The organism is Gordonia otitidis (genome assembly GCF_020735545.1).
Lineage (GTDB): Bacteria > Actinomycetota > Actinomycetes > Mycobacteriales > Mycobacteriaceae > Gordonia > Gordonia otitidis.
This window is the reverse complement of the sequence record NZ_CP085974.1, coordinates 4,549,837-4,665,179: the sequence shown is the minus strand read 5'-3', so window position 1 is coordinate 4,665,179 and position 115,343 is coordinate 4,549,837. Positions and strand designations below refer to the sequence as shown.

General features: G+C 63.4%; 102 protein-coding genes and 2 pseudogenes (3 of these 104 cut by a window edge). 54 read left to right on the top strand and 50 right to left on the bottom strand.

Translation table 11 applies throughout. The annotated features are described in order from the left end of the window. A protein-coding gene (locus tag LK459_RS21285; RefSeq protein WP_005173696.1) for an RNA polymerase-binding protein RbpA crosses the window boundary here: on the bottom strand, nucleotides 1–250 show its 5' portion. Its footprint begins 95 nt before the window's first position; the window shows 250 of its 345 coding nt (coding positions 1–250); it begins with the start codon at nucleotides 248–250; the stop codon falls past the left edge of the window. 223 nt (nucleotides 251–473) lie between these two features. Between LK459_RS21285 and LK459_RS21280 the strand changes: the two genes are divergently transcribed. Together LK459_RS21280 and LK459_RS21275 are read left to right on the top strand one after the other, a co-directional pair. Further along, nucleotides 474–755 (top strand): hypothetical protein, encoded by a 282-nt coding sequence (locus LK459_RS21280; RefSeq protein ID WP_007237924.1) that lies wholly within the window; start codon nucleotides 474–476, stop codon nucleotides 753–755. Continuing rightward, nucleotides 752–1,909, top strand: coding sequence for a DUF475 domain-containing protein (locus LK459_RS21275; RefSeq protein WP_227920616.1), 1,158 nt, complete (start codon nucleotides 752–754; stop codon nucleotides 1,907–1,909). Before LK459_RS21280 ends, LK459_RS21275 begins: the two co-directional genes overlap by 4 nt. A gap of 12 nt (nucleotides 1,910–1,921) precedes the next feature. Here the strand turns inward: LK459_RS21275 and LK459_RS21270 are convergent, their stop codons facing one another. Next, a complete protein-coding gene (locus LK459_RS21270) occupies nucleotides 1,922–2,557 on the bottom strand; it encodes a hypothetical protein (protein ID WP_227920615.1) in 636 nt (211 codons plus the stop codon). Nucleotides 2,558–2,797: 240 nt separating this feature from the next. Here LK459_RS21270 and LK459_RS21265 point away from each other — a divergent pair, with 240 nt between their 5' ends. The 4 genes from LK459_RS21265 to LK459_RS21250 are packed head-to-tail and all read left to right on the top strand — an operon-like array spanning nucleotide 2,798 to nucleotide 4,463. Beyond that, nucleotides 2,798–3,019 carry a DUF3263 domain-containing protein gene (locus LK459_RS21265; protein WP_007237927.1) on the top strand — a complete coding sequence of 74 codons (222 nt, stop codon included), beginning with the start codon at nucleotides 2,798–2,800 and terminating at the stop codon, nucleotides 3,017–3,019. A gap of 52 nt (nucleotides 3,020–3,071) precedes the next feature. Next, the gene (locus LK459_RS21260; protein WP_227920613.1) at nucleotides 3,072–3,362 is read left to right on the top strand and encodes a hypothetical protein; all 291 of its coding nucleotides are present in this window, start codon (nucleotides 3,072–3,074) and stop codon (nucleotides 3,360–3,362) included. After that, complete coding sequence (locus tag LK459_RS21255; RefSeq protein ID WP_227920611.1) at nucleotides 3,359–4,108, top strand: VOC family protein; 750 nt, start codon at nucleotides 3,359–3,361, stop codon at nucleotides 4,106–4,108. The genes LK459_RS21260 and LK459_RS21255 overlap by 4 nt, the downstream gene beginning before the upstream one ends. Continuing rightward, nucleotides 4,101–4,463, top strand: a complete 363-nt coding sequence (locus LK459_RS21250) for a hypothetical protein (protein WP_227920609.1) — start codon at nucleotides 4,101–4,103, stop codon at nucleotides 4,461–4,463. The genes LK459_RS21255 and LK459_RS21250 overlap by 8 nt, the downstream gene beginning before the upstream one ends. Here LK459_RS21250 and LK459_RS21245 read toward each other — a convergent pair. The 4 genes from LK459_RS21245 to LK459_RS21230 all read right to left on the bottom strand — a co-directional run bounded on the left by LK459_RS21245 (nucleotide 4,435) and on the right by LK459_RS21230 (nucleotide 8,974). Continuing rightward, nucleotides 4,435–5,610: an FAD-dependent oxidoreductase gene (locus LK459_RS21245; RefSeq protein WP_227920608.1), complete on the bottom strand. Its 1,176-nt coding sequence runs from the start codon at nucleotides 5,608–5,610 to the stop codon at nucleotides 4,435–4,437. The genes LK459_RS21250 and LK459_RS21245 overlap by 29 nt on opposite strands. 2 nt (nucleotides 5,611–5,612) lie before the next feature. After that, nucleotides 5,613–6,530 (bottom strand): DUF1295 domain-containing protein, encoded by a 918-nt coding sequence (locus tag LK459_RS21240; protein ID WP_227920606.1) that lies wholly within the window; start codon nucleotides 6,528–6,530, stop codon nucleotides 5,613–5,615. A gap of 12 nt (nucleotides 6,531–6,542) precedes the next feature. Then, entirely contained in the window at nucleotides 6,543–7,820 is a 1,278-nt protein-coding gene (locus LK459_RS21235) for a lipase family alpha/beta hydrolase (RefSeq protein WP_227920604.1), read from the bottom strand. Between the two features lie 68 nt (nucleotides 7,821–7,888). Further along, nucleotides 7,889–8,974, bottom strand: a complete 1,086-nt coding sequence (locus LK459_RS21230; protein ID WP_227920603.1) for a hypothetical protein — start codon at nucleotides 8,972–8,974, stop codon at nucleotides 7,889–7,891. Between LK459_RS21230 and LK459_RS21225 the strand changes: the two genes are divergently transcribed. Next, the gene (locus LK459_RS21225) at nucleotides 8,973–9,383 is read left to right on the top strand and encodes a TetR-like C-terminal domain-containing protein (RefSeq protein ID WP_227920601.1); all 411 of its coding nucleotides are present in this window, start codon (nucleotides 8,973–8,975) and stop codon (nucleotides 9,381–9,383) included. The two genes, LK459_RS21230 and LK459_RS21225, sit on opposite strands and share 2 nt — an antisense overlap. A 26-nt stretch (nucleotides 9,384–9,409) precedes the next feature. Here the strand turns inward: LK459_RS21225 and LK459_RS21220 are convergent, their stop codons facing one another. The 3 genes from LK459_RS21220 to LK459_RS21210 form a co-directional block, all read right to left on the bottom strand. Then, complete coding sequence (locus tag LK459_RS21220) at nucleotides 9,410–12,013, bottom strand: LuxR C-terminal-related transcriptional regulator (protein ID WP_227920599.1); 2,604 nt, start codon at nucleotides 12,011–12,013, stop codon at nucleotides 9,410–9,412. Nucleotides 12,014–12,061: 48 nt separating this feature from the next. Beyond that, a complete protein-coding gene (locus LK459_RS21215; protein ID WP_227920597.1) occupies nucleotides 12,062–13,165 on the bottom strand; it encodes a catalase family protein in 1,104 nt (367 codons plus the stop codon). Nucleotides 13,166–13,241: 76 nt separating this feature from the next. Then, nucleotides 13,242–15,044: a peroxidase family protein gene (locus LK459_RS21210; RefSeq protein ID WP_227920596.1), complete on the bottom strand. Its 1,803-nt coding sequence runs from the start codon at nucleotides 15,042–15,044 to the stop codon at nucleotides 13,242–13,244. Nucleotides 15,045–15,346: 302 nt separating this feature from the next. On the opposite strand from LK459_RS21210, the gene LK459_RS21205 reads away from it, so the two are divergent. After that, the gene (locus LK459_RS21205) at nucleotides 15,347–16,090 is read left to right on the top strand and encodes a hypothetical protein (RefSeq protein WP_227920594.1); all 744 of its coding nucleotides are present in this window, start codon (nucleotides 15,347–15,349) and stop codon (nucleotides 16,088–16,090) included. A gap of 25 nt (nucleotides 16,091–16,115) precedes the next feature. Here the strand turns inward: LK459_RS21205 and LK459_RS21200 are convergent, their stop codons facing one another. The 4 genes from LK459_RS21200 to LK459_RS21185 all read right to left on the bottom strand — a co-directional run bounded on the left by LK459_RS21200 (nucleotide 16,116) and on the right by LK459_RS21185 (nucleotide 21,151). Next, a complete protein-coding gene (locus LK459_RS21200; RefSeq protein WP_227923930.1) occupies nucleotides 16,116–16,649 on the bottom strand; it encodes an FKBP-type peptidyl-prolyl cis-trans isomerase in 534 nt (177 codons plus the stop codon). A gap of 117 nt (nucleotides 16,650–16,766) precedes the next feature. Then, entirely contained in the window at nucleotides 16,767–18,269 is a 1,503-nt protein-coding gene (gene phoA, locus LK459_RS21195; protein WP_039993721.1) for an alkaline phosphatase, read from the bottom strand. A 125-nt stretch (nucleotides 18,270–18,394) separates the two neighbouring features. Further along, the gene (locus tag LK459_RS21190) at nucleotides 18,395–18,748 is read right to left on the bottom strand and encodes a VOC family protein (protein WP_007237941.1); all 354 of its coding nucleotides are present in this window, start codon (nucleotides 18,746–18,748) and stop codon (nucleotides 18,395–18,397) included. A 165-nt stretch (nucleotides 18,749–18,913) separates the two neighbouring features. After that, nucleotides 18,914–21,151 (bottom strand): NADP-dependent isocitrate dehydrogenase, encoded by a 2,238-nt coding sequence (locus tag LK459_RS21185; protein WP_007237942.1) that lies wholly within the window; start codon nucleotides 21,149–21,151, stop codon nucleotides 18,914–18,916. A gap of 320 nt (nucleotides 21,152–21,471) precedes the next feature. Between LK459_RS21185 and LK459_RS21180 the strand changes: the two genes are divergently transcribed. Genes LK459_RS21180 through LK459_RS21170 form a run of 3 tightly spaced genes read left to right on the top strand, consistent with a single transcriptional unit; the run spans nucleotide 21,472 to nucleotide 27,367 of the window. After that, nucleotides 21,472–23,127, top strand: a complete 1,656-nt coding sequence (locus LK459_RS21180) for a DUF3375 domain-containing protein (RefSeq protein ID WP_407648823.1) — start codon at nucleotides 21,472–21,474, stop codon at nucleotides 23,125–23,127. Beyond that, nucleotides 23,127–23,981 carry a DUF4194 domain-containing protein gene (locus LK459_RS21175; protein ID WP_007237944.1) on the top strand — a complete coding sequence of 285 codons (855 nt, stop codon included), beginning with the start codon at nucleotides 23,127–23,129 and terminating at the stop codon, nucleotides 23,979–23,981. Before LK459_RS21180 ends, LK459_RS21175 begins: the two co-directional genes overlap by 1 nt. Nucleotides 23,982–24,022: 41 nt before the next feature. Then, a complete protein-coding gene (locus tag LK459_RS21170) occupies nucleotides 24,023–27,367 on the top strand; it encodes an ATP-binding protein (RefSeq protein WP_227923928.1) in 3,345 nt (1,114 codons plus the stop codon). An 89-nt stretch (nucleotides 27,368–27,456) separates the two neighbouring features. Here LK459_RS21170 and LK459_RS21165 read toward each other — a convergent pair whose 3' ends face one another. The 9 genes from LK459_RS21165 to LK459_RS21125 form a co-directional block, all read right to left on the bottom strand. Then, nucleotides 27,457–28,308 carry a 3-hydroxybutyryl-CoA dehydrogenase gene (locus LK459_RS21165; RefSeq protein WP_227920589.1) on the bottom strand — a complete coding sequence of 284 codons (852 nt, stop codon included), beginning with the start codon at nucleotides 28,306–28,308 and terminating at the stop codon, nucleotides 27,457–27,459. A 95-nt stretch (nucleotides 28,309–28,403) separates the two neighbouring features. Continuing rightward, entirely contained in the window at nucleotides 28,404–30,770 is a 2,367-nt protein-coding gene (locus tag LK459_RS21160) for a lysylphosphatidylglycerol synthase transmembrane domain-containing protein (protein ID WP_227920588.1), read from the bottom strand. Nucleotides 30,771–30,872: 102 nt separating this feature from the next. After that, nucleotides 30,873–31,844 carry an acyl-CoA dehydrogenase family protein gene (locus LK459_RS21155; RefSeq protein ID WP_227920587.1) on the bottom strand — a complete coding sequence of 324 codons (972 nt, stop codon included), beginning with the start codon at nucleotides 31,842–31,844 and terminating at the stop codon, nucleotides 30,873–30,875. After that, entirely contained in the window at nucleotides 31,841–32,545 is a 705-nt protein-coding gene (locus tag LK459_RS21150) for a glycosyltransferase (RefSeq protein WP_227920586.1), read from the bottom strand. Before LK459_RS21150 ends, LK459_RS21155 begins: the two co-directional genes overlap by 4 nt. 149 nt (nucleotides 32,546–32,694) lie before the next feature. After that, the gene (locus LK459_RS21145; RefSeq protein WP_227920585.1) at nucleotides 32,695–33,309 is read right to left on the bottom strand and encodes a methylated-DNA--[protein]-cysteine S-methyltransferase; all 615 of its coding nucleotides are present in this window, start codon (nucleotides 33,307–33,309) and stop codon (nucleotides 32,695–32,697) included. Then, nucleotides 33,302–33,802: an RNA polymerase sigma factor gene (locus LK459_RS21140; RefSeq protein WP_227920583.1), complete on the bottom strand. Its 501-nt coding sequence runs from the start codon at nucleotides 33,800–33,802 to the stop codon at nucleotides 33,302–33,304. The genes LK459_RS21145 and LK459_RS21140 overlap by 8 nt, the downstream gene beginning before the upstream one ends. A gap of 70 nt (nucleotides 33,803–33,872) precedes the next feature. Then, nucleotides 33,873–34,379 (bottom strand): methylated-DNA--[protein]-cysteine S-methyltransferase, encoded by a 507-nt coding sequence (locus LK459_RS21135; protein WP_227920581.1) that lies wholly within the window; start codon nucleotides 34,377–34,379, stop codon nucleotides 33,873–33,875. Between the two features lie 145 nt (nucleotides 34,380–34,524). Next, the gene (locus LK459_RS21130) at nucleotides 34,525–35,508 is read right to left on the bottom strand and encodes a YihY/virulence factor BrkB family protein (RefSeq protein ID WP_007237953.1); all 984 of its coding nucleotides are present in this window, start codon (nucleotides 35,506–35,508) and stop codon (nucleotides 34,525–34,527) included. A gap of 198 nt (nucleotides 35,509–35,706) precedes the next feature. Next, nucleotides 35,707–36,339, bottom strand: a complete 633-nt coding sequence (locus LK459_RS21125) for an LGFP repeat-containing protein (RefSeq protein ID WP_007237954.1) — start codon at nucleotides 36,337–36,339, stop codon at nucleotides 35,707–35,709. Nucleotides 36,340–36,822: 483 nt separating this feature from the next. On the opposite strand from LK459_RS21125, the gene LK459_RS21120 reads away from it, so the two are divergent. The 5 genes from LK459_RS21120 (at nucleotide 36,823) to LK459_RS21100 (ending at nucleotide 42,031) form a co-directional block, all read left to right on the top strand. Then, on the top strand, nucleotides 36,823–38,598 hold the full coding sequence (locus LK459_RS21120; RefSeq protein ID WP_227920579.1) for an oleate hydratase: 1,776 nt from the start codon (nucleotides 36,823–36,825) through the stop codon (nucleotides 38,596–38,598). A 191-nt stretch (nucleotides 38,599–38,789) separates the two neighbouring features. Beyond that, on the top strand, nucleotides 38,790–39,218 hold the full coding sequence (locus tag LK459_RS21115) for a type II toxin-antitoxin system Rv0910 family toxin (protein WP_227920577.1): 429 nt from the start codon (nucleotides 38,790–38,792) through the stop codon (nucleotides 39,216–39,218). A 177-nt stretch (nucleotides 39,219–39,395) separates the two neighbouring features. Further along, the gene (gene gdhA, locus LK459_RS21110) at nucleotides 39,396–40,745 is read left to right on the top strand and encodes an NADP-specific glutamate dehydrogenase (protein WP_227920575.1); all 1,350 of its coding nucleotides are present in this window, start codon (nucleotides 39,396–39,398) and stop codon (nucleotides 40,743–40,745) included. 58 nt (nucleotides 40,746–40,803) lie between these two features. Further along, complete coding sequence (locus LK459_RS21105; protein ID WP_007237958.1) at nucleotides 40,804–41,268, top strand: SRPBCC family protein; 465 nt, start codon at nucleotides 40,804–40,806, stop codon at nucleotides 41,266–41,268. A 103-nt stretch (nucleotides 41,269–41,371) separates the two neighbouring features. After that, nucleotides 41,372–42,031, top strand: a complete 660-nt coding sequence (locus tag LK459_RS21100) for a dihydrofolate reductase family protein (RefSeq protein ID WP_227920574.1) — start codon at nucleotides 41,372–41,374, stop codon at nucleotides 42,029–42,031. Between the two features lie 7 nt (nucleotides 42,032–42,038). Here the strand turns inward: LK459_RS21100 and LK459_RS21095 are convergent, their stop codons facing one another. After that, nucleotides 42,039–42,398: a TraR/DksA family transcriptional regulator gene (locus LK459_RS21095; protein WP_227920572.1), complete on the bottom strand. Its 360-nt coding sequence runs from the start codon at nucleotides 42,396–42,398 to the stop codon at nucleotides 42,039–42,041. A gap of 106 nt (nucleotides 42,399–42,504) precedes the next feature. Between LK459_RS21095 and LK459_RS21090 the strand changes: the two genes are divergently transcribed. Continuing rightward, complete coding sequence (locus LK459_RS21090; RefSeq protein WP_227920570.1) at nucleotides 42,505–43,725, top strand: acyl-CoA dehydrogenase family protein; 1,221 nt, start codon at nucleotides 42,505–42,507, stop codon at nucleotides 43,723–43,725. Nucleotides 43,726–43,882: 157 nt separating this feature from the next. Here the strand turns inward: LK459_RS21090 and LK459_RS21085 are convergent, their stop codons facing one another. Beyond that, the gene (locus tag LK459_RS21085; protein WP_083835868.1) at nucleotides 43,883–44,413 is read right to left on the bottom strand and encodes an LppP/LprE family lipoprotein; all 531 of its coding nucleotides are present in this window, start codon (nucleotides 44,411–44,413) and stop codon (nucleotides 43,883–43,885) included. A 254-nt stretch (nucleotides 44,414–44,667) separates the two neighbouring features. Between LK459_RS21085 and LK459_RS21080 the strand changes: the two genes are divergently transcribed. The 3 genes from LK459_RS21080 to LK459_RS21070 all read left to right on the top strand — a co-directional run bounded on the left by LK459_RS21080 (nucleotide 44,668) and on the right by LK459_RS21070 (nucleotide 49,566). Further along, a complete protein-coding gene (locus tag LK459_RS21080; RefSeq protein WP_227920569.1) occupies nucleotides 44,668–45,735 on the top strand; it encodes a heme-binding protein in 1,068 nt (355 codons plus the stop codon). Between the two features lie 268 nt (nucleotides 45,736–46,003). Continuing rightward, nucleotides 46,004–48,154: a cytochrome P450/oxidoreductase gene (locus tag LK459_RS21075; RefSeq protein ID WP_227920567.1), complete on the top strand. Its 2,151-nt coding sequence runs from the start codon at nucleotides 46,004–46,006 to the stop codon at nucleotides 48,152–48,154. Between the two features lie 56 nt (nucleotides 48,155–48,210). Beyond that, nucleotides 48,211–49,566, top strand: coding sequence for an MFS transporter (locus LK459_RS21070; protein WP_227920565.1), 1,356 nt, complete (start codon nucleotides 48,211–48,213; stop codon nucleotides 49,564–49,566). Between the two features lie 25 nt (nucleotides 49,567–49,591). On the opposite strand, the gene LK459_RS21065 is transcribed toward LK459_RS21070, so the two are convergent. The 6 genes from LK459_RS21065 to LK459_RS21040 form a co-directional block, all read right to left on the bottom strand. Then, the gene (locus tag LK459_RS21065; RefSeq protein WP_227920564.1) at nucleotides 49,592–51,835 is read right to left on the bottom strand and encodes a hypothetical protein; all 2,244 of its coding nucleotides are present in this window, start codon (nucleotides 51,833–51,835) and stop codon (nucleotides 49,592–49,594) included. Nucleotides 51,836–51,989: 154 nt separating this feature from the next. After that, nucleotides 51,990–52,670, bottom strand: coding sequence for a polysaccharide deacetylase family protein (locus LK459_RS21060; RefSeq protein WP_227920562.1), 681 nt, complete (start codon nucleotides 52,668–52,670; stop codon nucleotides 51,990–51,992). 153 nt (nucleotides 52,671–52,823) lie between these two features. Then, nucleotides 52,824–54,233 carry a lipase family protein gene (locus LK459_RS21055; RefSeq protein WP_227920560.1) on the bottom strand — a complete coding sequence of 470 codons (1,410 nt, stop codon included), beginning with the start codon at nucleotides 54,231–54,233 and terminating at the stop codon, nucleotides 52,824–52,826. Between the two features lie 57 nt (nucleotides 54,234–54,290). Then, a complete protein-coding gene (locus tag LK459_RS21050; protein WP_227920558.1) occupies nucleotides 54,291–54,671 on the bottom strand; it encodes a RidA family protein in 381 nt (126 codons plus the stop codon). Between the two features lie 36 nt (nucleotides 54,672–54,707). Continuing rightward, nucleotides 54,708–55,742 carry a dipeptidase gene (locus tag LK459_RS21045; RefSeq protein ID WP_227920557.1) on the bottom strand — a complete coding sequence of 345 codons (1,035 nt, stop codon included), beginning with the start codon at nucleotides 55,740–55,742 and terminating at the stop codon, nucleotides 54,708–54,710. Nucleotides 55,743–55,750: 8 nt separating this feature from the next. Then, a complete protein-coding gene (locus tag LK459_RS21040) occupies nucleotides 55,751–56,455 on the bottom strand; it encodes an MBL fold metallo-hydrolase (protein ID WP_265416884.1) in 705 nt (234 codons plus the stop codon). A 325-nt stretch (nucleotides 56,456–56,780) separates the two neighbouring features. On the opposite strand from LK459_RS21040, the gene LK459_RS21035 reads away from it, so the two are divergent. Further along, nucleotides 56,781–57,356, top strand: coding sequence for a TetR/AcrR family transcriptional regulator (locus LK459_RS21035; RefSeq protein ID WP_227920554.1), 576 nt, complete (start codon nucleotides 56,781–56,783; stop codon nucleotides 57,354–57,356). 52 nt (nucleotides 57,357–57,408) lie between these two features. Further along, nucleotides 57,409–59,124: an acyl-CoA dehydrogenase family protein gene (locus LK459_RS21030; protein WP_227920552.1), complete on the top strand. Its 1,716-nt coding sequence runs from the start codon at nucleotides 57,409–57,411 to the stop codon at nucleotides 59,122–59,124. Between the two features lie 107 nt (nucleotides 59,125–59,231). Here LK459_RS21030 and LK459_RS21025 read toward each other — a convergent pair whose 3' ends face one another. Next, a complete protein-coding gene (locus LK459_RS21025; protein WP_227920544.1) occupies nucleotides 59,232–60,119 on the bottom strand; it encodes a LysR family transcriptional regulator in 888 nt (295 codons plus the stop codon). Nucleotides 60,120–60,226: 107 nt separating this feature from the next. Here LK459_RS21025 and LK459_RS21020 point away from each other — a divergent pair, with 107 nt between their 5' ends. From LK459_RS21020 to LK459_RS21005, 4 genes are all read left to right on the top strand, one after another. Beyond that, complete coding sequence (locus tag LK459_RS21020; protein ID WP_227920541.1) at nucleotides 60,227–61,414, top strand: CaiB/BaiF CoA transferase family protein; 1,188 nt, start codon at nucleotides 60,227–60,229, stop codon at nucleotides 61,412–61,414. A 39-nt stretch (nucleotides 61,415–61,453) separates the two neighbouring features. Continuing rightward, a complete protein-coding gene (locus LK459_RS21015; protein ID WP_227920538.1) occupies nucleotides 61,454–62,374 on the top strand; it encodes a 3-hydroxyacyl-CoA dehydrogenase NAD-binding domain-containing protein in 921 nt (306 codons plus the stop codon). A 486-nt stretch (nucleotides 62,375–62,860) separates the two neighbouring features. After that, complete coding sequence (locus LK459_RS21010) at nucleotides 62,861–63,388, top strand: RNA polymerase sigma factor (RefSeq protein WP_227920536.1); 528 nt, start codon at nucleotides 62,861–62,863, stop codon at nucleotides 63,386–63,388. A gap of 23 nt (nucleotides 63,389–63,411) precedes the next feature. Continuing rightward, a complete protein-coding gene (locus tag LK459_RS21005; RefSeq protein WP_227920534.1) occupies nucleotides 63,412–64,251 on the top strand; it encodes a GAF and ANTAR domain-containing protein in 840 nt (279 codons plus the stop codon). A 218-nt stretch (nucleotides 64,252–64,469) separates the two neighbouring features. Here LK459_RS21005 and LK459_RS21000 read toward each other — a convergent pair whose 3' ends face one another. Beyond that, nucleotides 64,470–65,846, bottom strand: coding sequence for an IS1380-like element ISGbr1 family transposase (locus LK459_RS21000; RefSeq protein WP_064862420.1), 1,377 nt, complete (start codon nucleotides 65,844–65,846; stop codon nucleotides 64,470–64,472). A gap of 229 nt (nucleotides 65,847–66,075) precedes the next feature. Between LK459_RS21000 and LK459_RS20995 the strand changes: the two genes are divergently transcribed. Continuing rightward, nucleotides 66,076–66,246, top strand: a complete 171-nt coding sequence (locus tag LK459_RS20995; protein ID WP_039993249.1) for a CsbD family protein — start codon at nucleotides 66,076–66,078, stop codon at nucleotides 66,244–66,246. Between the two features lie 266 nt (nucleotides 66,247–66,512). Here LK459_RS20995 and LK459_RS20990 read toward each other — a convergent pair whose 3' ends face one another. After that, nucleotides 66,513–67,424, bottom strand: a complete 912-nt coding sequence (locus tag LK459_RS20990) for a LysR family transcriptional regulator (RefSeq protein WP_227920531.1) — start codon at nucleotides 67,422–67,424, stop codon at nucleotides 66,513–66,515. Nucleotides 67,425–67,534: 110 nt separating this feature from the next. Between LK459_RS20990 and LK459_RS20985 the strand changes: the two genes are divergently transcribed. From LK459_RS20985 to LK459_RS20970, 4 genes are all read left to right on the top strand, one after another. Next, the gene (locus LK459_RS20985) at nucleotides 67,535–68,713 is read left to right on the top strand and encodes a cytochrome P450 (RefSeq protein WP_227920529.1); all 1,179 of its coding nucleotides are present in this window, start codon (nucleotides 67,535–67,537) and stop codon (nucleotides 68,711–68,713) included. 45 nt (nucleotides 68,714–68,758) lie between these two features. After that, entirely contained in the window at nucleotides 68,759–69,742 is a 984-nt protein-coding gene (locus tag LK459_RS20980; protein WP_227920527.1) for a PDR/VanB family oxidoreductase, read from the top strand. Nucleotides 69,743–69,809: 67 nt separating this feature from the next. Continuing rightward, nucleotides 69,810–70,217, top strand: coding sequence for a carboxymuconolactone decarboxylase family protein (locus LK459_RS20975; protein WP_227920525.1), 408 nt, complete (start codon nucleotides 69,810–69,812; stop codon nucleotides 70,215–70,217). Further along, nucleotides 70,210–71,082 carry an NAD(P)-dependent oxidoreductase gene (locus tag LK459_RS20970; RefSeq protein ID WP_265416851.1) on the top strand — a complete coding sequence of 291 codons (873 nt, stop codon included), beginning with the start codon at nucleotides 70,210–70,212 and terminating at the stop codon, nucleotides 71,080–71,082. The genes LK459_RS20975 and LK459_RS20970 overlap by 8 nt, the downstream gene beginning before the upstream one ends. Nucleotides 71,083–71,148: 66 nt before the next feature. On the opposite strand, the gene LK459_RS20965 is transcribed toward LK459_RS20970, so the two are convergent. From LK459_RS20965 to LK459_RS20930, 8 genes are all read right to left on the bottom strand, one after another. Next, a complete protein-coding gene (locus LK459_RS20965) occupies nucleotides 71,149–71,646 on the bottom strand; it encodes an HtaA domain-containing protein (RefSeq protein ID WP_227920520.1) in 498 nt (165 codons plus the stop codon). 25 nt (nucleotides 71,647–71,671) lie between these two features. Beyond that, nucleotides 71,672–72,034: a hypothetical protein gene (locus LK459_RS20960; protein WP_227920518.1), complete on the bottom strand. Its 363-nt coding sequence runs from the start codon at nucleotides 72,032–72,034 to the stop codon at nucleotides 71,672–71,674. Nucleotides 72,035–72,036: 2 nt separating this feature from the next. Continuing rightward, nucleotides 72,037–72,822 (bottom strand): N-acyl homoserine lactonase family protein, encoded by a 786-nt coding sequence (locus LK459_RS20955; protein ID WP_007237129.1) that lies wholly within the window; start codon nucleotides 72,820–72,822, stop codon nucleotides 72,037–72,039. Further along, on the bottom strand, nucleotides 72,819–73,817 hold the full coding sequence (locus tag LK459_RS20950; protein ID WP_007237128.1) for an alpha/beta fold hydrolase: 999 nt from the start codon (nucleotides 73,815–73,817) through the stop codon (nucleotides 72,819–72,821). Before LK459_RS20950 ends, LK459_RS20955 begins: the two co-directional genes overlap by 4 nt. Beyond that, nucleotides 73,814–75,025, bottom strand: coding sequence for a cytochrome P450 (locus LK459_RS20945; RefSeq protein ID WP_227920516.1), 1,212 nt, complete (start codon nucleotides 75,023–75,025; stop codon nucleotides 73,814–73,816). Before LK459_RS20945 ends, LK459_RS20950 begins: the two co-directional genes overlap by 4 nt. 54 nt (nucleotides 75,026–75,079) lie before the next feature. After that, nucleotides 75,080–75,925, bottom strand: coding sequence for an SDR family NAD(P)-dependent oxidoreductase (locus tag LK459_RS20940; RefSeq protein WP_007237126.1), 846 nt, complete (start codon nucleotides 75,923–75,925; stop codon nucleotides 75,080–75,082). Then, nucleotides 75,922–77,133 (bottom strand): FAD-dependent oxidoreductase, encoded by a 1,212-nt coding sequence (locus LK459_RS20935; protein WP_007237125.1) that lies wholly within the window; start codon nucleotides 77,131–77,133, stop codon nucleotides 75,922–75,924. Before LK459_RS20935 ends, LK459_RS20940 begins: the two co-directional genes overlap by 4 nt. Nucleotides 77,134–77,195: 62 nt before the next feature. Continuing rightward, nucleotides 77,196–77,672, bottom strand: a complete 477-nt coding sequence (locus LK459_RS20930) for an MFS transporter (RefSeq protein ID WP_007237124.1) — start codon at nucleotides 77,670–77,672, stop codon at nucleotides 77,196–77,198. 155 nt (nucleotides 77,673–77,827) lie between these two features. On the opposite strand from LK459_RS20930, the gene LK459_RS20925 reads away from it, so the two are divergent. The 5 genes from LK459_RS20925 to LK459_RS20905 all read left to right on the top strand — a co-directional run bounded on the left by LK459_RS20925 (nucleotide 77,828) and on the right by LK459_RS20905 (nucleotide 84,458). After that, complete coding sequence (locus LK459_RS20925) at nucleotides 77,828–78,439, top strand: TetR/AcrR family transcriptional regulator (RefSeq protein WP_007237123.1); 612 nt, start codon at nucleotides 77,828–77,830, stop codon at nucleotides 78,437–78,439. 111 nt (nucleotides 78,440–78,550) lie between these two features. After that, nucleotides 78,551–80,044, top strand: a complete 1,494-nt coding sequence (locus LK459_RS20920) for an MFS transporter (RefSeq protein ID WP_007237122.1) — start codon at nucleotides 78,551–78,553, stop codon at nucleotides 80,042–80,044. 97 nt (nucleotides 80,045–80,141) lie between these two features. Beyond that, nucleotides 80,142–80,954 carry an SDR family NAD(P)-dependent oxidoreductase gene (locus LK459_RS20915; protein ID WP_007237121.1) on the top strand — a complete coding sequence of 271 codons (813 nt, stop codon included), beginning with the start codon at nucleotides 80,142–80,144 and terminating at the stop codon, nucleotides 80,952–80,954. A gap of 166 nt (nucleotides 80,955–81,120) precedes the next feature. After that, nucleotides 81,121–82,191: a serine hydrolase domain-containing protein gene (locus LK459_RS20910; RefSeq protein ID WP_265416850.1), complete on the top strand. Its 1,071-nt coding sequence runs from the start codon at nucleotides 81,121–81,123 to the stop codon at nucleotides 82,189–82,191. Nucleotides 82,192–82,208: 17 nt separating this feature from the next. After that, nucleotides 82,209–84,458: a cytochrome P450 gene (locus LK459_RS20905; RefSeq protein WP_227920514.1), complete on the top strand. Its 2,250-nt coding sequence runs from the start codon at nucleotides 82,209–82,211 to the stop codon at nucleotides 84,456–84,458. Between the two features lie 524 nt (nucleotides 84,459–84,982). Here the strand turns inward: LK459_RS20905 and LK459_RS20900 are convergent. Next, complete coding sequence (locus LK459_RS20900; RefSeq protein WP_227920512.1) at nucleotides 84,983–85,891, bottom strand: dioxygenase family protein; 909 nt, start codon at nucleotides 85,889–85,891, stop codon at nucleotides 84,983–84,985. Between the two features lie 37 nt (nucleotides 85,892–85,928). Next, a complete protein-coding gene (locus LK459_RS20895; protein WP_227920510.1) occupies nucleotides 85,929–86,996 on the bottom strand; it encodes a maleylacetate reductase in 1,068 nt (355 codons plus the stop codon). Nucleotides 86,997–87,117: 121 nt separating this feature from the next. Between LK459_RS20895 and LK459_RS20890 the strand changes: the two genes are divergently transcribed. The 5 genes and pseudogenes from LK459_RS20890 to LK459_RS20870 all read left to right on the top strand — a co-directional run bounded on the left by LK459_RS20890 (nucleotide 87,118) and on the right by LK459_RS20870 (nucleotide 92,660). Continuing rightward, a complete protein-coding gene (locus tag LK459_RS20890) occupies nucleotides 87,118–88,701 on the top strand; it encodes an IclR family transcriptional regulator domain-containing protein (RefSeq protein WP_227920508.1) in 1,584 nt (527 codons plus the stop codon). Between the two features lie 286 nt (nucleotides 88,702–88,987). Next, nucleotides 88,988–89,866, top strand: a pseudogene (locus LK459_RS23380) (PAS domain-containing protein); the annotation flags it as partial. A 153-nt stretch (nucleotides 89,867–90,019) separates the two neighbouring features. Next, complete coding sequence (locus LK459_RS20880; protein WP_227923925.1) at nucleotides 90,020–90,649, top strand: sensor histidine kinase; 630 nt, start codon at nucleotides 90,020–90,022, stop codon at nucleotides 90,647–90,649. Beyond that, nucleotides 90,646–91,329, top strand: coding sequence for a response regulator (locus LK459_RS20875; protein ID WP_227920507.1), 684 nt, complete (start codon nucleotides 90,646–90,648; stop codon nucleotides 91,327–91,329). The genes LK459_RS20880 and LK459_RS20875 overlap by 4 nt, the downstream gene beginning before the upstream one ends. A 362-nt stretch (nucleotides 91,330–91,691) precedes the next feature. Further along, on the top strand, nucleotides 91,692–92,660 hold the full coding sequence (locus tag LK459_RS20870) for a PDR/VanB family oxidoreductase (RefSeq protein ID WP_227923924.1): 969 nt from the start codon (nucleotides 91,692–91,694) through the stop codon (nucleotides 92,658–92,660). Nucleotides 92,661–92,845: 185 nt separating this feature from the next. Here LK459_RS20870 and LK459_RS20865 read toward each other — a convergent pair whose 3' ends face one another. The 3 genes from LK459_RS20865 to LK459_RS20855 form a co-directional block, all read right to left on the bottom strand. Then, on the bottom strand, nucleotides 92,846–94,030 hold the full coding sequence (locus LK459_RS20865; protein WP_227920505.1) for a cytochrome P450: 1,185 nt from the start codon (nucleotides 94,028–94,030) through the stop codon (nucleotides 92,846–92,848). Nucleotides 94,031–94,107: 77 nt separating this feature from the next. Then, on the bottom strand, nucleotides 94,108–95,031 hold the full coding sequence (locus LK459_RS20860; protein WP_227920503.1) for an NAD(P)-dependent oxidoreductase: 924 nt from the start codon (nucleotides 95,029–95,031) through the stop codon (nucleotides 94,108–94,110). Continuing rightward, nucleotides 95,024–95,377, bottom strand: a complete 354-nt coding sequence (locus tag LK459_RS20855; protein ID WP_227923922.1) for a carboxymuconolactone decarboxylase family protein — start codon at nucleotides 95,375–95,377, stop codon at nucleotides 95,024–95,026. The genes LK459_RS20860 and LK459_RS20855 overlap by 8 nt, the downstream gene beginning before the upstream one ends. Before the next feature lie 112 nt (nucleotides 95,378–95,489). On the opposite strand from LK459_RS20855, the gene LK459_RS20850 reads away from it, so the two are divergent. From LK459_RS20850 to LK459_RS20820, 6 genes are all read left to right on the top strand, one after another. Further along, nucleotides 95,490–96,866, top strand: a complete 1,377-nt coding sequence (locus LK459_RS20850) for an IS1380-like element ISGbr1 family transposase (RefSeq protein WP_064862420.1) — start codon at nucleotides 95,490–95,492, stop codon at nucleotides 96,864–96,866. A 542-nt stretch (nucleotides 96,867–97,408) separates the two neighbouring features. Continuing rightward, on the top strand, nucleotides 97,409–98,617 hold the full coding sequence (locus tag LK459_RS20845; protein WP_227920500.1) for an FAD-dependent oxidoreductase: 1,209 nt from the start codon (nucleotides 97,409–97,411) through the stop codon (nucleotides 98,615–98,617). Next, nucleotides 98,614–99,459 (top strand): SDR family NAD(P)-dependent oxidoreductase, encoded by an 846-nt coding sequence (locus LK459_RS20840; protein WP_227920498.1) that lies wholly within the window; start codon nucleotides 98,614–98,616, stop codon nucleotides 99,457–99,459. Before LK459_RS20845 ends, LK459_RS20840 begins: the two co-directional genes overlap by 4 nt. Nucleotides 99,460–99,615: 156 nt before the next feature. Next, a complete protein-coding gene (locus LK459_RS20835) occupies nucleotides 99,616–100,704 on the top strand; it encodes a cytochrome P450 (RefSeq protein WP_227920496.1) in 1,089 nt (362 codons plus the stop codon). A 1,027-nt stretch (nucleotides 100,705–101,731) separates the two neighbouring features. After that, complete coding sequence (locus LK459_RS20825) at nucleotides 101,732–102,520, top strand: N-acyl homoserine lactonase family protein (protein ID WP_227920494.1); 789 nt, start codon at nucleotides 101,732–101,734, stop codon at nucleotides 102,518–102,520. Between the two features lie 562 nt (nucleotides 102,521–103,082). Then, nucleotides 103,083–104,036: a VOC family protein gene (locus tag LK459_RS20820; RefSeq protein WP_227920492.1), complete on the top strand. Its 954-nt coding sequence runs from the start codon at nucleotides 103,083–103,085 to the stop codon at nucleotides 104,034–104,036. A 479-nt stretch (nucleotides 104,037–104,515) separates the two neighbouring features. On the opposite strand, the gene LK459_RS20815 is transcribed toward LK459_RS20820, so the two are convergent. Then, nucleotides 104,516–104,983: a GNAT family N-acetyltransferase gene (locus LK459_RS20815; RefSeq protein ID WP_227920490.1), complete on the bottom strand. Its 468-nt coding sequence runs from the start codon at nucleotides 104,981–104,983 to the stop codon at nucleotides 104,516–104,518. 585 nt (nucleotides 104,984–105,568) lie between these two features. Then, a protein-coding gene (locus LK459_RS20810; protein WP_373279128.1) for an IS3 family transposase occupies nucleotides 105,569–106,713 on the bottom strand; the annotation gives its coding sequence in 2 pieces (ribosomal slippage) (nucleotides 105,569–106,446 and nucleotides 106,446–106,713; 1,146 coding nt in all). A gap of 523 nt (nucleotides 106,714–107,236) precedes the next feature. On the opposite strand from LK459_RS20810, the pseudogene LK459_RS23375 reads away from it, so the two are divergent. Both LK459_RS23375 and LK459_RS20800 read left to right on the top strand, forming a co-directional pair. Continuing rightward, nucleotides 107,237–107,485: pseudogene (locus LK459_RS23375) on the top strand (hypothetical protein); the annotation flags it as partial. Between the two features lie 60 nt (nucleotides 107,486–107,545). Beyond that, nucleotides 107,546–108,166, top strand: a complete 621-nt coding sequence (locus LK459_RS20800) for a DJ-1/PfpI family protein (RefSeq protein ID WP_227920488.1) — start codon at nucleotides 107,546–107,548, stop codon at nucleotides 108,164–108,166. Nucleotides 108,167–108,721: 555 nt separating this feature from the next. Here the strand turns inward: LK459_RS20800 and LK459_RS20795 are convergent. Beyond that, nucleotides 108,722–110,479: a CocE/NonD family hydrolase gene (locus tag LK459_RS20795; protein WP_227920485.1), complete on the bottom strand. Its 1,758-nt coding sequence runs from the start codon at nucleotides 110,477–110,479 to the stop codon at nucleotides 108,722–108,724. A gap of 68 nt (nucleotides 110,480–110,547) precedes the next feature. On the opposite strand from LK459_RS20795, the gene LK459_RS20790 reads away from it, so the two are divergent. From LK459_RS20790 to LK459_RS20770, 5 genes are all read left to right on the top strand, one after another. Continuing rightward, nucleotides 110,548–111,183, top strand: a complete 636-nt coding sequence (locus tag LK459_RS20790) for a TetR/AcrR family transcriptional regulator (protein WP_456071400.1) — start codon at nucleotides 110,548–110,550, stop codon at nucleotides 111,181–111,183. Between the two features lie 33 nt (nucleotides 111,184–111,216). Continuing rightward, on the top strand, nucleotides 111,217–112,920 hold the full coding sequence (locus tag LK459_RS20785) for an FUSC family protein (RefSeq protein ID WP_227920482.1): 1,704 nt from the start codon (nucleotides 111,217–111,219) through the stop codon (nucleotides 112,918–112,920). Nucleotides 112,921–113,011: 91 nt separating this feature from the next. After that, nucleotides 113,012–113,527 carry an ATP-binding protein gene (locus LK459_RS20780; protein WP_227920481.1) on the top strand — a complete coding sequence of 172 codons (516 nt, stop codon included), beginning with the start codon at nucleotides 113,012–113,014 and terminating at the stop codon, nucleotides 113,525–113,527. Between the two features lie 582 nt (nucleotides 113,528–114,109). Beyond that, nucleotides 114,110–114,700, top strand: coding sequence for a hypothetical protein (locus LK459_RS20775; RefSeq protein ID WP_227920478.1), 591 nt, complete (start codon nucleotides 114,110–114,112; stop codon nucleotides 114,698–114,700). A gap of 193 nt (nucleotides 114,701–114,893) precedes the next feature. Beyond that, nucleotides 114,894–115,343: the 5' portion of a cupin domain-containing protein gene (locus tag LK459_RS20770; protein WP_227924028.1), read on the top strand. Its footprint extends 36 nt past the window's final position; the window shows 450 of its 486 coding nt (coding positions 1–450); it begins with the start codon at nucleotides 114,894–114,896; its stop codon lies beyond the right edge, outside the window. Further along, nucleotides 115,269–115,343 carry the final stretch of a type II toxin-antitoxin system PemK/MazF family toxin gene (locus LK459_RS20765; protein WP_227920477.1) on the bottom strand. The gene runs 258 nt beyond the window's last position, so only the last 75 of its 333 coding nucleotides appear in the window; its start codon lies off the right edge, out of view; it ends in the stop codon at nucleotides 115,269–115,271. The genes LK459_RS20770 and LK459_RS20765 overlap by 111 nt on opposite strands.

The window sequence follows — 115,343 nt, the reverse complement described above, 5'->3', positions numbered from 1 at the left end:
TGTCCCAGTGGGTGCGCGGGGGCTTGACCTTCTTCTCTTCGGGCTCGGCACCCTCGAGGATCGTGCCCTCCATGCCGTTCTTGCACGGCCACTTCGACGGGACCTCGGCGTCGTCGGCGAACGGAACGTCGAAGATCTCCCCGTTGTCGGTTCGGTACTGGACGATTCGTCGCGGTGCGAGATCGTGGTCACGATCGGTCTCATAGCTCACCGCGCCGAGGCGGCTGCCCCGAAGTACTCGATCTGCCATTTGGCGGTGTCCTCTCGTTTCTCGAGCGTTGGCGAACGCTCAACACTCCCATTCTACGCGCTGCCGGCATCCGGCCCACATCAGAGCGATCGACACGCACCACACGTGCCGCAGCGAACCGACCCGGCGGGTGTTGGGTACGGTCAAGTGCGTGGAGCACACGACAACCGGAGCAGCCCGATCGCGTCGGCGCCCCTACGCCTGCGCCTGGTGTGGTCAGACGATGGTCGACTCCGAGCTCGGGCGTCGACGCAAATACTGCAAACGGTCGTGCCGTCAACGTGCCTACGAACAGAGAGCGCTGACCGAGGGTACTTCTATTCCCGCCGACGCCGTCATCCTCACGCCGACCGAGGTGAACGATTTCGGCGATCGACTCTTTGCGCTCCGCTGTGCGGCAGAGGATCTGGCGACCGCTGTGGACGAGAAAGCCGACACCAGCACGCTCGCCGATCTCGCAGCTGAGGTCGTAACGCTCGCCAAAGCGGCTGAGCGACTCCGGTGATCGCTCGCATCTTCGGGCTGTCGTTCGTCGTCACGATCCTCGCGCTCGTCGTCGCCTTCGTCTACGGCGGGTGGGAGGCCGTGGCGCTCGCCGCCATTCTGGGCGTACTCGAGATCTCACTGTCCTTCGACAACGCGGTCATCAATGCCACCGTCCTGGAGAGGATGAGTGCGTTCTGGCAGAAGATGTTCCTGACGGTCGGCATGATCATCGCGGTCTTCGGGATGCGCTTGTTGTTCCCGCTGCTGATCGTGTGGGTGACCGCGGGGCTCAACCCGGTCGAGGCGTTCCGACTCGCGATGAACCCGCCGCCCGAGGGTGCTGACCGGTTTGTCGACGGAAGTCCCAGCTACGAGACGATCCTCACCGACGCGCACCCGCAGATCGCCGCGTTCGGCGGAATGTTCTTGCTGATGCTCTTTCTCAATTTCATCCTGAGCAATCGCGACATCACGTGGTTGACCTGGTTGGAGCGTCCGCTGTCGAAGATCGGTCGACTCAACGCGTTGCCGGTCGTCCTCGCCTCGGTGACGCTCGTGCTCGTGGCCGAGTTCCTCGCGCCGGATTCGATCCGTTCGACCGTTCTGATCGCCGGGATACTCGGCATGGTGACTTATCTGTTGGTCGACGGGTTGAGTGCGCTGTTCCAGTCCGACTCGGAATTTCGCGACAGCGGGCCGTCAGAAGGTGCGAAAGCGGCGGGCAAAGCGGGCTTCTTCCTGTTCCTCTATCTCGAGGTCCTCGATGCGTCGTTCTCCTTCGACGGCGTCATCGGGGCGTTCGCGATCACGGCGGATCCGATCATCATCGCGCTCGGACTCGGATTCATCGGCGCGCTGTTCGTGCGCTCCATCACGATCTACCTGGTCCGAACGGGAACCCTGGCGTCGTATCGCTATCTCGAGCACGGAGCCCACTGGGCCATCGGCGCGCTGGCCGTGATCCTGCTATTGAGCATTGAGTTCCACATCAACGATGTGGTGACGGGACTGATCGGCGTCGTCTTCATCAGTGCCGCACTGTTCAGCAGTGTCGTGGCCAATCGCCGCGATCAACGCCGCGCCGTCGAGGCACGCGAGCGGAAGACATCGGAGGATCGGGCAGACACCCCATCGGCGGCATCGGCGGATACCACCGATCCGTCCGAGCGCTGACCCGACATCGGGTCACCCCTTCTTCGTGCCGGCGCCATCGGAACGGCGCAGCTTCTTGCCTCTGCGTCGATACATCACGACAAAGGCGGTCAGCAGCAGAGCGACCACCACGGCGATGATGACGCCCCACAGGCTGGCTGCTCGAAACCCCGGGGCCCTGACGTTGAGAATCTGCGTGCCCGCGTGCGCGGCGTTGTTGCCGCCCACCTGGATACTCAGCGTGAGGAGATTGGGAATGGCGACCACGACGCCGATCACCACGCACAGGATCGAGAGGACGTTCTTCATCTTGCCGCGAAGGGCTACGGCGAGGACGAGCAGCGAGATCGGGATGAACGTGCAGACGAAACCGATCGACAGACCACTGCCGATTCCTCGTCCCATCGAACCGTCGACGTTGCGACCGATCTGCTCGGCCCACCACCTCGGCAGAAATGCCGCGAGGATGAAATAGACGATCACCGCGATCGCAATGGCGAGCGCGACGAAGAGGAATTTGCGACCGCCCTTCTTGAGTCGATCGGAGAACGACGGCTCGGGCTGTGTCGACGTCGAGCTGACGGTCACGCCCGTGTCATCTGCCGGCGTGGGTGTCGACGACGAAACAGACGACGTGGCAGGGGTCTTGTGTCCCGGATGCTCGGCCATGTCCTCAGCATAGGGTGCCGTTCATTCGTTGGTCGCGAGATCGACCTCCAATGGTTTCGCCGACGCGTGACGAAATCGGTGTCCCTCGGACCGGCCCGAGTGTAGAAAGGACGTTGACGGCGGTGGCTCGCTTTCCAGCTCAGGGACGACGAATGGCCGGTGACAACCAATGGCCGGGGCCGGTCCGCACACATCACACCAGATCAATACAGACAACACCCCAATCAAAGTGAGTGCTTCATGGATCCGATGCAACGTCAGATGCTCGACTTCGAGCAGAACTGGTATGCACTCGGTGGCGGTTCGTCGCGCGAGATCTCCTCGCAGTTCGGACTGACCGATCGGGATTTCTTCACCCAGGTCGAGAACCTGCTCAATGCCGAGCCACCGGTTACCCTGTCGAAGGGCCAGCTCGCTCGCATGCGCGAGGTGGTGAGGAACAGGATCTGGATGGCCCGCTGACACGGGCCGCACCGAGGTCGCGACACAATCGGGTACGACGAGAGGAATTACGTTGCCGCCCTTCGCCGACGATGAGCTCGACGAGTTCTATCGGCGAATAGAGGCCGGTACCCGATCCGGTCGACGCAGACGCCGATCACCTGCTCGATCGGCGATCTGCCCCACTCCGGAGAAGGACGCCTATCGCGACGTGCGTGCGGTCGACGACGCGATTGCTCGTATCCGAGCGGCCGGACGTTCGGCACCGACGCTGCGACCCTACGAATGCGTATGTGGCTCCTGGCATCTCACGAGCCGAGCTGTCGAGATCCCTGACCCGCACCGCAGGCGGAAGCGCTCATGACCGTCGTCGAATTGGCGGTCGACGACGCATCCGGTTCCGTCGCCGCTTACCGTCGCTTCTTCGGCCGCGATGCCGCGGCGTTCCAGTACGACACCACCAACGCGGCGGTGCGACTCGACGGTGCTCGATCGACGCATCGTGTGCTGTTCGGCGTCGACGACGTCGCGTCGTGGCAGACGCTGCTGCAGCGACGAGGACTCGAAGTCCATTCGAGCGACGCCGTGACGGTTGGCGTCGACGGACTTCCTGTCGGCGTCACCGAGGACCGGACTCCGCGAGCTCATGACGGGGCTGGGGCGGATGACATCCTCGGCATCGATCATCTCGTCTTCCAGGCCGCGGGTCGCGACCACGCAGTCGCATTGTTCGGCGCATCGCTCGGCCTCGATTTCCGTCTCGACAGGCCCGTGTCCGACGGACTGCGCCAGTTGTTCTTCCGTGCCGACGATCTCATCATCGAAGTCCTTGTAACGCCTGAGGACACCAGCTCCGTGATGCCGACGGATTCGGCTGTGGCATCGAGGCCCTTGTCGCCGGAAGTCTCCCTCTGGGGAATCGCCTGGGCGACAGACGATATCGAGGTAACCCATGCACGGTTGGTCGCAGCGGGATTCACCGTATCGCGGGTGCGCAGTGGCCGTAAGCCCGACACCCGGGTGGCCACCGTGCGCGCACCCGCGCTTGCGACTCGCACTCTGATCATCGAACCGACTCAACCCGTTGCGGCAAAGAGAGCCCATGGCTGACACAACCACGTTTCAACGGGTCGCAGGAGTGATGAATCGTGCGGTGGTGCCGCTCCTCCATGTCCCGGTCCTCGACGGGCTACTCGGCAGGGTGTTCACCGAGGTGTCCTATACGGGACGTAAGTCGGGTAAGCATGTGCATTTCCCGGCAAACTACAAGCGATCCGGCGACACGGTCACCATCGGCGTCGCGATGCCCGATCGCAAGTCCTGGTGGCGCAATTTCACCGGAGACGGGGCACCGGTCTCGGTGACACTCGACGGGGCGACACGGACCGGGCACGGCCAGTCCGTGAGGGCGGACGACGGTTCGGTACGAGTGCGGATCACCCTCGATCCGGACACCGCGCACTGACGGTGCGCCCGCGACGGACTCCGCCGTAGATCCCACGCCGCACGACCAGCGGCTGCACCACGGTGTCGATACTCCAACGCGGAAAGCGGAACCGAACGCCACCGGGGGAGAACACGTCCAGTCCGTTGTCGCTGGGCCCGAACACCGATCCCCAGCGATGTTCGCGCGGGCGGTAGCGGCGCGTGGGCCGCCCGTCGAGGTATGCGACGACGTTGCTCGCCACGAGACGGTCCGCACGATTGCGGGCTGAACCACGGAGCGGATCCGAATCGGCGACATCACCGACCGCGAACACGCCACGCCGGCCAGGGACCCCGAGGTCGGCGTCGACTCGCACGAACCCCCTGTCGGTCAGCATGTCCGACGGCAGCCACGACGTGTTGGGAGCGACACGGCCCACCGCCCAGATGATCGCGTCCGCCTCGACCGGGGGTTGATCGGTCTGCCATGAGATCGACCCGCTGCCGATCGCGGCCAGTTCTGCGTCGGATGGCAACACCGCTCGGTGTTGGCCGTGACGGTCCACACCGAGCGCTGCCAGGCGCCGGGCGACCTGTTGTCGCGTGCGGTCATGGTGTCGGGGGAGGGGGAGGACGCCGGGATGGTAGAGCGCGACCGCCTTACCCGGCCAGCGTCGACTGAGTTGCGCGGCCGAACTCACCGCCGCAGCACCCCCACCGACGACCGCGATCGACCTGGCCTGCGCCAGACGCGCGTGGACGTCGAGGAGGGCGTCGTCGACGTCGCTGATGCCCTCCAGGACCGGGCGTCGCCAGAACCCATTGGCGACGCCCGTCGCGATCACGAGTGCGTCGTAGGCGAGTGAACCCATCTGGCCCGTTGGTGTGCGTAGGCGTATCACCTTGCGGTCGGGGTCCAGTGCGCAGATCTGCCCATGACGGATGTCGACTCTGTCGAGTCGACGAAAGCGGTCGAAGTCGACACGGTAATCGCGCGCCCACTCGTCCGGAAAGGCGACGCGGAGGCCGAGCTCCTGCCCGCTGACCAACGCAGGCCGTACCGAGACCCCCACGACATCGGTACGTCGAGCGAGGTGGATCGCGGTGAGAACACCGGAGTCGCCCATGCCCGCGACCACAACTCGCCGGCCCGGGGTGACGACGTGATCTGCGGCGCGCTTCGTCATGCTCACTTCGCCGGCTGCGAATCGTCGACGGCTCGGATGCCTTTCGGGGGCAACGGCACGAACATCGGGACGCGTTCGATGACGGCGGCATACGAGACACGTCGTTCCAGACTCCGCTGCTCCATCATCGGGATGCTCGCCCCGAGGAACATCCCGAGCATCGCAGCGGCTCCCAGCCACAGCCACCAGGCGTCCGCTGGTGCCGCTGCGATGCCGAACAGGAATACAGACACCCAGAACATGAACTCGCCGAAGTAGTTCGGGTGCCGCGACCAGGCCCAGACGCCGACGTCGATGGTCTGGCCCGGCTCGCTCGTGCGACGGAACAACCGCAACTGCCGATCGGCAGCCGATTCGAGGGCGACGGCTCCGAGACCGACGACGAACGCCACCACGCACAACCACACCAGTCCGTCGTCGGGTCGGGTGAGTGCGACGTAGGCCGGGACCATCGCGAGGAACACCTGCAGCGTGGGGATGAGGTGGATGGCGAACAGATCCGCGAGGAACGCGAGACGACCCGCACGCTGACGCAACAGTGGATAACGCCAATCCTCGTGGACGAGACCGGGAAATGATCGCCACCAGTTCACTGTCAGCCGCACGGCCCAGATCACCACGACGATCGCCAACAACGCACATCGCCATCTTGCGGGGCCGCCGGCGTGTCTGGCGTCGCCTTCGAGCCACCAGTACAGCAGCAGGAAGACGGGCACGACGCTCCAATAGGCGTCGTAGCAGCTCGAATTGCCGACCGCGCGGCTGACCACGAAGATCACCAGAGTCGCGAGGACATCGGCGATTAGCGTGTCCGCCCAGAGCTGCCCGACACTCGGTCCCCACGTCAGCCAGGCGACCGCCACCGCCAGCCCAACGACGTATGCTGCGGCGATGACCGCCAGCGACACCCTTCTCCCCATACGGGGATGGTCTCAGGCGATCCGCGTGTTCGCTGCGTTTTGGGCGCCGCGTCCCGGCGGCAACGCGAGCCTCGGACGCAGGTGCTCACGCAACCAGCGGTAGACGTCGTCGTTGTTGAGCAACGTGAAATGATTGGCGCCGCCCAGATGAAGACCGTGGTCGATGCTGAATCCGACTCTGCGGGAGCGACTCTCGCCACGTCCACTCGGCGTCAGAACCAATCCGTCGCCGATCAACCTGCTTACCGGATGATTCGGGTTGCGGGTGAGCGATGCGGTGACGAACAGGTGCCGTGCCCGAGGAAGCAGAGGTATCGCCGCGGCGGGTTGCTGGCGGAAGGCATCCGGATCCCGCCCGCTCCAATCGTCGTCGGTCAGGCTTCCGTGGAACAGATCGCGAACGCCTGCGCTTCGTCGGGCGAGCAGATTCCCGAGCGGCGAGGTCACCGATGCAGATCTCAGTATCCCGGTGGCCATGTGCACCGTCCGGGCCAGTGGGGCACCGTAGTGCGGTGTGCCCAGGGCCACGGTGTCGGTGACCACTTCACACCAGTACGCACCTTCGGCACTCGCTGCATGACACGCACTGCGGATCACCAACCCTCCCATCGAGTGCCCGACCAACGTCACACGCGTGGCAGGCACCGGCCATTGGAGGACGAGCGCCTCGAGCAGTGCCGCAAGTTCTCGGCCGTTGTCACTGATGTGTCGGCCGGTGTTGAAGCGCACGCGTACCTCGGTCGCTCCGATGTCCGCGGTGAGTCGACGACCGTAGCTCGGACGCTCGCCTCTGTCCCATGCGAACTCGGACTCCATGAGGCCGTGGAGGAACACGACTACGTGACCCGTCGCCCCGGGAAAGGCCGCTCGGAGCGATTCCGTCCTCACCGGAACCGGCGCGCCGTCGACCCGGACCGACATCGTCTGCGCAAGCGATGACCGCTCTTCGGCGAGGGAATCGCCGATCAGCCCATCGAGCACTCCGAGCACGGACGCGCCTCGCGCGCTCTGCGACGGCGCGCGTCGCGGTTCCGGAAGCGCCGCACCGACGTTGGCGATCGCCTCGAAAAGCGACGACACGGTCCCGTAGGTCGCATGTGTCACGGTGTCATGCAGCAGGTGCGCCGATCGACTCGACGTCCCACCGACCCGATCGGATACCGCGAACAGACAGTCGGAGACCGCATGGTGCAGCTTGGCGACGCCACGAGTGGCAGCGGCGAGTTCTCTCAGCCCGAGCTGTGTTAGTGCCGCCACCTCGCGCGGAGCGGCGTCGTCAACGCTAGTCACGGACTCCAGAGTACAAGTGTTCACCCAAAATGGCAGCGAACATGTCACATCGCCGTCGTCGCCAACCGTCAGGCGTCGACGCTCTCCCGATAACCGAACTCGACAACGTCGACATCCGCGACATGCTTGCGTCGCTCGCGCATCAGGCCCAGTCCGTAGAGGACGATGCCGCCGACCAGCCAGCAGAACAGCACGATCAGCGGTCGAGCGATCGCGTTACCGTCGAAGAAGACGACATTGCGCAGAAGTGAACCAGTCGCCCCGGGCGGCAGATGCTGACCGACGGCCCCCCAGGGTGTCGGCAGCATCTCGGGTGCACTCGAGAGCCCGGAAAGCGGGTTACCCAGCAGGATCAGCGCGATGGCTGCGAGGACGAGACCGGCACCACCGAGCGCCTCGCGAAGCCCGAGAACCGCGAAACAGGTTGCCGCGATGCCGAGCATGCCTGCGAGCGAGGTCAGCCAGTAGTTTCCGTCGAACGTGCCGACCGCGAATTGCAGAATCGCTATCAGGACGAAGCCACCCACCACCGACACGCCGAGTGCCGCGAGGATGCGCCCACCCGCAGATGGGATGACCAGCATGATCACCATTGCACTGATCCACCCACCGAGCGCAAGCGGTAGTGCCCCAGCCGCAAGACCCGCCCCGTGCGAATCCTTCGCGGGGAAACTGCGGACGTCGACGACGCGGTGCCCGATGTGAGTCGCATCGGCGACGCGCTGTCCCAGCGTCTCGATCATCGTTGCCACCGTTGGACTCGCGGCAGTGGCGACCAGCACCGTGAGTTCCGATCCAGGGGAAACGACGAGTGCGCCGTATACCTCGCGCGACTCGATGGCGTCATGTGCGACGGATTCGTCGGCGTAGCTCGTCACGTCGAATGACTCGCCCATGAGATGACCGATCTCATCGGCAGCCTGCGCTGACCCGACCACCCCGATCGGGATGTGATGCGGTGCGGACCTCGCTGCGGGCAGAGCGAACATCGTGACCATCACCGACAGCAGCACCGCCGTGCCGATGACGACGGCGATCACCTTGACGCCGACAGGCGGCCCCGTTCTGGCCGAGGTGTCGAGCGTCGCGGCCGCGGCGGGAACCAGCAAGACCGTGCTGTATCGACGGTGGGACACCAAGGTCGAGATGGTCATGTCGGCGATGGTCGACGTCGCCAGAGAAGTCCTCTCGGTCCCGGACACCGGATCACTGTCGACCGACCTCTACACCATCCTGGTCCGCATGCGGGCGCGGTTGACCGAGATCGGTTCGGAGACGATCCGATCGCTCCTCGCCGATCTGCCTGTCGGGTCCACCGATGCGCTGCTGCGGCTCATCACCAGCCACGTCGACGATGTGATGGCTCCAACCTTCGAGCGCGCACGCGAACGAGGAGAGCTGGGACCGGGTGCACTTGCGCCGCGCGCGGCGGCACTGCCCTTCGACCTCGCACGACACGAGTTCTTCATCACCGGCACCATGTCGGATGACTCGATCGACGAGATCATCTCGATCTGCGTGATTTCCCTGTGGACGACACTGACAAATGCTGCCACCACATGACTCCAGGGCGTCCCGCGGTCATGACATCATCCGCCGAATGACTCGTTGACGACGTGGGAGAGCGACTCGCGGTCGGCGACGTCGAGCTTGATACACGCCCGATAGATGTGACCTTCGACCGTGCGCACGGACACGGTCAGTCGCTCGGCGATCTCACGATTGGTCAGGCCCCGTCCGATGAGCACCGCGATCTCGCGTTCACGCGCGGTGATCGGCAACGGTCGCGCCGTCGCTCGAATCGCGGGTGTTGTCGCACCGTCGCACCTCTTCGACAGCGCGAGGACTCTGGCCGAGTACGCGGTCGCATCGCCGCGTCGACCGGCGCTCTCGTACGACTTCGCCGCCTGAGCGGCCGCGTCTGCAGCAGAAAGAAGCAAGCCCGCTTTCTCGAATTCGTCTGACGCCAAAGCCAACTCATCCGGATCACCCGCAGCGAACGCCTCGGCATGGCGCACGTAGACGGGACCCAGATCCCCTTGTAGGAGTGGCGCGAGCTCGAGGAGTCGCGCCACCGTGGTTTTGTCGCCGAAGCGTGTCGCGTGGTGCAGGGCCTCCGCCTCGAGCGCGTGCTGGCCCGAGTCGCGCGCGATCTGTGCGGCATGATGGGCGTGCTCGATCGCGGTGCGTTCTGCGCCCTGCGCCGCGGCGATCCACGCTCGCGCAAGGACGCGTTGCGACTCGTGCAGCGCCAGGTGTGCGCCCCGGTGTTCGTCCGCGTCGCGGAGGACGCGTTCGGCGTTGTCGACGTCGTTGAGCGCAGCATAGGCGCGCACCAGGATCAACCGTCCCGGCAGACGCCAGGGGAGTGGCTGTTTGGCGTTGAGCGCGGCAAGTGCCTGCTCGAACTCGCTGATCGCCTCGCGAAACGACCCACTGTAGGTTGCGGCCACTCCGGCCATGATCTTGGCGATCGCCCACCCGAGGAACTGACCAGACGACGAGAACTGTGTGTACTCGTCGGCGCGCGCCCGAGCTTCTGCGAGATCACCCACCATCGTGAGCGCCAAAACGTCGCAGTAGCGGACCATGACGCTGATCATTCCGTCGGTCGCCTTCTGCTTCGCACGTGTACGTTCGGCATACGGCGCGTAGTCACGTCCCCGGCCTGCGATCGGCATGGCCAGACCGGCACCGAACGCGGCGAAGTCGATCGCCTGCGACGGCGCGTTGGGACTCTCCAGGACATGCTCGGCGAGTGCGATCCCCTCCTCGATGCGGTTCTCGTGCACGGCCATTGCGGCGGCGACCGCGTCGACGACGAGACGCAACGTCGGGTGCTGGACCTTCTCGTTGAGGAGGTCGAGCATGCGGTGGCTCTCCTCGACGTCGCCGAGCATCCAGAAAATCAGGCTCATCCGCGAGACCGCCCAGACCACGAGCTCGAACTCGTTGAACGATTCGGGATCGAACTCGGTGAACACGGCGTCGGCCTCGACGATGCGGCCCTGCCACATGATCGCTCGGGACAGTAGTTCGCCCGCCGTGAGGCTGCCGTCGTGTTCGTAGGCGATGCGCGCGAGGCGCTCCCCGAGCGGGAGGTTCGCCAGGAAGATCGCATCCTTGGCCGCCGCGATCAGGAGGTCGGTGTCGACCTCGCGGTCTGCGTCTACACACAGTTGGGCGAGGCGTATCCGGTCGGCAGCGGTGTCAGGCGAGTGGTCGCGCAGTTCGTCGACGAGCTGCGCGCGAAGCCGCCGAGCCGCGATCGTGCTGATGCGGCGACGGACGACGTCGCCGTAGAGCGGATGGCTGAATCGGACGTTGGTCGTGTCGCCGTCGCGGGTCGTCCTGATCAGTCCGGAGGTCTCGGCGTCGTCGACCGGCTCCTCACCGACCATGCGGGTGAGAAGGTCGATGTCCATCGGCTCGTACAGGGACAGCACCTTGAGTGCGTCGATGACCAGGGGCCCCGCCCGATCGAGACGGTCGTCCAACAACGCCACCAGGCCCGATGGCACAGCGGTCGGTCCGCGGAGTTGCCACACCCCGGAGACCTCCGACAGCGCACCTGAATCGACCGCCCCCTCGACCATGTTGCGGAGGAACAGCGGATTACCGCCAGACGAGTCCCAGATGACGTCGGCACTCAGGCCCTCCAGCGACCCGCCGAGGACCATCTCGACCAGCGATGCACACTGCTCCCTGGTGAGATTCTCCAGTTCGAGGCGATGCAGGTATCCGTCCTTCCACAGCGACGTCACCGCATCGGGCACCGACTCACCCGTGCGCACCGTTGCGATGATGCGGGCGCTGCGATCCATCGCGATCTGGTGCAGCAGCGTCGCCGAGAGTTGATCGAGCATGTGGGCGTCGTCGATCCCGATGACCGTACCCGGTTCGGCGAGCAACGTCTCGCGAGCAGACACCAGTGCCGCGATCGGGTCGCGGGATGCGGTGAGAGTGACCCAGGGGGCAAAGGCGCCGAGTGGGATCGCCCGCGACGAATCCGTGCACGCCGCCCACCGGATGCTTCGGCCGAGTGTGTCGGTGACCATGCGGGCGAGCGTCGTCTTGCCAACGCCGGCCGGCCCGACGAGCACCACGCCGCAACGCCCCCCCGATCGGAGAAGCGCGGAACGAATGAACTGCTGTTCGGTGGGCCGGCCGAGAAGTTGCCACCGCCCTTCCATGGTTGGGAATTATAGAACGACGAAGAAACGAACGAGCGCCAAAAGATCTCAGTCGGGTAAATCCGCAACCGAGCTCGGCTCGCTCATCGGTGCATTGTTCTTCTGATGCCGGAATCTGCTCGACGCGTCGTACACCTCACGCTTGAGTCTGTTGATGGATCCGAGAGGCGTGTGGGCCTTGAGCCCCCGCCAGGAATTGAACGACAGTACGTCGTCGCCGTACGCGCGTCGCGCCGGCGTGTAGGGGTTCTGACGGGGAAACCGTATCGTGGCGACGGTCCGATGAGGAGACTCGTCCTCCGGCCACGCGGTCTTCGCATTCTCCAGCGGCATCCGATCGATATTCGTGCACAGTTGCACGCGCAATTCGTATTCCGCGGCGTGCACATCAAAGAAGTCGACGGTCATGTCCTGCAAAGCGTTGACGCCGCGGTAATCGGGAGTCGGCTGTCCCGCGAGTGCGCGAACCTCGGGCGACGACGGTGCGTACAGCATCTTTGCGACGTACCTGCCGTACCGCAGCGGCGCCGACGTGTAGAAGGTCTCGCCGAGAATGTGAGTGTTCTCCTTGATGAAGACCTTGAGGGTCTCCGGCAGCGGGTGCCCGATCTTGGTCAGCAGCCGATCGTCGACGAAGGCCAACCCCTTCTCGGCGATGGCGAGCACGGGGTCGGAGACCCGCGCGAGCGCCCAGGCGGTCATCATCCCCTTCGTCGAATACTCCTGCGCATCCGCGAACAGAAACTCACGATGCGTCACCATGATGAAATCCTGGGTGGTCGCGGTGTCGCCGGGGAGTGCCCTGTCACCTGGATCGACACCGATGACCTTGATGCCCAGGCCACGGACACCTCTCATCTGGTCCGTGCGGATCGCTCCGGACGTACTCGACAGACGCGCGATGACCGGATAGGTGCGTGGCTGCGCGAACAATCCCTGGGCGAGTTCCTCCGGCAGGTTCGCGTGTACCTCCAGTTCACCCCGCAGTATGGCGTGACTTTTCGCGTGAGCGTCTCGAATCGCGCGCTTGTACTTGGCATACGAGTGCTCGTTGTTTGCGTGCAGGGTCTGCACGATCCTCGCCACCGCCTTGGCCTCGTCCGGCGGCGCGTTCTCCATATCCGGGGTGAACAGCACGTACTCGGGGCTCATCCCAGTCCTCTCGGTGAGTCAGGTGGCAGCGATGTTTCGGCTTTGGTCTCTTGGCAGGCGATCTGTCGGCCGATGATCAGGTAGCGGGCCAGGGCGCGAACGGGTTCGCGATCTTGGTGAGCAGCGGGGTGAGTGTGGGGAAGTGGCGCAGCAGGACCGTGCGCATCGAGTTGTCCCGAATCCATGCCATGCCGGCCTCGGTGTAGAAGTCAGCGGTGAAGTCCGTCGTGAGGAATCGATCGGCGGCGATCCTGCGTGAGGCCATCAGGATGAAGACGCGAAAAGCGGTGTCCGAGAAGCCGAAACCTCGAGGTTTGCGTTCGGCGTACAACCCGACCATCAGATCGACATCGTCGACGGTGCTGTAGATCCGTTCCAGTTGCGCCGCCCACTCGGGTCTGTCGGTGAGATCGGCGAAGCTCCGTGCCGGGGCGAGCCGGAAATGTCGGCGGAACTCGTTGTAGCGGGGGACACCTCGTTCTCTGCTGCGCAACACGTCGACGGTGGCGAGGTCGATCGGTTCGCCCGACCGACGGGCAAGGTCCCGTAGCGCCGCCGGGAAGTTCTGCAATGTGAGGGCACCCGGATGGGCACGGCCGAACGAGTACAACAGATCCGCCATCGACGATTCGGCCATCCGGGTGTGCACATGGTCGACGAGCAGCTCCGCGAGGGCGTGCGTGCGCCTCGTCTGTCCGGTGGCGACGCTGCGCACCTCGAGCTCGTCGGGTAGCAGGGGATGCATGCGGTAGACGGAAATGAACTCTTCGGTCAGCGAGAACGGCACCCCGTTGAGTTCCGTACGCCCGCCCGGAATCCCGAAGAGGATCTCGCTGTCGACGAGTCGGCCGAAGCGAGTGGTGAATTTCTCGCCGAGCAGTCCGAACCAGTTCGCGCGCATACCGGTGACGGTCGTTGGGTGGGCGATGATCGCCGGAGTCCAGTCGATCGTGTGAATCTTGGCCATCAGCGCTGAATTGACCAGTCGTGCAATGTCGTACAGACGCTGCTGGTCGTCGGCCAGCTCTGGCTGCGCTGCGGTGAGTCGTCGGCAGATCGTGTTGTGTTCTCGTAAGAACAACGACTGCATCAGTGCCAGTCCCAGCCATGAGTTCGCCTGAGGGCCGGTCGGATCCAGCAACTGCTCGGCGGCGAGCGTGGGTAATCCGTCGTCGGCGAGTTCGATCGTGGCGAGCAGATTGCCCTGCGCGTCGGTGTCGCGGATTGCGCGGGCGTACTCCTCTGTGTCTCCGTAGATCTGAGAGGCGTCCCACCAATGGGTGTCCCGGTTGGCAAAGGTCGGTGGCACGTCGGTGGGCCCGTCAAGCGCAGGCGTGTGCGGAATCTGCATCGGCCTGGCGTGTGGCCACGGGTCGTCGGGCTCGAGGTCGACCAGCCACGGCTCGGGATCCACCGGGGTCAGGTGGCTCACCCAATCGTGCACCTGGAACTGGATCCACGCGGCCGCGAGAAGGTTCAGGGTCGACGCCGGTTGGAACTCGGTGCGGGCGAGGAGCTTCTCGCTGATCACCCGTGGGCTCGGTTCACGTGCGCGGTCCTCGGTCTCCGGCCACGTCGCGTCGATGGGCACGTTACGCCCGAAACGAGCACCCACCGAACCCATGTCGGGTCGCTCGAGGTTGTCGAACCGACCGTCGATCGTGCGGCCCGGATGATCGGACGGGTTCAGTGGCGGATCGAGCGGAGCGACGGGGTCGGGGTCGGTGTCGAAGAGGTTCAGTGCCCGTAGCTGGCTGCGAATCCCGACCAATACCGCCAGCGCCAGTGGTTTCGGGAGCCGCGACCACCCGAACAGCCTGTCGGCGTTCTCCGCGGCCGAAGCCAGAACTCGTTCAACGGTAGTTCTCTGATCGACCACCTAGTCCTCTTCCGCTCGCCCGCGTGACTGCCGCTACAGATCGTTTGGGCACACCGACCGTGTCGCGATGAGTATCCCCGAGATCGACCTGCTGCCGCATGCGTACCGGGCTACCTCATAGCGCGGGTGGTGCTTTCGAGTAGCCGGGTACTCGTGAAAGCACCACGCGGTTCACAAAGACTGGAAGCCCAGTCGGTACGCGTTCAGGCACGCAGTCCCGGCACGCGCTTTCAGCAGGGCGCACCGGATCGGACAAGCGCAGGATGTCATGCGCACGGAAGAAAGAAAGCGACAGGTGATTCGTGATCGTCCCGATCAGCATCACACTCAACATCGACACGGGGATCGACGACATCGTCGACGCCCTCGACTGTCGGATCGACAACGCGAAGCAGCGTCGATTCTGGTTCGCGGAGGCACGCCACGCATCGGCCGACACGCCCACCCCGCTGTACGACAGCAGGGTGGTGATCCGATTGCGGTCGGGAGCCCGGGACGACCTGACAGTCACGATGCTTCCCGAGAGCTGTGATCGGCTTACCGGCGATTGGGCCGCGCCCTTCGACCGGGACGACCTCGAATACCGGATCTCCGAGCGGTGGTGCGGCGGCAGTCGGCAATTGACAGCGTCGGCACGCACTCACCATCCCGCAGGCGCCATGGTGGCAGCGATACGCGATGGCGCCGACCCCACCCACCTCCTCGATATGTCACAGCGCCGATTCCTCGTGGCATGCGCGACCTCCGGGACTCCGATCGATCACCTCGTGATCCGCGGTCCGATCACGTCACATGTCTGGGACACGGCGCTTCCCGAGAACCGTCGCGTCCGTGTGGAGCGGTGGCTGACCGACGGGCTCGACGTCCTCGGGATCACCACACGTGTGGAACTGCGGCCGGGCGATGCCTCGTACGACCTCACCGCGCGAGCGGTGGACGCCGCTGGAGAGCTTCGCGACGGACTGTCCGGACTCGAGGGTCAGACCAGTGCGCTGGCCAGCAGGACCGCCTTGGCACTCAGGGTGCTGTCCGGCGCGACGACGTGACCAGCAGAGTCTTCCGTCGACGAAGTCACCCGTCGACCGAAACGATCGTCAACTCGAAGACCAGGGTGTCGCCCTTGTCGATCCCGGCCGCCGGATTGCCGTCCGGATATCCGTCCGCGGGGTTCATTGCCACGGCCACCGAGGAGCCGACTTTCTGGCCGGCGATCGCCTTCTTGAACCCGACCACGACCTGATCCAGCGAGAACTGTACGGGTGTACCAGCGGTGTAGCTGCTGTCGAACGTCTTCCCATCCCGACCGTTGACGCCGACATAACACACGCTAACGGTCGCGGTGTCGGCGACGACCGGCCCTGAGCCCTCTCGCAGGGTGTGGACCTCGGTGTCGGTCACGGCGAACGGAGTCGTCACCTTCACCGCCGGTGCGGTCGACGACGTCGAGGCGACGACGTCGACGCTCCCCGTGGTTCCGCGTAGGGTCCACTCGGGCTGTGCCGATGCGGCCGGCGACGCCGTCGGACAGCTCGCCGCGGCAGCGGATGTCGGCGACGACTGGGCTGAACCCGAATCGGAGTCCGACCCGCACGCAGCGAGTCCGATGGTCAATGAGGCAGCGGCGACAGGTAGCAACAGGCGTCGGATGTTCACTCGCGTCACGCTACCGAATCGGTTGTCGATCCCACGCCCGGCCTCCGCCGGGCGTGGACGACGCACCGACTAGGACGAAGGAAGTCCCAGCGCCCGGGAGATGGTGAAGAACAGATCCGTCTGGTCGGTCAGCCCGACGACGTTCGCTGCGCTCGGGCCGTACGCGGCGACTCTCAACTGCGTACCGGTGTGTCCCTGATCCATGGCATCGAGATTGTCCGACGTCCCGTAAGACACCGTGAGTGGCTGACCGTCTTTGGTCGTCAGTACACGCGTCAGCCCGGGGTAGAGCGCGTCCCTTTCCACCTGGACGGGGAGCTTCGCGTCGTCGGCGGCCTCCTGGACGTCCTCGGCGGTCATCGTCTCGACGATCTGACTGCTGTGCGCGTGATCGGCGGTCACGATGACCAGCGTGTCGCGGTTGTCCTTGGCGTAGTCGAGCGCCACCTTCGTGGCCTCGTCGAGGTCCACAGTCTCACCGATCTGACCGCACGGATTGGCTGCGTGATCCTGCTTGTCGATCGACGCACCCTCCACCTGCAGGAAGAATCCTTTGTCGTTGCCCTTGAGCAGGTCGATCGATTTCTTGGTCATGTCCGCGAGCTTCGGTGTCGACGCACCGCGTTCTGGGTTGTCGGTGCAGGTCGCGGCGGGTTCGAGGTAGCCACCCTTGGTCGCGACGGGCCCGTTCCAGCGGACCGGCATGTTGCCGTCGGCGAACAATCCCAGCACTGGGGAGTCCTGGTTTGCAGCCGTGACACCGTTCAGCTCGTCGGCGCTGCGAACCATCTGATAGCCACGTTCCTTTGCCTGCACCTCGAGTGTTTTGCCCCGGTACTGCCCCGCGGTGGCGGTCTGCTGGAATGTCTTCGCACCGCCGCCGAGGACCAGATCTGCACGGGTCGCGAGGAGTTGCTCGGTGATCGACCCCTTCCCGCCCTTGTCCAGCGCATCGTCCGGACACTTCTCGGCTGTCTCCTCGGGTCCGTAGCACTTGCGATTGCTGACGTGGGCGACCTGCACCGCTGGTGTCGCGTCCTGGATCTCCGCGGTGGTCACATCACCGGTCGCCTTACCCGCCTTCTTGGCGAGCTCGAGCAGCGTCTGCTGCGGGGCTCCCTCGATGTCGACCGAGATCGCACCGTTGTAGGTCTTGGTGCCCGTCGACCATGCCGAACCGCTCGCGGCCGAATCGGTCACGTAGGTGGGCTTTCCGTCCTTGTCGATCGAGTAGTGCGTGTACTGACCGGTCAGGGGAAGCGCGTCAAGACCGCTGAAGGTACCGCCTGCGCCCTGTGCGTAGTCGCGGGCGACGGTGATCTCCGAGTCGCCCATTCCGTCGCCGATCAGCAGGATGACGTTCTTCGCGCCCGAGTTGCGGATGGAATCGGCAATGAGCGATCCGCGGTCGTCACCTGCCCTGGTCGCACCTCCATGTTCTGAAAGCGTGCCCTTGGCAACGGGATCCAGCAGCGGCCCGGCCGTGTCGTCGTCGCTGCCACCACTGCACGCCGCCATCACTGTCGTCGCACACACCACAGCGGTGACCGCCATGTACCGATGTCGTCGCATCCGCATTCTCCCCATATCCGTCGATTTCCTGAACTCGGACATGGTCGTTGCGTTATGTGAACGAAAGTTGTCGTGAAGACGACATCGGTGCAGCCACCCGACCACGAGTCGGGTGGCTGCACTCGTCAGCGCGGAAGCGGGCTGTAGAACACCAGGCCGTTGCCCTTGTTGTCATATACGACGGCACGACGCTCGTGCGCGTCATCGTAGGGTCCCTTGATGATCGCGCCGCCGCTTTCCTCGACCGCTTTTGCGTCGCCGTCGACGTCGTCGGTCTTGATCCCGACGACCACCTTGCCGGGAATCGGGTGGTCGACGTCGGTCGCGAGGGCTAGCGTCAGGGAGCCGCCGTCGAGCGCGGCGAAGTGCGCCCCGTCGCGGAATTTGAGCGCCATCCCCAACGTGTCGCTGTAGAACCTGATCGACTCGTCGAGATCGTCGGTGGACAGAACGATCATGCGCACATCGTGGTCACTCACGTGGGCCTCCTTTGGCCGGATCCTGGTTCACCCCGGTGAACTCCAACGGATTTCACGCTAGTGCACCGCTGACGTCAGCGAATGGGACTTCCGGACCAGATATGCCACGCGGCTCCCGACCAGGCAGGGTCGGGAGCCGCGTGCAGGGGTCGGCGTTTGGGCGGGTCAGCCGCGAACCGACTCGAGTGCCTCGTTGAACGTCTTGCTCGGCCGCATGACCGACGCGAGCTTCTCCGAGTCGGGTGCGTAGTAACCGCCGATGTCGACGGCTTCGCCTTGCGCCTTGTTCAGCTCGGCCACGATCGCATCCTCGTTCTCGGCGAGCGTCTTCGCCAGCGGCGCGAAGTGCTTCGCCAATTCCTCGTCGTCGGTCTGTTTGGCCAGCTCTTGCGCCCAGTACATCGCGAGATAGAACTGGCTGCCCCGGTTGTCGAGTTCGCCCGTGTTGCGCGACGGACCCTTGTTGTTCTCGAGCAGTCGTCCCGTTGCGGCGTCGAGTGTCTTGGCGAGCACCTCAGCCTTGGGGTTGTCGTTCTTCTTGCCCAGATCCTCGAGGCTGACCGCGAGCGCCAGGAACTCACCGAGTGAATCCCACCGGAGGTGATTCTCCTCGAGGAGCTGCTTGACGTGCTTCGGGGCAGAACCGCCCGCTCCGGTCTCGTACAGACCACCGCCTGCCATCAACGGGACGATCGACAGCATCTTGGCGCTGGTACCGAGCTCGAGGATCGGGAACAGGTCGGTCAGGTAGTCGCGCAGGATGTTGCCGGTGGCCGAGATCGTGTCGAGGCCGCGAATCAGGCGTTCCATCGTGTAGCGGATGGCACGCACCTGCGACATGATCTGGATGTCGAGGCCCTCGGTGTCGTGATCCTTCAGGTACGTGTTGACCTTGGTGATCAGCTCGTTCTCGTGGGGACGGTAGGGGTCGAGCCAGAAAACCACCGGCATGCCCGACTCACGCGCACGCGTCACGGCCAGCTTCACCCAGTCGCGAATCGGGGCGTCGCGCACGATGCACATGCGCCAGATATCGCCCTCCTCGACGTTCTGCGACAGCAGGATCTCCCCGGTCTCGAGGTCGACGAAGTTCGCGACACCGTCGGCCGGGATCTCGAAGGTCTTGTCGTGCGAGCCGTACTCCTCGGCCTTCTGGGCCATCAGTCCGACGTTGGGCACGGTGCCCATCGTCGTCGGATCGAACTGCCCATTGGTCTTACAGAAGTTGACCATCTCCTGATAGATCCGCGAGAACGTCGATTCCGGGTTGACCGCCTTGGTGTCCTTGGGCCGACCATCGGCGCCATACATCTTGCCGCCGGCGCGGATCATCGCGGGCATCGACGCATCGACGATCACATCGCTGGGGGAGTGGAAGTTGGAGATGCCGCGAGCGGAGTCGACCATGGCGAGCTCCGGCCGGTGCTCGTGGCACTTGTGCAGGTCGTCGACGATCTCTTCCTTCTTCGACGCCGGCAGCGATTCGATCTTGGCGTACAGATCCGAGAGCCCGTTGTTGACGTTCACGCCGAGTTCGTCGAACAGGTCGCCGTGCTTGGCGAACGCCTCCTTGTAGAAGGTGCGCACGGCGTGACCGAATACGATCGGGTGGCTGACCCGCATCATCGTCGCCTTGACGTGCAGCGAGAACATGACGCCCGTCTTGTAGGCGTCCTCCATCTCCTTCTCGTAGAACTCGATCAGCGCCTTCTTGCTCATGTACATGCTGTCGACGACGTCGCCGTCGAGAAGCTTGACCTCGGGCTTGAGGACGATGGACTCACCGTCGGTGGTGACCAGTTCCATCTTGACCCTGCGATCTCCCTGCACGGTCATCGACTTCTCGCCGTGATAGAAGTCGCCTTCACGCATGTGCGCGACGTGGGTTCGCGATGCCATCGACCACTCACCCATCGAATGCGGATGCTTCTGTGCGTACTCTTTGACCGCCCTGGGTGCTCGACGATCCGAATTGCCCTCACGCAGAACAGGATTGACAGCACTACCGAGACACTTCGTGTATCGGTCGCGGATCTCCTTCTCTTCGTCGGTCTTCGGATTGCCCGGATAGTCGGGAATGGCGTATCCCTTGGACTGCAGCTCCTTGATCGCAGCGAGCAACTGCGGTACCGAGGCGCTGATGTTGGGAAGCTTGATGATGTTGGTGTCCGGGTCCTGGGTGAGACGTCCCAGTTCACCGAGGTGGTCGCCGACCTTCTGTTCGTCGGTCAGATAGTCGGGGAATTCGGACAGGATGCGCGACGCAACGGAGATGTCGGAAGTCTCGACGTTGATGTCGGCGGAGTCGGCGAACGCCCGGATAACGGGCAGAAAGGCGTAGGTCGCCAGCATCGGCGCCTCGTCGGTCAGGGTGTAGATGATGGTCGGTTGCTTGTCGCTCATAACCTGCCTTCGCTCTCGATTCCGGTCGCCCGACACAATTGGGTCGTGTGTCACAACCGCTGGCCACGCGCGGGTGTGCGCGTCCAGCGTCAACCCTATTCCGTCCGTGAAACCCGCGCCGCATGTGCTCTCGAAATGAGCTGCGTCGCGGCTCGCACGCTGGGTGTCCTCGGTCACCTGATGCCGCCATCGACGCACGATCAGCTCATGGCAAACTCGACCGAGGTCCGTGAACGAGGTGCAACCGTGAGGTGACGATGGCGAACTCCACCGTGGATGATTCGGCGACCGCGGTTCCGGCGGATCGGGCCACTGAGCCGATGCGACCAGTGCGCGCACGACCAACAGATCCGGTCCCATCCACGACGACGCTGGTCGGCACCTGGGAGGCCAACCGAGCGATCCAGAGGTCGGCGGGAGTCCGCCTGTTCGCCGCGTCCAATTTGGCGCTGTATGTGACGTTGATGGAGCGTCATCTGGATTTCGGTACCCGCCATACCGAGTCCGACCTCGCGATCCGTCTCGACCGCGACCTCGCGGAGCTCGATGCCTCCGATCAGCCGTCCGGCCTCGATCTCATCAAGTCGTGGGCCAAGCAGGGCTGGTTGCACCGCGTCACCGACGCCACGTCACCGTCGGCGCCGAACGTGTGTTTCCTGACCACCGAGGCGCGCTCGGTGATCGCCTACATGCGACGACTGCGCCGCGAGGACAGTGTCGCCACCGGTGGCTCGATCACCGGTGTCGCGGCGGGTCTGCATCGGGTGGCGACGCGGGTCGCCGATGATCCGGACCGGATCCGCGAGGACATCGCGCATCAGATCGATGAACTCGACGCCGAGCTCGTCGAACTCAATGAGGGCCGTCGCCGACCTCTCGACCTTCGCGGCGCCGAGGACGAGGCGCGCGCGATCGCCTATCAGATGGAACAGATCATCGGTGACATCGGCCAGTACGGCGCGATGCTCGATCGGATCACCACCGCGCTGCTCGACGACCCGCATGATTCCGATCTCGCCTACCGGGACCGACAGCGTCAGATGTTCGACGATTACGAGCTTCTCCTCGAGTCGTCGCAGAGTGCGTCGTATCACGCTTTCACCCAGATGATCCAAGATCCGCAGCAGCGCGCCCGTCTCATCGCCGACATCGAACTCGTTGTCGACCGGTTGCCCAGTATCGACACGGGGTTGCGCGCGGTGATGGAGAACTTCTTCCCGCTGGTGAGCGAGCAGATGGCGGAGGTCGGACGAATCCGGCAGCGCTGCGCCCGCCGCATCCGCAGGTTCGTGGCGTCGGGAACCCTCGAACAGAGCCGCGGCGTCGCCCGTCAGCTCAACGACGCACTGGCCACAGCGAATGAGCTTCTCAAGGACTCGCTCGCCGATCGTCGCCTCGGGTACGAACTCCCGGTCGCCACTCCGCTGATCACCTCGATCGGCCGCCTTGCTTTCGAGATCCGTAATCCCGCGCCGCCTGAGCAGGCCCGTCCTGCTGACGGTCGCACCAATCTGGCGTCGTTCGCGTCACTCGCAGGCCAGGTCGACACGGTCGAACTCGCCGACGTCGTCAACGAGAAGCTGGCGAGCGGCCCGGTGTCGCTGAGCGAGGCGATCGACGCGCTCGACGAGCCGTATCTGGCGCATGTGATCGTGTTGTGGTCGTGGGCCCTGCGCCAGCCTAGGAATACACTGCGCCAGCCTAAGGAAAAACTGCGCCAGCCTCGGAATACACAGCGCCAGCCTCGGGACTCACAGCGCCAGCCTCGGAATACACAGCGCCAGCCTGGGGACACACGTTCGGTGGATGCCTTCGCGAATACGGCCGGCGACGGTGGCGCGTCGTCGTTCGTCCGGTTCCGCTCCCTCGAGGGTGAGGATCGCGCGATCGAGGTTCCGGTGTTGATGTTCAGCGAACCCATCCCGTCGCAGTACAGCGACTCCGATTCGATTCTCAGCACGGAAGCCGACGCCTGATGACAAGCACTGACACGACCGGTCCGCACAATTCGACGGCGGACACCACCGAGGGCGGCGTGACCGGATCCCCTGCGGTGCCCGCTGACGAGTACGCCGGGTATGACGACCTACCGTCCGCTGCGACCCGCGGACGCGTCGACGAGCCGCGCGCACCCAGATTCGACGGTGACGTCTCGGCGATGCCCGACCGCGCGTGCTGGGCGCTCCAGAACCTCCTCACCCGCAGGCATGTCAGTGGGGATCGAAACCCGCAGCTGTGGGCGTGGGTGACCGAATACCAGGAACTGTTGCGCAGCCGTCTGTCCGAACTCGATCTCAGGTTGCGTCTCGTCGACGAGCTCCAGGTGGCCTTCGTGGAACAGGCTGGCTACGAATCACGCTGGGGTAGAAGAATTCTCAAGCGGGAAACGATTCAGACCTACGATGCGATCCTTGCGCTGCACCTGGCGAAGTTCCTGCGGTCGTCGCGCGAGGAGACCGCGATCATCACCCGTGAGGAGATCCACGAGCTGTTCGCGGGCGTGACCAACACCATCGATCGCGACCTCGCGCTGTTCGACAAGAGGATCGAGCGTGCGATCGACAAGATGGAAGAGCTCGATTTCCTCCGCCGCCATCGAGACGACCCGGACACCTTCACTGTGAGTCCGGTCATCACCGCGGTGATGACGGCATCGGTCATCACCGATCTGCAGCGCCAGTTCGAGCAGTTCGTCGGTGCCGGAGACACCGGCGACGACCTCGCTGCCACCACCGATCAGACCGACTCCGATGCGTGGGACGGCACAGACGGCCCGTCGTCCGCCGACGACACCGACGCTTATGCCGACGAGGAAGGAGACGAGTGGTGAGCAATTTCTACAGGCCGGATCAACGAGGAAGCAGTGCCGCGCTGCGCGACAGCGACGAGCAGTACTACCTCTCGCGGTTGCAGCTCATCAACTGGGGTGTGTTCGACGGGTACCACTCCATCGACTTCAGCCCGGGCGGCGCACTCATCACCGGATCATCCGGAAGTGGCAAATCGTCACTGCTGGATGCGATCTCACTCGCATTCCTGCCCGACCACCGACGCAACTTCAACGCGTCGGGTGACACCACCGCAGCCGGCTCGTCCGGCGGCAGGCGCACAGTGGGCAAGTATGTGCGTGGCGCGTGGGGCGAACGCCGCGATGCGACGGGAGCCCATCGCGAGATCATGTATCTGCGGGGCAGCGGACCGGCGTGGGCGGCGATCTCTGTCACGTACACCTCGACGTCCGGCACGGCGATCACCGGGCTGGTCCTGAAGTGGCTGGCCGCGGGAAAGCTCACCGATGCGCACAGCGCCTACTTCATCCACGACGGCGACGTCGACATCGTCGACGCCTGCAACGACTGGGCAGCGAACAACTACAGCGCAGCACGCTTCCGTGATCGAGGGTGGCAGGGCGGGCCCGGGGAGGGCAAGTACCTCACGACGCTGTACTCACTCATCGGCATCCGCGCCTCCGACGCAGCACAACAGTTGCTCGGCAAAGCCAAGTCTCTCAAGAGTGTTGGTGGACTCGCACAGTTCGTCCGGGAGTTCATGCTCGACGAACCGACGAGTATCGCCGGGATCTCCGACGCGCTCGAGCAGATCGATCCGCTCGTGGAGGCACGTGAACTCCTCGACGTCTCACGACGCAAGCGCACCATTCTCGACAACGTCGAGGCGTTGCAGGAACGCTACGCAGCAGAGTCGGCGACTTTCACAGTTCTCGACACGATCGAACCCGAGGTTGTCCGGTCGTATGTGACGAATCTTCGTATACGCAACGCCGAACCCGAGATCGGCGATCTCGACGATCAGATCGCCCGCCTCGACGCCGACCTGGCCGCGCTGACCGCGCAGCACGATCAACTACGCCAGGATCACAGTCACCTGCTCGGGCGGATAGCGACGTCGACCGGCGATCTCGCTCCGCTACAAGAACAACTCTCGACCGCGCAGAAGGCGAGCAACGAGGCATCTATTCGCCGCGCGACATACGAGCACAAGATCGCAGCACTCGGATTCGACGTCCCCGAGGACGGTGAGGCCTTCTGGGAACTGCGCGAGCACCTGATGGAGGAGGCGACCCGACTCGACGGTCAACTCGAAGCCGGGAAGCCGCATTTCGCCGAGACCCTCGCCACCGAAGTCGCTGCCCGCGCCCAACGTGATGCCGCGCGTGAAGAACTCGAGCGAGTACGGCATGCGGGTTCTGCGCTGCCTCGTGCGGAACATGAGATGCGTCGAATCATCGCGAGCGCATTGCAAGTCGACGAGACGGAGCTGCGCTACGTGGCAGAGCTCGTGGAACTCGCTCCTTCCGCCGAGCGGTGGCGAGTGGCGGTCGAGAAGGTTCTGCGTAACGCCGGATTGCGACTGTTGGTGCCGGACAAGCATTTCGCAGCCGCGCTCAAGTTCGTCAACGATCATGACATGCGGGGCCGGATTCAGCTCCACCATGCCGAAGCGCGTCCGGCTCCGCTGGTCGAGCCGGGCACCCTCGGGGCAACGTTGCGTGCTGCGGAACCCGATCACCCGTGTACGAACGAGGCACTGACGATCCTGGCCAAGCTCGGCAACTACGTGTGCGTGGAATCCACCGCGGACTTCGTCGAACACTCCAAGGCCGTGACCGATCGTGGTCTGCGCAAGGACTCGGCGAAGCTCGCGATCAAGGACGACCGCGGGCAGTTGCGTCCGTCGCAGTACATCTTCGTCGGCAACGTCACCGCCAAGATCGCTGCGCTGCAAGAAGAACTCGACCTCGAGAACCAGCTCTACGAGCAGGCACGCGCTCGCAGCGCAGAACTCGACCGCGAGCGAACGCTCTCGGAGCAGAGACGTGACGCCTACCGTCGGGTGTGCGAACAGTTCACACAGTGGAGCGAGATCGACCTCGACACAGCCGACGACCGCGTCGACACTCTCACCGAGCAGTACGAACTGTTGATGGAGGAACATCCCGATACCGAGGCGTTGCAGCGCAAGGCCGAGGACATCTGGGAACAGGTTCGTGCGGCGATCTCGCAGGCCGCGTTGGTGCGCGACAAGATCGCCACGCACGACAACCGCCGTACACGGCTGCTCGATCTCGTCGACAGATTGAAGCTCGAGCCGATCTCGACACATGCCGAGACGACGCTCGACCGTTTCCGGGAAGAGTCTCCGGCGGTCCTCGACGTACTCGCTCCCGATCCGTTCCGTCAGGAGCTACTCAAAGCGGTTGGGCGCGAACGCGATCGCATGCGCGCCGACACCCGGCGCTCACGTGACGAACTCGGTCGCATCCTGGACTCCTACGACAAGGAGTTTCCCGATGCGATTCCCAACGACAGCGACGACTTCGACGAGCGGGTCCACGACTACGTGGCCCTCTGTCGCCGGATCGATGAGAGGGAGTTGCCCGCCGCGTACGAACGGATGCGACGACTGATCACCGAACAGGCTCCCGGCGCGATCCTGAGTCTGCACATGGCGGCCGAGGCCGAAGAGCGACGGATCGTCGAACAGATCGAGAGGGTCAATTCCGGGCTCGGCTCTGTGGCGTTCAACCGTGGTACACGTCTGCGGCTGTGCCCCGGTCGCAAGACGCTGGCCGCGGTGGCCGAACTGACCGACAAGGCACGACAGATCTCGGCGCGCACCGCTGCCGTCGGGTTCGGCGACGAGGAGGCGATCCTCGAGCAGTATGCCGACATCCTGCTCCTGCGCGAGCGGCTCGGTGGGGCGACTCCGGAGGACCGACAGTGGACCCGCGACGCACTCGACGTGCGAAACCGATTCGATTTCTACTGCGAAGAGCGCGACGCCGATACCGGGGAAACCATCCGCACGTACAGCAACGCCGGTGACAACTCGGGCGGTGAGCAGGAGAAACTCATGGCGTTCTGCCTCGCAGGAGCCTTGAGCTTCAACCTCGCGAGCCCCACTGGCAACGGAAACCGTCCGATTTTCGCGCAGTTGATGCTCGATGAGGCCTTCTCCAAGTCCGACCCCCAGTTCGCACAGCAGGCACTCGCCGCCTTCCGAAAGTTCGGCTTCCAGTTGATCATCGTGGCGACAGTGCAGAACACGAGCACCATCCAGCCCTATATCGACAACGTGGTGATGGTCTCGAAGAGTGAGGACGTCAACGCTCGACCGGTCGCGACCGCCATCTCGACGTCGATCCAGGCGTTCTCGGATCTACGCCGTACGAGTGGCAGTCGCCTGCCGGTGTGAGCGTGCCGACGGCATCTGCCCACTGATACACAAGGGTCCCGGCTGATCGATGTCAGCCGGGACCCTCGTGTAGCAGAGTGCTCGCGGTGTCAGGACGAGTAGTCGTAGAAGCCCTTGCCCGACTTCTTGCCCAGGTAGCCCGCCTCGACCATGCGACGAAGCAGTGGTGGCGGCGCATAGTGAGGCTGGCGGAACTCGTCATAGAGCGACTCGGCGACGTCGAGAACGACGTCGAGCCCGACGGTGTCGCTGAGCGTCAACGGACCCATCGGGTGTCCGCAGCCGTTCACCATGCCGGTGTCGATGTCCTCCTTGGACGCGTAGCCGCTCTCGTACATGCGGATGGCGTCGACGAGGTACGGGATGAGCAAGGCGTTCACGACGAATCCGCCGCGGTCGCCTGCCTGAATCGTCTTCTTGCCGAGATGATCTCGTGCGTACTCTGTCACCGTTGCGATCGCCTCGGGCGAACTGGCGAGGCTAGAGATGATCTCCACCAGCGGCATGACGGGCACGGGGTTGAAGAAGTGCACACCGACAACGCGACTCGGGTCCGCGACGTCCTTGGCGATTCGGATGATCGGGATCGACGACGTGTTGGTCGCGAGGATCGCGGTCGGAGCGGTGATCTTGTCGAGTTCGGCGAAGAAACCCACCTTGAGTGCCTCGATCTCGGGCAGGGCCTCGATGACGAGTTCGCGGTCGGCGAAGTCGGACACCGAGGTGGTCAGCGTCAGACGGGCCAACGCCTGCTCGGCATCGTCGGCGCTGATCTTCGACTTCGAGACCGCACGGTTGATCGACTTCTCGATACGCGCGCGGGCCGCGTCCGCAGCAGCCTGGTCGCGTTCGAGCACGAGGACGTCATCGCCCGCGCGGATCGCGATCTCGGCGATACCTGCACCCATCGTGCCGCCGCCGACTACTCCGAGCTGTGTCATGGAGCTCCTCCAGATGTTGAAACGTGGTCGCAGGTCAGCCTACTGCGCACGCCGACGCCGTCGGGAACCAGACTCCGTCGCCGGCCGCACAGCGCTCAGATCATGTTCTTGCGGGTGAGCCAGTGCATCACCGGCCATCCGACGAAGACCGGCAGCCAACACGTCAGGACCCGGTAGAGGAGAACTCCGGGAACGGCGACGGCGGACGGCACTCCGAACGCGGCCAGACCACCGATCAACGCGGCCTCGACGGCCCCGACGCCGCCGGGTGTCGGGGCAGCCGATGCCAGAGTCCCGCCGACCATCGTGACCACAGTCACCGTGATGAACGACACGGTGCCCCCGAAAGCGTGCACGCTCGCCCACAATGCGAGCGCACCGCCGAGAGTTGTTGCGCCGCAACCGAGTGTGATGATCGCAAGTCGCCGCGGCTCGCGCGCGACTGCTCGGAGATCGGCGAGCACCTCCCGCAACTTCGGGCCGAGAGACGCACCGAGCCAATGTCGGAGCTTGGGGATGAACAAGAAGAGTCCGAGTGCCCCGAGCACAATGCCGGCCACCAGGTAGAGCACCGTGGCCGAGGGGACGAAATGCGACAGGTCGGCCGACGTGCCGGCGACGGCGGTGAAGAACAGCAAGAGCACGACGTGCACGATCACCTGCACACTCTGCTGCAGCGCAACGGCAGTGGTCGCACGCACTCCGCCGAGCCCTGCCTTCTGGAGAAACCGAGTACTCAGGGCGAGTCCGCCCACACCTGCGGGGGTTGTCGTCGCGGCGAACGTGTTGGCGAACTGCATGACGGTCAGGCGCCACATGCTGGTCAACCCGTCTGCGCACGCCCACAACGCCGCAGCGGCGCCGACGTAGGTGAGCATCGACGCTGCGAGGCCGAGCAGCGCCCACCACCAGTCGAGTGTGCGCAGCTCACTGAAGAACGTGGGAACCGTGCTGATGAACGGATAGGCGACATAGACCAGGGCGACGAGCAGGACGAGTTGGATGATCTGCGAACGGCTGAATCGCGTGATGGTCTCGGCCCGGATCTCGTCGGCACCCGTCTGCGACCGGATCTCCTCCCGCGCCGACGACATCGCGCCTTTACCGTCGGCCACGGCGTCCCGGATCCGCTTCGGCAGGGCCGACGCACTGAGTCGGCGGGACGCGATGAGTACGGCGTCGGCGCCGAATGCGTTGATGGCCGCGGTGACCGCGGCATGAGAGCCGTACAGGTCGGTGGTGGTCACGAGAAGTTGGGCTATGTCGGACTGCAACTGGACGTCGGAGGCACCGAACTCGGCGAAGTGGAATCCGCCGAATCTGACGGCTCCGTCGACGACGGTGATCTGCGGGCCACGCAGATCACCGTGTGAGATCGCCGCCGAGTGCAGCGCGTGCAGAGCTCCCCACACCTCGGCGACCGGGACGTCGTCGCTGCATGTGTTCAGTGGCGTTCCCTGCGGCGGGGTCCCCGCGAACATCGTCCAGTCGCGGTCGAGCAGAGCGACCGCCAGCGTCGAGCTGTTCGATAGCCCGAGCCCGTCGACGGTCAGCGTCATGAGGCCTCGGTGTTCGACCATGCGATGCACGGAAAGCTGAAGTGGTGCTGTCTCTTCCGACCGCAAGCGGATTTTTCGCCAGAACTCCCGGAGCAGGCCGGCGCTTCGCTGATTGGGCCCGTAGAGGTCGACGATGACGTCACGGTCCGCGGTTGCGACGAGCTCCAGCGGTCCGCGGCTCGCGGGCCGGATCACGCGCATAGCGGTCACCGAGACCCCGCGACGGGCAAGTATCCGCGCCGCGTCCTCCAGGGGCACAACCAGCGCAGGCGTTCCCGCCACCCATACGACCAACGCACCGACGAACCAGCCGGTGGCCAGTCCGAGCACGGCTCGGGCGGGAACGACCGCGCTGACCACCAGGTGGATGGGGACGAACGCCAGCAACAGGATCCACCACCATCGACGCCACCGTGCGGGTAACCAGGGGCCCGACACGGTCAGGACGGCTGCGAGCATCGCAATCCATCGAGGATCGTCGAGGAACTGCGACAAGAGTGAGTCCAGTCGTTCGCCTCGATCGAAATGCCAGGTGGGCGCGGCGATACCGTTCTCGCTGACCGAGAGCGCGAGAAAGCTGATCGCGGCCGCCGTCGCGTACGCCCACAGCAGGCGCCACTGCCGCGCCGCGAGGAGGCCGACCAGGATCATGAACGGTAGAGCGAGAATTGCGATGCCGTACGCGAGGTAGACCAGGCCTGCCTGCGTGGGGGTGAGGACGCCGACGATGTCGGAGATGGACTTTTCCAGCGCCACCCAGTCGCCTCGGGTGATGAGCGAACTCACGACCACGACGACCAACACCATCGCCGAGACGACCAGCCGGAAGATGTCCGACGTGCGTCGGATCAGTGGCTGCAGGAGATCACCGGTGACCGTGATCTCGCGTCCGTCCACATCCATCGGCTGTTCGTGTCTTTCCACGGTCCAGGTGCGCCGACGATCTGCCGGGCGTAATAGACCCCAACATATCGGCACGACGCCCGACAACCCGGGAGGTGAGGGCTAGCGGAAAGCCGTCTGTGTACTCTCCGACACCGCTTTGCCGAGAGCCACGAGGTCGGAGTCGGCATGCGATTGGCGGACGTAGACCTGGAGGTCGGCGACCGCCTGGGCGTGTTCGGCGTCGTGCACGAGCGGCCCCGGACCCAGTGCCCGGTTCACCCGGTCGATCACGGCACCAGCGACCTGTTCCACCGACCAGCGCACGATCAGTGCCCGCCGGCGGGCAAGTTCGGCGTCGTGTGGAGCGCCGTCGACGGCGCGAGCGGTGTCGTCGAGGAGCGCGACGGCGCTCGCGAGATGAGCCTCGACCGCGCCGAGGTGCATCAGCAGGATGTCCGATGGCGCTCGCGTGGTGTCCGCCACGGCGGCATAGAGCACGTCGGCGACCTTGTGCGCACCACCCGCCCAGCATGCCGCCACTCCGATCCCGCCATGCCAGAAACCGGGGCGGTCGAGGTAGGCGCCGGGCGCACCGATCGGTTCTGCGGCAACGTTGTCGAGGATCACCGTGCCCGTCTCTGTCCGGTCCATACCCGTGGTGGTCCAGTCGGTGAGCTCCCGACGCACACCCGCGGCGTCGAGCGCGACGGCGAACAGTCGACGTGCAGACCCGGCGTCGACGTCTGCGGTGATCAGGGCGTGGGTGCACGAGACGACACCGGAACACCACGGCTTGGCTCCCGAGAGCGTCCAGCCACCGTCGGCGCCGCATACGGCGGTTACCCGTGGGTGTGGGGGCTCAGCCGCCCACACGCCCCAGAACTGCTCGGGCGCAGTCCCGCACCCGGCCAGTTCGTGCAGGATCGCGTCGGCATCGAGGTGGGCTTCCACGAGCCGTCCGACGGCGATGTCGACGTGGCACAGATCCCGCAGCGTCTGCCACCGTGCCCCGGTGGCTCCGCCGCCCGGATATGGCGCAGCAGGCGCACTGTCGAGGATGCTCCGTGCTCGCTGTGCTGCGGTCCCCGTCATGCGTGCCCCTCGGCGGCGGGAAGGGCCAGCGCCCGAAGGTGCGCCGCGAAACCGTGTGCCGCCCGCCCGTGCGCGCGGGTCGAGGTCACCACGGGAGCGTGCGCAGACGCGACCACCCGCGCACCACGGGCACGCACGCGAGACACCAGGTCGACGTCCTCTCCATGTGCGAGGGGAGCGAACCCGCCCACCGCGTGATAGATCGCGGCCCGCATCCCGAGGTTCGCGCCGTGGATGTGGCCGTGTCCCTCCTTCTGGCTGTAGCCGCGCAGGTACCGCTGTTCGACGCCCGGCGCCCACCCAGTGAAATCGTCGGGCGTGACGGTCCCGAGATAGCAGTCGACCCCCCGATCTCCGAAATCGAGTTGCTGTTCGAGCCAGTTCGGCGGCACTCGGCTATCCGCATCGGTACTGGCGTACCAGGTCCGTGCCGAATCGGCGGCAGACCCGTGTCTGGCGAAACCCTCGCGTCGGGCTGCGCCGACGGAGGCGAACGCACAGGAGATCACGTCTACGCCCGGCGGCACTCGCCGCGCTGTCGCGTCCGTACACGCGTCGAGAACCACGGTCACCTCCACCGAGCGCGTCGTGTTGCCGGCCGCGGTGAGCACGCTCGACAGACAGTCGTGGAGCAGGTCTTCTTCATTGTGAGCGGGAACCACCACGACAACCCGGTTGATCGTCGTCGGCCGCGACGACACGTCGGGTCCGCGCGACTGCGCCGGTGAAGCAGAGAAAACTGATGCACGCACGGTGAGGCCCCCCGGGAGAGGTCGGACGATCGCGGTGCCCAGTGGCTCAAGGCGTGCTCCCCAGTCTAGCCGGACAGTCGCACGATGCCGGGTTCGAGTCAGGCGGCACGCTCCATCGCGAGCAGCGCGGACTTCACCTCCACCCCGCCGAGGTATCCGCCGAGTGTCCCGTCCGTGCGCAGGACGCGGTGGCACGGGACGACCACGGGTAGGGGATTGGTGGCACACGCTGTGCCGACGGCACGCACCGCCTTCGGGTTGCCGACCTGGTGAGCGAGTTGGGCATAGGTCACGGTATGCCCGTATCCGATGGTGGGCAGGGATCGCTGGACCTGCTGTCTGAATCCTGAAGACAGCCGGTAGTCGAGTGGCAGCGCGAACTCGTGTCGACGGCCGTCGAAGTACTCACCGAGCTGTACGGCCGCATCGTCGAGCATCGTTGGTGCGCACAGGATTCGAGAACTCACTCGCCGTGCCAGGTCGTCGAGGACGGCGTCGAAGCCCTCGCTCTCGAAGGCGACCCGGACCAAACCCACCGTGGTTGCGGCCAGCAGGAGCCGCCCGATCTCGGTGTCGACGACACGGTAACCGACGTCGACGATGCCCTGTTGCAGCGCAACGGATTCCAGCCGCGAATGCAGATTGTCGAGGTCGCGTTCCGCGACGGGGAGGTCGGCTACCGCGGCGTGCCAATTCTGGGTGTCGTCACTCATGGTCGTACAGTCCTCGTGGGTTGTCGGGTTCGGCGAGTATGCGCCGCAGAGTCTTCATCCCGTCGGCAGCGGCACGTCGAACCGCGTCGGGGGAGCTGTTCAGCAACTGGGCGGTCTCGGTGTGGGGGAGACCGCCGACGTAGTGGTAGGCGATGGCGAGCCGCTGACGGTCGGGGAGGCGGGCAACGGCATCCCAGACGCCGAGGTCGTCGACAGCATCTGTGCGGTGTTCTCCCGCTTCCGGAATCGTCGCCGTTGGTACCGCCCGACGGTGACGGCCACGAAGAACATCGACGACCTTGCGCTGGGCGACACGCACCAGCCAGGCTTCGACGTTGGTGTCGTCGGCGAGGTCGGGCCACGCGCGTAGAGCGGCGAGAAAGGTCTCCGACCAGGCATCGTCGGCGTCCGCGCCGGCACCGAGCGCTGCCCGACACACCCGCAGCACCGTGGCGCCGTGGATCGATACCGCTCTCTCGAAAGGTTCATTCATGGCCATCACACGGTAGACGCAGGAGAGCATCGGAATGTGAGATCACGTTCTGCCCGTTGTCCACACACCCTCAGAACAGTCGCGACGCCGTGATCTCCGCGGGCTCCTCGAGTTCGAGCAGACGTCGCTTACGATCGAGTCCGCCGGCATATCCGGTCAGCGATCCGTCGGCTCCGACCACCCGGTGACATGGGATCACGATCCCGACGGGATTGCGGCCGACGGCCTGCCCGACGCGTTGGGCCTGACGGGGAGCGCCGATCGCCGCGGCCACTGCTCCGTAGGTCGTCGTCGTGCCGTAGGGGATCTCACGCAACGCGGCCCACACGGCCTCGCGAAACGGATCCCCGAAGGTCTGGACCGGGATGTCGAAGTCCGTGCGCTTCCCGGCGAGATAGTCGATCAGTTGCGTCGACGTCGTGTCGAGCAACGTGTCGGCCACCACGTGGAGGCCCAGGTCGGGACGGTGGCGCTGGTCGACGAAGTAGAGACCGGTGATCGCATCGCCGGTGGCGGCGATGATCACGCCGCCCAGTGGGGTGTCGATCGTCGTGAATCGGGCGTCCCGGCTGCTCATCTCAGTCGTCCTCCTGTGCTCGAGCGTGCGTGTCATGGGGAAGACGCACCAGGGCGACAGAACGTGAGAACCGAAGCCGATCCAACAGCGGTCGCGGGCGAGGTCGGCACCCCACCGCACGTGGCGTCGGTTCGATCGGCAGTCGTCACCGGTCGACGTCGTCCGGAGAATTCACCTGCTTGTCGAACGACACGTCGATCTCCTCGAATCCCTTGCTGCGCTGTGCCTGCGCCTGCGCCGTGTAGGCCGCCTCGTCACCTGGCGTCAAGACGACGTTGTCGGTGAAGGGCGTGAGGACCGATCGGGGATAGAGCTTGTCGACACGCACGGCATTGCTTTCGAGGCAGAAGATGATCAGGACCGCTGCCACATACAGAAAGGCGAGCAGGCCGAGCACCACGGCGAAGATGCCATTGGTCGCGCTCGACCTGACGATCACCCGTTGCACGTAGACGCTGCCGAACGTCTGCAGTGCCTGCCAACACAGTGCGGCAGCGATCGCGCCGGGCAACACATCACGCACGCTGACCGAGCGCGCCGTGCCGATGACGAACGCAATGGTGAAGACGATGGTGTACAGGAGAATCGATGCCACGATGGCGAGCGGCCTGCCCACGGATCCGAGGTCGATGGCAGCGATCACACCGTTCAGCACCGTCAGCCCGACGATCGAACCGCCGATGGTGAGCAACAGGCCCGCACCTTTGACGCGTGCCTGGATCGGGTTGGGACGTTCGTTGCGTGGCACGTTCCAGATGATGTTCATCGCGTTCTGGATGGCTACCGCAACTCCGAGACCACCGTAGATCGCACCGACAGCACCGATGGTCACCGCGAGGCCACTGCCACTGATCGTGCCGGTGTCACGGAGTTGCGAGCCGATGACGGGAATCTGCGACAGCGCCGAATCGAGGATGCGATTCTCGAGCTCCGGATTGTTGTGCAACACGATCCCGAGAATCGAGGTGAAGACCAGAAGCAACGGAAACAGTGAGACGAATCCGTAGTACGCGATGAGCGCTGCGAGATAGCCACCCTGGTCGTCGAAGAACTTGTAGACGACTGCGAGCGGATAGCCGGTCGCGGGGTGCTTACGTTGAAAAGCGTCAATGCGCTCGGAAAAAGACATTCACGCGCCTTCCCGTCACCCCATCCCCAGGCGACGATCGGCGTGAGTCGCTGGTCACTGTCGTGTCCAAGTCTATTGGCGGCTCAGGGCCATCGGGCTGCGACTCGCCGCAGTCCCACTGCCACGCAAGCGGCTCTCACCCCGGGACGAAGTGAGAGCCGTCTGCGGTCCTCGGTTGCTGATGTCAGCTGTCGAGCACTATTGCGCAGGAACGACCTTGCCGTTGACGGTGACCTCTACCTTGTCCGTCGACGCGGTCCAGGTGATCTTCCCGTGTTCGAATGTCGAGGTCTTCACGCCGTTCTCGTCGGTCTCGTCGCTGGTCGCCGTTCCGAGCGGACCCTGCGAACCGCCCTTCCCGTCAGCCGACGGATTGCCCTCGGCGTCACGCTTCACATTCCAGGCATCGCGGATCTTGCCCCATGTGATGTATGCCGGAGTCGACTCCTCGCTGTTCTTCGCGGTGATGACGCCACCGGCGAACTGCTGGAACACTACGCCGTTCTCGCCGGTCCCCGATGCTTCAGCGCCCGTGCTCGGTGCCCCGAGATCTGTCTTCTGTTGCTCGGTGGCGGCCTTGTACTTGGCCGCGATCGGGCCGGTCAACTTGACAGTGCTGCCGTCGGCGGCCTTCAGGTCGACCGATGCACCGGCAGCCGCCGAGCCCGACATACCGGCCATTCCCTCCATGCCGGATGTTCCCTCGGCAGCCGACGACGGCGACGATGCCGCCGAATTCGAATCGTTGTCGTCACTGCAACCGGCAGCGATGAGTGTCACTGCCGATGCCGCCGCCACAAGGCCCGCGATGCGACGAGTGCTCTGCTTCATTGGTTCCCCTTCGTTTCTGACTCTGGGTGTGCGCTCTGAAAAGAACGCCGTAGCGACGGTAGACACAGTCACAGGAACAGCACGAATACAACGCGCGGACCGGTGCAGTGTTGCAATGTTCCACCACGGAAACCGACATACCCGACGGAGATCGTGTCCCTATTGTGAGTTCGACCGGTGCCACATCGTGTACACGCGCGGGAATATGTCGGGCAAAGGTGCAGTTGAAGGAGTCGACGGTGTTGGATTCACTGCCCCGGGTCCCACCCTTCACCGCTTCGAGCGGACTATTTGCCGAGAGGCGCATTGACCGGCACCGTCATTCGCAGAAACCGCCGACCCCGAAAGGTCGGCGGTTTCTGCTGTCCCACAACAATTCATCTTGATCGCGGGTCCAGAACGGGTCCGTGCGACTAGCGTCGATATTGTTCGAGCTCGATCCGATCCGAGCCATCCGGCTCGACGACATGAGGTGAGACGCGCGTGTATCGAAGCAACGGGAATTTCGAAGCGTTCGGTCGGCCAGAAAAGCCGGCGGGGATCGATGGAAAGACCGCCCATTTCGTCGGGTCCGGATTGGCGTCTCTCGCGGGTGCGACCTTCCTCATCCGCGACGCGCAGTTGCCGGGCGACAAGATCACCATCTACGAGGAGCTGGGGCTGCCGGGTGGCAGCATGGACGGAATCCTCGACGAGCACAAGGGTTTCATCATCCGGGGTGGTCGCGAAATGGAAGCTCACTTCGAGACGCTCTGGGACCTGTTCAAATCGATACCCTCCCTCAGCGTCGAAGACGCGTCCGTGCTCGACGAGATGTACTGGATCCACAAGATCAATCCCAGTTCGAATCCTGCACGGGCGATTCACGACAAGGGCGCGAAGATCGACCACCTGACCGATCTCACCCTCACCCGCGGAGCGGCAGAAGAACTGATGAAGCTCGTTCTGACGCGCGAGGAAGATTTGCAGGACAAGCGGATCGACGAGGTCTTCGGCAAGGAGTTCTTCGAGTCTCACTTCTGGTTGTACTGGGCGACGATGTTCGCGTTCGAACCCTGGGCCAGCGCACTGGAGATGCGACGGTACACCTTGCGCTTCATTCACCACATCTCGACACTGTCGGATCTCACGTCACTTCGCTTCACCCGATACAACCAGTACGAATCCCTGATCAAGCCTTTGGTTGCCTATCTCGAGGGTCATGGTGTCAAATTCGTCTACAACACCCAGGTCGACAACATCGACCTCGACAGCACCGGGTCGTCCAAGCAGGCCAAACGTATCCACCTGACCGAAAACGGCGAATCCAAGACCGTTGATCTCACCGAGAACGCCCTGGTCTTCGTGACCAATGGTTCGATCACCGAGTCGTCGACCTATGGCGACAACGACACGCCGGCGGCTGTCGTCACCGACAACGGTGGCGCGTGGTCACTGTGGAAAAACCTTGCCGGCCAGGATGCGTCACTGGGTAAGCCCGAGAAGTTCTGCGAGAACATCCCCGACGCCAACTGGAGCATCTCGGCCACCGTCACGCTGACCGACGACAAGATCTGGCCATACATCGAGAAGATCACGGGACGTGATCCACGGGACGGGGAAATCGTCACGGGCGGCCCCTGCACCATCGCAGACTCGAGCTGGCTCTACGGGTTCACTGTGAGCCGCCAACCCCATTTCGCAGCTCAGGATCCGCAGAAGGAACTGGTGGTCTGGCTCTACGGGCTCTTCTCGGACAAGCCCGGCGACTATGTGAAGAAGACGATCCGAGAATGCACGGGAGCAGAGTTGTGTGCCGAGTGGCTCTACCACATGGGAGTGCCGAGCGACCAGATCGATGGTCTCGCTCACGATTCGGCCTCGACGGTGCCCTGCAACATGCCCTACATCACGTCGTACTTCATGCCGCGGGCACTTGGCGACCGCCCACTCGTGGTACCGAAGGACTACTCGAACCTCGCGTTCATCGGCAACTTCGCGGAAACCGAGCGTGACACGGTCTTCACCACCGAGTATTCGGTCCGCACCGCGATGGAGGCCGTGTACACCCTGCTCGGCGTCGACCGCGGAGTCCCCGAGGTGTTCGACTCGTCCTTCGACGTCCGAGTGCTGCTCTCGTCGATCTACTACCTGAACGACCGAAAGTCGTTGACCGAGATCAAATTCCCGTTCATCGAGAAGCTGATCGGAAAGGCTGCCCTGAAGAAGATCGAGGGCACCTACATCGAAGAGCTGCTGCAGGACGCCAAGCTGATCTGAGCAGTCCTGCCCTCGCGCTCCAGACGCGGCCCGAACTGGTGGACGCGGTCGGTGTACCGGCTGCGTCCACCAGCACAGGCGGCGTTTGGCATGTGCACCCCTTTCCTGAGCGGAGCTCCTCGACGAGCTCCGCTCACTGATCGGTAGCGTCGACGTGGAAGAAGCCCGCAACTCCACGAAAGACGGTGCCCATGGCCGACGTCGACGTCAGTATCGACTCTGAACTCTCTCCCGAGCACGCATGGAGCATGGCGTCGGACCTGTCACGCTTTCCCGAATGGATGACGATCTTCGGCGGTTGGCGCAGTGAACTGCCCGACGAGATCACCGAGGGAACCGAGATCTCCTCACTCATCAAGGTGAAGGGCTTCCGCAACGTCATCCACTGGACGGTCACCGAATACGATGCGCCTCATACGATTTCGTTGACAGGCCAAGGTCACGGAGGTGTGCGCATAGCGCTTCGGATGACCGTGTCGGAGACCGACGCGGGCTCACGCTTCCATCTCCACGCCAGCCTCGACGGCGGTCTGCTGAGCGGCCCGATCGGTCGGTTCGTCGCGAAGATCATCACCTCCGACGTGCGACGCTCCATCGAGAACCTCGCGGCATTGCGCTAGCGGTCGTCGACCTTGCCGGGTCCGATATGTGCGGTATTTCTGTCTGCCGATAGGGTCACAGCAGATGTGCTCGGGCCATGTGTTCGCAACCCAGCGATCGAGGACCAGGCCGACTCGCGATGTCGCGGTAGTTCGCACCGGCCCGGTCACGCCGAGCGCAGGAAAGGTGTTGGCGACATGTCGAAGGTCGACGAGACGGTGCAGGACCTCTACGACGAGGTGGTGGCACGCAATCCGGGAGAGGCGGAGTTCCACCAAGCTGTGCGCGAGGTCTTCGACAGTCTCGGGCCGGTGGTGGCCAGGCACCCGCACTACGCGGACGCCGGGATCATCGAGCGCCTCTGCGAGCCGGAACGCCAGATCATCTTCCGCGTGCCGTGGGTCGACGACGCTGGGCGCGTGAGGATCAACCGTGGGTTCCGCGTCGAGTTCAACTCAGCACTCGGGCCATACAAGGGTGGACTGCGGTTTCATCCGAGCGTGTACCTCGGAGTGATCAAGTTTCTCGGCTTCGAGCAGATCTTCAAGAATGCACTCACCGGCCTGCCCATCGGGGGCGGCAAGGGCGGTTCGGATTTCGATCCGAAGGGACGCTCCGACGGCGAGATCATGCGGTTCTGCCAATCGTTCATGACCGAGCTGTATCGCCACCTCGGTGAGCACACCGACGTCCCGGCCGGAGACATCGGTGTCGGCGGACGTGAGATCGGTTACCTGTTCGGTCAGTACAAACGCATTACCAACCGCTACGAATCAGGTGTCCTCACCGGAAAAGGTCTGTCGTGGGGTGGATCCCAGGTACGCACCGAGGCCACCGGATACGGAGTGGCGTTCTTCATCCGCGAGATGCTTCGTGCGCGGGGAACGGATTTCGACGGTAGGCGGGTCGTCGTCTCCGGCTCGGGAAACGTGGCGTTGTACGCGATCGAGAAGGTGCACCAACTCGGTGGCCGGGTCATCGCGTGCTCGGACTCTGCCGGTTACGTCGTCGACGAGGAGGGTATCGACCTCGACCTGCTCAAGCAGATCAAGGGCGTCGAGCGCGGGCGGGTATCCGACTATGCGGCCCGCCGCGTCGGCGCGGCCCGCTTCGTGGCGTCGGGCTCGATCTGGGATGTACCGACAGAAATCGCTATTCCCTGCGCCACGCAGAACGAACTCACCGAAGCCGACGCGGATCGTCTTGTCGCGAACGGCTGCATGATCGTCGCCGAGGGTGCGAACATGCCCGCGACCCGCGAGGCCATCAAGACATTCGCGAAGTCGACGGTCGCGTTCGCTCCTGGCAAAGCCGCCAACGCGGGCGGTGTCGCCACCAGTGCACTGGAGATGCAGCAGAACGCTTCTCGTGACTCGTGGAGCTTCGAGTACACGGAGACACGACTCGCCGACATCATGCGCGGGATCCACGAGAACTGCCTACGCACAGCCGACGAGTACGGATCTCCCGGCGACTACGTGCTCGGCGCGAACATCGCCGGGTTCACCCACGTGGCCGACGCCATGCTCGCGCTCGGGGTGATCTGACAGGGATGTTCGCGCTCGCTCGGTTGCCATTACCCGATCGCTTCGGCACGGTGGAGTGATGAGCGAACAAACGAGTGTCACGGTAGAGCGAGTCATCGACGCACCGGCCGACGAGGTGTTCGACGTGTTGAGCAACCCGCAGCGTCACCCGGAACTCGATGGTTCCGGGTTCGTGCGCAGCGTCGACCACGCCGATCGCATTCAGAAGGTCGGCGAGGTGTTCACCATGAACATGGAGGGTGCGCACATGGGTGGTGAGTACAAGACCGACAATCACGTCACCGGTTACGCCAAGGACAAGCTTCTCGCCTGGCAGACGGCGCCCGCAGGCACCGAGCCGCCCGGGTGGGAGTGGGTCTGGGAACTGGAGGCACAGGGCCCGGACAAGACGCTCGTACGGCACACCTATGACTGGTCGAAGGTCACGGACAAGGATCTCCTGAAGAAGGTGAGCTTTCCGCTGGTGACCGAGGATCAGCTGGAAGACACCCTGGGCCGACTGGCCGCTGCTGTCAGCAGTTGAGCGAGGTGGGGTAGTCGACCGACCGATGAGTTCAGCGCTCGCGCGGAGTCTCTCAGAGGTGAGGGGCTTCGCCCTCACTGACGACGGAGACGAGGAGCGTTCGATGGCTCGCAGAGCGCAGGTACGGGTGGATCTGATGAACGTGTCCCTCGACGGCTATGCCGCGGGTGACCACATCACGATCGACGAACCCATCGGCGGCGCGGGGGAGTTGTTCGCCGACTTCGACGGCCGCGTGATCGCCGGTGTCCAGAACGCCGATGCGCCCATCGGCGCCGACGGACTGTTCAACAGTTTGTGGGGGCAGGGCATCGGTGCGGAGATCATGGGTCGCGGCAAGTTCGGGCCCCAGCAGGGGCCGTGGCCCGACGACGGATGGCGCGGATGGTGGGAGGACGAGCCTCCCTTCGAGACACCGGTGATCGTGCTGACACACTACGAGCGCGCACCCATCGAGTTCGCGAATGGGACGGTGTTCCATTTCGTCGACGCAACGCCCGCGCGAGCATTGGAGCAGGCTCTCGAGCTGGCGAACGGTCTCGACGTGCGCATCGGTGGGGGACCGTCGACGGTCAACGAGTTTCTGCGGGACGACCTCGTCGACGCGATGCACCTCACCGTGCAGCCCATCGTGCTCGGCGAAGGAACGTCGTTGTGGTCGGGACTGGGCGGAATTCACACACGCTTCGACATCGAGTCGGTGACAACATCGACGGGATTGATACATCAGTTCTGGAACCGGCTGCGGGACAACAGAAACTAGGCAGTCGTCACCAACGGCGCGTCGAACCTCTTCTGGCGCAGTCAATGCACTGACGCGCCGCGGGCAGAACCTCGAGGCGTTCGGGATCGATAGGCCTACCGCACGTTTCGCACTGGCCGTACGACCCGTGTTCGACGCGCTCGAGCGCCGAATCGAGCTCTGCGAGCCGCACTCTCGATCGTTCCAACTGGGCAACCAATTGTCCGCGCTCGACGGCGAGCGTCGACCCTTCGGGGTCGTGCTCGTCGTCGGATGCCGCGTCTGCGGTCGCCTCGACCACGGCGATCAGGCGCGCCGACAGGGACTCGATCAGGTCAACCGTGCGTGCGCGCTCGGTGACCAGGGTGTGCGCCGACTGGTCATCCATCCACGCCATGCTACGTATGCATGTCGGACACCACTGCCGCCCGAGTAAACATCCCGGTGAGTACAACCGGTGCTGCCGTCGCGTGAACGTGACAGGTTGACTGTTCATGACCACATCACTCATCCACGAGCGCCACCCGCGAGTCGATGCACGACCCTCGTTCGACTTCGACGACATCTATGCGAAGATCGCCGCCGCGGCGGTGGAGCGGGAGCGTTCACGCACTCTGGCGCATTCCGAGGTAGCGCGGCTGTGGGAGCGTCGATTCGGTGCGTTGCGACTGCCGGTCGAGCGTGGAGGCGCAGGCGCCTCGGTGCGAGACCTCTTTTCGGAGCTGATCACGCTCGCCGCGGCGGATTCGAACATCACCCAGGCACTGCGTGTGCACTTCGCCTTCGTCGAGGATCAACTGATCGCAGGCGACGACAGACACATCGCCGCGATCGCGGACGGCATCCTCGTCGGTAACGCGATCACCGAACCCGGGTCCGGTGCCATCGGCGGCTACCAGACCCGGCTGACGCGGTCAGGTGACGAATGGCGTCTGAACGGGGAGAAGTTCTACAGCACTGGATCGTTGTACGCCGATCACATCCTGGTCGCCGCCGATCGGGATGGTGAGCGGGTCAGCGTTCTCGTCCCCTCCACGCGCGAGGGCGTCAAGCGGATCGACGACTGGCGCGGCTTCGGCCAGCGTCTCACCGCGAGCGGGACAACCCTGTTCACCGACGTCGTCGTCTACGACGACGAGATACTGGGTCCTGGTTACGGAACTGCAGGACCCACCTATGCGACGGCTTACCTGCAACTGTTCCAGCTGGCAGGTCTCGCGGGCATCGCGCAACGCGCCACCGACGACCTCGTTCAGTGGGTGTCGGCGCGGGAGCGAACGTTCACTCATTCGGTCGCCGACCGCCAGCGCGACGACCCCTTGGTCCAGGAGATCGTCGGACGTCTTTCTGCCACAGCCTTTTCCGCTCGGTCGAGCGTTCTGGCGGTGGCCGACCTGCTCGATGATCTCCTCGCCACCGACCCCGAGAACGCCGAGGCGATCACTCGCGTCGAGCTCGCCGCGGGCCGGGCGCAAGCGTCTGTCGCTGCGCAGGTGCTGGCGGCGACGAATGAGCTCTTCGAGGTCGGCGGCGCATCGATCGTCGCCGAAGAGACTGCGCTGGACAGGCATTGGCGCAACGCTCGTGTGCTCGCCGTGCACAATCCGATCAATCAGAAACTGCGCGCAATCGGTGATCATCTACTCAACGGCACCGATCTTCCGTATGCGTGGAGCGCCGGTGTACGCAACAGCGCAGAACCGACGGGGGAGTGAGGCCGAGAAGCTCTGCACCCCGTCGACGCGCAGGTAGTCGACCACGCATGTCCGAAGATCGGAGATGCCGACACTTCTCGTGTGCCGACGAGCGACCACATCTTTTGACTGCCGAAGCCGCAACGCTGGCGCGCCGCCACACGCTGTCTATGCGAACTCACCCGTTCGAAGGCGGCAGCTCACCGATTCGGAAGAACGAATCCCACAGTCCCACATAGGTTGACGAGACAGGGCCGCCGGTCGGGAACGCGTTGGCATCGCCAGGATTTGTCCAGCGATAGGTGACGGTTACGCTGATCGGCGTCGAACCCGTGACCGATACGAATCCTGTCGGTTTCCATGCGGAACCGAGGTACTTCCCGGGACGGAACAGCAAGACCGCGACCGGCGAGGACCCCGTGCCACCTGAGGTCTCGAATTGCGCCCACATGAGGGGCGGACACCACGGGGTACGGTCACGCGACTTCGAGCTCAGGACCCAGTGCAGATCTTTGCGCCCCAGGGGCGGGCCGATCTGACGAAGTCCACGCTGAACCTCTGATGACGCAGCAGACAGACAGGCTCCACCGCCGGATGTCCCGGCCTGGTGTGCACCTGCGGGCGCCGCTACGGCCGGTGCCGCGGCTGCGGTTGCCAGGATTGCCGACGCTGCCAGCGCGCTCAGCATGCTTGTTATACGACGAGACATGGCGCCTCCACTTGATTTCGGACGGAGTCCCCGGCCTTGTCTGACAGATCGTCGCTGCGGCCGCAGACGTTAGACGTGGGGCGCCATCGATACCCGACAGTCACGTAATCGTGACTTGGGGCTGAGAACCTCACTACTCAACTCGCAGCACGACAAGCCTGGTCGAGTCACGTAGTGGATTACGCGGGAGAACCTGCCGCTCACTGAGCACAGTCGAAGAGTCCCAGTCAGCCCAGCACCCATTGGAGACTCAGATGTCTGCTCCCACCGAAGACCCCATCGCAACTGCAACTCAGCCGGAAGTGGCCAACGTCGATGCACGCACCGTCGGTCTCGCAACCGGCGAGGACACGAACGCGCTCGGCCCACTTGCCCAGTTGCCGGGCGTGTGGGCCAATGTCGGTTCCCACGACAACACGCTCGTGGGACGAGGATGGAACATGATCGCGTTGCCGTTCGGCGGAGCCGATGAAGTCCCGTTCCGCTTGTTGCTCAACCAGTTCAACGAGCGTCTCGAGTTCAGCCTCGTCGACAAGAACATCCCCAACAGAGGCGTCGACCAGCTCACGCACACCGAAGCCGACGAATCGATCGCCGCACTCGACTACGAACAGTCGATCATGCAAATCGCCGCTGGCGATTTTCCGCAGACGCCCCTGGCCGGTCAACCCGGAGCCGCGATTCACCATGAACCCGGCTTGTTTCTCCACATGCCCGAACAGGACTCGACGCAGACGACGGAACCCGACTCCTTCAACATCGGTCGGCTCGCGACGATCCCGCATGGCGATTCGGTTCTCGCACTGGGCACTTCCTCTGTCACCGCGGGAATGCCCGACATCGATCCCGTCGACCCACTGCCCGTCGGCGTCCCGCACGACCTGACAGACCCATACCTTGCGCCCTATGTCCACTTCCACAATGTGAATCAGGGGGACAACAAGAACTTCCGTGGTGCTCTCGACCCGACAGATCCCGTTGCCCTGCTCGAACAATCGAACACCAACGTGAACATCACGTCCACCACAACGCTCACGATGTCGACGGTGAACCAGGGCGGCATCACGAATATCCCGCTCGTCACAAAGCAGGCCAACGCCACCGAAATGCATGCCACCTTCTGGATTCAGCAACTCGAGGACACCGATCTGTTCGGTCGTCCCCGCCTGCGACTTCAGTACCTGCAGGTGGTCTTCCTCGAATTCCTGCCGCGAACAGATGGTGTGCCGGGTCTGATCCGGTGGCCGCACATCAGCTTCAACACGATGGAGAAGATCAGCGACACCCCTGATCCGGGATACGGGGCGCTGAAGCTCTTCTGATTCGATGGGCGGGCGAACCGGGAAGGGGCGCCCGCTCATCGGCACCTCCCGCGAGAATCCTGGCTGTGCAGTATTCGCAGAATCGACAGTTCAGTGCGCATTCTGAGCATGCCAGTGACACCGGTCACGCAATAACGTGATCTGTGTTCCAGACGACACACTCTTCGTCTGATCGATTCTCCAGGAGCATCATGACCGCGCCGAATTGTTCTGCACCACAATCACTCATCACCGAGGTGGCTGCGTCGCGGCCGGAGAGCCTGCCCGCGTGAGCTCGTCGGCGTCCTCAGCGTCGAATCCTCCCGTGGCCGAGTGGATCACGCTGAAGCTACTCGAAGAGGATCCGTTTGCCACTCTCGGTCGGCTGCGGGAGTCGGCGCCAGTGCACTGGGTTCCGGCACTGAATCGGTACGTCATCACCCGATTCGAGGAGTGTCGCTACGTCGAGACCCGGCCCGACGTCTTCACCGCTGAGGAGGACGGGCATCGAGTCGATCGAACGATCGGACGATCGATGATCCGAAAAGACGACCCCGACCATGCGCGCGAGCGGCTCGCGGCGAATCGCACGTTGCGCATCCGTGCAGTTGCGGACAGGTGGCGCCCCGTGTTCGAGGCCAATGCCAACCGGCTCCTTGCCGAGTTCGTCGATCGCGGTCCGGGAGCCGACCTGAGTGAGCATTTCGCCGCACCGTTGGCTGCGGCGAATGTCGCAGCACTGGTTGGCCTTCCGCACGTGCCACACGACGACGTCGCGCGCTGGTCAGCCACCTTCATGGCCGGAGCAGCCAATCTGGCGGAAGAACCCGACATCTGGGCAAGTGTCGCCGCCGTGAACGCGGAGATCGACGACGCACTCGATGAGGCAGTTGATCGTGTGCGTCGACATCCCGACGGCTCCATCCTCTCCACGATGGTCGAGGCGGGGATGCCACTGGCGACTCAGCGCGCCAATGTGAAGCTGGCGATAGCCGGCGGCATCAACGAACCCAAGCATGCTGTCACCAGTGCGGTGTGGGCACTGTCCACACGCGCCGAGCAACGACGACGAGCAATGGCGGAGCCATCCTTGTTCGAGGCGGTGTTCGAGGAGATCGTGCGCTGGTTGCCGCCCGTGGGCATGATCTCGCGGCGGACGACCCGTGACGTCGAGCTGGGGGGCTTGCTGATCCCGGCCGACGCGCAAGTGGGAGCGTCGCTACATGCGGCGAATCGTGATCCTCGACGATTCGCGAACGCCGACCAGTTCGATTTCAATCGTGATTCCACCGGTCATCTCGGGTTCGGTGCCGGTCCGCACATGTGTGCGGGGCGGTGGGTGGGACAGTGTTCGGTGGGGCAGGTCGCCCTGCCCATGTTGTATTCACGATTGCGCGGCCTGACGGCGAGCGACCCGGAGGGTGCGCACTTTGTCGGATGGACCTTCCGAGGCCTGCAGCAGCTACCCGTGCAGTGGGATTTCGTGACCCGGTTTACCGCGGAACCTACCCGGTCGCCGACTGCCCGTGAGGTCACCGTCACTGAGAAAGTGGTCGAGGCCGAGGGCGTGTGCAGCGTAACCCTCGAGCCGATCGAGGGTGCCGCCAACTGGGAACCCGGCTCGCACATCACCCTCAAGTTGCCGAACGGGCTGGAGCGTCAGTACTCGCTGTGCGGATCACCGACGGCAGCACATTGGCGGATCGCAGTGCTCGCCGAACCGTCAAGTCGAGGTGGGTCGGACTACATCCACACTCAGCTCCAGGTCGGTGACCGTCTCCCAGTAGTCTCGCCGCGCAACAACTTTCCGCTTTCTCGGTCCGCGCGCTACAGATTCGTCGCCGGTGGCATCGGAATCACACCGATCCTGCCGATGATCGCGCAGGCAGACAGTAATGGCGCTGACTGGTCTCTGCTGTATCTGGGTCGCACTCGCCGTCGCATGGCATTCCTGGGGGAACTCGAACGCTACGGCACCCGCGTCACCGTGTGGCCGAGCGACGAACGGGGGACCGTCGACCTACGCGGCCATCTGGGCGGGGCGGAGTCCTCACCTGTGTATGCATGTGGGCCGGAGAAACTGCTGGATGCGTTGGAGTCGATGTCTGCAGACTGGTCCGACAGCACACTCCATGTCGAACGCTTCGTCGCTCGCGCCGTGGACCTACCGAACACTCCGTTCCGAATTCGATTGGCGCACAGCGGTCGAGTACTCGAGGTGCCGTCTGACAAGTCCATCGTCGATGTGCTCGACGACGCTGACGTGGCGACCACCACCTCATGCTTGGAGGGCACCTGTCGCACGTGTGAGACCGGTGTAGTCGCCGGAATCCCATGCCACCGAGACTCCACACTCAGCGCCGAAGAACGGCTCGCGTCGAACAGTCTCATGATCTGCGTGTCGCGTTCGAAGACGCCGGAACTCACACTCGATCTCTGAGTGCAGCACAACTGTTGCCGCCTAACCCCACACCCCTCAATTAGGAGAGATAAAGTATGTCGAGTTCAACCGTTGTCCGACAGCCGGTTTCACTGGTGCGCGTCGGTGCGGCCAGCCTCATCGGCACCACTGTCGAATACTATGATTTCGCCATCTACGGACTGGCCGCCGCATTGGTGTTTCCGCATGTCTTCTTCGCTGACAACGACCCGTTCGTCGCGACCGTCCTAGCCCTGGGCACCTTCGCTGTCGGATTCGTCGCCCGTCCGCTCGGCGGACTGTTCTTTGGTCACTACGGAGATCGAATCGGCCGAAAACGCATGCTGGTGCTTTCGCTGTTCTTGATGGGCGTGGTCACGGTTCTGATCGGACTGCTGCCGGGGACCGAGACGATCGGTGTCGCGGCGCCGATTCTGCTCGTGATTCTACGGTTTATTCAGGGTTTCGCTTTTGGAGGGGAGTGGGGTGGTGCGATCCTGCTGGCCTATGAATCCTCCCCGGAATCTCGTCGAGGCTTCTCTGCTGCGCTTCCGCAGACTGGCCCACCGGCCGGTATCCTGCTCGGCAATATCGCGTTCCTGGCCGTTGCGCAGCTTCCCGACGAGCAACTCTATTCGTGGGGCTGGCGAATCCCGTTCTTGTGCAGCGCGATCCTGGTGATCGTCGGCTTGGTCATACGCGCTGGGATCGGTGAGTCGATCGACTTCGAGAATGCCCAGAAAAACGGTGAGACCTCAACGGCACCGATTCGCAGAGTCTTCCAGACCAGTACTGGATCAATCGCATTGGTGGCCGGTGCGTTCCTCGGGTTCGGGAGCCTATCGCTGATCGCGATCAACTTCCTGGTCAGTTACGGAACTAGTTCTGACGTTGGATTCAGCCGTTCTGAAATCCTCACGGCGGTGCTGATCGCCAATGCGGCGCAACTGTTCATGACGCCCCTGGGTGGCGCGCTCGTCGACCGGATCGGTATGAGTCGTGTCATGGGTACAAGCATCATCGGGTGCATGGTTACCGCGTCGTTCCTGATCTTCGCCGTGTCGACGGGCAACCTGATGTTGACGATCCTCGGATATCTCCTGTGTATGAGCCTGTTCTTCAGCTTCGGCTACGCTGCTCAGGGTTCGCTGTTCGCCGGTGCGTTCACCCCTGAGGTCCGCTACACCGGAATGTCGCTCGGGTTTCAGCTTTCTAACGTGCTCGGTAGCGCGATCAGTCCGATCGTCGCGACCGTCCTCGTCCGCGAGACCGGATCGATCTACTCCGTCATCATCTATGTGACTGCGGTGCTGATCATTTCGGGGATCTGTACGGCTGCTCTACTCAAACGCCGCGCCAATGCGCACAGCACGTCGGTACCGATCGCCACGAATCGTGTCGATGATGAGCTCGAAACGGCCGGACCAGCTTGATCGGCGAGTGCGAGTCGGCGTGTGGCTAGGAGTCTGCATCCGCAGCTTGCGTTGCCGATCCATCGGTGCCGTTGTCGCCTCCGCCTGACGACGGAGTCACCGCCGGTTGAGCATCTGACGGTGCCGAGGACGAGGCTTCGGACTCCGGAGCGGCGCCCGAGTCCTTGCTCGGTGTCGTGTCGGTGGCGGATGTATCCGACGACTGCTGCGTAGCCGCATGCTTAGGTGTGTTCGAACCGCTCGGCGCGAACTGCGACCTCTCACCATCGGGGAGTGCATGGCGTCCGGCGGACGCGGATGTCTCAGCGGTGTCCGACTGTGGGGTCGCGCTCGACGCGCTTTCTGGCTGCGACGTCGGGCTCTCTGGGCTTGCAAGGCCGTGCTCGGTTTTGTCGGCAAGGGTGGCCGACGCGTCGACGGCCCAGTCGGATGCCGCCTTTGCGTGGGCCGAACCCTCGTTGACCGATCGGGTGGCCGCGTCGGCGATCGCCTGCGAGATCTGCGTCGCCGTAGGCGTCACGTACTTCGCAAACAGGGGAGTGAGTACTCTCTCCAACGTTCCGATCGGATCGCTCAGGACCCCGCCTGAGGGATCCTCGATGTTCGCGAGCTGGAACAGCAGCGACGGGCTGAGAGTGATCACCGAGGTCGGGATGTCGCCCAGCAGGTTCGACACGACGTCGGGAACCGCCGACGCCGTGCTCGGACCTGTGCCGATCTGGAAGCCCGGCAACCCGACACCCATGAACGACGGGCCGGTGACCCCGAATCCGTTGGGACCCACATCGAACGAGCCGAGCGAGTACACCAGCGGGACAGTGGTGTCACCGACCTTGATCGTCGCCACCGTCCAACCCGAGTTGTAGGCGATGCCGTCGGGACCGAGGTGGCTCGACTCCAGCAATGACGTTCTCTCCGCGGCCAGGCCGAGCGTCGGGATCGAGAACGTCGCCGACCGCGTTCCCAGAATCGAATTCACCGACTGCCCTGAGGTGGTGACCAAACCCGGGCTCAGCTGCATGCCCGTCGTGAACAGATTGTCGGGCAGGCTGATGCCCGCGGCGAACACCGGCACAGTTGCCACGTAGTCCTCAGCATCGCCCGCCCCTGGCACGATGACCTGTGTGACCGCGCCTTGCCACCCGGCTGAGCTGCCGAGTCTGCCCGCGAAGGTGCTCCCTACCTGCCGCGAGATCACAGAGAATCCGCCGACGTCGATTCCGTCGAGCGCCGACAGCGCACCGGGGATGGCGTCATTGGGGTTGTAGGTCGTGGTCTGGACCTGGTTGCCGTTGTCGTCGGTCTCACCGATCCACTCCGTGCCGTACACCGGGACTTCCGCGGTGACGGCCGGGATCGTGACACATTTGTTGAAAACACATACCCGCTTCTCAGGGGTGATGACCACTATCCGTGTACCGGTCTGCACGACGTGGTTCGAGCCGTTGTCCACGACCAGGGCGTTCGGCGTGTTCAGGTTCTGCGCGAACAGCGCTTTGAGCTGTTCCGACGTGATGCCGTTCACGGAGATGCGGTCTTGATTGATCCAGGTTGTCGACGTCGAGCCGAGGAAACTGGCGCTCCCAGTCCAACGGGAAGTCGTCTGTGACCCTGTCCAGAACCCGAGCGCGTCGTCGATCGACGGGATTCCGGTCAGTTCGCCGGCATGTTGGGACACCTTGTCGCCGCCGACGACTTCTTTGACATCGGCGAGTGTGTTCTGCGCGAGCGTTTGGAGGTTGATCCCGTTGAGCTGTATCAGCGTCGAACCCATCTTCGCGTACACCTGGGCTCCGGAGCCCAGTGTGTCGGCAAGCGGCAGGGCGGCGAGAACCTGAGCGGCCTGGGGGCTGATGCCTGACAAGCTCGTCGACGTACCGGGAATCGAGCTGGAGTCCGGCACAGCCAGCACCAATTTGCCGCCCTCGGTCAACGCTTCGAGGAACGTGAGTTGGCGTGAGGTTGTCGAATGCTCGCTGGTGACCACGGGCACCCAGCCCTCGGGAAGCGACTTGCCGACAGGGGCGAGCAGCGCGATCTGGGTCCGCCCCAGATTGTCAGCGATGGCGATCAGATTCTCGACGGTGCTGTAACTGTTCTCTGCGACCTGATTCGTATTGAGTGAGTCGGCGTAGGCGGAGCCGGCGGCACCCGCTCCGACAGCCAGGCTCGCACCGAGCGCGACGACCGCCTTCTGGATCCGGCGCGACTTGCGTGTCTCCTCGCGGTGGCGCTCTCGTCGCTGTGTTCGGTTGTCGGCGGGCATCATTCGTTGTAGTCCTCTCAGAGCTGAAGCTCACGAAAGTAAAGCAGAAAATGCCCGATTCGACGGATTCAATTTGCCAGTTCCGAAGGCTAACGGCGGAAATCGTCCGAACAGGTGACAGTGCGGTAATCCACGGGGCTCGATCACCCGCGAGGGCTCAGCCCGAGATCAGTCCGTCCAGGGATCCTCGCTGGGTTCCGCGCACAAACGGCACGCACGAGGGCGGAAAGTCCTGGGTGAACTTGATGCCTCGCTGGCGTGCCCTGTCGAAGAACTCGGGCAGACGAGCCATCGCCCCACTGGGGATGTCGTGCAGCACCGCCAGCGACCACCGTCGGCGCTCGATGTCTTCCAGGCAACGGTCGACCCAGTGATCGGGCTGATCCCAGTCGTGGCTGATGGAGTTCCACAGGATCAGGGTGTAGCTGTGTTGCTCCAGGTAGCGCACAGACCGAGGGCTGAGCAGGCGGCGATCGAGGACCCCGCCCCGGCCATAGGGACGAAACAATTTATCGGGGTGGGTCAGATTGCCCAGCAACTCCTGTGCCTGACCGATTTCAGTGTCCACCACGTGTGGGTCGGCTGACGTGCCGAGTTGTACGGAGTGCGTCATGGTGTGGTTGCCGATCCAATGCCCCTCGGTGCGGGCGCGCTCGAGAACCGCGCGGCCCTGCGCCTGAAGCTTGTCACCCACCACGAAGAAGGTGGCTGCTACAGCGTTGTCCCGCAGCACGTCGAGTACATGAGAGGTGATCTCGGTCGGCCCATTGTCGAAACTCAGGGTGACGGTGTGCCGCGCACCTTCAGCAGGCTTGCTCGATGCATCGTGCGCAACCACGCGGTCGACCTCCGTATCGCTGTCGAGGCGGGGTCTTGTGGTACACCCCGAACAGATGCACCGTTCGGGGTGTACCTCGCGACCCTGCCCGTTCGACGCTAGCAGCGGCGCCGACGTATCGGTGCTCGCGCCCGTCGTCCACGGCTGCGATCGTCATCGGACCCCGAGAGGTTGATTGAGCACCGTCCGCAGAGCGGTCGCGATGTACGGGCCGAAGGTGTTCAGTGATTCCTGCTCGAACAGGGTGTTGGGTACGGTGCGCCAGTCACATCGGTCGGCGTGCGCGGCGGCGCCTGAAAGGCGTGTCTTCAACCACGCGAATGCTCCCGACGCGCCGGTGACGGCGATCGTGCCGTGGGTCGAGGTGACCTGGGGGAGCGGGTTGGGCGGCAGTTGCTCTCGCCGGTAGGTGACGTCGGCACTTCCGCTGCAGTATGCGCGGGCCAGTTTGTCGGTGCCCCTGATCGCTGCCACCTCGTCGGTCACGCCGTTGTAGATGTAGACCGGCGCCGTCGGCCGTCGCGTCGAGATGCCTCGTGCCTGGATTTCGCGTCGAATCACCGGATCGTTCAGGACGACATCGACCGGCTTGTTCAGGTTTGCGCGGTAGTCGAACCACAGATTCGCAACACCATTCTGGCCGACGCAGTGATTACGAGCTTCATCCACGATTGCTCGGCCACCCGGGGTGACATAGCGGCGCAGAGCGGCTTGGAATGCGGGCGAGTCTTTGCCGATCGCGGCAAGTGCCATCGGAATCAAACCTGCCGTAGCTGCGCCGTTGACCGCTTTCAGTGATGCCTCGAGATCTCGTTCGGGGGCACCCATCGCGGCACCCGAGATCGCGATGTCGGGGGCGTACGTCGGTTGTTCTTCCACCGCCCAACTCGTGGCGATCGCGCCTCCTGAGTAGCCCCACATGCCGACCGGGTCTCCGTGGCGAGTACCCGCAGGAGAGAAGGACTGAACGGCTCGGACGCCGTCGAGGACCGCGTAGCCGGGTTGGCGGGGAGTCAGGAAGCGGGCGTCGAGCCCTCCGTGGTCGGGAATCGCGACCGCCCAGCCCTGTTCGACACCTGCGGCTGCGAGGAGCAGTTCGAGTCCCGGCAGCGCGAGCGTCAACGGCCCTGCGGGACTGGCGAAGTCGATTGGTGCACCGTGGGTCAGTGAGTACGAGGGGTTGCATACACGCAGCGTCGAGTCGGTAGCGGCCTGGTATGACAACAGTTTCCGTGGCTTCTGCCCGCGGGGCACCATCACAGTGGTGACCGTGGCGTCGGGCTGACCGTTCATACCGGTCGTCCGGTAGAGCAACTGCCATGCGTCGACGTCGACCGGAACCAACTGCAACGCTTTGATGTTCACCTTGCGTGTCCGGAGGATCTGCCCGGGCTTTGCATCCGCAAGGCCCGCAGGGCGGTCATAGAAGGAATCTCGCGGCGGTGCAGGTTCTGCGTTGGCGACGGGGGTTGTCAGGGGAAACGCACTGAGGAGCACGGCGATCACGAGCGCGATCAGTAGTGCCGGTGCTGCAGTGAGAGATCGAAATCCATTGTGAGGCATGACGGTGGCTCCTCGTCGAGTTGGCCGGATGCTGCATAGGGCGCTTGCGGGGTGGGGCTAGTTGGCGATGATTGCCAGTGCGTCGATCTCGACGAGAATTCCTGGCGGCAGTCCGGCGAACAGGGTTGTTCGCGCCGGATAGGGTTGGGCCAGTTCGTCTTCGAATGCCCGATTGATATCGGTGAACACTTCGGGTGCCTCTGCGAAGACCCGGAGCATCAGAACGTCGGTGTAGTCGAGACCCCGCTCGGCGAGAATCGCCGCGACATTGCGAAGAGCCTGACGGGTCTGGTCGTAAGCTGTGTCGCCTGCGAGGCCGCCCTTCTCCGGGTCGAGGCCGACCTGTCCGGATACCTGAACAACGTTGGCTATCCGAGCACCGCTGGAGTATGGGCCGAACGGCGCCGGCGCCGACGAACTCTGGATGGGATCGATCATGGTGAACCTTTCTGAGCCGAGGACGCGGCGCCTCGGTCACGGATGGGATTGCAGGATGTCGGTGAGCACGCGGAGCAGGTTCGCGCCGAGGATCTGGGCGACATCGGACTCGCCGAACCCTGCGTACAGGAGTGCAGCAGCCAGGCCGACGAAGTCGTTCGAGTTTCGATAACCCTCTGCGTACGCCGTGACACCGTTCTTGTCGGTGCCGATGCAGATGTGTTCGATACCAACGCGTTCGGCGAGGTGGTAGGCATGCCGGGCGAAGTCATCGAGATCGCTCATCGCCATCGAACCGATCCGTGCGGGCCAGAGCCCTATCACGCCACCGGTACCGGCGATGGCTTCGATCTCGACGTCGGTGATGTAGCGCGGAAAGTCCCGCACCGACGCGGCGCCTGTGTGGGAGGAGATCAGCGGCCTGGTGGTGGTTTCACAGACCGCGAGAGTCGTGGCCCGGTCTGCGTGCGCCAGATCGATGGCGATGCCGAGACTGTTCATCTCACCGACGATCTCGACGCCGAGTCCTGTGAGTCCTGCCGGCCGCGTCCCGGAACGCACGGCATGACTTCCGCGGCGGCCCGTCACCGACGTGCTGATCGTCCCCAGGTTGTTGTCGGCGTAGTGGACCAGCCCGACCAGTCGGACACCGACGTCGTACAACCGGGCAAGGTATCCGGGGTCGTCGCCGATGACATCACCGCCTTCGATCCCGAGAAGTACCTGGGTGCCGGTGTCTGCGCCGATCCCGGCCACTGTGGTCGTGATCGGCAGCCGAGCGGTGAACGCTTCGCGGCGTGAGGCGGCGAGTTGGCTGTAGACCGTATCGAGCGCAGATCGGGGCCTTCCCGCGGTCGCCATCGCATCGCCGACAGCCGTGATCACTGCCAGGTTGACTCCGCCCGTGGCCAGGGTCTCCAGCGGATCATGTGGGACGTGGGCGACCTTCTCCGCGAGACGCCTCAGCAGTCGCGGCACCACTGCCTGTGGATGCCCATGCGCGTCGGCAACTGCGCTCGTCTCCACCAGGGAGCGGGCCCGCTGCCACACCTGTGCGGGAAGCTGGACCACGGGACGCTTCACAAGGGCGCCGCATGATCGGCGAACATGTGCGCGTCGTGAGCACAGATCACGACGACGTCGCCGGTGGCGAGCTCCTGCAGTGCACTTCTCGTACGCAGACGTTCCCGGCGATTCACCTGCATCAACGTGTTGAATCCACGAATGCCCCACGGAGTAGCGGCATCACGACGCAACTCGTTCCGGTGCTGAATGGCGTCACCGACGTGGAACAGCGTGCCCGGGGCGTGAGTCGCATCTCCCGTGTGCTCGATAGCGATCCCGCTGTGACCGGGGGAGTGCCCCGGCAGCTCGACCATGACCAGTCTGCCTGCCGAGGTGTCATCGTCGAACAGGACTGGGAACCCGTGCCAACGGTCGGTGCTGGTGTCGTGAATCTCCCACTTCAGCGAGTCCCGCCAGGCCCCTTGGTATCGCCGGCGGTCCATCCGCGTTCGCGGTTCCTCTGCGCTCGTCAGCTCCATCCGACTGACATGGACTGTCGCATTGGGGAAGTCGGCGAGACCTCCGCGGTGGTCGACGTCGAGGTGTGTCATGAAGATGTGCCGGACATCGCCTACGTCGAATCCGTGCTGCTGCACCTGTGCTTTGGCAGTCACCGCCGAGGACGCCGACGGATGAAGCAGGAATGCCACATCGGCCCCCAAAGATGCTCTCGGAGAACGTGTCTGGTCTTCAGACAATCCCGTATCGACCAGAATCACGCCGTCGTCGCTTTCGATGAGCAGGCAATGACACACCGCGTGTCCTCGACGAAATACACTCCCGACGCCTTCGGCCAACCACGCCGACGGTGGGTGCAACTCCCCACAGTTCAGATGATGAATCGACACACTCTGCCCTTCCCACACGCGAAGGGAGGCCCCCGCCGTTGCGGTTATACCGATCGGTATAAGCAGTGAAATTAGCATGATCGGTATAAGCGGGCAAGGGTGTGAACCGTCAGACCATGGTGCCGGGAGCCGGTGCGCGCGTCCTGGCGATATCGTCACTGTCGGATGAGAATCGAGACCGGGAAAGGTCGAGTCAGTGGCAAGTGTGCGGGAACGGCTGATCGAAGCCACTATCGAGTTGGTCCGACGTCACGGCGTGGCGGGAGTCGGTGTCACTGAGATCGTCGCAAACAGCAAGGTCGCCCGTCGTTCGCTGTACTGGAATTTTCCCGGCGGCAAACCCGAACTCGTCACCGCCGCAACCCGGCATGCGGGAGACGAGACCACCGAGGTTCTGCGTGCGGTGATGGAGTCCGACGACCCGCTCGGCACCTTCGTTGAGATCTGGAAAGATCTGGTGCGCGAATCGGACTTCGAAGGCGGATGCGTCGTTTCCGCAGCAGCTTTCGGCCGCCGCGACGCACCCGACGCCGCTGACGCGGCGGCCGAGATCTACACGTCCTGGACCGACATCCTCGCCGAACGCTTTCACCGAGTCGAGGGCCTCGACATCTCTGCGGCGACCGACCTTGCTGCCACCGTCGTCTCCGGCATGGAGGGAGCTCTTCTGCTCAGCCGCGCGGCCCAGAGCACGACGCCACTCGACCAGGTCGCCAACCAACTTCGCATGCTCGTCGAGGCCAACGTCTCGGCGAGCGCGCGCGAAGTATGAGGCTCCAGAGTCACGTTTCCCTGGCCACCCGTAACTGGCTAGGCTTCGGCCTATGGGCCTTTTGCTGAATCCCGCGACCAACGACTACTCGGAGTTCGACGCCGAGACGCGCCGATTGCTGCGCGCCACGATCGACTTCTTCGAGTCATACGGCAAACAGCGACTGCTGGAGGCAGACCTAAACGCCGAATGGGTCGCCGATTTCCTCGAGTTCGAGAAGAAGGAGAAGCTGTTCGCCACGTTCCTCACGCCGGCGGCATACGCCGCCGGCGACGAGGATCGACGCTGGGACGCCGCCCGCAACGCTGCGCTGAGTGAGATCCTCGGCTTCTACGGGTTGGCCTATTGGTACGCCGAACAAGTCACCATCCTCGGACTCGGCCCGATCTGGATGTCGAGCAATGAGGTTGCGAAAACCAAAGCAGCACAGCAGCTTCTCGACGGCGAGGTGATGGCCTTCGGCCTGTCTGAACGGGCCCACGGCGCCGATGTGTACAGCACCGACATGGTGCTGACGAGTGACGACGCAGGCGGCTTCGCCGCATCGGGCACCAAGTACTACATCGGTAACGGCAACGTGGCCGGGATGGTCTCGGTGTTCGGTCGCCGCGCCGATGTCGAGGGGCCCGACGGCTACGTGTTTTTCGCCGTCGACAGTCGACACGAGAACTATCACCTCATCGACAACGTCGTGCACGGACAGATGTTCGTGTCCACCTTCGAGCTCGACGACTATCCGGTCGGTCCCGATGACATCCTGCACACGGGCCCTGAAGCCTTCGCCGCTGCGTTGAACACGGTCAACGTCGGCAAGTTCAACCTGTGTCACGGCTCGGTCGGGATGTGTACGCACTCGCTGTACGAAGCGATCACCCACACCAACAACCGAATTCTCTACGGCAACCGCGTCACCGACTTCTCCCACGTGCAGGGCAACTTCGTCGACGCGTTCGCGCGGCTCAGTGCGATGAAGCTTTTCAGCAACCGCGCCGTCGACTACTTCCGGTCGGCCAGTCTCGACGACCGGCGATATCTGCTGTTCAACCCGGTGACGAAATCGAAGGTCACCTCGGAGGGCGAAACGGTGATGACGCTGCTGCTCGACGCCGTCGCTGCCAAGGGTTACGAGAAGAACACCTACTTTCACCAGGCCAACCGATTCATCGGCTGGCTGCCGCGGCTCGAGGGCACCGTCCACGTCAACGTCGGCCAGATCTTGAAGTTCATGCCCAACTACCTGTTCGGGCCGGTCGAGTATCCAGAGATCGGAACACGCCTCGACGCCTCTGACGACACGTTCTTCTTTGCACAGGGGCCCGTCGGGGGAGCGGGCAAGGTGCGCTTCGCCGACTGGACGACCCCGTACGCCGCCCGCACCGACGTACCGAACGTCGCCGTGTTCTACGAGCAGGCACAGGCCTTACAAGCGTTGCTGCAGACCGCCGCTCCGAGCGCAGAGCAGCAGAAAGACCTCGACTTCGTCCTCACCGTCGGACATCTGTTCTCCCTCGTCGTCTACGGGCAGTTGATCTTGGAGCAGGCCGCGATCACCGGGCTCGACGACGATCTACTCAACCGGATCTTCGACTTCCAGATCCGCGACTTCTCTGGCTACGCCGTCTCACTCTATGGAAAGCCAACGGCCACGCCGGAGCAGCAGGCATGGGCACTCGGAGCTGTCCGACGACCCGTCGCCGATGCCGAGTCCTTCGACCGAGTCTGGCGGCAGGTCAAAGAGCTCGACGGGGCGTACGAGATGCCGGCCTGATCGCTGACCGACAGTAGAGCCGAAGTGCGTCACGCACAGCCGCGTCAGCCACCCACCCGGGGGGAGACGGCCGCCCCGTCATCGGCGCCGACGACGATCCGCACGCCTTACGGACTCAACGAAGCGGCGAGTGCGTCGATGAGGGGGTCCAGATGGACGTCACTCGACCGGCGGATGCAACTCGTCGTGATCTTCATCGACAGATCGCTGATGGGAAGAAGTGAGATCTCCTCGGATTCAATGACCTCGCGAACCTCGGAGTCACGTGGAATGAGCGCAAACAGCGGCGCGTGCCGCAGTAACAGCAGCATCCCGCTGACATCGCTGTAGCGGACATCGGGTTCGATCTGGATGCCGCGTTCTCGCAGGTCGGAGAAGTGCTGATTGGAACGCAGGTCCCAATGGCGCGGACCGCGTAAAAAGCTCAGATCACGCAGTTCGGCGGCGGTGATGTCGACCCGGCCGAAAACGCGACGGGCATCGACCACTACGTCGAGTTCACTCGCCCACACCAACCGATCAACCAACTGAGGGTGATTCGTCGGCATGTGGCACAGAGCAAGGTCGGTTGTGGCGTCGATCAGCTCGACTTCCATCGCCACCGAAGGGCTCTGACGCAAGCGGATGGTGAACAGATCCGACAGCTCATCGATGACTCGAGAGACACGACGCCGCTGCGCGCGTGACAGGACATCGGGAACGGTCAGGCGAACGTCGAGTCCCGACGACGGTTTGTTGACCCGCGCGGACAACGTGTCGAACTCGGTGACCAATTGCCTTGCCAGCGGGAGCAACTCGCGTCCAGCAGTGGTCAGCGCGGTGTGATGAGTTGACCGGTCGAAGAGTTTGACACCGAGTTCGGACTCCATTGATCGGATCCGCTGACTCAGCGGGGGCGTCGACATATGCAGGGACTGCGCAGCCCGAGTGAAACTCAACTCGCGAGCCACCGCCACAAAGTACCGAAGATGTCGAATCTCCACTGAAACCTCCATTGGTGTTATCGCTGCGATCATACCGAAGCAACGAACACGGTCATTCCTTTAGTATTCCAAAGCACATACACTCGAGTGCAGGTCATCTACGAAAGTCGGGAGACATTATGGGCGACAACGCATTTCCTTTGAACATCGACGGCAAACCAACTGGACCACTAGCCGGTGTCCGAATTGTGGATTTGTCCAAAGTGGTTCTGGGTCCGATGGCGACCCAGATCTTGGGCGACATGGGCGCCGACGTCATCAGAATCGAATCGCCAGGAGACAACGCTCGAATCTCGCCAGCCAACGTGGAGCGCAATCCAGGAATGGCCGCGCTGTACATGCAGCTCAATCGCAACAAGCGCAGCGTCACACTCGATCTCAAGGCGCCCGGCGGGGTCGATACGCTGCTGAACCTGCTGGCACAGGCCGACGTCTTGGTGACCAATATGCGGGGTCGTGCGCTGACGAAGCTCGGCATCGACTACGACAGCCTGCGGGAGCGCTTTCCTCAGTTGATCTACGCGCACGCGCAGGGTTTCAACGAAACATCGAGTGCTGCGGATCGGCCCGCGTATGACGAGGTGATCCAGGCAGTGAGCGGAATCGTCAACATGCAGGAACGAGCCAATGGGAGTTTGCAGTTCCTGCCAACGTTCATCGCCGACAAGACCGTGGCACTCTATCTCGCCATCGGCGTCCTGGGCGCCGTCGTCGATCAGGTGCGCACCGGACAGGGTCAGTACCTCCGAATTGCCATGGCAGATACGATGATCGCCGTCAATGCAGTCGAGCACCTAGGCGGCGAGATGTTCGTTCCGCCGGCAGGCGACGTCGGAAATCCTCTCAGCCTGAGCCAGATTCACCGCGCCATGCGGACCCGTGACGGTGGGGCGATCGCCGCCGTCGCCTATACCAATGCCGCCATCCGCCTGTTGCTCATCGGCGCCGGGCGCAACGACCGCGCAGCCGACCCCGTTTGGGACAGCGTTGCGATCGACCGCGCCGTGTTCAATTCGGGATGGGAAGAGGTGCTCGAGCACTCGACGACCAAGACCACCGCGGAGTGGGAGGAGTACCTGAATGCCCACGACATTCCCTTCGGACTGGTCACCGACATCGCCGACCTGCCCAACGACGACTATGTCCGTGAAGTGGACCTGATCGGTGAAGTCGACCATCCGACCGAGGGTCGAGTTCGCATGGTGCGCAACCCGTTGGAGTACTCCAGGACGCCGACCGACATCAGGCGACTACCGGAACAGTACGGTGCCAGCACCGCCGAAGTTCTCGGCGCAGTCGGGCGCTGACAGGAGACACTATGTTCACCGGAATCGGGAGTCGATGAGATGGTCGCGAATCAGCATGTAGGTCAACCCGCGGCGGAGACCGTCGCGATCATCGGCGTCGGAGTGATCGGTCTCGCCTGGGTGCGCCTCGCATTAGAACATGGTTGGGACGTAAGAGTATTCGATGTTCGGCCCGACGTCGCCGACGTCGTGCAGTCGACGTTCGGGCCCGACGCCGGCATCACAGTCGCGACCTCACTGGAGGACTGTGTTCGAGGTGCGACGTTCGTTCAAGAGAACGGTCCCGAGCGACTCGACGTCAAACGGGACACCATCAGCGCGCTCGTCGCCGCCACCGCCCCGTCGGTGGTGATAGCGACGTCGAGTTCATCGATCACCGCAAGTGCTATCACCGCCGACGGCATCGACGGAGCGAGAGTTCTCGTCGGTCATCCGTTCAATCCACCGGATCTCATGCCGTTGGTGGAGGTCGTTCCCTCTTCGGAGACATCGGCGTCGGCGGTGACGCGAGCGGTGGATGTCTACCGTTCGCTGGGCCGGACTCCCGTTGTCATCGGGAAGGAGATCCCGGGGTTCGTCGCCAATCGGTTGCAGGGTGTCATCTCGCGTGAGGCTCGTTATCTGGTGCAACAGGGCGTTGTAAGCCCTGCCGAGCTCGACACCATTCTTCAGAACTCACTCGGATTACGTTGGGCAACAATCGGATTGTTCGAGAGCAATGTACTCGGTGGTGGACCGGGGGGCATTCGCCACTTGATTTCCGGTGTCGGCGCGACGACGGGTGGGATCGAATACCACTCTCCAGCGACAGATCCGGCATCAATGGAGACGCTGATCGAACAGGTCGAGGACACCTACGGTGCCGGCGAACAGACCTACGAGGCGTTGCGGGAGCGACGCGATACACGAACACGGGCCGTGCTGGCTGCTCTCGCTTCATGCGACGAGCGCGCGGAGTAAGAACTGACACGCAACGAACATTCTGTCTCAGTTACTGGTCCGTGCTTTCGATGCGGTCCGTGTTCAGCACGAATCACGCCGCATACGATCCGCACCTACACGTAACCTTGTGTAGTGAGCGGTGCTCTATGCGTTAGAGAGCACCGCTCATGCAAGTCGCGAGGAACGGCGAAGGTTCGACGACGCGGTTCGTCGACCGTCGCCGATGCCGACTCGTTCGACCGAGTCTGGCAGCAGGTCAAGTCGCTCGACGGGGCGTACGAGATGCCTGGCTGACAGAGGGTGCGAACGCGCGAAACACAGAAGCGGAGGGCCCTCCCGCTGAGCGTATTTCGAAGGACGCCTCGAACTGCGTCGATTGATGTGCCAAGGGCGACCCGGTATCGTGATGTCTGCCTCTTCCACGTGATGGCTTCGGAGCGGAGCTGTCGGCGGATGGAGTTCGAGGTGCGAGTAGAGGGACGAGAACGTGTCGTTATCGACGACATGGATTTGATCGAACGGGCGTCGCTGGGTGATCGAGACGCGTTTGACCAACTCGTGACCCTGTTCGGACCTCGTCTTCACGGATACGCGCGGCGTATGTTGGGCGACGAATGGAATGCCCAAGAAGTCGTCCAGGATTCGCTACTGGCTGCGTGGCTGGGCTTGAACTCGTTCCGTCGGGACAGCTCGGTGCGGACGTGGTTGTTCGCTATATGTTCGCGCAAGATCGTCGACTCGTATCGACTGCGCCTTCCGATCCCGGTGGGTGACGACTCCCTCAACCGCAACGGCCACTCCACAGTCGGACTACCGTTTCCGGAAGTGTCAAGCACTGTTTTCGTCGAAGCAGTCGAGCAGTGTCTGGCAACCCTTCCGCCACGACAGCGTGCCGCGTGGATGTTGCGGGAGGTGGAGCGGATGCCGTTCACCGAGGTGGGGAAGGTGCTGGGCCTCGCGCCGGGAGCGGCTCGTGGCCACTACGTACGTGCCCGAGAACAACTGCGGAAGTCCATGGAGGCCTGGCGATGAACGCACAAAGGCGGGGGAGTGAGATGCGCATGTCGGACATTTCGAATGAGGGTCCGGCGTCGGACCCTCGGACGCGAGAGTCACTGTTGGCAGCCACACCCGACGGCGCAACCAACGGTGCCGTCGAAGTCGCTACGGCTGTTGCTGAAACGAATGCGACGCCTGCGGCGTTGGCGGCAATGCTCGTTGCCCTCGGCGGCAGCATCAACGACGAGGACGATCTCGTGGTGCTGCTCCAGCGAGTTGTCGATGTGGCTCACGAGGCCATCGACGGGGCCGAATGCACAAGCATCACCATCGCACTCGGCGGAAGAACCTACACCGCGGTACACACCGATACCCGAACCCTGCGGGTCGATCAGGGACAGTACGACGCCGACGACGGCCCCTGTCTGCATGCCGCTCGAACCGGGGAAACCGTGCTCGTCGATGTCGACGCCACCGAGCAACTGTGGCCTGAATTTGCAACAGCAGCAGAAGAAGAGAACATTCACTCATTTCTCGCAGCGGCACTCTCAGCACCGGATCAGCCACTAGGTGCCTTGAATCTCTACGGCAGCGCTCCCGCCGCATTCGACGCCATCGACTACGACATCCTCGAACTTCTCACCACGACCGTTTCGCGGGCGATCAGTGATTTCGCGCGCTTCAAGTCCGCGATAGAGGTCGCGGACGCGCTCCGTGCAGCGCTCAGCAACCGGGCACCCATCGAGCAGGCGAAGGGGATCATCATGGGCGAGCACGGCATTGACGCAGAGAACGCTTTTCAGATCCTCCGTTCGCAATCACAGAACACCAATCGTCGAGTACGCGATATCGCCAACGAACTCATCGCAAACAAGACCTCATCCACAGCCGACTGATCCCGCGGCGTCATGTGACACACGTCATGAGATCTGTCCGTGCACATTTGGCGGTCGACACCGACTAACCCTCGATCCACCGATCGGCTTTTTGATGTCTCGTGAAATGTGTTGTGTATGTTCGGGGTGGCGGTGGGCGTGGGTGAGTCGCCGATCTCTGGTGTCGGCGTGTTTCACTGGGTTTCGTGTCGGGGCCGGTTCTGGCCGATGGTTAGGGGTCAGGCTGAGTGTTGTCGTTTGATCGTGTTGTTGAACAACAGGTTCCACTCGCGTTCCCACGGCCATCGGGCGGGTAGATGCATCGTGATGCGCCGCGCTGAGGACGCGATTCGAGCGGGTATGCAGATCAGGGTGCGTCGGATGGTGGAGGTAGTCGCCTTCGCCAGACGCTGTCCACCGAGACAGGCTGCGGCGCGGGTCAGGTTGAACGCGATGACCGCACACACCAGCCATGCGGCGTTCGCGCAGAACTTTCCCGAGGGCAGATGCGCCAATGCGGAGGCTTTGAGGTCGGCGTGGACTTGCTCGATGATCGCATGACCGCGGTGAGTCTTGTCGGCGGTCACGGTGTCCAGGTCGCTGGTGGTGAAGAACGCATGAAACCGCCACACGTCGAACAAGCCGTCTCCCTCGGCTGCGAAGTCAGGGATACGGCGCACCACCAGCCGTCCGGATACCTGCAGGCGCTTGGCTTTGGAGGTGAACGCGGTGAACGGTACTTCGGCGACCTCGGCCCGCGAGACCCACTGGCCGCTGTCTTCGTCGAAGACGGCGTCGGTGTACTCGATCGGCGTCCATGCATCTGCCGGTACCTCGCTGATCGCTGCTCGGACGTGGGAATCCTGACGCACGGTGACCGACACCTGCGCACCGGCCCGGAGCGCGGTGGTGATCGCGCGATGGCCGTAGAACGCTGAATCCGCTCGCAGCAGTATCGGTCCCGACGCATCGGACGACCGTAGCCGCCGCACGGTGGCCAGGGTGTCGGCGATCAACCGATGCGCCCCGCGCGCGGAGTTACACGCCCCTTTGCGCAGGCGTTGAGCGGCGATCACCGGCGCACCGTCACCACAGGTGAGGGTGGTGATCGCCGAGTTCAGCCCACGCACTCGGGTGTAGCCGAATCCGACGCCCTGCTTGGCCGGGCCGTGGACCTCGATGATCGAGTCGTCGATATCGATCATCACCGGCCCGTCGATCCCCGCCAGCACCGGAGTATGGCGAGCCAGTCCCGCCAACAGCCGGGTGGCGATCGCATCGGCTTGGCGGACATGCCCGAACCGGAACTCGCGAAGAAACGATCCCAACGTCGACGGGGCGTAAGGATGGTCGAACACCTTGCCCATCGCGCCGTGTCGCAACACGGCCATGTCGTCGATGCTGTCGGCGCCCGCCACCATCCCCGCCACCAGGGAAAACATTTTCCGATCCGGATGGGCGCCCTTGTCGGTGGGCACGCTCAGATGCTCGCGGGCCAACTCCGACAGGCTGGCGCGTTCGGCCAGCGCCATCACCGGCACCACCCCCGCAGCGGCGAGGAGATTCGGATCGTCACAGGATGCAGACCGGACCGGGTGAGTGTGAGACAATCGCATCTACGACATGCCCTCCTGTGTGTGTGGATGGAACCCTAGAGAAGTCCCATTCTGTCACTCAGACAGGGCATTTCGTTTATCCCTCACCGACCGATCACAAGCAAATCGGTGGATCGAGGCTAACTCAGATGTAACACCCAAGGTGGCATTCAGTCCGATCAGAATGCCACGACTGATAGTGGAGAAGTCCGAACCTGTTTCGGGCCGTCGAGAGGAAAGCGAGAAGTACATGAGTTTCGTCGACAAGGCCAAGAACGCCGCAGAAGACGCAGTCGGCAAGGTGAAAGAGGCTGTCGGAGACGCCACCGACAACTCCAACCTGGAGGCGGAAGGCAAGAAGGACCAGGGCTCCGCGGGCGTCAAGAAGGTGGGAGAGAACATAAAGGACACCTTCAAGTAACACCGTGACTCGGTTGCGGCTGGCCATTCATGGCCAGCCGCAACCGATCTCGCTCTGTAGCTTAGATCGAGCGACACTTGTCAGCGGCTCCGCGTTGCCGATGGCCTGGCACCCTCCGCCGCATAGGCAGCATACAACCTCGTGGGCATTGGCCGAGGGCAATCCTGGGCGCGCATTCCTTGGTGCGCTTAGGTTTTCGGTAGCATTCTCATGCCGCCACTTCATCGTGGTCGAGGACATGTCTATTTGTGGATGTCCGTTGAAATCTATTCGCGCGGCGCGGTCGCACGGACCACATCAACGAACCGTGTTGCGACTTCACTGAGTTGGCGCTTCGAGTTCCACACCAGAATTACCTCCAGCGAATCGAGCAGCGGGTCAGTACGGCGGGCGATGACACCTTCGGTGTGCATCGCGAGCACCTCGGGTGGCAGTATCGTCACGCCCATCCCTGCGCTCACCAATGGCAGAGTCGTCTGCAGGTTTTTTACCACCTTGAGTCGTGGCGGGATGACCTGCAGACTTTCCCACTGTCTGTCGAGTATCTCGGCGACGCCAGGAAAGCGCGGCGTCGGCTCGGGAAGCAACCAGGTGTCGGTGGCGAGCAGGTCCAAGGGTAGTGGGTCATCCGGATATGGAAAGTCATCGTTGACCAGCGCCACCATGGCGAGGCTGCGCACGCGTTCGATGGTCATCGATCCCGAATACGCCTGCTGTACGTAGGGAAGATCGCTCGTCGCCATGATCGCCAGGTCGTAGGTGCCATTGTCGACACCGTCGAGGGTGTCGTCGGGGGTGGGATCATAGAGCGTCACCTCCACGCCGGGAGACGTGGAACCGAAACGGCGCAGGTAAGAGGGCAGGTACGCCCACGAGAACGGCATGTACACGGCGAGATGCAGGGCACCGACGGTACCTCGTCCGTGCCCCACCAACTCTCTGGTCAGATCCTGCATGTCCCGCACCAGCCGGGTTCCCCGCTCGAAAAGGTGATCACCGGCTGCGGTTGGACGGATACCCCGCGGCGTCCGCTCGAGCAATCTGACTCCGAGCTCCTTCTCCAGAGTCGCCATCGACGCGCTCAACGGGGGCTGGGTCATGCCGAGCCGTTTAGCGGCTTTCGAGATGGAGCCTTCCTGAGCAACGGCGATGAAGTAGCGGATCTGTCGAACATCCATACACAGAACATATATCACGAACCGGAATTCTCTGCGCCGGATATGTCATCTGGGTCACGTCTTTCCTATGGTGGGTACTGCGCAGTCCACATGCACGTGAAGGAGTTACCGTGACCACACACACAACCGCCACGCGCGACGACTGGAGTCCCACGACGGTCGATGAGTATCCCGCCGAGTACGCGCGACTCCGCGCCGAGGCACCGCTCGCCTACACCAGTGACTACGACGGATTCTATGGATTCATGCGTTACGCCGACGTGCAGAAGAACTCCCGGGACTGGAAGACTTACAAGAGCGGCCAGCCCTTCGTCGAGTTTCCGGAGTTCATGAAATCGATTCCGATACAGTCGAATCCCCCCCAACACACCTTCTTCCGCAAGTTCTTGCAGCAGTACTTCGTACCGGCCCGGATCGCGATGCTGGCGCCGGACATCGAGCAGATCGTCGCCGACAACCTCGACCCCCTCATCGAACGCGGAGGAGGTGACATGATCAACGAATTTGGGGTGATCGTGCCACAGCAGGTTCTCGCGAAGTTCTTGGGGCTGCCTGCCGCTGCATGGGAAACCATGGCCGACAGTCTCGCTCGTGCCGACGCCGTGCGCCATGACCTCGAGAAGCATCGAGAGATCAACAAGACCCTGTGGAATCCAACGGTTGAGGCGCTGATCGAGGATCGCCGGGTCAACCCTCAGGATCCGTCGGTCGACATCATGTCCGGAGTGCTCCAACTGCAGCCCGAAGGACGGGCAATCACGCACGAGGAGGCTGTCGCTATCGGTGTGCAGATCTTCTCCGCCGGGGCCGATACAACAACAGCTGCGATGGGTTCAATCATGGTCCACCTCGGCAACATGCAGTCGGTGCAGCAGGAACTCCGCAGCGATCCGACCCTCGTGTCCGCAGCGGTGGAAGAGGTCTTGCGACTGGCTCCGCCGCTTCACCAAACAGGCCGTCATGCCACACGCGACGTCCAGGCATATGGCCAGGTGATTCCGGAGGGCGTCAAGGTGGCGCTGAACGTTTACTCCGCCAATCGCGATGAGGCCAAGTTCGACGATGGCGACACCTTCGACCTCCATCGCGCCAGGAACCCACACCTGACCTTCGGTCATGGTCCCCATCAGTGCATGGGATCGCCCATCGCGCGCGAAGAATTGCGCGCCACCCTCGAACAGATACTCGCGAAGACAGCTGGCTTCACGCTCGACGGACCTCCCGAGAGCAATGGCCGACCACTTCGCACCGGCTGGTCGCACGTCCGCGTCCACTTCGATCGGGCGTGATGCCCAACCAATTTCGCCATCGACCCACTTCCGAAAGTAGTCCACATGTCTGCACCCGCGCTCGATCGCCCCCAACACAGCACCTCAGAGCTCGCCGTCGAGGTGGTCACCCGACGCGACGTTGCCGATCGTGTCGTCGAGCTGACTCTCGCCGCACCGGACCGCGCCGACCTACCGGCGTGGACACCCGGGGCACACCTCGAACTGCACCTGCCCAACGGCCTTCGGCGGCAGTACTCGTTGTGCGGCGACCCGTCCGACCGCACGGTCTACCGCGTCGGTATCCTGCGCGAGGTCGATGGACGTGGAGGCTCCGAGTACATCCACTCGTCACTGACCATGGGGCATTCCCTTACCGTGGGCACGCCGGCCAATCACTTCGAGTTCGTGCCCGCAGAGCGGCATCTGTTTGTCGCCGGCGGCATCGGTATCACGCCACTGATGCCGATGATGCAGGTGGCGCACGATAGCGGCGCACCTTGGTCTCTGGTCTACCTCGGTCGCTCGCGCTCGACCATGGCATTCGTCGACGAACTCCTGACCCGCTTTCCCGGCCACATCGACGTGCGTCCCGACGACGAGTGCGGGATCACCGACCTCGAAGCGCTCGTGTCGACCGTGTTGCCCGGCACCCAAGTCCACGGGTGCGGCCCTGAAGGTATGTTGCGTGCACTCGAAACCGCCATGGCCGCCTGGCCGGCCGGGTCGTTGCGTACCGAAAGATTCGCACCAAAGGACGCGGCCGCGCTGACAGCGAGTACCGGTGCGTGCAACGTGTATTTCACCGAATCCGATATCGAGATCGAGGTCGGCGCCGATACGACCATCGTGGAAGCCGCCGAACAGGCAGGCGTGCCCGTCATCTACTCCTGCATGGAGGGGACCTGCGGCACGTGCGAGACACGCGTGGTCTGCGGTGAGATCGACCACCGCGACTCCATCCTCAGCGATGAGGAGAAGAACGCCAACGACGTGATGATGATCTGTGTTTCCCGGGCCAAGGGGGATCGGCTCGAACTCGAGCTGTGACCGCCCCGGGGCACCCCGCCACCGCCACACATCGACCGGCATCGTCCGATGCCTTGAAGGAACCGAAATGACCACTTCAACAGCCACTACCCGCCAGGACACCTACGCAGCCGGTGTCGAGATGCGCAAAAAGGTGCTGGGGGCCGAACACGTCGAGCGATCGCTGGCGAACGCGACCGAATTCGCGGCACCGATCCAGGAGCTTGTGACCGAATACTGTTGGGGCGCAGTCTGGACGCGCCCCGGGCTCGAACCGCGCACCCGAAGTCTGCTCAATCTTGCGATGCTGACGGCACTGAACAGGAACCACGAGCTGGCGGTCCACGTGAAGGGCGCGATCAACAATGGTGTCACCGTCGCGGAGATCCAGGAGGTACTGCTGCAGGCGGCCATCTATGTCGGCGTCCCGGCCTCGTTGGAGTCCTTCCGGGTCGCCGAGAAGACCCTCAGCGAACTGGGCGTCATCAATGCCTGACACGACGATCGGCTTCATCGGTCTGGGCAACATGGGTATGCCGATGGCTCGCCGACTCGTCGAGTCCGGGCACACCGTGCGGGGATTCGACGCCAACGCCACCGCGCTGGAGGTTCTTGCCTCGCACGGTGGCGTGGCCGACGGTGACGTCACCGAGGTGGCCGACTGCGCCGACGTGCTGATCTTGATGTTGCCCAACTCCGACATCGTGGAGAAGGTGCTGATCGATGAGGGCGTGGCACAGCATGTCTCGCCGGCAGCCTTGATCGTCGACATGAGCTCCTCGGTACCGGGCAGAACACGAGCTCTCGCCGAAACCCTCGAAGACAAGTACCAGGTGCGTCTCATCGATGCGCCGGTGTCGGGAGGGGTGAAAGGTGCTGTGGCCGGGACGTTGACGATCATGGTCGGCGGCGACGACGCCGCGGTCAAGGAAGCCGAACCCGTCTTGCAGATTCTCGGACGGATGGTCCGCACCGGAGCGGTTGCCTCCGGTCATGCGCTCAAGGCGCTCAACAATCTGCTCTCTGCCACCCACCTGCTGGTGACCAGCGAGGCCATGCACATCGGTCGGCGTTTCGGGATCGACACCGAGGTGATGCTCGATGCAATCAACGGCGCCAGCGGCCGCAGCGGTTCCACCGAGAACAAGTGGCCCAATTTCGTTGTCTCCGAGACATACGACTCCGGATTTGCGCTGCAGCTGATGCTCAAGGATATGCGGATCGCCCAGCAATTGGCACGCGAGGTCAACCTCAGCGTTCCACTGACAGATCGGTCGGTCGAGTTGTGGAGCGCCGCAGCGCAGGAGTTGTCGCCGACCGCCGACCATACCGAGATCGCCCGGTGGAGCGGTCTGAGGTGAGTAGCGACCACAACTGCATGTGACACACGAGGGGGCCAGATCGCCTGGCCCCCTCGTCATCTGCTTTCACTCGACCACGCGCAGTTCCACCGGGTCGAGTCGGTCGCCGGCCGCGTAGTATCCGCCGAAGAAGTCCGCTCCGTCGGGTGCAAGCACCGCATCGAACAGTGTCGAACGCCCGCGCGCGGCCAGTATGGATAGGTGCGCCAACGTGATCCGAGGAGCCTCCGGATACATTCCCGATACGGTCATCGTCCAAGTTCCGTCCGTGTCCCGGTTAAGCGCCGGGTCCGCTATGCGGATGAATAGCATCCCCCCATGTGCCCGCAATCGGAGATCACCGCAGAAGCGGCGGATGTTGCCCGCCGTGTGATCGCTGTCGGGATGATCGCCGCTGTCAAGATGATCGCCGCTGTCGGCATTGTCGCTATCGGCCCGGCCTGGAAAGCAGAAGACGCCGGTCTCCGGGTCTAACCGGAGACCGGCGTCTGCGGAGAGCGCTCCGTCGTGCCGCGTCCGGACATAGCGGATGAGGCTGGATTTGATCGGCCACAACAAGAGCATGCTCGGCGATGCCGGCGGTCGTCCATCAGTGCACATCGATGACGTCCTGCAGCGGAACGGGACCACGCGACTCGAACTCTGCTGTCTGCCGAGCTAATTCCCGGGACAGGGTGTGGTCATCACCACGGTGCCGGGCGATCATCGCGCGGCGCGCCTTGGGGGCGACGTGGCAGAGCCCGGGAACGTCGGGGTTGTCGCGGCAGGCGATACTGCCGCCAGCGGGTGCGATCGCCGAGAGTCCCTCAGCACTGCGTTTCAGGCCGGCCGTGGTGTAGCGTCGCCGGCTTGGCCGGCCACAGTCGACACACGGGATCGTTGCCGGGGCCGGCAAAGTCAGCAGGGATTCGCCGAGCCAGCCGCAGTCGCCACAGCCGTAGTCGAACATCATCTTCATGACAGCGCGGCTCCGGCGCCGAAATCGACCCAGTCGCGTTCATCATGGCCGACCCAGATCCGCGCTTCTTCCCGCTTGGCCAACTGTTCCAGTGACACAAGACTGTGTCGTGCCTGATCGATGTCCCAGTCGGATGGATCGGGCGCTTTCCATTCGAGTGATTCGCGAAGGTGCGCGGCATCCCCGCTGAGCACGATGTTCTGCGACGGCAGTCGGACCAGTGCCGAGAGCTCACCCGGAGTGTGGCCGGGCGTGTGATGAATGACTATCGAGTCATCGCCGAAGAGGTCGTGGGTGGGAGTCGTGACCGTCGACCAGTCGAAGGCTTTGACCGTCGGCGTCGCGAAGTCGTCGGGCATGAACAGATGTGCCGACGCGGGCGACGGGTTCGCCGCCCACTGGAATTCGCCCGGCCCGGCGAAGAAGCGAGCATGCGGGAACAGGTACAGGCCCCCAGAGTGGTCGCTGTGCGTGTGCGACAGGATCACATGGGTCACGTCGCCGACAGAGAATCCGAGCTTCTCGATCTGCCGATCGATGCGCTGTTCTGGGGCCGCTGTGATCCAGTCCGATTCCGGCCGATCGCCGAAGAGGAGTCGCGGGTCATCGCACACCACGGGATTCATACCGGTGTCGAAGAGCACGAGCCCGCGATCGTGTTCGATCAAGAACGATGGCAGCGGGATGTCGACCGACCCCTGCGCTCCGATCACCAAGTGTTGCGCGTCGATGGTCATGCGAGGGGAATCCAGGCCCCAGAGACGAGTGGCGGTGGTTGTCATGTCGCTATCCGATCGGTAGAGGTGGCTGTGATGGCGATGTCGGCGAGAGTCTTCAGGACCAGATCGAACACGCGGTCGTTGCCAGCCTCGAACACGAGACCGTGTCCGTGTCCGGGTAACCCGTGCTCGGACAGAATGATCTGGGTGGCCGATAGACCGAGCGTGGACAGTCGGTCCGTAGTCTTCGCATCGATGTCGACGCGACCCGAGCCGGATCCGGTGAGCACGTACACCGAAGGCGGGGGAGTGCCGGGCTTCAGTGGGGGCAGCGGCGTCGCCGCGACACCGTAGGTCAGGGCGCCCCGCTCACCCATGTCCCGGTCGGGAGGCCCCAGCGGTTCCACCGAGATCACTGCCCGGACTAGCCCAGGACGGGACAAGGCGGCGATCCATCCGGCCGCCGCACCTGCGGAGTGCGTGACGAGGACGGAGGGGCCGATGACGTCGAGGAGGTCGGTGAGCCGCGCAGCGTCCTGCCGTTGCATCCAGGCGGTGTTGGTCGGCATGCCGTCGGCTGAAGCGACGAGCGCATCGATGGGGCCCGAGAACGCACGCGGTGGCAGATTATCTCGCGGCGCATCGCGGTTCCACGGCCAGCAGGAATCATCACCGAGAAACAACGCGGCAGCCTGTTCGTAGGTGGGCACCGGTGTGCGCGAACCCATTCGGTTCTCGTCGTACGTCGAACGGCCGTGGCCCGGGCGGTCGAGCAGATAGGCGGCCCACCCGCGGCGCACGGCGTGTCGGGCCCAGCCCTGCGCCGGACCGTAACCGAGCCAGTCCGTCGACTGTCCACCCCCGCCATGGACGAAAATCATCTGCGGCGGTAACCCCTCAGCCGGCGCCTCCCACTGCACGAATGCCGGCGCCACCTGCCGGGTACCGTCGGACTCCCGTTGAGAGTCCCCGGCCAGCCAGAACTCGCCGCGTCGCACGGTGACCGCAAGCGACGTGAGGTGAGGTGGGTTGTGCGGACCCGACTGTCCGTGGTTCATCGGGACTCCGGTGTCAGGCGCACCGGGACACGTTCGTGGCCGAATGCCTGATAGTTGATCGCTTGCACCGGTTCGCCGACGAGCTCGATGTTCTCTACCTTCTTCACCAACGCCCGCAACAGGGTTCGGGCCTCGAGTCGTGCCACGCCCTGACCCGCGCAGGTGTGGATGCCGAATCCGAAGGACAAGTGACCACCCTTCATATCTCGGTCGATTCGGAATTCGTCGGGCCGGTCGTACTGTCGAGGATCGCGGCCCGCCCCCAGCCACATGGTCAGTAGCTTCGCTCCTTCGGGGATGCGCACCCCTCCCAGGACGGTTTCCTTCTTTGCCCACCGGCCGCCGTAGCGGGAGGCCGGGTAGTAGCGGATCGCCTCTTCCCAGGCGTTGTCCACGAGGTCGGGGTCTGACCGCAGCTTCTGCCATTCGTCTGGGTTGTCGGCGAACGCGCGGATCATGCTGGCGATCGATGCGGTGGTCGTATCGAATCCGGCGGCGAAGATCGACTTGAGGATCTGCTGCGCCTCGACCTCGGTGATCTTGCCCTCCTCGGCCTCTTGGTAGAGCATCCACCCGATCGATCCCTCGCTTTGCAGATCTTTGGCGGTGTTGGTCTCCACCCACTCCATGCCCTCGGCCCCGCGGGCGAGTTTCTGGCGCTGGAGTTCGCTGTCGGGTCCGAACACGTTGAACACGGCGTCACCGAACTTCAACAACGCCTCCCGACCCTCGTCCGGGAGCCCGAGGACGTCGGGAAACACCTTGAGTACGTACGCGACCGACAGATCGCGAAAGGCGTCGATGTCCACCGGTCCGTCGGCGAGCAGCTGGTCGATCAGCTTCTCGGCGTACCCCACGAAGTACTGTTCGATCTTGGCGAGGTTCTCGTCGCTGAGTACCCTGAGCACTGCTCCTTTGGAGCGGGTGTGCTCGGGCGGGTCTTCGAGGATCAAGATCGTCGGGCGGAATGGCGACGGCGCGTAGAACGGCCGACTGGTCGACGAGAACGTGCGCGGGTCGCGTAGTGCCTTCCGGATCTCGGCAAACCGGGTGATCGCATAGTAGTCGTACTTCTTGACATAGACCACGGGTGCGAGTTCGCGACACCGACCGTCCATCTCGTGGACGTGATGCAGGGAATCGAGGGCGAACGGGTCATAGTCGGTTTCCGGGGCTTCGATGGTCTCGGCGGACACGGCGTGGGTCATGAGAGGTCCTTGGTCGGTGGGCTGGGCTGGGCAGGGGTTCGGTCGAGCGCGGCTCTACGTGCCGGCGGTCCGAGGGGTCGGTGCGACGCCGGTCGTCATCCACTCCAGGCGACGCCGCACTCCAGCCTGCGCACTGTCTGGATGAGTCAGGATGAAGAACTCGTTGTCGCGGATCGCGACGAGCACCTGTTCGGCGACCGCACTAGGCTCGAGGCCCACCTCGTCGGACAGGCGGGCAAGGTTGTCGATCACTGCGATTCGTTCGGGCTCGACTGCTTTGGGCACCGAACGGGGGCGGTTGCGTTCGGCGTCGGTCATGCGAGTCTTGACCGGGCCCGGTGCCAGCAACGACACCGAGACGGGGCTGTTGCGTGAGCGCAGTTCGATGTCGAGGCTCTCGGTGAGGCCGAGCACGGCGAACTTGGAGGCGCAGTAAGGAGTCATGGTCGGTGTGCCCGAATTGAACGCCGCCACCGATGCGGTATTGACGATGTGCGCCTCCTCCTGTTGTTCAAGGTAGGGCAGGAAGGTGCGACAGCCGTTCAGGACACCGAAGAAGTTCACGTCCATCACCCAGCGCCAGGCGCTTTCGGGAATCGCCAGAAAGGTGCCGCCCGTTTCCACGCCCGCGTTGTTGCACAGGATGTCCACGCGGCCGAAATGCTCGATGGTGGTCTCGGCCAGTGCCATGATGCTGTCCGCATCGCTGACATCGACTCGCACGCCCAACGCGGTGGCACCCCCCGCCGCGACTACGTCGGTGGCGCGGTCCAGAGCGTCCTGTTCGATATCGGCGATGACGACGCGCATCCCCTGCGCCGCAAAACGTTCCACCATGGCAAAGCCGATTCCGCTGGCTCCACCGGTGACGACGGCGGTCTTACCGACAAAGTCTTTCATCGCGCGACCCCTTCGGCCTCGAGCAGGGAGGGGGTCTCCAAGGACTTGACGAACATGAGCCGTTCCCGGGCGGCATCGGGATCGGTTTCGAGCCTGCGCAATCCACGCAGGGTTTCCTCGAGACTCGACGGGTCATCAGAGTGGTAGACAAGGCGTTTGTTCGCCGATGCCGTGGGACTGACCTGCTGGGTGAACACCCGATGTCGTTCGTCGGCGTAGCGGTCGAGGACCCGCGGGTCCGCGTGCCCGGTCATGACGGCGGCCAGCGACTCTTCGAGCACATAGGTGTCAAACAGGCCGCTGGTCAGGCCTAGGCCCCCGGTGGGGTTGGTCGCGTGGGCCGCGTCACCAGCCAGCAGGACCCGCCCGGCACGGAACTGCGTGGCGGCACGCTGGTGCATCCGATAGGGCGAGAACGCGGCGACTTCGGGCCGCTCGTCGGTCGGTAGTATGGCCGCGAAGAATGTCGGCATTCGTTCCGGCACAGTCTTTTCGGGGAGGTCTGCCGACTCGCAGTAGGTGTAACGCCACAGCCCTGTGGTCCCGGTGTTGTCGATCTTCGAGATGATGGCACCGTACACGTCATCGATCAGGTTGGTGGTCTGGCTGAAGCCATTGGTCTCGAATGGGTAGCGAATGTTGGTGGCGACGAATCGTTCTGGCCATGTGAAGCCCTCGAACTCAATGCCGAGTGAATGCCGGACGCGGCTGCCGGCGCCGTCGGCTCCGATCATCCAGGTTCCGGTGGCTTCGACTGGCCCGCCGTCGGTGTCGAACACGGCGGTCACGCTCTCGTCGTTCTGGCGGACATCGACCAGCGCGTGCCCCCAGTGCACAGTGGCGTTGTCGTGACGAGCCAGATGGTCGAGCGCGATCTCAGCTAGGCGGTGCTGGCCAAGGTGCAGGTTGTGGGGGTGGCTGACGAGGCCTTCGAGCACGGACAGCCCGTAGTTGATCTCCTCGCCGGTCTTGTGCACCTTGTAGGTGTAGTCCTGTTTGAGGAATCCGGCCGCGACGGCGTCGTCGTAAACCCCGAGGCGTTCGAGTCCATCGAGGACCGACCAGTGGTAGACCATTGCGCGGGGCGATTGCGTCACCGCGGTGTTGCGCTCGAACAGCTCGACTTGGATTCCGCGGCGCGCCAGGCCGAGCGCGTTGAGGACTCCGACGGGGCCGGCCCCGACGATGAGCACAGTTGGCTGGGTCATCAGTGATCCTTCATCGTTAGAGAAAATCTGCTAATTGCTTGTACTACAACACTTTTCATCGGTCATGCGATGGGTTCGGGAAAGTCGACGGGAACTTTCTGACCGTCATGGACGGCAACGCTTCGGTTCGATGCGACACGGGGGAGCCGGGTCAGGCAGAACATCGACACCACGAGCATCGCGGTCACCAGGACCGGTATCGAGAACACGGTGCCCGTGTAATGCAGCAGCATGGTCGCAGAACCCATGAGCAGCAACGTGATCACCAGCATCGGCTTGCGGCCGATCCGATCTCCGAAGTGGCCGAAGATCACCGCCCCCAGCGGTCGGGACACGTAATCAACGTCCATGGTGGCGAAGGCGGCCCGTGTGCAGCCAGATGAATCGGCCTCGGGAAAGAACACGTGCGGAAGCACGAGTGCGGCGGCGAAACCGTAAATCGAAAAGTCGTAGTACTCAATTGCGTTGCCGACGAGGCTCGCCGGCGCGACGGTGCATTTGGGCTCGGATTCCGCGACAGAGTGTGAAAGGTGGGACACGTAACCTCCCGGGTTGTGAGTGGTGTCACAAGCACCTGGACTGTGACGACCCTAGCTAACGCGGAACAGGCGGAGCAACATCGTCAGCATGGGTTGACACTCTCCGATATACGACATTCGTATGGGCTGGGTTGTTCCACGTTAGTCTGCTAGTCATGGTCGAGATCTCCGAACGCGTCTCCCGCGCCGAGCAGAAGCGACGCACCCGGTCCGCGCTGATCTATGCGGCCCGCGGCCTGTTCGTCGCCCAGGGCTACACCGCGACGACGGCAGATGCGATCGCGCGCGCCGCCCGCGTCTCGCGCGCCACGTTCTATCTGCATTTTCGGTCCAAGGCGGAGATCGTTCTCGAGCTGATGCACGATCTCGAGCCAGAGCTGCTCGCCGACTTCGGCAAGCTGAAATCTCTGGACGCCACAACAGAAGCGGCGCAAGAGTGGCTTCGTGGGCACGCGGCGATGTGGCGGCGGCACACCATGGAATTCACCGCGATGGAGCAGGCACTTGCCGACGAGGCGTCGGTAGCCGACGAGTGGTTTCGCTTCTACGGTCGCATCGCCGATTCGGTTCCTGAGCTGATTGTCCGCCTGCGTGAGGGCGGGGCGTCGGACGAACGAGCACGAGTTCGCCTCACCGCCGTAGCGATGACGATCGACCGCGCCTTCTATTTCGCGGTGGTGCGCGACAAGCCTGAGTTCTTCGAGCTCGTCGTGCCCGAGATCGCGGCCGCGATCGCCCAGCTCCTACGGGCCGCACCGGAGCGGTAGAAGAGGAGAATTTTCACTTGACGCTTGTCAAGTAAGTTGAACTGCGGCATGCTGTGAGCCACCTCATACGCACACCACTCGGGTGTGCGTCCCCACTCGAGGATCAGCCACATGTCACAAACACTTCCTCCATACGAGAAGGACCGCTCACCGGTCTCCGGGGCCACGGTGCCCTGGCGCCGCGCCGGCCTGTTCATGGCCTTGACCTTCTCGGCCCTGCAAATGCTCAACGAGATCGGCACGATGATGGCGATCCCGCTCTACAACTCGATGAGCGCCTCACTGCACCTGTCGCCGGGTCAGGCCACTTGGGCGCTGCTGAGCACGACGATTTTCGGCGCCGCGACGATCGCGCTGCTCGCCAAGGCGGGTGACCAGTTCGGGCATCGTCGGCTCATGGTGTGGTGTCTGCTCGGTATCACGCTCGGGTACGTCATCTCGGCGCTGGCGCCGAGCTTTGCGATCCTGCTGGTCGGCCGTGCACTGACCGGCATCATGGCAGGTCAGGCACTGTGCATCGGAATCCTCAACGACCGGCTCACCGGCACCGACAAACGTAAGGCCATCGCGATCATCGCAGGGGGCCAGGCTATCGGCGTATTCTTTGGATTCGCTCTGGGTGGGTTACTGCTCGATCTCGGCGGCACGTGGCGCACCGCGTTCTGGGTCGGCGGCGCGCTGACCGTCGTCAGCCTCGTCGCATTCCTGCGCTGGGGCGCCGACTCCGACGCCGCACACAAACAGTTGGGGCATCGGCCGCACCTCGACGTCGTCGGCGTCTCATTGCTCGGCATCGGGCTGACCGTCATGTGCATCGGCATTGCGCAGTCCACCAGCTGGGGCGTGTGGAGTGCCCAAACCATCGGATTCGTGGTGATCGGCATTGTCGTGTTCGCGTTGTCGTTGGTGTGGGAATCACGAATCAAGGAGCCGCTGCTCGACGTGCGAGATCTCTTGGGCCGCAACCTGACGCCAGCCTACGTAGTATTCCTGACTCTCGGCGTCTGCGGCATGCTGCTGTTCAATCTGATGATGGCCTGGGCGCAGCTGCCAGCTCAGCTGGTCGGCTATGGACTCGGGTACACCCCATTGCGGGCCGCGTTCCTGTTCTTGCCCATGACCGTCGCCGGACTACTGGCCGCGAAGACCGTGCCTGCACTCGTGCATCGCTTCTCGGTAAACCACGCCCTGGTCGGCGGAGGCCTGGCGATGGGCATCGCGTTCCTGATCCTGCGCCTAGACCATCACAACGTCGGCATCGTATGCACCGCGATCTTCCTCTATGGGTTCGCCTACACCACACTGCTCTCCACTGCCATCTCAGTGATCGCGAGTGAAGCGCGGCACGGCAAAAGCGCGGGCACGGCGTCGCTCTACGTCGCGATGGCACTCTCCGCGTCGTCGCTGGGCGGCGCGATCTTCGCAGCGATCATCGCTGGCAACAGCTCCCTGGTCTCCGTGCCCGGCAGCTCGCCGATTCCGGTGCCCACCCCCGACGCCTTCGACATCGGTTTCACCATCGCGGCCGTCGCCGCCGTGGTCGCCGTCGCTGCCGGTGTCATCATCCGCCCCAATCGCCACATTGAAGTCACAGCGGGCCACTGATCGAAGTTTCACTAGACAGCTGTCAAGCGAATGAGTAACGTACCTCACATCCCCATTCCGCAATATCCATCAGCACAGCTAACCCTTTGGAGGACACATGCGATTTTCTGGCACCCCCGTATTCGTCACCGGCGCGGCATCCGGCATGGGCCTGGCCGTCGCCCGGGCCTTCCACGATGAAGGGGCAATCGTTTACGGAGCTGACATCTCAGACGAGGCGCTCAAGCGTTCCCTCGACGATCTACCCCGAGCGATTCCGCTCGCCTTCGACATCGCCGACAGCGCCGCCGTGAACGACGCGTTCACCCGAGTTCAGTCCGACCAGGGAACACTGGGTGTCCTCGTGAACGCGGCGGGTGTGAACGCACCCAACCGCGCCGCCCTCGAGGCCCTCAACGAGGAGAACTACCAGGGGTTCCTGGCGATGAAGGAAGGACGTCGCCACCACCCCGAGTTTCTCGAGACGATCACCGACGACGATTTCGATCGGGTACTCAGAATCAATCTGTACGGGACCTTCTACACGATGCGGGCGGCCACGCCGCTGCTGAAGGCCAACGGCGGCGGGGCCATCGTGAACTTCTCCTCGGCGGCGGCCCTGATGGGTGTGACCATGCCGGGCTATTACCCAGCGTCCAAGGCCGCCGTCCTCGGTCTTACCCGAGAAGCCGCAGTTGAGTTGGCGCCGTTCAACATTCGGGTCAACTCGCTGGCCCCTGGCGCCGTTGACACCCCGCTTTTCAGGCAGAGCGATCAGGAGTTCATCGACTTCCTGGTCGGCATGCAGCCGATCACGCGCACCGCCACGCCCGAAGAGGTCGCCAAGACCGTCCTGTTCCTCGCCAGCGAAGACGGCTCCTACTACACCGGCCAGACCATTTCGCCTTCTGGCGGACTGGTGATGCACTGAAAGATCCATCATGACAATCACTCTCACCGAACAATCGACCGCTCTCGACAACGTGACGATCGCCAGCGACGTCACTACCCGTACCGACATCGATTCCCGGGCGCTAGACCGACTCACTCAGGAGATCTGCCACGACATCGGCGCTGGCACCTACGACGGTGTCCAAGTGATCGTCGCGCGCGGCGGTGACATCGTGCTCGACGCCACCCTCGGCTGGGCCGATCGCGCCAACGATAAACTGCTGCAACCAGGATCAGTTTTCCGGGTGTTGTCGCTGACCAAGGCGTTCACCAACGCCATGGCGCTGCGGGCGATCGGCGAGGGGAAGCTCGCGCTGTCCACCCGAGTAGTCGATCTGATCCCCGAGTTCCTCGGCACCGACCCCTTTCATATGCTGCGCAAGGACAAGATCAACCTGGTCCATCTCCTCACGCACCGCTCGGGCATGCCGCCAACACCGAATCCCGGCCTCGGTCCGGACCGTTACGGTACGCTCGCCGACGTCATCGACGCGCTGTCCAGCGTGGACGTCCTGTTCGAGCCGGGCACCAACCTCAACTACGCGCCGGCGATCAATCATGCCCTGATGGGCGAGATGGTGCGCCGGGCCTATGGCGCGAACTCGTTCCGCGATCTGGCGCGGCAGTTGGTGTTCGACCCCCTCGGTATGACCGACACCGCTTTCGGTCTGCCGGATCGCCTGGCGGATCGTGCCGTGCCGCTCAAGGTCTATCTGCCCGAAGGTGGATTCCTGCAGCCCGAAGACATCGAGTGCCTCAACCGGTACATCACCGCGGACGCGGAGATGCCCTGGGTCGGGTCAGTGTCCACCGCGCGCGATGTGTTCGCCTTCGCCGAGATGATCCGCCGCCGGGGTGAACACCGCGGCGAGTACCTGCTGGCGCCGGCGATCGTCGACCAGGCAACGACGCTGCAGACCGGCGACATGCCCAACGACCTGTACGCCCAGATGGCGGCGGCACGTGGCTGGGAGATTCCGAACGGAAACTTCGGCCTGGGCTTTTCACTCTCCGGCACGGGAACCGCACCAAACTTCTTCGGCCCCTTCACCTCACCGCGTACCTACGGCAATTATGGGGCCGGTTCGTCGTTGTTCTGGGTTGACCCCGAGCGAGATCTGACGTTCGTCTTCCTCTCCGCTGGAGTCATGGAGGAGAGCGAGAACGTCGCACGCTTCCAGAAACTGTCCACCATGGCCGTCGCGGCCGCACTCTGACCGAACGGAATCTGGTCATGACCAACACCATCCCGTCGGCGGCTCCCACCGGACGCTGCCCGGTCGCGCACGGTTTCGACGCCATGAGCGACGACTACTACATCGATCCCGCACAGCATTTCGCTCGTGTGCGGGACGAACGCCCGGTGTTCTGGTACCCGTGGCTCAACGCGTGGATCATCACCCGACGCGACGACGTGCTGCGCGTCCTCGGAGACTGGACCGAATTTTCGTCGTCGGGCAACACCGCCACCATCGAGGTACCCGAGAAGTATCGGGATATCGTCCCGCCGACCCTGATGTCGCTGATGATCGTCGGCATGGACCCCGATGGGCACACCCTTCATCGGGCAGTGGCACAACGCGGCTTCACCTCGGCCCGTATGGAGGAGCTGCGGCCAGAGATCGAAGAACGCGCCCACCGTATCCTGGACAAGCTAGAAGGGCGTGGCTCAGCCAACCTCATGGAGGACTACTGTCTAGAGCTGACCACGCAAACCCTCTGCGCCCACCTTGGTTTGGACTACGAGCACGACCTGATGATGCGGCGCCTCCGCGGTGCGATGGGTCGCGTCCTCTCCTCGGCGCAGGAGGAGATGCCTGCGGAGGTCGTCGACGAGGTCTGGTCGGTGTTCTCGTCTTCCTTCGCGGAGCTCTGCGCCATCGTCGAGCATCGTCGACAGCATCCAGGACGGGACTTCATCAGCGAGATGGCCGACGTCAAGGACAAGTCAGGCGGCTACGCAATGACCGTTCCCGAGGTCGCGCTCAAGGTGTGCGAACTCGCGCTCGCCGGTGCCGACACCACCGCCCATGCGATGACCAATGCGGTCATCTTCCTGGCCGAGAAGCCACACTTCATCACCGAGGCGATCTCCGAGCCGTCGTTGTGGGCCAACGTGTTCGAGGAGACCGTCCGCCGGCGCCCGTCGTCACCGTTCGCCTCCCGAAAGGCGATGCGTGACATGGACATCAGTGGTGTGCAGATCAGCAAGGGAGACATGCTCTGGGTGTCGCTGGCGAGTGCGAACACCGATCCGGGTCACTATGAGAACCCGTTCGAGTTCGACATCCACCGCCCTGACCCCGCTGATCACCTGGCGTTCACCCGAGGCCGACACACCTGCCTCGGCCAGTCACTCGCCCGAGTCCAGGGCGCCACCGGATTGAAGGTCCTGTTCGAGCGGTTGCCATCACTGCGGCCCGCACCGGACTTCCCACTCGACTTCGTCAAGATGGCGCTGCTGCCGGTTCGTACCAATCTTCCGGTCACCTGGGATCTCGACGACATCGAACGATCCAAGCGACTGGTCAAGCGAGAAATGAACCTGACGGTCATCGGGCGTGAGGATCTCGCCGACGGCGTGGTCGGTCTACGTCTGGCCCATCCCGACGGCGATGAGCTGCCCGCCTGGGATCCCGGTGCGCACGTCGACGTGCGCATTCCGGTCGACGGTGGCGAGGTCATCCGTCAGTACTCGCTCTCGTCGTCGCCGTCGCAGACCACCGAATGGCGGCTGGGGGTGCTGCGTGAATCGGCCGGCCGCGGATCACGCGCGGTGCACGATTCCGTCGGGGCCGGTGACCGAATTCGAGTCGGGTGGCCGCGCAACAACTTTCACCTCGAACCGTCTCCACGGTACATATTCGTCGCCGGCGGCATCGGGATCACCCCGATCCTGCCAATGATTGAAGAGGCCGATGCCGCAGGTGCCGACTGGACCCTGCACTACGGTGGTCGCGGCCGCGCATCGATGGCGTTCACCGACGAACTCCAGCACTACGGGGACCGGGTGATCATCACCCCGCAAGACGAGTGTGGCCTGCTCGATCTCGCTTCCATCTTCGCCGAACCGCGGCGCGACACGCTTGTCTACGCGTGCGGTCCGGCACCGCTGCTCGACGCACTCGACATCGCCTTGCAGGCGTGGCCCGCTGGTGCATTGCACACAGAGCGCTTCGCGCCCAAAACGATTGTGCTCAACGAACCCGACGTAGAGTTCGAAGTGGAGTTCGCAGAATCCGGCATCGTCGCGCCGGTACCGGCGGGGACCTCGATTCTCGACGTTGCCGAGCGAAATGGCGTCACGACGCTCTCGTCATGCAAGGAGGGCACCTGCGGTACCTGCGAGACGCGGATGATCAGTGGCAGTGCCGATCATCGGGATTCCATCCTCACCCCAGAAGAGCAGGAGGCCAACCGGACCATGATGATCTGCGTGTCCCGCGCCGCACACGGCTGCGGCCGCATAGTGCTGGAGGCGTGACGGGCGGAGGTCGCTGGCTCGGTGTAGGTCGAATATTCAACCTAACCAAACTATTTCGCGGAAGTCCGATCCTGTCGTTGGTCGACGTTAGCGTGCGCGTGTTCGCTTGATGTCAGTCTGCCTCAACGTTCGACGACACGTCGCCGGCACAGTTGACTGTCGAGCAGTTGCGAGAGCAACCCGCCGAGTGTGCAGGTCAGGTCACCGCGTTGACGGCCCGGTTCTTGGCACTACTCGGTGAGCTCGACGAGCGTGGCGGATGGGGCGGGGAAGGGACCGGGTCGCGCGCGAACTGCTCGCGCAGACTACGAACGCACCCCCGTGGCGGGTAACTCCAAACGTGTCCGAACGCTGTCCAGCGCTGCACACCGGACTCGCGCTGCTGCGGCGAAGGAATTATGTTCAGTGGATACGACGGTGAGGTGCAGATCGTGCATTACGCGAGTGGCGTCGGTACCCGGGACGCGACCTCGGGTTGCGGCATGACGTAATTGATCTCCTCGGGTCCTTCGATCGTGAGTCGCTCAGGGGGTGGGTGCGAGCACAATGTCGAACTGGGCTCGCGCCCAACTCTGCGTTCCGAGATCTCGGCCATCCGGGGTAGGGGAGCCGGGTTCTTGCCGAACAAAGTCCTTGATGAGCGATTCCTTGACCCCGAACACGGTGTCGGAGGTGAGCAGTTCGTCTCCACGCACGAAGATATGGGTGACGAGCCTGCGCATACCGGGTGCGGTGACCATGAAGTGCAGGTGTGACGCCCGCATCGGCGACCGTCCGGTTGCGGCGAGCAGTCGGCCCACCGGCCCGTCATGCGGAATCGGGTAAGGGGTGGGAGTGAGCCCCCAGAAGCTGAATTGGCCTTTCTCGTCACTGAATAGGTGAGCCCGGCCCGAGACGCGCCCGTCGTCATACTGAACGTCGTAGAACCCGTCGTCGTCGGCTTCCCACACCTCGATCCTGGCGTTGGGGATGGGTTGGCCGCCGGTGTCGCGCACCGTGCCCTCGACCCAGCAGGGTTGACCGGCAGCTCCGCCTCCGATGTCACCGCCAATGTCGATCCGTGGCGCGTCATCTACGAAGAAGGGACCGAATACCGTTGCTTCCGTGGCATTTTCGTATGTCTCGTGATTGACGTTTATCGTCTGCATCGATATGCCCAGAATATCGGAGAGGAGGATGAACTCCTGGCGCCGATCATCTGTGATGTGACCTACGTCAGTCAGGAACTCGATGGCGGTGTTCCACTCCTCCTCGCTCAGACGAACTTCGCGAACAAAGGCGTGCGCATGCCGTACCAGCGCTTGCATGACGAATTTCAGTCTCGGATTGTCGCAGTCATCGAATGAGTTCACGACGCTGCGGGTCAGGCGTGCTTCGATCTCTTGCTGATCAGGGCCCGGTTCGGCGATCGCGTTTGAAATGGTCTCTGTCATGACTTCTCACTGCTCGTTGACATGTGTGGGTTGCTGTTCAGATCTGTCGTGGTTCTCGGCCGGACCACGCGGCGCCGAGAATGCAGCGCACGTCGTCGGGCGTCACCGGTCGGGGGTTGCCGTAGGGCCGTGCGGTGACCTCGGCGACGATTCTCTCGATATCCCGCTCCGCCATGCCCAGTTCGGCCAATGACGTGGGCGCGTCGAGTTCGTGTTCGAGTCGCCAGAGTCTCGTGGCGGGATCGCCGTCGCCGGGAAGCGCTCGGTCCAGTGCGGCGACCGCAGCTGGCGCCTCCGATTGATTGAATGCGAGGACGTGTGGGAGTACGACTGTATGCGTTTGGGCGTGAGGAAGATTCAGCGTGCCGCCGAGTGCGTGGCACAGCTTGTGGTGCAGCGACATCGTCGTGGCGCCGAGCGTCGCTCCGCACAGCCAGGCTCCGTACAGGACTTCACCGCGAGGATCGATCGCGCCGGGATCTGCGACCAGCTTAGGCAATGCAGCCGCAATGGCTCTGACCCCGTCTTCGGCGAGCAGCGACACTATGGGATCGGTATCCGGGGCATACAAACCCTCGACCGCGTGGGCCATCGCGTTGAATGCGCTCGTGACCGACATCTCTACGGGAAGGCTCGTGGTGAGCTCTGGGTCATAGACCACGCTGCGCGGCAATACTGCGAGATCTCGTCCCGTTTCTTTTCGTCCATTGGTCGTCATTCCCCATACCGGAGTCATTTCCGATCCCGCGTATGTGGTGGGTACCGCAACTACGGGGAGGCCGTGTTTCAGCGCGATGGCCTTGCCCAGTCCGATCGCCGATCCGCCACCGATGGAGACGCAGCCATCTGCTCCCAATTCGACCGCCTTTGCGCTGGCCTGCTCCGCTACCTCGGTGGGGACGTGCATCACCGCATGCGGATAAAGACCTACACTGCGCTTCCCCAGGGTCTCGACGATGTCGTCACCGACATGATGGCCGGGTGAACAGAGCACCAGGACACGCCCGAGGCCGAGTTCGTCCAGCTCATCGCCGAGGTGCTTACGCGACCCCGCCGCAAAACGCACCCGCATGGGAAGCGAGCGGTGGATGAAATCGTAGGTCATCGAGGGCGTCCTCCTCTAGTCGTCTGATCCCAACTACTTTCATAGAGTGGACAAGATGTTCGTACAGTACCATGAATCTAGTAGAAAGTGACGTAAGTAACGCCGAAGGATGAGGCATGCGGTGAACTCCATTCAATTGCTCACCAAAGCAGGACAGATCGTCGACGAACTGGCCAGGTCGGGTCCGTCTACCCCTGCCGCACTCTCGAAAGCTGTCTCGGAACCGCGGCCGAGTGTGTATCGCATCACCTCAGCCCTGCAAGCAGTAGGCGTGATCGGAAACGATCGCGATGGTCGGCTCATACTGGGCCCTGGGGTATTGCGCTGGGGTCACGCCGTTGTCGAGGCGTTTGTCGACCGACGTGAGCTACACAAGCAACTCGAGTGGGTTCGCGAGCAGGTCGGGATGAACGCGTACTTCGCGGTCTTGTCTGCAGACGGACTCGTGTGCCTCGACCGGGCAGCGGGGGCAGTAGTCGACTTGCGGGACCTCGAACCGGGAACGGTGTTGGCCTCGCATGCGGGCGCGGCAGCCCACGTCGCGCTGGCCTTCGCGAATTCGGAGAGAAGAAGAACCCTGCTTGAGGCCGCCAATTTCAGGCCCATGGCGAGCCGGACGCCAGTTGACGTCGAGGAGCTCTCCCCGCGGGTCGACCGCGCGCGAGTCGGCGGTTGGGCGATCGACAACAGCGAGATCGTCGACGGCGTTGCGTCAGTTGCTGTTCCGGTGTTTGTCGACGGCCTGTTCGTCGGGGTGCTCTTCGTTGCAGGACTGCGCGAGAGCGTTGTGCCGCAGAGCGAGGCGGCTGTCGCTGTGCTGGCGGCTGCGGCGCGCACGATCTCCGTGCTGATGAGCAACAATGTGCCGACCGGTCGAGGTCCCGTGCGTGCCCCTGGAGGCGACCACGCACAAAAGGCCCACATGGGGCCTTCGCTCATTGTGAAGGCCGGCGCGTTGATGGACGCGCTCGCTGCGGAGCGGGTCGCATCGTCGGCACGCCTCACAGCGCTGACCGACGAGCCAGCAAGCTCGGTCTATCGGATGCTCGCGACGCTGGCTGAGATCGGGTGGGTTGAGCAGGTCGCACCGCGCGGCGCGTATCGCGTCGGGGCCCGATTGCTCACCCTTGCATCTGAACTGCTGCGCGCCCTCGATATCAGGGGCGCAGCGCGTCCAATACTTGAGGAAGTCCACGCAGCGACGGGTGAGACGACGTTTCTCTGTGTTCGCAACGGTGGGCGTGCGGTGTGTATCGAACGGGTCGACGGGGACCGCGTGAACAGTCGCGTGCTGCGAATAGGGCGGTCGCTACCCCTGCACATCGGGGCAGCGCCGCGGGCTCTACTCGCCTTCGAAGGCAGAGAAGCGTGGGACGAGTACGCCGCTGTCGCTGAGCTCACCGATGAACTTCGACGCGAAGGACTCTCCCGCGCCGAGATGTTTGCGCAGCTGGAGGAGATCTGCCAGACGGGCGTGGCGATCAGCGACAACACGGTGACCCCGGGTATCGCCGCGATCGGCGCGCCCATCTTCGACCACGACGGACGCGTCGCAGCATCGCTGTCGGTCAGCGGCCTGCGTGACGGAATACTGGCAGTGTCCGGGGACGGGCGCTCGGTACGTGATCTCGTCACCTGGGGAGCTGCCGAACTGTCCCGTTACCTAGGCTGGGTCGAGCCGGCGGAAGTGAATGTCGTGTCCTGAAGGCCTGCCCAGCGCCGTGGACGCACTGTCCACAAAGTGGCAGTTTGGCGAGGCTCAGCCGTAGATCTGCTTGTCGTCGAGCCAATACGTGGTGATCTCCTCCAGACTTGTGCTGAACTACCTGCGGACGCTTCTGTGAGCACGAGTCACGCTTACGGATGAAGAAGTCATTTGCCACTCCAAATGATTCCGACATAGTGCCGGAGGACGCCGCGCTCCGCGACCCGGTCCTGTTCACCCGGGCTCGGGTGCGACCACCACCGCGGGTAACCTGAGTCACATCTGCATGGTTGAACGAAGGATGTCACCTATGGAACAGCCTGACGGTGAGGAGATCGCCGTCATGTCCACCCTTGAGTCGCGGGACGTGGCATCGTTGGCCGATCCGGCTACGATGCGGATGCTCATCGAATCATCGCTGGAGGGTCTCGCAGTTTTCGACGAGGATCGCCGGTGGCTGTACATGAACCCGGCCGGACGGACGATCTTGGGCCTGTCGATGGACGACCTCTCGAAAACGACAGCGTTCGCCGCACCCGACTTGGCCGACCATGCGTACCAATCGGGAGACCGGCCCCAGGTCGTCTCAAATGCCGCGGTGATGCGGCCACTCGGCGGTCGATGTCTCATCGAGTATGTGGCTACGCCCCTTCCGTTGGGGGCGCAAAACTTGACCGCCGTGTCCTTCCGTGACACGACCGAACTTGCGCGTGAGCGGCAGCGATTGACCGCGTTCTACGACGCTGCGCGACAGATGGCTTATCGCGGGTCGCTGGAGCAGATCCTCGACGGTGTCGCCGGGCAGGTGGTCCAAGCCGCGGACCTCGCAATGGCCCAAATCCTTATCCTCGACGGTGCGAATCCGCACGAACCACTCACGGTCTCGGGTGAGGCGGGGGATGTCCCTGTCCCTGCGGACTTCGCCGATCGAGCTGCTCGCGTCCGATCACATGGTGGTGTCCTGCTCAGTACGAGGGCGATCAATACCCGACAGCCCGTTTTGGTTCGTCACCGGAGGCAGAAGATTCTGTCGGATCCTCGGTGGGCGCCCTTACACGAATTCTTTTCCAGCTTCGACTGGTCGGACATTCTGGCCATCCCACTGTTGATCAAAGGTCGGCCGCTGGGTTCGTTTGTCGGATACTTTCGTCCCAACCTGTCTCCGGGCCCGGCGGATGTCACCTTCCTACGGTCGATCACCGATCAAGCGGCCATCGCGATCGAAACCACTCGACTCATCGCTGCCTCACAGGATCGTGCTGAAACCGCCGAGCGACACCGGATTGCCCGAGACCTTCATGACACCGTCAGCCAACAGCTGTTCTCCCTCGGCCTGCATGGGCGAACAGCGCAACTGGCAGCACAGCAGGTGAGTGGCGACGGTCGGGAAATTCTCGACCACAGCTTGCGCGCTCTGATCGAGTTGGCCGAGAACGCACAAGATGACATGCGCGGCTTCGTATTCAAACTGCACCCCACCTCATTGACCGAAACCGGACTTGGTCCGAGCATCGTCGAGCACGCGGCGGCTGTCGCCGAACGCGAGCACTTGGATATCGTGGTCGATATCGACCAGGAACCAATCCCATTGCCGGAAGAGGCAATCGAGGACACCTACCGAGTCGTGGTCGAAGCGCTGCACAATGTGGTCAAGCACGCCGAAGCGGCTCACTGCACGATCTCGGTACGAAGCAAGGCAGCTTTCCCGCAAACGGTCGATGTCGAGATACACGACGACGGTGTGGGACTGTGCCCTGGTAGTTCGACCCGCGAGACATTCGGCTTGGTATCGATGCGGGAGCGAGCTGAACGTCTGGGGGCCACCCTTGAGGTCTCTGGCACGCCGAATCTCGGTACGACGGTCAGATTGGTGATTCCGATCCGGCACGACGGACTGCCTTCGGAGACGTCGGAGCCGGTCCACGCCGGGCAAGGACCGCTCCTATGATTGTGGACCCGACAGAACTCATCAGAGTGATGATCGTCGATGACCATCAGGTCGTCCGGCTGGGTCTGCGTGCATTCTTGAGCATGCAGTCCGATATCGAGGTCATCGGCGAAGCCGCTGACGAAGACACAACCCTCGGCGTGCTGGAGGCGATGTCGGCCGAAGGTGCATTGCCGGACGTCATGTTGCTCGACCTGATGCTGCCGGGGCGGGACGGTGTCGCTGTCCTCGGCGAGGTCCAACAGCGCTATCCGTCGATACGAGTGGTCACGGTCACGACATCACACGAGCCCGAACGTGTTGGCGCAGCGCTGCAGGCCGGCGCTGACGGCTACGTCCTCAAGGGCGCACCTGCCGATGAGATCGCCACGGCGATCCGCGCTGCTTCCGAGGGACGATCTCATTTCGACGCGGCGACCGCATCCACCGTCGCCCGGCTACTCCGCACGCAGAACGAGACCGGACCGACTGCACTGACTGCACGCGAACGTGAAGTCATCATCCTCGTGGCGGCCGGGCACTCGAACCGTGAGATCGCGCGCGCCATGGCGATCAGCGAGCGAACCGCGCAGACTCACACCAGCAACATACTGGCCAAGTTGGGCTTACAGTCGCGGACACAGGCGGCGCTCTGGGCTGTTCGCAACGGTATCGCCGTCGGCGAGGTTCCGACCAACTGAACCGCTGCCCGACGCCACGCGATCGACGCTAGCGATATCGGAGCGGCATTTTCACGAGCAGGCACCCTGGTCTTGCTTCGCGCCGGGTACGCGAATTGACGTAGACAGCCTCTACGACGAAGTGCCCGGTCGAGACACGTTCTTTGTCCCTTCACGCACGACAGCTGGTGGGGGAGACTCATGTGGTCTGGGTCACCCGATGATGGCACTTCCACCACGCGCATCCAACGCTCGCCAACTCGACGAAGACCCGAACCACCCCAACGAGGGTCCGCTTGCGCGGCCCGGTCATCACGAAGTATGCGGACCGACCACAAAGGAATTCACATGTCATTCTGCGAAAACCTAGGTGATATCCAATGATGATCAGCACCCACAACGAGGTCGACCTGAACCTCATCATCGCCGAGAAGATCGAAGCCGCCGATGGCGTCGCTGTCATCCGACTTCGTCAGCCCGACGGCTCGGAGCTACCCGAATGGTCACCGGGAGCGCACGTCGACCTGATGCTGACTCCCGACACCACTCGTCAATACTCCCTGTGCGGGGACCCGCGAGACCGTTCCATGTGGCAGGTCGGCGTCCTTCGTGAACCAGAAGGGCGCGGCGGGTCGGCAATTGTTCATGACACGCTCGGCGTCGGTGACAGCGTGGCCGTTCGCGGACCACGCAACCACTTCCAGCTCGAGCCATCCGCCAATTACCTGTTCATCGCCGGCGGAATCGGCATCACACCCATCCTCGCGATGGCCCGGCAGGCGCACCGGACGGGTGCGTCGTGGAACCTGATCTACGGTGGTCGAAGCCGCTCCACCATGGCCTTCGCCGAGGAATTGACGACGCGCTTCGCCGGCCACGTGACTCTGCACCCGCAGAATGAGGTTGGACACATCGACCTCGATCGCCTCCTAAGCGAGGTTCGGCCCGATACTTTGATCTACACATGTGGCCCGGCGCCGCTCCTCGATGCCGTAACCGACCGGTGCAATCATTACGGCTGGCCCACCGGCGCATTGCATCTCGAGCGTTTCGCACCAAAAGAGATGCACGAACCCGAACGTGCCGGCTCGTTCGAGGTCGAACTGTCGTTGAGCGGTCAGACGATCACCGTCACTCCCGATGAGTCGATCCTCGATGCGGTCACCAAGTGCGGTATCCAGGTTCTGTCCTCGTGCAACGAGGGCACGTGCGGCACCTGCGAAACGGCCGTTACCAGCGGGATCGTCGATCACCGTGACTCGGTACTCACCGAGGACGAGCAGGCAGCCAACGACACCATGATGATCTGCGTGTCGCGAGCGAACTGCCCGAAGCTGGTGCTGGAACTCTGAGGCCGGCCGACCTGATCGGCCACCGTTGTCCGTGCCCACCCGGCACCCGGGTGCGCACGAACAACGTGCCGCGCCCTTACGACTCGCTGATCATCCTGCATCCCAACGTAGTTCACATACGCTGAAACAGCGGATCGTCGAGGAGGTCGCACTCCTCAACGATCCGCCAGCCATGCTCACAACGTTCAGCGATGAGCTTCGATCTCCATGCTGACCCAACCGGTGCGCAATGCCCGGCCCGCAGATACCGCCGGACGCACCAATGAGAACGCGTCGGTCCTTGCGAGGAGTTGCTCTCCGAAGATCCGCAACTCTTCGCGTGCCACAGGCGCGCCGACGCACATGTGGGGGCCGAAACCAAAGGTGAGATGCGGATTTCGGGTTCGATGGAGATCGACTTCATGCGGACAGCGAAACTGTTCCTCGTCGCGGTTCGCCGACGCGACGTTGATTGCCACCAGTTGGCCCTCCTCGATGTCGACACCGCGCACCATCGCCGGCTTCGTCGTGCGACGAACGGTCTGGTGAATCGGCGGCCCTAGTCGGAGAACCTCTTCGATTGCCGCTGGTAGACCTTCGGGGTTAGACCGCAGATGCTCTTGCTCATCGCGGTGGGTCGCGAGATAGTGAGCCAGCGAACCCATCGCTGAGCTCGTCGTGTCTGCGCCTGCGGCAAACAATTGGGTGGCAATCGATTTGGCTTCTTCTTCAGAGATCGGGCGTCCCTCAGGCTCAAGCGCGAGAATCCCGCTCATGATGTCATGTTCAGGATCGCGGGGGGAACGCTTGCGGTTGCTGAGCAAGTCATTGACGGCCTGATCCCACAGTGTCGCCTGACGCGCCCCAAAGGCCTTGACGTCGTGACGAAGTGCGTCCGCCTCTGCCAGTGTTGCCGCGAGACTGGTCCATCCATCCGCGGACAAGCCCAACAACCTCGCCAGCACCCGAGGCGGCACGAGCCTGGCCACGTCTCGATAGATGTCACCACCGCCAGCGACGATGAGGGGATCAAGCTGTTCGCTCACGATGCGTTCGATATCGGGACGGATGGCGGCCACCTTGTCGGCGACGAAATAATGGTTGAGGAACTTTCGGTAGAACGTATGTTCCGGAGGATTTGTGCTGATCGGGATCGGCCGATTGGGCGAGGGGTATTCGACGAACGGTTGGCCACTCTCGTATGTTTTCCAGTCGCGGATGGCTTTTGATGCATCCCCGTACTTCATGAGACTCCAAAAACCGCCGAAGTCGTCGCTGTGCACCACTGGACACTCCGCGCGTAGCGACTCGTATTCTGCGTGCAGATCAGGGGCGGTCGACGGAGAGTATATGGACGTGATAGCCGAATCTCGATTGTTGTCAATGGTCATGTCGAACCTCAGATCGGAGGGTTGATTTCTTTCGCCAGGCGCGGGATCGGAAGTGAACGCGACTGTGCTGCTCCGGGCTATCGAGACTCGTAAAGGCTGGAGAGCCATGTGGCTATCTCAGTGTGGTCGGCCCCTGGCGAGAGCTCGGCTGCAGCCTTCGTCCATAGCTCCACCGCGTGACTGCCGAGAAGCGAGGGTGTATCCAGTTCGTCGGCAAGTTCGGTGGCGATCCGCATGTCCTTGACCATTAGGGACAAGGCAAAGCCTGAGTCGTATGACTCAGGCAGGATAAAGTTCGGCCACTTGTTTTCCGTAGAGCCACTTCGACCGCTCGACGAGTTCAGGACGTCGAGCATGACCGAAGGGTCCAGGCCGAACCGTTGCCCGGTGATCATCGCTTCGCAGGTCGCCATCAAATGGGTTGCGGACAGGAGATTGTTCAGCGCCTTGAGCGCGTGGCCGGCTCCGACTGCACCGACATGCACAGGCCTGCCCATCAGCTCCAGCACCGGAATGGCGACGTCCACAGACTCGCCAGGACCACCGAGCATGATCGTCAGTGTTCCGTTCTCTGCCCCACGCACACCACCCGAGACGGGACCGTCGAGCATCCGTACACCACGCGCATCCAATTTTGTAGCGAGCTGCCGAGTGCGAAGCGGCTCAGACGAACTCAAGTCAATGACGATCGCGTCCGGAGCGAGCAGGTCGAGCACATCGTCCACTACGTCCTGCACTACGTCCGAGTTCGGCAGCATCAACAGCACGAGGTCGGCCCCTGCCACCGCCTGACGTGCCGTGGCAGCGCGCGTCGCGCCCACCGAGACAAGACGGTCGGTGGCAGCCGCCGATACATCAAAGGCGACGACGGTGAGACCGGCGGCAACCAGCCGCTGCGCCATCGGCGTACCCATGTTGCCCAGTCCCAAGAAGGCGATGGTGTGATCGACCTTCGCCGATCGAGCCGACCGGCTCACCGAGGTACTCGTCGACTCAGGCATCGGCCCGCAGCTCTGCGAGGGTGGACTCGGCAATGCGAAAGGACTCCAACGCGGCCGGGACGCCGACGTATATCGCGGCCTGGATCAGCACCTCTTGAATCTCTGCGTCCGAGCACCCATTCGTGACGGCCCCACGAACATGCACGGCGAGCTCGTGGGAGCGATTCAACGCCGTCAGCATCGCCAGATTGAGTAGGCTGCGCGTCTTGGGTTCGAGGCCATCGCGAGACCAGACCGCACCCCAACAGTACTCCGTCACAAGTTCTTGGATCGGCCGCGAGAACTCCGTGACATTGCTCAGTGAGCGTTCAACATGGGCCTCTCCCAAGACCTTCTTACCCTCGATCCACCGATTTGCTTGTGATCGGTCGGTGAGGGATAAACGAAATGCCCTGTCTGAGTGACAGAATGGGACTTCTCTAGGGTTCCATCCACACACACAGGAGGGCATGTCGTAGATGCGATTGTCTCACACTCACCCGGTCCGGTCTGCATCCTGTGACGATCCGAATCTCCTCGCCGCTGCGGGGGTGGTGCCGGTGATGGCGCTGGCCGAACGCGCCAGCCTGTCGGAGTTGGCCCGCGAGCATCTGAGCGTGCCCACCGACAAGGGCGCCCATCCGGATCGGAAAATGTTTTCCCTGGTGGCGGGGATGGTGGCGGGCGCCGACAGCATCGACGACATGGCCGTGTTGCGACACGGCGCGATGGGCAAGGTGTTCGACCATCCTTACGCCCCGTCGACGTTGGGATCGTTTCTTCGCGAGTTCCGGTTCGGGCATGTCCGCCAAGCCGATGCGATCGCCACCCGGCTGTTGGCGGGACTGGCTCGCCATACTCCGGTGCTGGCGGGGATCGACGGGCCGGTGATGATCGATATCGACGACTCGATCATCGAGGTCCACGGCCCGGCCAAGCAGGGCGTCGGATTCGGCTACACCCGAGTGCGTGGGCTGAACTCGGCGATCACCACCCTCACCTGTGGTGACGGTGCGCCGGTGATCGCCGCTCAACGCCTGCGCAAAGGGGCGTGTAACTCCGCGCGCGGGGCGCATCGGTTGATCGCCGACACCCTGGCCACCGTGCGGCGGCTACGGTCGTCCGATGCGTCGGGACCGATACTGCTGCGAGCGGATTCAGCGTTCTACGGCCATCGCGCGATCACCACCGCGCTCCGGGCCGGTGCGCAGGTGTCGGTCACCGTGCGTCAGGATTCCCACGTCCGAGCAGCGATCAGCGAGGTACCGGCAGATGCATGGACGCCGATCGAGTACACCGACGCCGTCTTCGACGAAGACAGCGGCCAGTGGGTCTCGCGGGCCGAGGTCGCCGAAGTACCGTTCACCGCGTTCACCTCCAAAGCCAAGCGCCTGCAGGTATCCGGACGGCTGGTGGTGCGCCGTATCCCTGACTTCGCAGCCGAGGGAGACGGCTTGTTCGACGTGTGGCGGTTTCATGCGTTCTTCACCACCAGCGACCTGGACACCGTGACCGCCGACAAGACTCACCGCGGTCATGCGATCATCGAGCAAGTCCACGCCGACCTCAAAGCCTCCGCATTGGCGCATCTGCCCTCGGGAAAGTTCTGCGCGAACGCCGCATGGCTGGTGTGTGCGGTCATCGCGTTCAACCTGACCCGCGCCGCAGCCTGTCTCGGTGGACAGCGTCTGGCGAAGGCGACTACCTCCACCATCCGACGCACCCTGATCTGCATACCCGCTCGAATCGCGTCCTCAGCGCGGCGCATCACGATGCATCTACCCGCCCGATGGCCGTGGGAACGCGAGTGGAACCTGTTGTTCAACAACACGATCAAACGACAACACTCAGCCTGACCCCTAACCATCGGCCAGAACCGGCCCCGACACGAAACCCAGTGAAACACGCCGACACCAGAGATCGGCGACTCACCCACGCCCACCGCCACCCCGAACATACACAACACATTTCACGAGACATCAAAAAGCCGATCGGTGGATCGAGGCTAACGGATCGCAAGGCCGTCTTCGTAAGTATCTCTTCTGGTTCGGCTTGACGACATGATGACTCCATTCGGTAACAGACACGTATGAGAAACTCTTGTGGCCGACGATTACGACCATCCGTGCGCAACATTTGCTGTCGGATCAATACCGAGTATCGAACCGGCTATTGAAACGTCACTGATCCGTCGATCCTACGGATTCCGCAGGACCTGTTCCTATGCGCAGAGTCTCGTAGTTTCGGCTACGCGGTATCACGTATTGTCGTGACTCCTGTCACATGGTTATCGTCGGCTCATCGTTCAATTCGCCGCCCGACAACATGAGTCGTTACGGCGTCAGCCCTACATCGGTGCCTGTTCTGGCGACCGAATTCTCAGAGATGGATGATCTGGATGAAGAACCAGTCGGTGGTAGTGGTGGGTGCAGGCCCGGTCGGTGTACTGAACGCTCTCGGCTTGGCACGGGCGGGCGTCTCGGTCACCGTCCTCGAGCGTGCTGCCGACGTCGTGGAGTCACCTCGGGCGATGGTGTACCACTGGTCGGTGCTCGACGGACTCGAGCGACTCGGCTTGCTAGAAGCGGCCACCGCCACGGGCTTCCTCAAACAGGGCTACACCTATCAGGCGTTCCAGACCGGAGAAAGCGTTTCGTTCGGACTCGATGTCCTCGAAGGACTCGTCAAACACCCGTACAACCTCCACCTCGGGCAAAACGAGCTGGTCAAGCTCGCTCTGGTTGAACTCGCGGCCTACCCGCATGCTCAGGTCTGCTGGAACACAGAAGTGACCGAGATTGCGCAGAATGATCGGGGAGTCACTGTCCAAACAATGACCGACGGCGGCGAGGATGAGTTCAGTGCGGACTGGGTCATCGGTGCCGACGGCGCCCGCAGCACCGTTCGCGACCAGATCGGAGTAGCGTTCGAGGGCTTCACTTGGCCAGAACGTTTCGTGGCCACCAATATCCGCGTGGACTTGGAGAGTCGCGGTTGGCCTCAGACCACCATGGTGATCGATGATCGTTACGGCGCAGTGATCTCCAAGATCGACACCTCCAAGCTTTGGCGGTTCACCTACTGCGAGAGCGACGCATCGCCGATCGATACGGTGACCGAGCGAATGACTGATCACTTCGAGACCACTTTTCCAGGGATCGACGACATCGACCTGATCGCGTTTTCGCCGTATCGGATGCATCAGCGCGCTGCGGCACGTTTCCGAGTCGGGCGGGTGTTGCTGGCCGGCGACGCGGCACACGCCACGAATCCGACAGGGGGACTTGGATTGACGTCCGGACTGTTCGACACCTTCGTGCTCTATGAGGCGCTCGCCGCGGTCATCAACGGCAGCGCGCCAGAGTCGGTGCTCGATGTCTATGCACGGCGGCGCCGCGAGATGTTCGTCGATCGTGTGTCGCCGGCGGCCAGTGCGAACAAACGTCTCGTCTTTCACTCTTCTGACCCGCGCGAAGTGGAGCGCGCAATGGCAGGACTGCGGCAGCTGACAACCGATCGCGACGCGTTGATCGATCGGTTGATGTTCCCGAAGACCATCGAGTCCCCGTCGTTGATCAACGATGCAGGTACAGAGGAGAACTCGTGAAGACGCTGAGTGGTCGCACAGCGGTTGTCACCGGCGGTGCTAGCGGGATCGGCCTGGCGCTGGCCCGTCGCTTTGCACGCGAGGGAATGAAGATTGCGATCGCCGACGTCGAACAGCACGCTTTGGACGAGGCGGTCGACGACCTGTCGGCGATGGACGTCGAGGTCATCGGCGTCGCAACCGACGTCCGGGATCTGTCGGCAGTGCAGGCGCTCGCCGACACGGTGATCTCCACCTTTGGTGCGGTCCATCTGGTGTGTAACAACGCCGGCGTCGAAACCGGCGGATCGTTCACCGAGATTCCCGCCGAGGCATGGGACTGGGTGATGGACGTGAACTTCCATGGTGTTCTCAATGGATGTCGAGTGTTTCTGCCACACCTTCTTTCTCAGGGCGAGGGGCACATCGTCAACACGGCGTCGGTGGCCGCCTTCGCCACAGGTACGGCGACGATGACACCCTACTGCGCTTCGAAATCGGCAATTCTCGGCCTCTCCGAATGCTTGGCCATCGAATTGAACACCACGGCAAGCGGAGTCGGGATATCACTGCTCGCGCCCGGCCCGGTCAAGACGAAGATGCCCGATTCCGAACGCAATCTGCCCCAAGGTGTCGCGGCCGCGTCCGAACCGGGGCGGCTCGCCCTGATGGCCGATCTACGCGAGAAGATGCATGCGTCAGGTTTGGAACCCGAGGTCGTCGCCGACATGGTCGTCGATGCGGTCGTCGCCGACCGATTCTTCATCCTGCCCCATCGGGACATGGCCATCGCTGGAGTACAGCGGCGTCTGGCGTGGATGCAAACGGGCCATATCCCGGTGGCGCGGACCGCCGGTACCTAACCGACAAACGAAGCGCGCGACCGCCGCCTGACCCACAAGGACCAACCCATGACCAGTACCACACTTGCCGCTCCCACAACCGATTTCGACCCTTTTGCGCCTGAGGTGCTTGCCGATCTACACACCTACGACGGTGAGCTGCGCGAACTGGGCCCCGTGGTCCACATCGCGCGCTACGACTTCTATGTCGTCACCCAACATCGAGAGATCCAAAAAGCCTTGCGCGACTGGCGGACCTTCTCCTCAACCAACAGGCCATTCTACGAACCAAATCCCTTTCGGCCCAACGCGCCGCTGATGCAGGACCCGCCCGACCACACGCAGACCAAAGCTGTCATGCTGCGAATCTTTTCCAAGGGAAACATGGCAATGATGGCGAAGTACTTCGCCGACACCGCTGTCGAATTGATCGACGACTTGTTGGCCGACGGTCCGATCACACTCGACGGATATCGGGACCTCGCCGCGCAATACGTCCTCAAGGTGTTCCCCGACGTTCTCGGCCTACCCGGCGAAGGTCGTGAGCTCCTCCTCAAGTTTGGCGATGCGGTCTTCAATGCCTACGGGCCACAGAACGAACACCACCTCGAGAAGATGCGCAACGGTCAGCCGGCCTTGGAATGGGTCGAGAACAACATGAAGCGTGAGTTGCAGCGCGAAGGCGGAATTGGCTGGCAGCTGTACACGGCGGCCGACGAGGGAGTCATTACCGAAGCCGAGGCAGAACAACTTCTCAAAGCAGTTCTGGGCGCCGGATTCGACACCACAATCTTCGGCTTGGCGGGTGCGATTCGCGCGTTCGCCGACAACCCTGCGCAATGGCAATTGCTGCGCGCCAACACCAATCTCGTCGAGCCGGCCTTCGAAGAAGCGCTGCGGATGTATCCGCCCTCTCGGTTCGGCGGACGGATCGCCACGAAGGACACCGAACTCGGTGGAATTGCAATACCCGCTCAGACGAAGATGCTGATGATGTGGTTGGGCGCGGGCCGAGACCCGCGTCGCTGGTCTGAGCCCAACGAATTTCGGATCGATCGAGCCGACGCTGGACATCTCTCCTTCGGCTTCGGTATCCACACCTGTGCCGGTCAAGCGGTGGCACGGTTGGAGGCAAAGAGTCTATTGACGGCGCTGGCCGAGCGCGTGGAACGTATCGAGCTCACCGGCCAACCGCACCGCGCCGTGAACTTCCAGGCGTTCGGACATGACGAGATTCCGGTCCGGCTTGTTCCCGCCGAACAATGATAGGCCCGCTGCGCACAATGAACGCACCCCATCGAACGACTCTCCCGACAACGATGCGCCGGGGCGAGTTCTGGATCGTGCCGGAGGAGACCGAAGGCGGGGCACGCGGAGCAAGTCATGTGCGCTGGGGGGCGCCCGCCGAACTGACGTCACATGTGCCAGTCGTGCTGGTCCATGGCGGCGGCGGACAATCACTCGACTGGTCGTTGACACCGGACGGCCGCCCTGGTTGGGCACACATGCTCATTGACGCCGGCCATCCGGTTTACCTTCCCGATCGGCCGGGGCACGGTCGCTCTGCCTACGATCGCGCCGTGCACGGCGACATCCTCGCCAGAGCTACACCGGATGACCTACAAGCAGTCTTCGCGCCAGGGGAGGACGATCCCAGATTTTCTGCGCACACCGGTTGGCCTTGGCCGCGTACCCTCGGCCATCCCGAGTTCAATCGCCTGGTGGCCGGAACCCAACCCGTTCTCGCAGACATTGCGCGGAGCAATCACCTCGATGGCAAAATGTTGAGCACACTGCTTCGTGAGGTCGGACCGGCAATCGTCATTACGCACTCTGCGGGAGCCCCAGCCGGATGGCTTGCCGCAGAGCAGGTTCCCGAGCTGGTTGCCACCCTCGTGGCTATCGAGCCGATCGGGCCGCCGGGCGCCGATCTCGGTGTTCGTGGCCGGTTGAGTTTTGGGCTTACCGCATCACGGCCTGCCACTGTTGACGAGAGTATCTGCACTGTCGACATCGACCGGCCGCCGGTGCTTCACGGGCTCGCTCGAGTGCCGGTAGCCGTGGTCAGCGCCGACGCGTCAGGACGAGACGAATCATGCCAGAACACCGCCGCATTCTTGAAGCGATCGGGAGTCGACGCAGAGCATATTCGCCTATCCGACCACGGCATCTCAGGTGCGGGCCATGGGCTCATTTACGAACGCGACCACCATCGGTCACTAAGCGTCATCCTGCGCTGGATCGGTCAAACACTCGAAATGGCACAACTGCCACGGCCTTGAAAGGACACGCCATGACCACCTCGAACACCGCACTTCGGCTATGGGCTCTCGACGCGCCGACTATGGATCTCGATGCCGGCGACCTAGTGGTCGGCGCGGAGGGAAAGATCACGTTTCCGCTCCCTGCGTTCCTGATCGAACACTCGAAAGGTCTCATCTTGTGGGACACCAGCTTTGCGCCGATCTTGAATGATGACCCACGCGCATACTTCGGAGATCTCGCCGACACCCTGAACATCGTCACCAGTCCTGAGCAGCGCATCGACCGTCAACTCGGGAAGCTCGGATTCCGAACCGAAGATGTGACGCACGTCGTTCTGTCTCACACGCATTCAGACCACGCCGGCGGGCTCTACCTCTTCCCTCAGGCCAAATTCTTCGCGGGTCCCGGGGAGTTCGATTGGGCAGCCAATCCGAGTGCGGCTCAACAACATCTGATGCGGAATGAAGATATCGAGCCGGTGCGAGGATTCGACTGGACAACCGTGAACACGCCCGAACATGACCTGCTCGGTGACGGTTCGATGCGCATCGTGCATACTCCTGGACACACGCCCGGTGAACTCTCGTGCCTGGTCAGGCTGCCATCCCAGTCGATTCTGCTCACCGGCGATACGGTCCATCTGCGAGAGGCTCTCGATCGTGAAGCCCCCGATCCACACGACTGGGATGCAGAAGTCGGAAGACACAGCATTCAGACGGTCAAGCAGCTTCGCGACACCGAACAGGCGCGCGTCTGGATTGCCCACGACCCTGAGGACTGGGCCGAATTCGGCGGCGCTCTTGTGGCGCAGGAGTGACGATCATGATCTTGGTCGACTACTACTGCCCGGCTTGCCGAGTATCCCTCGAACAATTTGCAACACAACCAATTCCCTCGTCTGTGCCTTGTCCTGATTGCGGGTCGACAACGCGACGCAGGTACACCGGCGCGCGGCTGGTCGGACGCGCAACCCCGCCAGCGTCGGGGAGTACTGCATGCGTCGACAATCCCGATGTGCCCGGCCTCTGTCATGTCGGACCCGACGCGAAGCGAACGCTGATCGCCCGCCACCGGGGCGACGACGTCACCCTCGCAGTCGAACAGGCCCGACAACAAGCACGTTTCGAGCAGATGGGTGCGCCACGCGCTGAGCGCGTTGGACACACGCACGACGCAGCGGCGAACAGAACCGGAGGTGACTCGTGATGCCGCTCTCGCCGGGCCGATCAAAGCTGCAGGCACCATCTATCTGTTGGCCCAGTCCGTCAACACGAGAAGCGTGTATCACCCGGGTTCGTCGACCGCTGGCCGATGCGCCTGAGCACCACTGACTTTCAGACTCAGCGGAACACCCATTCGACAAGAAGGAGAACGATCACATGACCTACATCGAAGGTTCACATCACGTCACACTGTCTGTCGGGCATGCACAGCAAGATGTCGACTTTCACGTGAAGACCCTCGGCCTGCGCTTCATCAAGCGGACCGTGCTGTTCGACGGCAGCACGCCTGTCTATCACCTGTACTACTCCAACGCCAACGGCGATCCCTCGTCGGTTGTAACGACGTTCCCATGGGCGCAGCACGGGCTCTATGGACAGCGCGGCACCAACCAGGCTCGCGAGGTTCTCTTGTCGGTGCCCGCCGGTTCACTGGACTACTGGTCTCAACGCTTGACCGAGCATCGCCTGGACGTCAACAACATTGACGTCTTCGACCGCCGCCGCCTGGAGTTTCGCCATCCCTGCGGCATCGAATACCAGTTGGTGGAGAACGACCATGACGAACGCGAAGGTTGGACCGGTGGAGGTGTGCCGCGAGAGTACGCGATCCATGGCCTGCACGGTGTCGGCATTCACGTCACGACTCTGGACCGAATGGTGGAGTTCGCCAACGACACATTCTTCAGCCAGGGCCGGATAGCTGAGGAAGGGGACCGGGTGGACCTCCAAGTGGGTAATGCCAAATACGGCAACCACATCGAGCTGACCGCCAACATCTCCGAGGACCAAGGCACTTGGCGCTACGGTAGCGGCACATACCACCACTTCGCCTGGAACCTCGACACTCTCGAGAACCAAGACCAGGCGAAGTTCGAGATCGAAGGCGCCGGGTACACGGATATCTCTGAGCTCAAAGACCGCAAGTACTTCAAGAGCGTCTATGTGCGGACCCCAGGCGGCTGCCTTTTCGAACTCGCGGTGACCCACGCAGATGGTGGCTGGGACTGTGACGAGTCACCCCAGGAACTCGGCACGAAGTTTCAGCTCCCGTTGCAGTTCGAAGCGCAACGCCAGCACATCTTTGAGCAACTCGAGCACATCGAGATTTGACACGTCGGAAATGCGCATCAGGTGATTCGTATCCGCTGGGTGAAAGCAATGTCGCATTGCACTAAACGGCACCGGCTCTCGAGATCGACCATTGGGGTGACCGCGGCACTGATGAAGTACCAGTGGTTTTGGTGTGAGATGACCACCGCACGCGGGTTTGTGGCCACTCGACCTAAAGCAAAGGGTCCCGAGCGAGCGAGTCCTGATCGAGGCAGCCGGAGCTGATGTTCGCCTGATCCTGCCGCAGTGGTGGATTCCCCGGCCGCGGGCAGACGTTGACCACGACGTGCGGGCGGTCGGCATCAACAACGCGCCGCATGCACACGGCTTATCTGTAGCTACAGGTAATCATCGAGCCAGATTGTTGTTTCTACCTCGATACTTCCATGAGTAACGCGTATCCCGTGGAGCGGCCACCAGAGCTGTGTGTGGATTTTGACGACCTCATTAAGCATCACCGAGAAGCATCCCGTGACGACTCACCACGCCAGTGTCATGAAGATGCTGTTCGGATCCATCTCGTAGCGCCCGAAGGGGCCGCACGGAACGAATCCAGAGGAGGCGTAGAGGCGGCGGGCGGGCTCGAAGAAGTCCATCGAACCGGTTTCGAGTGAAATCCTGGACACTCCTCGCATTTTGGCATCGTTCAACAGATGTTCCAGAAGGAGCCGTGCGATCCCACGTCCGCGCGACTCGGGAGCTGTTCGCATGCTCTTGAGCTCTTCGTGGCCTGGTTCGAGCGTGACGAGTGCACCGGTCGCGACGACGTCACCGCGGTGCCTGACAACCCAGAGTCGAACCGACGGATGCATGAGTCCCGCCATGTCCAGTGCGTGGCGGCTGGTTGTCGGTGCCGTCGGGGCGATGTCGCCGAGGTGGGCCTGGAGAAAGGCGGCGAGACCGGCGTCGCCGAAGTCCGCCCGTTCAATCACGCGCTTGGCACCCATGGGCTGTTCCCCTCCGTCCACACCGAAGCTACATGACGGTGGCCTAATTTCCGGGAGCACGCAGCGCCAGCCGACCCGGTTGGTGTAAAGCTGCTCGGATGACACTGGTCCCCGATAACCGGTCCAGTTGGGCAGCTACTGCTCGCTGCCAAGGCGACTCGGGGCAGCACCCGTCCATGACTCCCACCACTTCACCAACGACATGAACGCTGGAAACACCCCGACAACGGGTCACGCCCGAATGAGCCCGATTTGTCACTGTGACGTATTCGTTAGGCCACGAGGAACCAGAGCTCGATAGTCAAGGCGCGCCGGCAACATCCCAAACAAAGACCGAGTGAACATCAAAGGCGCGCAACAGTTCCGAGTACCTGGGGACTGACCGACACACATTAACTGACGAACCTACCGTTACTCAGTGTTGTCAAACAGCGACGGAACGACCCTCCGAGTCCGCCACTTCGCTAACAATTCGCCAATCCGAGCGACTGTCATAACGTCGTCGACGACGACGGTGGGGATGGTACTGGCAGGTCCCCGATAACCGGTCCAGGCAGTTCTAGAGCCAGTTCCTTGTTGTGATCGTCAGTCGATCTCGCAGCCCACGGGGTGATGTTGGTGGGTGCATCCGGCAGCGTACTCGGCCGGCGTTTGGTAGCCCAGCGCTGAGTGCCGGTGTCGGTGGTTGTGGTCGTCTTTGAAGTCGTCGATGACCACGCGGGCCTCGATCAGTGTGGGCCAGCAGTTGCGGTTCAAACACTCGTCGCGCAACCGGTTGTTGAACGACTCGATGAACCCGTTGTTCCACGGTGTGCCGGGCGGAATGTAGGAGATCCCGACCGACCCTGCACAGAACGCCTGCAGGGCTTCTGAGATGAACTCAGGGCCGTTGTCCATGCGCAGCACCATCGGCGGGCCACCCCAGATCGCGAACGTCTTCTCCAACTCCTCGATCAACCGCTCAGCCGGAATCGAGCGGTCCACGATGTTCAGCAACGACATCCGGGTGTGTTCGTCAACCATGGACGCGATCTTGATCTTCTTCCCATCCACGGTGGAATCGAACTGAAAGTCCAATGCCCACACCACTTTCGGTGCGTCCGCGACAACGACCGGGACCGATGACTGGCCGGCGCGTTTGCGGCGCCGAGCGCGCCGCACTTGCAGGCCCTCTTCTTTCCACAACCGATGCACTTTCTTCTTGTTGATCTCGATGCCGTCGTCGAAGCGCAGGTGTGCCCACGCGCGCCGGAACCCGTGCCGGGGGTTCTTGCGGGCATACGTGCGTAGCTGCTCGCGCAGTGCGGCGTCGGGGTCGGCCGGGGTGTGCGCTTGCGGCAGCCGTCGATAGGCGGAACGGGAAAGCCCAACTACCTTGCACGCCATGCGTTCTGACATGTTCTTGACGTCCTTGAGCATGTCGATGGCGGCGCGTTTGGCGGTCGGGCTCAGAATTTTCCCTTGGCGATCTCCCGCAGCGCGTCTTTCTCGAGCTCGGCATCGGCGAGCAGCCGCTTGAGTCGGCTGTTCTGCTCGCGCAGCTCTTTGAGTTCCTTCGCGGCGTCGCCGTCCATACCGCCGTACTGGCGGCGCCAGTTGTACAACGTGGCCGCCGACACCTCGAGATCGGCAGCGATCTCCTCGCCGGTCTTGCCTTCCGCGGCCAACTCATCGGCCCGGCGCAATTTGCGCACGATGTCCTCCGCCGAGTGACGCTTGCGTCCTGCCATGTTCTTCATCGTCCCTTCTCCGCCCTCATCAGGGCAATCAGGACTCTAAAACAACCCGGACCGGCTCACGGGGGACACGCCAGTACGTACGTACGTACGTGTGAACGAGCAAGGGGAGTGGCGAACGGCGAGGCGCTGACCTGCGGCTCGCCGATTGGGTGAAATTCGTGAGCCGCGAGTCTTCTCAAAACTGGTGGCGAATGTTCAACAATGCAGCTGACCAGCAGTTATTGCAGACTCACACGTCCAATTCCTACCCGTCGACGGGACACGTCGCGAGAACGCCAGCTGCGGGTCCGAAACTCCGTACAGTGTCCGGGGTTGGGGCTACAGTCGACCACAACAGCGTTCATGCTGGGTTTCGGAACTGAGCAGGAGTACCTAGCGTGCAACTACCAATCGCGATTCAGTCCGACGATCCCGGTGATGCGGCCGCGATTCTCACCGAGTATTTCGGTTCGCCCTACCCGGCAACGCCCACGCGGGGGCATCCTTCGACTCCTGGGACTCCCTCGGCACCTGCGACACCGATGCCAACCGATTCACCGCCGACGACTTCGTCGCGATCACCATGCTCTCGGTGGACGCAGGCACCGGTCTCGGGCGTCTTCCGTGGGTAGCAGGCCTACGTCCACTGGACGACCATCTCGTGAGCTGGCCGCGCGCAGACGTAATTCGGATCATCGGCGATGGGGAATGGGCAGCCGTTCAGTTCCGGGGCTCAGGCGGCGAGGGGCGCAATGGCACAAACTACAGCCTCGACTACTGCTGAACTGGCCGGATGGATCCGATTGTCGGCGAGTACGTTATGTCGAGGACGACGGGAGCGCATATGACAGACAGTGCCACAGCGGCGCAGCGAAAGGTGTCCGTGGTGCTCTTCGATGGCTTCGAACTCCTTGATGTCTTCGGCCCGGTCGAGATGCTCAGCGTTCTGCCCGACCGGTTCCGCGTCGCCATGGTGGCCACCGAGGCAGGTCTGGTCGCGAGTTCCCAGGGCACCCGGGTGGAGGCAACCGAGAATCTCGCAGCGGTCACCGATGCCGACATCGTCCTGGTGCCAGGCGGCATCGGATGGCTGAGAATGGTGCATGACAACGACTTCCTCGATCAACTGCGGACCTTCGTCGCCGATGCCGCACTGGTGACCTCGGTGTGTACCGGGTCGGCCATCCTGGCCGCCGCGGGACTGCTGGAGGGGTACCACGCCACGTCGAACAAGCGGTCCTTTGATCGCGTTGTCCAGCATGGTGATTCGGTGATATGGGAGCGTAAGGCCCGGTGGGTGCAGGACCGCGATCGGTGGACCTCGTCGGGTGTTGCCGCCGGCATAGACATGACAGCGGCACTCATCGGCGATCTCTTCGGGGACGAGGTGGCCAAGCACGCCGGAGCCGTCATCGAGTATGAACCGCAAACCGATTGCCACTACGACGTCTTTTCTGATCGCTAAGTGCTACCGATAACGCAGCGAACTTCTTGTGTAGGAGCTGGAGCACCGGATCGGAACGCGATGATGCGAGGTTCTCAGACCAGTCGAGTCCCCGGTCGCTCCCGCAACCGAAGTGGAGCCGAGTGATATCCCCAAGGACCCTGCCATTGGTCCGTGGGCCGAGGGCCGCGATCGCGGCGGCGGCGATGATGACGGCACCTCCGACGGTGAGGAACATGGCGGCGGCGCCGGAAGAGTGGAGGATCAGGAGGATGAAAGGGAGCGCCCCGATGAAACCGTGAGATCGAGTAAGTGCTGTCCCCGCAGTTTCCTTTACCGATGTCGGGAAGATCTCTGCCTGGCAGATGTGGTACGTGTTGCAGAAGACGTTGGACGTGACCGTGACGAGGAATCCGAAGAGGACGATGAGCGCGGGGGACGTCGCGGTCGCGAAGAGCACCCCCATGGTGCGGATCTGGGAGCGATCCTCGTCGAAGGTCGAGTCGCGGAACCAGTACAGGCGATTCTCGATGTCCCGGTGTCCCCGGATCCAACGCCCGCCGCGCGGAAACGCGGTCAGCCGAGCACCGGGAGCAGCAGCCGCGAGGTCGCGGCGACCCGGTTGATCGAACTTGTCCCGACGCTCGCATGCCGGAACCCCATGATCGCGGGCATGTCCTCGGGCTGATCGTCGCCGAACACCGTAATCCGGACACAGTGGCCGGCCGGGAAGCGGCGCGCGTTGGACACGATCGGGATGCGGTAGTGCACGCGCTCGCCGACGGGCACGGCCTCCGCCATGGTGCACGGCAGTACGGGCGCGCCGGGCCGACTGGCCGCCTCGTCGACGTGCCGCAGCGATGCACGCAGGAAGCCCGCGGTCACCGGGGTCGCCGTGCCGTCGGGAGCGACGTCGGAGAGCACCGCGAACCAGCCCGCATCGGCCGCTGTGATCGTGGCGTCCAGCGCCAGCTCCATGTCGCCGACGACGTCGAGGTCGGCGGCGAGCGGATCACTCGTCCAGTCAAGTGACGACGGCGGATCGGTCGGACTAGCGACAGGGCGATTGAGGCCCGCGCCCAGTGTCATGAAGACGCGTTCGCCGTCGGTATCCACCGGCGCTTCCGCGGTGAGTGCCCCGTCGGCGGCCAGCGTCCACTCCTGCAGGTGCGACTCCGCGGGCGGCCACGTATCAGCGGAGCGCCACGTGGCATCGCCGTCGACATCGGCGCCGGGGACGACGTACCGGATGGGCGGACCCTCGAGGATGCCGGTGTCGCGGCCTTTGAGCCAGTGGTCGTACCAGGCGAGTGCCTCGACGTGCAGACTCTCCCACGGCCAGGTGAGGCCGAAGTAGTCGAGCATCGCGACGCGAACCTCCGGCGCCGAGGTAAGCGCCGCTCGGGTCGGGAACGTCGAGGGGAGGTGCAGGGGCACGTTCTCCCAGTCGCAGCCGAGGTAAACGGGCACGCGAACCCGATCGAGCAGGGGGAGCAGATTGCGGTCCACCCACCATTCGTCGTACAGCGGATGGGCGACGACCCCGTCGCGCCAGATGTCGTCCCAGGGGTACGGGTCGTGATGAAGCTTCATGAGGCGCTTGAGCAAGACCACGGCCGCCTCGCCGTTCATCCGCCCGAACTTCTTGTGCAGACGGGGCGCCATCAGGACGTGGCGGGCGGCATCGAGAAGCTTCCCGCGCCACAGCTTGTCGGTCTTTTCTGCCGTGATTCCCACCATCGAGACGAACGGCGAGATGAACCCGGTGCTCACGAGCCCGTGGTGGCTCGTCGCCTCGTACAGGTCGGCGCTCACGGCGATCGGCATGATCGCGCGGAGGTGCGGAGGCTGCTCGACGGCCGCCTGGAGTTGGGTGCTCGCGAAGTAGCTGATGCCGATCATGCCGACGTTCCCGTCGGACCATTCCTGGGCGGCCGCCCACTCGACTAGGTCGTACATGTCCTCGCGCTCCTGGTGGTCGGCCAGCGTGAACACGCCATCCGAGCCGCCCGTACCGCGGAGGTTCGCGATCACGTGCACGTATCCGCGCGGGACGAAGAAGTCACTTGCCCCGGCTTCGATGAAGCCCATTGGTGCACCGAGGTTTTGGATTTGCCGCGGGTAGGGCGAGGCGGAGATCAGGACCGGATACCGGCCCGGCGCTTCTGGGCGCCAGACGTCGACCATGAGATCGGCGCCGTCGCGCATGCGTGCGGCGACATCGAAGTCACGGGTCATTACGTGCTCGGGTGTGGACAGGTTGCGGTAGGTCCGCCCGGTCGTCTGGGGGCCGTTGAGGTGACGCTCTCCAGGTTCGATGCCTGCGACGCGCATGGGGGTCTCCTTATTGGGCGCCAGTGTTTCACGGTACGGTGAAACTAGTTTCACGGTATGATGAAACAATGTCAAGATCGGGGAGCGAACGCGCAGCTCCCGCGGACCGCTCGGAGGACTTCAAGCGGGGCCCGCGGGATGAACGGGGAGTGCTGGCCGCACGCATCCTCGCCGTCGCGCGCGACGAGTTCGCCGCGAACGGGTATCAGGGCACCAGCATCCGGGCGATCGCACGGGGTGCCGACGTCGATCCGGGGCTCGTGTATCACTATTACGGGGGTAAAGAGGCATTGCTCGCCGCGTGTGTGCAGGCGCCTCCCGCGATGCTCGACCGCATCCGCGAGGCGTGGCAGACGCCCGCGGAAGCGCTCGGCACGGCCCTGGTGACCGTCACGCTGGCCAACTGGAGCGATTCGGACAGCTCCGCCTTCCTGCGTACGATGGTGCTGACTGCGGCCCATCACGCCGACACTCGCGCGGTGTTGCGCGGTCTCGTCCAGAACCAGCTGATGGGGCCGGCGACGATCGGGACGGACGCCGACGACGCCCGGCGGCGGGCCAGTCTGATCGCCTCCCAGCTCCTGGGCCTCGGCGTGGCGCGATACGTCTGGGGTGTCGAGCCACTCGCGAGCATGACCGACGACGAAGTGATCGCTGCGGTCGGTCCCACGATCCAGCGGTACGTCGATGGGCGGCTGGGCTGAGCGCCCCGCCGCCGACCAACTAGCTTGCCGAGTATGTCGGAGGTCACAAACGCAGTGGCCGCCGCCTTCCGGCCGTCAGCTGCCCCGTTCGCCGTGTCGTCGGCGGTGCGCGCACTCCTCGCCGGTGGGACGATGCTGCTTCTCGGATGGAGCATAGGGGATTGGGATCGGCTGGGCGTGGCCTATCTCGGCGCGGCCTGCTCGGTAGCGTTCGTGGTCGGTGATTCGTACCGGGGACGGGTGACCGGCCTGTGCGCGCAAGCCGCCGGCGCGGTGCTCGGGCTCGTCGTGGCGGGATTCATCGGCGGCGGAGCGTTGACGATCGTCATGGTGGCCGCCGCAGCAGGCGCGGTGTCCGGCCTTGTCGGCGCGGCGGGTCCAGCGGGACCGGCCTTCGGGATGATGCTGAGCATCGGTGTCGCATACGGCCAGTTCGGCGGGTCCAGCCTCGGGCCGATCACGCAGGCGCTCTGGTACTTGGTGGGGGCACTGGCCGTCGGGGTGGCGCATGTCGCGGACTGGCCCTTCACCCGCGATGAGACGCACCGTCGCGCAATGATCGGGGTGTACGACTCGGCCGCCGACTTGTGCGAGGCGATCGGACGGCGGGACGCATATGGGGCGCGATCGCGGATGGCGGCCGCGTCTGCGAAGGCACGCAATGCCGGATGGGACGCCAGAACCGAACACGTCGCTTACGCCACGGCGGCGCTGTATGCGGAGGGGCTGCCGGTTCCCCCGCAGGTCGTTGCCGGACTCCGCACGGCGGCAACACAACTGCGTGCCGGAGACCCCGTCGAGGTCTCGGCCAGATGGACGGCGACAGCCGGTTTGCGCGCGATGACGCAGGCGTTGTCCAGCCCTGGATCGCAACCATCGCGGATCGTCGACCGCGATCTGCACCCACCGCTGCTGCCGTCGCTGACTGGGGCAGCGGTCGCGAACGCTGTCCGTATGGCGGTGTGTCTGGGCGTGGCAACCACGGTCACCCTGGCCGCACACGATCCCAGCCATTCATTCTGGTTACCGCTCACCGTTGCGGTGATCGTGCGACCGGAGTATGCCTCGATCGTGGTGCGCACGGTGAACAGGATCGCCGGCACCATCATCGGGGCGCTGGTGGCGGCCGGGGTTCTCCTGCTGTGGAACAACGGCTTTGCGGTTGCTCTCGCCGCATCGCTGGGCTTGGCGTTCGCCGCGCTGACCGCGCCCAAGCTGTACGGGCTCAGCGTGATTGGGGTGACGGTGTCGGCGATCCTCGCCTCGTCGATGGGCCACGCGGACATTGTGACGCCGGCGATTCGGATCCTCGACACCCTCCTCGGCGCGGTCATTGCCGTCGTGTTCGGCTACCTACTCTGGCCGGGTGTCCGGCGCCTCCCGCAACAGGCCCGCCTCGACGATGCTCTCGACGCGGCCACGCGATACCTCGATGATTCTGCCGCCGGGCAGTCGCGCGACCGCACCACCTTCGTCCGTCATCGTGACGACGCCTACCTGAGAGCGCATGGGGCGAAGTCAGCGTGTCTGGCCGCGTTCGCCGAGCCGCCGCCGATTCCGGCACGCGCCCGCCAGATGTTGCCCTTGGCGATCGAGATGGAAGCGATCGTGGACGAGATCACCCGCATCTCGCTGTCGGTCGACGGCGCCGATCCACCGACCGACCAAGCCGTCGAACGGGCGCGGGAGCGTCTGCACGACCTGCGGTCTGCGGCGTCGGCTTCTGCCGCGCCATGAGCGTTGTCAGACAGGGCACCGACACCGAGGACATACTGAGTCGACGGATCCACTTACCGGTATCGCGGTTGGTCGCGAGGCGGAGCGCGCCGTGCTCACCGAGGTCGCCCGGCACGCCGCCGACGGCCGGCCTCAGGTCGTCGTGATCGAGAGCGAGGTCGGCGTGGGGAAATCGAGCCTGGTTCGCGCGGCGATCGATGACCTCGATTCATTCACCGTCCTGCGCGCCGACGCCGACGAACTGGCGACCGGCGCATCGATGTGGTTGGTCGCGCAACTCGACGAACTTGATTCGCGCACACCGCTGGGGGCCGGCCAGGAACTTCTGGCTCCCGAGTACGGCTGCGCGCCTGCATCATCAGACGGGGGGACTGGCCCTGCACGTACGCACCCTGCTCACGGAGCTCGATGCTGCCGACCTCAACGGCGTCACGCCGCGCCCGCGCCGCGATCGTTGTCACAGAGCGTCACAGACCGCTCACAGTCATTGCCCGACCATGCGCGTCATAACTCTCAAGACTCCACCAACAGCATGAACGCTGGAAACATCCGTACAACGGCTGACGTCCAAGACGGGGAAGCTGGCCGCGCCGATTTGTCACTGTGACGTATTGAGAGGGATATACGGAACTCGATAGTCGCGACGCGCCGGCAACATCCCGAACAAAGAACCAGCGAAAAGCACAGGCGTGCAACAGTTTCAAATTCCAAAAGGACCGACTCGCACACATAAACTGACGAACCTACCGGGACTTAGCGTTGTCAGCGACAGAACAACCCACCGAGTCCGCCACTTCGCTGACAATTCGCCAATCCGAGCGACCATCAACAAGAGAGAGAGAGTCCTCTCAGCTGCTTCTAATCGGCTTGAATCAGTGCCGATAAGAAACATTATGTCAAGTACACCACTGCATATTGCATCAGATGCATCAGGTCGGCACTCCTACTGGCGTCAGGGAACGATCGTGAATCCCGCTGCCGAACAGCAGCAATCGAAGATTCGCAATCGGCGACGGCACGAGGCTCATGCTTGGTGGGCCTGGTGCAGTTACTTTCGATTACAACTCGATGACCTCCGGGGTTGGTGTCGATGATGCATCGGATGAATCATTGATGCATCGGATGAGACGCTCAAGACGCGTTTCGTGTTGCCCGTAGCGCGCACCGGCGACCTGGGAGACTCGGTCACGTGGACGAGATCAGCGATGTTGGCGAGAAAGCGGCGGTGATCCTTCGGACTGCGGGAGTCGAACTCGCCCGTGGCCTCACCGACGCCGAGTTCGATGCAGTCACAGAGCAGCATGGGTTCAGGTTCAACCCCGACCACCGAAGTCTGCTTGCGACCGCTCTGCCCGTCGGAGACCGTTGGCCTGACTGGCGCAATGACGATAAGGCACATCTCCGTCAGATGCTCGACTGGCCGGCTCGCGGGATGGTCTTCGACGCACTTCGCCAGGACCCGCCATTCTGGGGCGCTTCATGGGGCCATCGGCCGGCAACAGAAAGTGACGTCGAGGCGGTTACGCGGCGTGAGTTGGCAAAGTGGCCACAGCTCATACCGATCTACGGCCATCGGATGACACCTGCAGCTCCCTCGCCGTCTGGGTCGCCGGTGTTCTCTGTCTGGCAGACCGATGTCATCTTCTACGGGGCCAATCTCCTCGAGTATCTCGCGAACGAAATGGCTATGGACGGAAATCTTCGCCTCTCCCCCAGAAGCGTCGACGTTCCTTACTGGACCAAGTTCGTCGAGGCAGCTAACAGCACCGACGTGATTTGATCCCTCCGAGATGGAAGGACGGCCGCGAGCGCGTTGTCCCGGCCGCCCACCTCGCCGGAGGTTGTTAGCGCCCTCTTCGGCCGTGATCTCGACGGCGTTCTGCCTAGGAATACGCAGTGAACGAATAAGCAGGATTACCAGTAGCGATTGATGCTTTTCGACAAGCAATTCGGGAGTATTACGATTGGCCCGCATGGGGTACGTGATAGTGGATGCAAAATCGGTGGCCGCTGGACACGGTCCGCACCCAGCGGCCAGCCCCTTCGACCGACGCATCAGCGAGACCCTCGGTATCACCGCGTTCGAGGTCTACCAGGTCGAGCTTCCCGCACACGCGGAAACGGTCACCCATGACCACACAGACGACCGCAACGACGACGTCTACGCCATCATCAGCGGTAGCGGATGGGTCGTCGTCGACGACACCCCATACCCGATCACACCCGGCCAGTTCATCTCCGTGGACCTCGAACACCGCCGCCACCTACGCGCCGGCCCCATGGACTCACATTCATCGCCATCTGCGCCGAACAGAGAACCTAAGCGCGATCCCAGCAATCTGTTGACGTCATCGCGCGAGCCCGAGGAACGCCATCAACGAGCGTTCGACTTCAACCAGCTGTTCAGATGTCAGACGGCCGAC

What these genes read in the sequence shown, in the direction of transcription:
- LK459_RS21280 (WP_007237924.1), top strand. Translation starts at nt 474, where the DNA reads ATGGTCGACTCCGAGCTCGGGCGTCGACGCAAATACTGCAAACGGTCG.
- LK459_RS21270 (WP_227920615.1), bottom strand. Translation starts at nt 2,557, where the DNA reads ATGGCCGAGCATCCGGGACACAAGACCCCTGCCACGTCGTCTGTTTCG.
- LK459_RS21265 (WP_007237927.1), top strand. Translation starts at nt 2,798, where the DNA reads ATGGATCCGATGCAACGTCAGATGCTCGACTTCGAGCAGAACTGGTAT.
- LK459_RS21255 (WP_227920611.1), top strand. Translation starts at nt 3,359, where the DNA reads ATGACCGTCGTCGAATTGGCGGTCGACGACGCATCCGGTTCCGTCGCC.
- LK459_RS21250 (WP_227920609.1), top strand. Translation starts at nt 4,101, where the DNA reads ATGGCTGACACAACCACGTTTCAACGGGTCGCAGGAGTGATGAATCGT.
- LK459_RS21245 (WP_227920608.1), bottom strand. Translation starts at nt 5,610, where the DNA reads ATGACGAAGCGCGCCGCAGATCACGTCGTCACCCCGGGCCGGCGAGTT.
- LK459_RS21240 (WP_227920606.1), bottom strand. Translation starts at nt 6,530, where the DNA reads ATGGGGAGAAGGGTGTCGCTGGCGGTCATCGCCGCAGCATACGTCGTT.
- LK459_RS21225 (WP_227920601.1), top strand. Translation starts at nt 8,973, where the DNA reads ATGTCGGCGATGGTCGACGTCGCCAGAGAAGTCCTCTCGGTCCCGGAC.
- LK459_RS21230 (WP_227920603.1), bottom strand. Translation starts at nt 8,974, where the DNA reads ATGACCATCTCGACCTTGGTGTCCCACCGTCGATACAGCACGGTCTTG.
- LK459_RS21220 (WP_227920599.1), bottom strand. Translation starts at nt 12,013, where the DNA reads ATGGAAGGGCGGTGGCAACTTCTCGGCCGGCCCACCGAACAGCAGTTC.
- LK459_RS21215 (WP_227920597.1), bottom strand. Translation starts at nt 13,165, where the DNA reads ATGAGCCCCGAGTACGTGCTGTTCACCCCGGATATGGAGAACGCGCCG.
- phoA (WP_039993721.1), bottom strand. Translation starts at nt 18,269, where the DNA reads ATGCGACGACATCGGTACATGGCGGTCACCGCTGTGGTGTGTGCGACG.
- LK459_RS21185 (WP_007237942.1), bottom strand. Translation starts at nt 21,151, where the DNA reads ATGAGCGACAAGCAACCGACCATCATCTACACCCTGACCGACGAGGCG.
- LK459_RS21180 (WP_407648823.1), top strand. Translation starts at nt 21,472, where the DNA reads ATGCGACCAGTGCGCGCACGACCAACAGATCCGGTCCCATCCACGACG.
- LK459_RS21175 (WP_007237944.1), top strand. Translation starts at nt 23,127, where the DNA reads ATGACAAGCACTGACACGACCGGTCCGCACAATTCGACGGCGGACACC.
- LK459_RS21165 (WP_227920589.1), bottom strand. Translation starts at nt 28,308, where the DNA reads ATGACACAGCTCGGAGTAGTCGGCGGCGGCACGATGGGTGCAGGTATC.
- LK459_RS21160 (WP_227920588.1), bottom strand. Translation starts at nt 30,770, where the DNA reads ATGGATGTGGACGGACGCGAGATCACGGTCACCGGTGATCTCCTGCAG.
- LK459_RS21155 (WP_227920587.1), bottom strand. Translation starts at nt 31,844, where the DNA reads ATGACGGGGACCGCAGCACAGCGAGCACGGAGCATCCTCGACAGTGCG.
- LK459_RS21145 (WP_227920585.1), bottom strand. Translation starts at nt 33,309, where the DNA reads ATGAGTGACGACACCCAGAATTGGCACGCCGCGGTAGCCGACCTCCCC.
- LK459_RS21140 (WP_227920583.1), bottom strand. Translation starts at nt 33,802, where the DNA reads ATGAATGAACCTTTCGAGAGAGCGGTATCGATCCACGGCGCCACGGTG.
- LK459_RS21135 (WP_227920581.1), bottom strand. Translation starts at nt 34,379, where the DNA reads ATGAGCAGCCGGGACGCCCGATTCACGACGATCGACACCCCACTGGGC.
- LK459_RS21130 (WP_007237953.1), bottom strand. Translation starts at nt 35,508, where the DNA reads ATGTCTTTTTCCGAGCGCATTGACGCTTTTCAACGTAAGCACCCCGCG.
- LK459_RS21125 (WP_007237954.1), bottom strand. Translation starts at nt 36,339, where the DNA reads ATGAAGCAGAGCACTCGTCGCATCGCGGGCCTTGTGGCGGCGGCATCG.
- LK459_RS21115 (WP_227920577.1), top strand. Translation starts at nt 38,790, where the DNA reads ATGGCCGACGTCGACGTCAGTATCGACTCTGAACTCTCTCCCGAGCAC.
- gdhA (WP_227920575.1), top strand. Translation starts at nt 39,396, where the DNA reads ATGTCGAAGGTCGACGAGACGGTGCAGGACCTCTACGACGAGGTGGTG.
- LK459_RS21105 (WP_007237958.1), top strand. Translation starts at nt 40,804, where the DNA reads ATGAGCGAACAAACGAGTGTCACGGTAGAGCGAGTCATCGACGCACCG.
- LK459_RS21100 (WP_227920574.1), top strand. Translation starts at nt 41,372, where the DNA reads ATGGCTCGCAGAGCGCAGGTACGGGTGGATCTGATGAACGTGTCCCTC.
- LK459_RS21095 (WP_227920572.1), bottom strand. Translation starts at nt 42,398, where the DNA reads ATGGATGACCAGTCGGCGCACACCCTGGTCACCGAGCGCGCACGCACG.
- LK459_RS21090 (WP_227920570.1), top strand. Translation starts at nt 42,505, where the DNA reads ATGACCACATCACTCATCCACGAGCGCCACCCGCGAGTCGATGCACGA.
- LK459_RS21085 (WP_083835868.1), bottom strand. Translation starts at nt 44,413, where the DNA reads ATGTCTCGTCGTATAACAAGCATGCTGAGCGCGCTGGCAGCGTCGGCA.
- LK459_RS21080 (WP_227920569.1), top strand. Translation starts at nt 44,668, where the DNA reads ATGTCTGCTCCCACCGAAGACCCCATCGCAACTGCAACTCAGCCGGAA.
- LK459_RS21070 (WP_227920565.1), top strand. Translation starts at nt 48,211, where the DNA reads ATGTCGAGTTCAACCGTTGTCCGACAGCCGGTTTCACTGGTGCGCGTC.
- LK459_RS21065 (WP_227920564.1), bottom strand. Translation starts at nt 51,835, where the DNA reads ATGATGCCCGCCGACAACCGAACACAGCGACGAGAGCGCCACCGCGAG.
- LK459_RS21055 (WP_227920560.1), bottom strand. Translation starts at nt 54,233, where the DNA reads ATGCCTCACAATGGATTTCGATCTCTCACTGCAGCACCGGCACTACTG.
- LK459_RS21050 (WP_227920558.1), bottom strand. Translation starts at nt 54,671, where the DNA reads ATGATCGATCCCATCCAGAGTTCGTCGGCGCCGGCGCCGTTCGGCCCA.
- LK459_RS21030 (WP_227920552.1), top strand. Translation starts at nt 57,409, where the DNA reads ATGGGCCTTTTGCTGAATCCCGCGACCAACGACTACTCGGAGTTCGAC.
- LK459_RS21025 (WP_227920544.1), bottom strand. Translation starts at nt 60,119, where the DNA reads ATGGAGGTTTCAGTGGAGATTCGACATCTTCGGTACTTTGTGGCGGTG.
- LK459_RS21020 (WP_227920541.1), top strand. Translation starts at nt 60,227, where the DNA reads ATGGGCGACAACGCATTTCCTTTGAACATCGACGGCAAACCAACTGGA.
- LK459_RS21015 (WP_227920538.1), top strand. Translation starts at nt 61,454, where the DNA reads ATGGTCGCGAATCAGCATGTAGGTCAACCCGCGGCGGAGACCGTCGCG.
- LK459_RS21010 (WP_227920536.1), top strand. Translation starts at nt 62,861, where the DNA reads ATGGATTTGATCGAACGGGCGTCGCTGGGTGATCGAGACGCGTTTGAC.
- LK459_RS21005 (WP_227920534.1), top strand. Translation starts at nt 63,412, where the DNA reads ATGCGCATGTCGGACATTTCGAATGAGGGTCCGGCGTCGGACCCTCGG.
- LK459_RS21000 (WP_064862420.1), bottom strand. Translation starts at nt 65,846, where the DNA reads ATGCGATTGTCTCACACTCACCCGGTCCGGTCTGCATCCTGTGACGAT.
- LK459_RS20995 (WP_039993249.1), top strand. Translation starts at nt 66,076, where the DNA reads ATGAGTTTCGTCGACAAGGCCAAGAACGCCGCAGAAGACGCAGTCGGC.
- LK459_RS20990 (WP_227920531.1), bottom strand. Translation starts at nt 67,424, where the DNA reads ATGGATGTTCGACAGATCCGCTACTTCATCGCCGTTGCTCAGGAAGGC.
- LK459_RS20980 (WP_227920527.1), top strand. Translation starts at nt 68,759, where the DNA reads ATGTCTGCACCCGCGCTCGATCGCCCCCAACACAGCACCTCAGAGCTC.
- LK459_RS20975 (WP_227920525.1), top strand. Translation starts at nt 69,810, where the DNA reads ATGACCACTTCAACAGCCACTACCCGCCAGGACACCTACGCAGCCGGT.
- LK459_RS20970 (WP_265416851.1), top strand. Translation starts at nt 70,210, where the DNA reads ATGCCTGACACGACGATCGGCTTCATCGGTCTGGGCAACATGGGTATG.
- LK459_RS20965 (WP_227920520.1), bottom strand. Translation starts at nt 71,646, where the DNA reads ATGCTCTTGTTGTGGCCGATCAAATCCAGCCTCATCCGCTATGTCCGG.
- LK459_RS20960 (WP_227920518.1), bottom strand. Translation starts at nt 72,034, where the DNA reads ATGATGTTCGACTACGGCTGTGGCGACTGCGGCTGGCTCGGCGAATCC.
- LK459_RS20955 (WP_007237129.1), bottom strand. Translation starts at nt 72,822, where the DNA reads ATGACAACCACCGCCACTCGTCTCTGGGGCCTGGATTCCCCTCGCATG.
- LK459_RS20950 (WP_007237128.1), bottom strand. Translation starts at nt 73,817, where the DNA reads ATGAACCACGGACAGTCGGGTCCGCACAACCCACCTCACCTCACGTCG.
- LK459_RS20945 (WP_227920516.1), bottom strand. Translation starts at nt 75,025, where the DNA reads ATGACCCACGCCGTGTCCGCCGAGACCATCGAAGCCCCGGAAACCGAC.
- LK459_RS20940 (WP_007237126.1), bottom strand. Translation starts at nt 75,925, where the DNA reads ATGAAAGACTTTGTCGGTAAGACCGCCGTCGTCACCGGTGGAGCCAGC.
- LK459_RS20935 (WP_007237125.1), bottom strand. Translation starts at nt 77,133, where the DNA reads ATGACCCAGCCAACTGTGCTCATCGTCGGGGCCGGCCCCGTCGGAGTC.
- LK459_RS20925 (WP_007237123.1), top strand. Translation starts at nt 77,828, where the DNA reads ATGGTCGAGATCTCCGAACGCGTCTCCCGCGCCGAGCAGAAGCGACGC.
- LK459_RS20920 (WP_007237122.1), top strand. Translation starts at nt 78,551, where the DNA reads ATGTCACAAACACTTCCTCCATACGAGAAGGACCGCTCACCGGTCTCC.
- LK459_RS20915 (WP_007237121.1), top strand. Translation starts at nt 80,142, where the DNA reads ATGCGATTTTCTGGCACCCCCGTATTCGTCACCGGCGCGGCATCCGGC.
- LK459_RS20905 (WP_227920514.1), top strand. Translation starts at nt 82,209, where the DNA reads ATGACCAACACCATCCCGTCGGCGGCTCCCACCGGACGCTGCCCGGTC.
- LK459_RS20900 (WP_227920512.1), bottom strand. Translation starts at nt 85,891, where the DNA reads ATGACAGAGACCATTTCAAACGCGATCGCCGAACCGGGCCCTGATCAG.
- LK459_RS20895 (WP_227920510.1), bottom strand. Translation starts at nt 86,996, where the DNA reads ATGACCTACGATTTCATCCACCGCTCGCTTCCCATGCGGGTGCGTTTT.
- LK459_RS20875 (WP_227920507.1), top strand. Translation starts at nt 90,646, where the DNA reads ATGATTGTGGACCCGACAGAACTCATCAGAGTGATGATCGTCGATGAC.
- LK459_RS20870 (WP_227923924.1), top strand. Translation starts at nt 91,692, where the DNA reads ATGATCAGCACCCACAACGAGGTCGACCTGAACCTCATCATCGCCGAG.
- LK459_RS20865 (WP_227920505.1), bottom strand. Translation starts at nt 94,030, where the DNA reads ATGACCATTGACAACAATCGAGATTCGGCTATCACGTCCATATACTCT.
- LK459_RS20860 (WP_227920503.1), bottom strand. Translation starts at nt 95,031, where the DNA reads ATGCCTGAGTCGACGAGTACCTCGGTGAGCCGGTCGGCTCGATCGGCG.
- LK459_RS20850 (WP_064862420.1), top strand. Translation starts at nt 95,490, where the DNA reads ATGCGATTGTCTCACACTCACCCGGTCCGGTCTGCATCCTGTGACGAT.
- LK459_RS20845 (WP_227920500.1), top strand. Translation starts at nt 97,409, where the DNA reads ATGAAGAACCAGTCGGTGGTAGTGGTGGGTGCAGGCCCGGTCGGTGTA.
- LK459_RS20825 (WP_227920494.1), top strand. Translation starts at nt 101,732, where the DNA reads ATGACCACCTCGAACACCGCACTTCGGCTATGGGCTCTCGACGCGCCG.
- LK459_RS20820 (WP_227920492.1), top strand. Translation starts at nt 103,083, where the DNA reads ATGACCTACATCGAAGGTTCACATCACGTCACACTGTCTGTCGGGCAT.
- LK459_RS20815 (WP_227920490.1), bottom strand. Translation starts at nt 104,983, where the DNA reads ATGGGTGCCAAGCGCGTGATTGAACGGGCGGACTTCGGCGACGCCGGT.
- LK459_RS20800 (WP_227920488.1), top strand. Translation starts at nt 107,546, where the DNA reads ATGACAGACAGTGCCACAGCGGCGCAGCGAAAGGTGTCCGTGGTGCTC.
- LK459_RS20795 (WP_227920485.1), bottom strand. Translation starts at nt 110,479, where the DNA reads ATGCGCGTCGCAGGCATCGAACCTGGAGAGCGTCACCTCAACGGCCCC.
- LK459_RS20790 (WP_456071400.1), top strand. Translation starts at nt 110,548, where the DNA reads ATGTCAAGATCGGGGAGCGAACGCGCAGCTCCCGCGGACCGCTCGGAG.
- LK459_RS20785 (WP_227920482.1), top strand. Translation starts at nt 111,217, where the DNA reads ATGTCGGAGGTCACAAACGCAGTGGCCGCCGCCTTCCGGCCGTCAGCT.